Origin of the sequence: Sphingomonas populi, from assembly GCF_004208535.1 — a bacterium.
Lineage (GTDB): Bacteria > Pseudomonadota > Alphaproteobacteria > Sphingomonadales > Sphingomonadaceae > Sphingomonas > Sphingomonas populi.
On sequence record NZ_SGIS01000009.1, the window covers coordinates 55695 to 153750 of the forward strand.

Sequence of the window (98056 nt, forward strand, 5' to 3'; positions counted from 1 at the left end):
GCGCGGTCAGGCGCTGCTCGCCGGGCAGATGACTTTTCGGGGTGAGACCCGCGCGATCGAATCGCTCAATCTCCTCAAGCCCGATTTCTCCGTCGATTTCGCCGACTATCTGCACAGCGCGGGCTGGCTGCGCGACCTCTCCACGGTGGCAACACGCGTGCAGGCGGTGCCGGTGGCGGAAGCGATCCTGCGGCACTGGCTCGCCGCGCACGCCGAAATCGTCAGCGAACCGGCGTGGCGGCCCGATCTGTGTGCGCGGCGAATCCTTGCCTGGTCGGCGCACGCGCCGCTGATCCTGTCGTCGGCCGATCTGGTCTATCGCAGCGCCGTACTCAACGCCTTCGCGCGCTGCACCCGCCACCTCGATCGCGGCGCGGAGAAGGTCGCGCCCGGCGCGGCGCGAGTCGCGACGTTGTGCGGCGTGGTGGCGGGCGGGATGCTGCTGCCCGGCGGCGACGCGCGCCGAGTCGCCAGCGAGGCGGCGCTCGCCCGCGCTTTGGCGGTGTCGCTGTTCGAGGATGGCGGCGTCGTCTCGCGCAGCCCGCAGGCGCAGCTCGATGTCGTCATGCTGCTCACCCAGCTTCGCGCGGTGTATGAGGCGCGCCGGATCGAACCACCCGCGCTGCTCGGTGATGCGCTCGGCCGGCTCGTGCCGGCGTTGCTCGGCGTGTGTCTCGGCGATGGCGGGCTGTCGAGCTGGCAGGGCGGCGGCCCGGTGCCGGGTGCCGAGATCGCCGACATCATCACCGCGACCGGCGTGCGAACCCGCCCGCTGCGGCAGGCGCGCGAATGGGGCTATCAACGGCTGGCGGCGGCGGGCGCGGTGCTGGTGTTCGATGCCGCGCCGCCGCCGGTCGCGCGGCTGGTCAAAGGCGGCTGCGCCTCGACGCTGGCGTTCGAGTTTTCGGATGGCGCGCACCGCATCATCGTCAATTGCGGCGGCGCTCGTGCCGGGATCGCGCAGCTCCCCGCAGAGCTGACCGAGGGGCTGCGCACCACGGCGGCGCATTCGACGCTTGTGGTCGGCGACAGCAATTCGACTGCGGTTCACGCCGACGGCACGCTCGGGCGCGGCGTCGGCGAAGTCGAGCTGGCGCGACAGGAGAGCGAGAACGCCAGCCGGGTCGAAGCCAGCCACGACGGCTATGCCCGCCGCTTCGGCTTCGTCCACCGCCGCCAACTGGTCCTCACCGGCGATGGCCGCGAATTGCGCGGCGATGACATGCTGCTCCCCGCCAAGAAGCGCGGGCGCGTCTCGGCGAGCGGCTTCGTCATCCGCTTCCACCTCGGCGTCGGCATCGAAGTGTCGCCCACCGCCGATGGCATGGCGGCGCTGCTGCGGCTGCCCGGCGGCGTGCTGTGGCAATTTCGCTGCCGTGGCGGCGCGCTCGCCGTCGAGCCGAGCGTGTGGATCGACGGCCAGGGCCGGCCGCAGTCCACGTTCCAGCTCGTCGTCACCGGCGACACGCCCGCCGGCGGCACCAACGTCGGCTGGGTCTTGAAGCGCGCGGGCTGAGCGGGCAGGGAGCGCGCGAACTCACATTCCCCAGTTCGTCCCTCGACATCGCTCGGGACGAACGGCTGCTAGGATCATCCGATGACCACCATTCCCATCCGCCGCGCGTTGCTTTCGGTGTCCGACAAGACCGGCATCGTCGATCTTGGCAAAGCGCTGGCCAAAGCCGGCGTCGAACTGGTCTCGACCGGCGGCACCGCCAAGGCGCTGCGCGACGCGGGGCTGACGGTGCGTGACATCTCCGATCTCACCGGCTTTCCCGAGATGATGGACGGCCGCGTCAAGACGCTTCACCCCAAGGTCCACGGCGGGCTGCTCGCGGTGCGTGACGATGCCGCGCACGTCGCGTCGATGAAGGAGCATGACATCGGCGCGATCGATCTCGTCGTCGTCAACCTCTACCCGTTCGAGGCGACCGTCGCGAAGGGCGCGGAGCGCGACGAGGTGATCGAGAATATCGACATCGGCGGCCCGTCGATGGTGCGCTCGGCTGCCAAGAACCACGCTTTCGTCGCGATCGTCACCGATCCCGCCGATTATGCTTTGGTCGCCGGCGGCAGCACCACGCTGGAAGATCGCAAGCGCCTCGCCGCCAAGGCCTATGCCGCCACCGCCGCCTATGATTCGGCCATCGCGCAATGGTTCGCCTTCGCCGACCAGCGCGAGTCGTTCCCACAGATCCTGCCGGTCGCGCTGACGCTCGGCGATACGCTGCGCTACGGCGAAAATCCGCACCAGTCGGCGGCGTTCTACGCGACGCGCGGGCCGGTCGCCAACGGCGTCGGCCAGGCGCGGCAGGTGCAGGGCAAGGCGCTGTCGTACAACAATTACAACGATGCCGATGCCGCGCTGGAGCTGGTCAGCGAGTTCCGCGATGCCGATCCGAGCGTCGTCATCGTCAAGCACGCCAATCCATGCGGCGTCGCCACCGCCAAGACGATCGAGCAGGCCTATGCCGCCGCCTTCGCGTGCGACACGGTTTCGGCGTTCGGCGGCATCATCGCGCTCAACCGCCCGCTCGACGCGGCGACCGCGCGCGCGATCACCGGCATCTTCACCGAAGTGGTGATCGCCCCCGATGCCGACGAGGAAGCGATCGCTCTGTTCGCCGCCAAGAAGAACCTGCGCCTGCTTCTCACCGGCGCATTGCCCGATCCGTCGCGCGGCGGCCTGATGGCCAAGTCGATCACCGGCGGCTGGCTGGTGCAGGGCCGCGACAATGCCTCGGCGCCCGACATGAAGGTCGTCACCAAGCGCGCGCCCACCAAGGCCGAACTCGCCGATTGCCGCTTCGCCTGGACGGTCGCCAAGCACGTCAAGTCGAACGCGATCGTCTACGCCAAGGACGGCAGCACGGCGGGCATCGGCGCCGGCCAGATGAACCGCCTCGAATCGGCGCGCATCGCCGCGTGGAAGGCCAAGGACGCCGCTGAAAAGGCCGGCTGGACACAACCGCGCACAATCGGCTCGGCAGTGGCATCGGACGCGTTCTTCCCCTTCGCCGACGGTCTGCTCGCGGCGGTGGAAGCCGGCGCGACAGCAGTGATCCAACCCGGCGGCTCGATCCGCGACGACGAAGTGATCGCCGCCGCCGACGCGGCCGGGCTGGCGATGGTGTTTACGGGCGTGCGGCACTTTAGACATTGATGTTCCCCCGCGAACGCGGGGGTCCAGAGCCACAAACGCAGCGCTGCTTGGCTCTGGGCTCCCGCTTTCGCGGGAGAACAACGTGGTGTCAGGCCGCAGTCCCCTTCGGCGTCCGCCGCAGCAAAGCCCGATCCTCCGGCCCGAACGCGAATTTCCACAGCACGAACAGATAGCTCGCCGCGATTGCGGGTTCGCCGAACACTAGTTCAGCCCATTCGTAGCGATGCGGCAGCGAGGTGAAGATCGTCCCCACCGCAATCGCCACCCCCGCCGCGAGCAGCAACTGCCAGCGCCAGCCGCGCACCGGCGCGCCGAGCATCCGCGCCAGCACGCTCGATTTGACCACCGATGACGTCCCCATCGCCAGCAGCAGCGCCAGCGCCGGCCCCGCCGCCTGCCAGGTGTCGGGCCACCCCGCCCAGCGCATCGCGAAGATCAGCGCGAAGCTCAGCGCTACCTGCAAACTCAGTGCGGCGATCGACAGCATCAGATTGAGATGCCGCGCGATATAGACAAGCGCGCTTTCGCACACCGCGCCGGTCGAGGCGGCGACTTCGGCGGTGAGCAGGAACGCCATCGCCGCCGTGCCCGCGACGAACTGCGGGCCGACCACGCCCATCACCGCCTTGCCCGGTATCGACCCCATCAGCGCGAGCCCGGCCTGCGCCGCCATGATCCAGAAGCCGACCTGCCGCACTTGCTGCGCCACCGCCTTGCGATCGTTCTGCGCGAGGCTGGTGGTGATGACCGGGCCGAGGATCGGATCGAAGCTGGTCTTCAACTTGCCCGGCAGCGAGGCGATCTGCACCGCCATGTAATAGATACCGACGATCGCGGGCGCGAACATATAGCCGAGGATCGCGCGATCGACGTTGCGCGACCCCCATTCGATCGCGTCGGCGCCGGCGAGCGGGATGTTGTGCCGCGCCAGCGCGACCAGCCGCCCGGGTTCGGGCCGCCAGCCATAGGGCATACCGTAGCTGCGCAGGAACGGGATCAGCGCCGCCGTCAGCGCGGCGAGCATCGACAGCATGTAGGACAGGACCAGCCCGTCCTGCTTGGTGAAGAACGAAAAGACGAACGCGGCGATGCTGATCGTCCACGGTTCGATGATCGCGCGCGCCGTCACCGAGGCGCCGACGTTGCGGCGATAGGCGAGCGCCGCTAGCGTGATCTCGGTCCAGGCGGTGGCGAACACGACGAGCGGCAGATACTGTTCGAGCCGCCCCATCTCGCCGCTTGGGAACATGATCTGCGGGAAGGCGAACAGCACGATGCTGGCGACCGTGGAGGCGACGAACGCCACCGCCAGCGCATCCCAGGCGACATGCGTATGCGGCCGCTCGCCCGAATCGGAAAACGCCTGCGCGAGGCCCCGCTTCAGCCCGAGCGTGGCAAGCTGCGCGGCGAACTCGACCACCACCACCGCGAGCGCGAACCGCCCGACCAGATCGGGGCCATAGCTGCGCCCGGCGATGAACAGGAACGGCAGGCGTGCTGCCAGCCGCAACAGGAAGCCGAAGATGTTGGTCCGCCCGCCCTTGGCGAGCGCGTTGATATCGTCAGGGGCACCGGCCGCCGACGGGGCTACGTCACTCAATGCGCCGCGCCCCAACTCGGCCCGACGCCGATCTCGACGCCGAGCGGCACCGACAGCGTCACCGCCGGTTCGGCGGCGCTCGCCATCACGCGCTCGATCACCGGCTTCGCTGCCGCCACGTCGCCTTCCGGCAGTTCGAAGACGAGTTCGTCATGCACCTGAAGCAGCATGCGGACATGGCCCAGCCCGGCCTCGGCCAGCGCCGGCCCCATCCGCACCATCGCGCGCTTGATGATGTCGGCGGACGTGCCCTGGATCGGCGCGTTGATCGCGGCGCGTTCGGCGCCCTGCCGCTCGTGCTGGACCTTCGATGCGATGCGCGGGAAGTGCGTCTTCCGCCCGAACAAAGTGACGGTATAGCCGTTCTCGCGAACGAATTCGGTGGTCGCGGCGATATAGTTGCGGATGCCGGGGAAGCGCTCGAAATAGCGGTCGATCATCGCCTGTGCCTCGTCGGCGGTGACGTCGAGCCGCCCGGCCAGCCCCCAGCGCGAGATGCCGTAGAGGATCGCGAAGTTGATCGTCTTGGCGCGCCCGCGCGTGTCGCGGTTGACCTCGCCGAACAGCTCCTGCGCGGTCAGGCTGTGGATGTCGTCGCCATTGGCGAACGCGTCGCGCAGCGCGGGCACGTCGGCCATGTGCGCGGCCAGGCGAAGCTCGATCTGCGAATAATCGGCGGCAAGGATGACGTTGCCCGCGTCCGCCACGAACGCGTCGCGGATTTGCCGGCCGATTTCGGTTCGGATCGGGATGTTCTGGAGGTTGGGGTCGGTCGAGGACAGCCGCCCGGTCTGCGCGCCGGTCAGGCTGTAGCTGGTGTGGACTCGGCCGGTCGCGGGGTTGATCTGCGCCTGCAACGCATCGGTATAGGTCGATTTGAGCTTCGAAAGCTGCCGCCATTCGAGCACCTTGGCGGCGATCACAACGCCCGGCGAATCGCGGTCGGCGGCGATCCGCTCAAGTTCGTTGACGTCGGTCGAATAGACCCCCGACTTGCCCTTGCGCCCGCCCTTGATGCCCATCCGCTCGAACAGCACGTCGCCCAATTGCTTGGGGCTGCCGATCGTGAACGGGCCACCGGCAAGCGCGTGGATCTCGGTTTCAAGGGCTGCGATCTGCGTCGAGAATGCGGTCGACAGCCCGGCGAGCTTCTCGCGATCGACCTTGATGCCGTGCCGCTCCATCTGCGCCACCACCGGCACGAGCGGACGGTCGACCATCTCGTACACGCGCGTCGCGCGCTCGGCGGCGAGGCGCGGCTTGAAGCGCCGCCACAACCGCAGCGTCACGTCGGCATCCTCGGCGGCGTATCGCGTCGCCGCGTCGAGATCGACCTCGTTGAACTGGCGCTGGCTCTTGCCGACGCCGACCACGTCCTTAAACGCGATGCAGCTATGCGAGAGATGCGTCGCGGCGAGTTCGTCCATGCCGTGGCCGTGCAGGCCGGCGTCCAGATCGAAGCTCATCAGGATCGTGTCGTCGAACGGCGCGACGTCGATTCCCCCGGTCTTCTCATAGGCCCGGCCGAGCACGATCATGTCGTACTTCAGATTGTGCCCGATCTTGAGCACCGAAGGATCTTCGAGCAGCGGCTTAAGTTTGGCCAGCGCGACAGCGGTGTCGAGCTGCGGCGGCGTCTCCGCGAACAGCCCGGTGCCGCCGTGGCCGAGCGGCACGTAGCAGGCGCGATTGGGCTGCAGCGCCAGGCTGATCCCGACCAGCTCCGCGCGAGTCGCGTCGATGCCGGTGGTCTCGGTATCGACCGCGATCCAGCCTTGATGCCGCGCCGCCTCGATCCAGCCATCGAGTGCGGCCTCGTCCACCACCGTCTCATACCCGTCGTGCTCGCAGGGCGGGTCTTCCTCCTGCGGCACGCTCTTCGGCGCCGCGACCGGCGCATCGGCAACCGCCGACAGCTTCGCGAGCAGCGACTTGAAGCCGTGATGTTCCAAGAAGACGCGAAGCGGCGCATCGGGAATACCCTGAAGCTCGAGATCGTCGAGCGGCTCGGGCAGCGGCGCATCGCATTTGAGCGTGACGAGCACCTTCGAGAGCCGCGCATTGTCGGCCTGCTCGATCAGATTGTCGCGCAGCTTGCCCTTCTTCATGGCGCTGGCGGCGGCGAGCACGCCTTCGAGATCGCCATGTTCGAGGATCAGCTTGGACGCCGTCTTCGGCCCGACGCCGGTGACGCCGGGCACGTTATCGACGCTATCGCCCATCAGCGCGAGCACGTCGCCGAGTTTGTCCGGGCCGACGCCGAACTTCTCCATGACGTGATCCGGCCCGAGCCGCCGGTTGTTCATCGTATCGTACATGTCGACCGACGGATCGGTCATGAGTTGCATCAGATCCTTGTCCGAAGACACGATCGTCACCTGCCACCCTTGGGCGAGCGCGGCCTTGGTGTAGCCGGCGATGATATCGTCCGCCTCCAGCCCTGCTTCCTCGATGCACGGCAGCGAGAAGGCGCGCGTCGCGTCGCGGATCATCGGGAATTGGGGGACGAGATCCTCGGGCGGCGGCGGCCGGTGCGCCTTATACTGATCGTACAGATCGTTGCGGAACGTCTTCGACGATTTGTCGAGAATGACCGCCATGTGCGTCGGGCCATCGGCCTTGTGGAGCTCATCGACGAGCTTCCACAGCATCGTCGTATAGCCATAGACCGCGCCCACCGGCTCGCCATGTTTGTTGGTGAGCGGCGGGAGGCGATGATAGGCGCGGAAGATATAGCCCGAGCCGTCGACAAGATAGAGATGAGGCATTGTGAGCGGGGGATAGCCCAGCGCGCGGGGCAGCACAAAGGCTTAGAATCGCAAGCGGCGGCCTCGGGTTCACGCGAAGGCGCGGAGGCGCGAAGAGGTTCCAGACGAGGCGCGCCGCTGCTCCGGCCACGCCCCATGAATCCCTTCTTCTCTCTTCGCGCCTCCGCGCCTCCGCGTGCAAATCGCCCCAGGCGCCGCGCATCATGATTCGCGCAGAGGCGCAGAGGTCGCAGAGAGAAGAAGAGAACCTGCGGCCGGCCACGCCTTCTCTGCGTCCTCTGCGCCTCTGCGCGAACCATTAAGGATCGGTTGACCCCTCGCCGCTATGGCTGCGCCATGCCTTACGCCAAACTCTTCCGCAGCCGCTGGGCCGCCCTGCTCTGGGCCGGCGGCATCCTGTGGAGCGCAGCCGAGTTCGTCGGCGTGTCGCCCGGCAAGCCGGCAGTCGCGGCCAATGCGACGACCGAAACCGACGCGACCGGCGCCAGCGTTAACGGCGACGATCTCGCCATCCTCGCCAACGTCATTAACGGCAAGTGACGCTCAGCGCGCCTTCGGCTTGACCGGCGCGCGCGGGCGGCGCGTCTCGACGGTGGGCGGCCCGGATTTGGCGCGCGAGCGCGGCGGCGGCGTCGGGCTGCGCGGCGCGGGTGGCGGCGGTACGCCCCGGCTCGGCGCGACGGTATAGCCTTCCTTGAGCAGCCGCGAGAACGCGTCGCGCACGCTGGCGGTGATCGCCGCCTGAACCTCAGCCGGCAGATCGGCGAGCGTGGTGTTGGCATGGACCGCGCCCAGATCGCGCACCAGCGCGTTGGGCAGCCCGCCCGACGCCTTTTTGAGCGCCATGAACGCATCGAGCGTCGTCGCGACGAGGATATCCTGCATCAGATCGGTTGCGGACTTTGCCATCCGCGCCCCAAGCCACGCGTTGCGGCGCGACGCAAGCCCCGAGCGCGAGTCGCGTGCCGAAATTCGCCTCTCGCACCCAGCTCTGTTGAGATGTTTAGATGATGTATTCCACGGTCTTCACCTGCTCGGTCGCCGCTGCGGCCGCCGCGCGCTTCTCGGCGATCTCGCGGTTGAGGCGGGCGATCGTGCGGCTGCCGGTGGTCTTGAAGGCGCACGGGAGGATGCCGTGGACCAAAGCGGCCAGCCCACCGGCGATCATCCGCACGCCGAACCGAGTCGCCACGCCGAAATGCTCGCCATAGCTCTCGCCGACGGAGGCCGGGTGGTCGAGGAACAGGCGGCGGAACATGGCGGTCTCCTTGATCTCCCCCTCAGGCGAGAGAAATATCCTTGCGGGCAATGTGTGTCAGCATGTCGGCGGCGAGCTGGCTCAGCGTGTCGTCGCGCGCGCCCATCACGACGATGCGGTCGCCCGCGCGCGCCTCCGCCACCAGCGCGGCGGCGGCATCGGCGCGGTCAGCGATGTGACGCGCCCGCCCGCCGATATCGGCGATCAGGTCGGCGCTCGTCACCGCGCGAGTCACCGTGCCGCCCTGATAGACCGGGTCGGGCAGTACGAGCAGATCGTCCGGCGCCAGTTTCTCGCGAAACATCGCGACCAGCTCGTGCCGCATTACCTTGAGCGGGCCGTAGCCATGCGGCTGGAACAGCACCAGCAACCGCCCCGGAAACGCATGGAGCGTGTCGAGCGTCGCGGCGATCTTGTCGGGATTGTGCCCGAAATCGTCGATCACCGACACGCCGCCGGCTTCGCCGACCAGCTCGAAGCGGCGCTTGAGCCCGACGAATCCCTCGATCGCCTCGATCGCCTCGGCGAGCGGCACCCCCGCCGCGCGCGCCGCGCCGATCGCGGCGAGCGCGTTCGAAACGTTGTGTCGCCCCGGCACCGCCAGCCGCACCGGATGGCGCACGCCGCCCGCGACCAGATCGAACGAACAGGCGAACGGCTCGGGCGCCAGATTCTCCGCAACGAGATCGGCGACGCCTTCCACCGCAAAGGTAACCGGCGGCTTGGCGAGCGATTTGGCCAGCGCCGCCGTCTCGGCATCGCCGATGTTGAGGATCACCGTCTCGGCGCCGCGCGCGAAATCGCCGAACAACGTGCGCAACTCCTCGAGTGACTTGTGATCAAGGCTGACGTTGTTGAGCACCGCGATTCGGGGGCGGTACAAGGCGATCGAGCCGTCGCTCTCATCGACCTCGCTGACGAACGCGTCACCACCACCGACCAACGCGCTCGCGAACGGGGCTTGCGGTGCGACGAAATTCTTCATCACCGCGCCGTTCATCACCGTCGGTTCGCGCCCGGTCGCCTGCAGAATCCAGCCGATCATGCCGGTGACGGTCGATTTGCCGCTGGTGCCGGCGACGCCGATCGGTAGCGCACTCGCGTTGAACAGCTCGGCGAGCAATTGCGCGCGGCTCAGCCGCTGCGCGCCGACCGTGTCCGCCGCGACGATATCCGCCACGGTCGATTCGATCGCCGCCGAGGCGATGACGATCTGGTCTGCCGAGGTGATGCCGCTGCCGTCCTGCGCGAACAGATCGATGCCGAGCGCGCCGAGTGCCGCGAACTTGGCAGGCAGCCGTGCCTGATCGAGCGCACGGTCCGACCCCGACACGCGCGCCCCGCGCCCGGCGAGGATCATCGCGAGCGGCATCATCCCGCTGCCGCCGATACCGACGAAGAAGTAGGGCTTGGTTGGGTTCGCATTGGCGGATTGCATGGCGCCACGCTATCGAGGCTTTCGTAAGCCGGAGCAACCTCGACCGTTCGTGTCGAGCGCAGTCGAGACACCATGCGCCGCGCTTGCCCCTCGACTTCGCTCGGGGCGAACGGAGGTTTTGGGAATCACGATGCGGGTAGCACCATGAAAATTGCAGTCTGCGCCCCCGCGCGCCCGATCGATCCGATCGTCGAACCCCGCCTGAAGGCGCTCGCGGCGATCACCTTTCCCGAGGTCGAGATCGTCTTCCACCCGCAATGCTTCCTCGAGGACGGCCATTTCGCCGGCAGCGACGCGGTGCGCGCCGCCGCCTTCCTCGACTTCGCCAACGATCCCGCGTTCGACGCGATCTGGTTCGCGCGCGGTGGCTACGGCTCAAACCGCATCCTCCACGCGGTCATGCCGCAGCTCGGCCCGGCGGCGGCGCACAAACAGTATCTCGGCTATTCGGACATGGGCTTCCTCCTCGCCGCGCTTTACGCCCGGCGGATCGGACGCCCCGCGCACGGCTCGATGCCGTCCGAGGTCAGCCGCAAGGATGACCAGGCGCATGACGTGATGCGCTCGCTCGCCTGGCTGGTGCGCGGCGACCGCGCCGGCCTCGAACCGAGCCTCGACGGACGCCCCGCCGCCGCCTTCAACCTCTCGATCCTGAACGCGCTGATCGGCACACCCTGGCTGCCCGACCTCACCGACCATGTGCTGATGATCGAGGAAGTCTCCGAACCGCTCTACCGGATCGACCGCATGCTCTCGCAGATGGCGCATGCGACTCAGTTGAAGGGCATCGCCGGCGTAAGGCTCGGCCGAATCACCGATGTGCAGCCCAATGTGCCCGAATTCGGCGAGACGCCCGAGCAGATGATCGCGCGCTGGTGCGGCGAGATGGGCGTGCCCTATCTCGGCCGCGCCGACATCGCGCATGATGCCCAGAACAAGGTGGTGCCGTTCGGCGTCGCCTGACGCGTAGATGGCGAGTCCGCTAAACCTTGCCTATATAGCCCAAGCCCGCATAAGCGGCGCGTTCCTATCCCTAGACCAAGCGAACCCTGCATGTCCGAAATGTTCCGCATCACGCTGCCCGACGGTTCCGTCCGTGAGGTAGCCCCGGGGACTACCCCGGCGGACATCGCTGCGGCGATCGGGCCGGGTCTCGCCAAGGCGGCGATCGGCGCGCGCGTCGATGGCGAGCTGCGCGACATCACGCGCCCGTTCGAGCAGGATTCGCAGCTTGCGCTGGTGACGACCCGCGACGAGGCCGATGCGCTCGAACTGGCGCGCCACGATTACGCGCATATCCTCGCCGAAGCCGTGCAGCAGCTTTTCCCCGGCACGCAGATCACCTTCGGTCCATCGACCGATGACGGCTTCTATTATGACTTTGCGCCCAAGGACCGGCCCTTCACGGAGGAAGACCTGCCCGCGATCGAAGAGGCCATGCGCGCCATCATCCGCGCCGACAAGCCGCTCAAGCGCGAAGTGTGGGAGCGCGAGGCGCTGATCGCGCGCTGGCGTGAGCAGGGCGAAACCTTCAAGGCCGAATGGGCCGCCGAGCTCCCGGGTGACGAGCCGCTGACGGTCTATTGGTCGGGCGGCGACTGGCTCGACATGTGCCGCGGCCCCCACCTCGCCTCGACCGGCAAGCTCGATCCCGATGCGTTCAAGCTGACGCGGGTCTCGGGCGCATATTGGCGCGGCGACCAGAACAACGCGATGCTGAGCCGCATCTACGGCACCGGCTGGCTCAACAAGAAGCAGCTCGCCGAGCATCTCACGCGGCTGGAGGAAGCCGCCAAGCGCGACCATCGCCGCATCGGCCAGGACATGGACCTGTTCCACCTCCAGAGCGAAGCGCAAGGCTCGGTGTTCTGGCACCCCAAGGGCTTCGTGCTGTGGCGCGCGCTGGAGGCGTACATGCGCCGCCGGCTCGACGCCGCCGGCTATGCCGAGGTCAAGACGCCGCAGTTGATGGACGCGCGCCAGTGGGAGCAGTCGGGCCATTGGGGCAAGTACCGCGAGAACATGTTCGTGGTGCCGGACGAAATCCCCAACGCTGAGGAAGAGGGGCCGATCCTCTCCGGCAAGGCCGATCTGATGGCGCTCAAGCCGATGAACTGCCCGGCGCATGTGCTGATCTTCCGCCAGGGCATCAAATCCTACCGCGACCTGCCGATCCGCATGGCCGAATTCGGCTGCTGCCATCGCAACGAGCCGCACGGCGCGCTCCACGGCATCATGCGCGTGCGCCAGTTCACCCAGGACGACGCGCATATCTTCGTGCGCGAGGACCAGTTGATCGCCGAAGTGCGCAGCTTCTGCGAGCTGCTCGACAGCGCGTACCGCGATCTCGGGTTCGAGGATTATGCAGTCAAGCTGGCGCTGCGCCCTGACAAGCGCTTCGGCGACGATGCGATGTGGGACAAGGCCGAGCAGGAACTCCGCGAGGCGGTGCTGCAATCCGACCTGAGCGAAGCGATCAAGGCCAAGTTCGAGGAACTGCCGGGCGAAGGCGCGTTCTATGCCCCCAAGCTCGAATTCCACCTCACTGACGCGATCGGGCGGACCTGGCAGGTCGGCACGATCCAGTCCGACCGAGTGCTGCCCGAACGGCTCGACGCGAGCTATGTCGGTGACGACGGCGAGCGGCATCGCCCGGTGATGCTCCACCGCGCGATCCTCGGCACGTTCGAGCGCTTCATCGGCATCCTGATCGAACACCACGCCGGCCGCTTCCCGCTCTGGCTCGCGCCGGTGCAGGCGGTGGTGGCGACGATCGTCTCGGACGCGGACGGCTATGCCGCCGAGGTCGCGGCGAAGCTCAAGGCGGCGGGGCTGCGCGTCGAAACCGATCTGCGCAACGAGAAGATCAACTACAAGGTGCGCGAACACTCGCTCGCGAAGGTGCCCAACCTGCTGGTGGTCGGCAAGCGCGAGGCCGAGGAAGGCACCGTCGCACTGCGCCCGCTCGGCGAAGGCGCCAAGCAGGAGGTGCTCAGGCTCGACGACGTGATCGCCCGGCTGACGGCGGAGGCGACCCCGCCCGATCTGCGGTGATGGCGGGAGGTGGGGTTCAGCCCATCGTCTCGGTCAGCTCGGCGATCTCGAACCGGTAGCTGCGCCAGCCGCGCTGCGCCGCCGCCTCCTTCGTCGCGGCACGCTTGCCGGTCGCTTCCCGGAGCGACTTGGCGTGCCCCCAGAACACCTCGGTCCGGCCGTTTTCGAGCTCCGCGACGATCCGCCAATAATGCGTGAACGGCGTGGCCGTCGGCCCGATCGTCTTCACATAGCCGTCGGGCATCGTCGCGGTGAGGTAGCGCTTCTTTGGCATGATGCGTTGGATACGCCGGTCGACGCCGCGTGAGGATCTCTTTTTCGATCGCCCTGTTTGGCGCCACCCGCGCCCATGCTAAACCGCCGACATGACCGAAACCATGCTTCAGCGCGTTACGCGGACGCTTCAAGACCTCACCTCGGCAACGGGAAGTGCCGAGGGCGCGCGCGATGCGGCGATGACGCTCTTGAAAGCCATGCGCGAGCCCGGCGCGGGTATGGCTGAGGCCGGTGCCGAAGTCGTTCCGGGCGACGACCCCGCAATCCATGCCGAGGTCGCGACCGACGTCTGGCGCGCGATGATCGACGAAGCGCTCAACGAAGATTTCGCCGAGCATCCCGCGATGGCGGGTGAAGAGGACGTCGCCCGGCAGCAATCCGGGCGCTCCCACGACGAACGGGACGATTGGCAGCTTTGACATAGGCTGGAGGAACGTCCGCCCCTTGGGAGTCCAGCGAGGCAATGAAGGCGATTTCGAGGTGCGGTCGGTCGCGATCGGGAGGTAAATTTGCCCTGCTCGGCGAGGTCGATGTGGAAGTCTCCGGCAGAATGGCGGCCAGTGGTGCGTGCAGGCAATGCCCCCTTTTACCATAACGAAGACCCACAAGGCATAGCTGCGCGTACAATATCCTGAGCTTGTCAATCATGCGAAAGCCGGACATTCCCGGTGGGGTCGCTATGTCAACCTGCCGCTGCCTTGGGCAACGGTGCGGTATGCTGAAGAACGGATCTGGAATGACGACAGGTGGCAAGGCACGGAAGCGGCAATATGCAGCCCCGGCGCTCGACAAGGCGTTCATGATCATCGAGTTGCTCGCGGACGAACCCCGGGGGCTGCTGGCAAGCGAGATCGCAGTGGCACTGGGCCGATCGCTTGGCGAGTTGTTCCGCATTATCGTGGTCATGGAAGATGCCGGTTACCTGCAAAAATCGGCGACCGATGATCGGTATTCGGTTACCTACAAATTCCTCGATGTCGCCTATCGCGCCACGCCCGCTCGGAGTCTCGTCCAGGCGGCGCAGCCTGAGATGCAGCGGCTCGCGCTGGCGACAGGGCAGTCATGCCACCTCGTCGTGCCCAAAATTGGCGAGGGGCTGGTGATTGCCCGTGAGGAAAATCCCGGCATTCGCGGCTTCGCCCTCCGCGTCGGCGCATCAATCGAACTCACACGGAGCTGTTCCGGGGGCATTATCCTGGCGTTCTCCGCGCCTTCTGTCGCGGAGCGGATGCTGGATCGTGCCGAATTGACGGCTCCGGCGCCTATCGGCCGCGCCGCTTTGCTCAAGCGGCTGGAAGAGATACGCCGCGATGGCTTTTATACCCGTACCAGTCCGATCACGCGCGGCGTCACCGACATTGGCTGCCCGGTGATCGGCTTCGACGGCGAGTTCCTTGCCGCTCTGACAATCCCGTATCTTGAGCTGATCGATGGCTCGCAACTTGTGTCCATTGAGGAAGCCCGCGCGATTTTGCTTGCTGCGGCACAGGAGATTTCCAGGCAGCTCGGCTATTATCCGCATGAGGCGCCAGCCGCCTCACATTGAGAGCGACGCTCTTTCGGGTCGCGCCGATGCCAAGCGTCGAGCCGACCGACGCGGGCCGAACGTCGAAAGACGGGGACGCAATCGCGTGCAGCAAGCGACCGATATCGAGAGGGCTATGATGCTGCCCCCTTCACGCGGGTTCGCCAGATGTGCAGGAGCGGCTCGGTATAGCCGTTCGGCTGCGCCGCCCCCTCCAGAATCAGCTCTCGTGCCGCCAGGAACGGCGCGGAAGGCTGGCCGTCGCGGATCAGCGACGTGTAGAGCGGGTCGCCCGCGTTTTGAACATCGACCTTGGCCGCCATGCGGTTGAGCGCGCCATCGACATCGTCGGACGTGGCGACGCCGTGGAGCAGCCAATTGGCCATGTGCTGCGCCGAGATGCGGAGCGTCGCGCGGTCTTCCATCAGGCCGATGTCGTGGATGTCGGGCACCTTCGAGCAGCCGACGCCCTGATCGACCCAGCGCACGACATAGCCGAGAATGCCCTGCGCATTGTTGTCGAGTTCCTCGCGAATCTCGTCGGGGCGCCAATTGCGCCCGATCGCGACCGGCGGGGTGAGCAGCGCCGCCAGCGCGGCGACGGGTTCGGTGGTGCGGTCCGCCTGCCGCGCGGCGACATCGACGCGGTGATAGTGCGTCGCGTGGAGCGTGGCGGCGGTCGGGCTCGGCACCCAGGCGGTGTTCGCGCCGCTCAGCGGATGCGCGATCTTGTCGCGCAACATGTCGGCCATGCGATCGGGCGCGGCCCACATGCCCTTGCCGATCTGCGCACGGCCCGCGAAGCCACAGGCGAGGCCGATCTGGACGTTGCGATGCTCATAGGCCTTGATCCAGTCGGCCGCCTTCATCTCGCCCTTGCGCACCATCGGGCCGGCATGCATCGCAGTGTGGATTTCGTCGCCGGTACGATCGAGGAAGCCGGTGTTGATGAACACGATCCGGTCCTTCACCGCATGGATGCACGCGGCGAGGTTCGCGCTGGTGCGGCGCTCTTCGTCCATCACGCCGACCTTGATGGTGTGGCGCGGCAAGGCGAGCAGATCCTCGACCGCGTCGAACAGCCGGTTGGTGAAGGCGGCTTCGTCGGTGCCGTGCATCTTGGGCTTGACGATGTAGATCGACCCCGCCCGGCTGTTGGCGCGCGCGCCGTTCAGATCATGCAGCGCGATCAGCGACGTGACGATCGCGTCGAGAATGCCTTCGGGCGCCTCGCCACCGTCGCGCAGGCGCAGCGCCGGCGTGGTCATCAAATGGCCGACGTTGCGGACGAACAGCAGGCTGCGGCCCGGCAGAACGATCTCGCCACCGTCGGGCGTGGTGTAGCGGCGATCGTCGGCGAGGCGGCGCGTGACGGTGCGGTCGCCCTTGGCGAAGCTCGCGGTGAGATCACCCCGCATCAGGCCGAGCCAATTGGCATAGGCGGCGACCTTGTCCTCGGCATCGACTGCCGCGATCGAATCCTCGAAATCGCAGATCGTGGTGAGCGCGGATTCGAGCACGATGTCGGCGATCCCCGCCGGATCGCTCGCGCCGATCGGATGGCTGCGGTCGACCACCACCTCGATATGCAGGCCGTTGTGGCGCAGCAGCAGGGTTTCGTCGCGGCGGCCGACGAACTGGCCCGGATCGGCGAGGACCGGCACGCCCCCGCGCCAGTCGGCCCATGTGCCGTCCGCGAGCGGCACGGCATCGTCGAGCAAAGCCTTCGCCCAGGCGATCACCGCCGCGCCGCGCACCGTGTCATACGCGCCGGGTTCCGGGATTTCGCCGATCGCGTCGGTGCCGTAGAGCGCATCGTACAGGCTGCCCCAGCGCGCATTGGCGGCGTTGAGCAGGAAGCGCGCGTTGAGGACCGGCACAACCAGTTGCGGCCCGGCCATCGTCAGTTCCGCATCGACCGGGCCGGGCGCGATCGTGAACGGCGCCGGCTCGGCGCGGAGATAACCGATCGAGCGCAGGAAAGCTTCGTCCGCCGGCGCGCCGGCATCGTAGCGCGCATCGATCGCCGCCTGAAGTTCGTCGCGCGCGACCAGCAAGGCGCGGTTCTCAGGCGTGAAGCGCGCGAAGATCTCCGCAGCACCCTGCCAGAACGCATCGGCCGCGATCTCGGTGCCGGGAAGAACCTCGTCCTCGATGAAGCGGGCAAGGCGCGGATCGACCGCCAGACCGGCGCGATCCCACATCTGCGCCAACATCAGAGCCGCCCGAGCCGATGGTAGAGATTGCTGTATTTGACCGACTCCGCGCTGTCCTGAACCTCTGGGCGCTGCAGGTGCGTCATCACCGCCGTCTTGAGCAACTGGAAATCCTCGGTCGAGAAGATGGCGCGGGCGCGGGCCGGTGCGGGAGTGGTGGTTTCGGTGGTCATGTCTCTTCTCCTGTGTGAGGCGCGACGCGGCTAAGCCGCGTCGTCGGACGGCGGCTTTGCCGCCGCCGGCCGGGCGTGTGCGTCTCGGTGGCAGCTTGGCTGCCGCCGTGCGCTTCACGCCGCGAACTGGTTCATCGTATTGTGTGCGCCGCCGGCCTTCAGCGCCGCCTCGCCCGCGAAATATTCCTTGTGATCGTCGCCGATGTCCGAGCCGGACATGTTCTGGTGCCGGACGCAGGCGATCCCCTCGCGGATTTCCTTGCGCTGGACCCCCGCGACATAGCCGAGCATCCCCGCCGCGCCGAAATACTCCTTGGCGAGATTGTCCGTCGAGAGCGCGGCGGTGTGATAGGTCGGCAGCGTGATGAGGTGGTGGAAGATGCCCGCCCGCGCGCTCGCATCCTTCTGGAAGGTGCGGATTCGCTCGTCGGCCTCCTGGGCGAGATCGGTGCCATCGTAGATCACGCTCATCAGCGCGGCGCGCTCGTAAGCGGAAACGTCACGGCCCTGTTCAACCCAAGTGTCATACACCTGCTGGCGGAAGTTCAGCGTCCAGTTGAACGACGGCGAGTTGTTGTAGACCAGCTTGGCATCGGGCACGACCTCGCGGATGCGATCCACCATCGATGCGATCTGCTCGATGTGCGGCTTCTCGGTCTCGATCCACAGCAGGTCGGCGCCGTTCTGCAGGCTGGTGATGCAATCGAGCACGCAGCGATCGGCGCCGGTTCCGGCCCTGAACTGGAACAGGTTCGACGCGAGCCGCTTGGGCCGCATCAGCTTGCCGTCACGTTCGATCACCACGTCGCCGCGCAGGCTCGTGATATCGGTCACCTCCTCGCAATCGAGGAACGCGTTATACTGGTCGCCGATATCGCCGGCCTCCTTTGAGAAGGCGATCTGCTTGGTGAGGCCGGCGCCGAGTGAATCGGTGCGCGCGACGATGATGCCGTCCGGGACGCCGAGTTCGAGGAAGGCGTAACGGCAGGCGCGAATCTTGGCGAGAAAATCCTCGTGCGGCACCGTGACCTTGCCGTCCTGGTGGCCGCACTGCTTCTCGTCGGAGACCTGGTTCTCGATCTGAAGCGCGCAGGCGCCCGCCTCGATCATTTTCCGCGCGAGCAGATACGTTGCTTCCGCATTGCCGAAGCCCGCGTCGATATCGGCGATGATCGGCACGACATGCGTCTGGAAGCCGTCGATCTTCGCGGTGATCCCGGCGGCTTTCACCGCATCGCCAGCGTCCCGCGCTGCGTCGAGATCGTGGAACAGCAACCCCAGTTCGCGCGCGTCGGCTTGCTTGAGGAAGGTGTAGAGTTCCTCGATCAGCGCCGGGACGCTGGTCTTCTCGTGCATCGACTGATCGGGCAGTGGGCCGAAATCGGAGCGCAGCGCGGCGACCATCCAGCCTGACAGATACAGATACTTGCCCCGCGTCGAGCCGAAATGCTTCTTGATCGCGATGAGCTTCTGCTGGCCGATGAAGCCGTGCCAGCATCCGAGCGACTGGGTGTAGCGCGCCGGATCGGCATCATAGGCGGCCATGTCGCTGCGCATGATCCGCGCGGTGTAGCGCGCGATATCCAGCCCGGTCTGGAAGCGGTTCTGGAACTGCATCCGCGCCACCGCCTCGCCCGAAATGCCGTCCCAGCTTGGGCCGTTGGCGGCGATGATGCTGCGGGTTTCGGTGATAAGGCTTTGATAGGTCATGAGCGTCCTCGCGGGTTGTTGGCGGTGGCATGACATGCGCGACGGGTGCGTTGAAGGACGCAGAGTGACAGCCAGACAAGACGTGACTTGAACTGTTTGTCATATCATGACAGACACGCTCATGGCACTGGCAGGCGACCGCAAACTGTATCTCGGCCCGCGCTTGCGGCTGCTGCGCCGCGAACTCGGCCTCAACCAGACGCAGATGGCCGAGGAACTCGGTGTGTCACCAAGCTATCTCAACCATCTCGAACGCAACCAGCGGCCGTTCACCGCGCAGATGCTGCTGCGCCTCGCCGACACCTATGACATCGACATGCGCGGCTTCGTCGCGGCGGCGAACGAGGCGTCGTCGAGCGATCTGCACGAGATTTTCGCCGACGCGCTGGTACGCGATATCGGCGTGCCCCGGCAGGAAGTGCTCGAAGTCGCGGAGAATTATCCCGGCGTCGCCGAGGCGGTGACTCGTCTGTACCGCGCGCTCGCCGATTTGCGGCAGGTGCCCGACCGAGTCGAGTCGGCGGGGCTCGCCGGCACTCGCGTAGCATCGCCGCTCGCCTGGCTGCGCGACTGGCTCGACGCCCGCCGCAACCACTTCGCGGACCTAGATGCGGCGGCGGAAGCGCTTTCCGGCACGCTCGGCGACGATCCCGATGCGCTGCGCGAGGCGATGGTACGGCGGCTACGCGAAGAGCATGGCGTCACGGTACGGATCGTCGGGCGCGAGGTGCTGACCGATGCGGTGCGGCATTACGACTATCACCGCCGCCGCCTGATGCTCGCCGAGGCGCTGCCGGCGTCGGGCCGGCTGTTCGAGATCGCGACCCGGCTCGCGATCGAGGAGCTTTCCGGTCCGCTCGCCGCCGCGACGACCGCCGCCGATGCACCGGACGCCGAAACCCGCGTGCTGGCGCAACAGGCGCTCGCCAATTATGCCGCAGCGGCGATCGTGATGCCCTATGGCCGCTTCCACGGCGCAGCCGAGGCGAGCCGCTACGATCTGGACCTGCTGATGGCGCGGTTCGGGGTTTCGTATGAGCAGGCCGCGCATCGGCTGACCACGCTCGACCGGCCGGGCGCGCGCGGCGTGCCGCTGTTCCTGCTCAAGCTCGACGTCGCCGGCAATGTCGCCAAGCGCTTCTCCGGCGATGCGATGCCCCTCGCGCGGTTCGGTGGCGGCTGCCCGCGCTGGCGCATCCACCGCGCCTTCCGCCGGCTTGGCGAAACCGTCACCGACCGGGTCGAGATGCCCGACGGCGCATCCTATCTGACCTGGGCACGCGCGGTTCTGCGCGACGAGGGGCGCGAACCCGCGATGATCGTGCTGGGCTGCGAAGCCAAGCACGCCCGCCGGATCGGTTATGGCGACGGTGCCGCCGGCGTGACGCGGATCGGACCTGCCTGCCACCTTTGCGAGCGGGCGGATTGCACGGATCGCTCGCTACCACCGATCACGCGATCGCTCGACCTCAACCCGATGTATAAAGCGCGAGTACCCTATCCCTTCAGGGCGATCTGAGAGTCTTCCCTGATCCGTGCGCCGGTCAATAGACGTCGCGCCGGTATCGGCCATCTTCGGCAAGGCGATCGAGCCGCTCGGCGCCGATGATCGACGCCAGCGCGTCGTGAACGCCCTGCGCCATGCCGTCGAGGCTGCCGCAGACCATGACCGTCGCGCCCGCGTCGATCCACGCGCGAAGGGCGGTCTCCGCTTCGCGTACCAAATCCTGAACATACCGCCCGCACGCGGCGTCGCGCGAGAAGCAGCGGTCCAGCCGGGCAAGCGTCCCGTCCGCCAGCCACGCGGTAAGCTCGTCGTCGAAATACAGTTCATGCGCGGCGGTGCGTTCGCCGAACAAAAGCCAATGCCCTCGCCGCCCGGCATGCGCCTGCTCGCGCAGATGCGCGCGCAGCCCGGCGATGCCGGTGCCGTTGCCGATCAGGATCAGCGGCGTGGCGTCGCGATCGTCGGTGCGAAAGTTCGGATTTGGGCGAATCCGCAGCGGCGTGGCCGATCCGAGCGGGAGATGCGCGGTCAGCCACCCCGAACCGGTGCCGAACCGCCCGTCAGCGTCCCGCACCTGCCGCACGACAAGATCGAGCGTACCGTCCGCAGGAATCGAGGCGGCGGAATATTCGCGGATCGGTAGTGGGCGCATCTTCGCGTCGGGCGGCAGCATGACGGTCATCAGCGTTTCGCGCGCGTGCGCGGTGCGCGTGATGACATCGCCATCGCCGGCTTGCACCGCGAGCAGCGCATCCACCGCCGCCGGCGCGTTGCACGGCTGCACCTCGACGATGTCGCCCGCCGCCCAGTCCATCACGGACTCGACCGGCGGCTCGAACCGCAAATGATAGGCCTTGAGCGCGTCGCTGCCTGGATTGAGTTCGACGCGCTCGACCAGCGTCCAGCGTTCGAACGCGGCGGCGGCCTGGCCACGCGTTCCCGCGCCCGCGCCGAGCGTGCGCAGTTCGCTTGCCCAGCACGCCTTGGCTTCGGCATCCTCGCGGTCCATCGCGATCATCGCGAAAAGCGGTTCCGCCCCGGCGCGGGCCAGCCACGATTCCACCTCGCCGCCATAGCCGCAAAACTCGGGATATTCGCGGTCGCCCAGCGCCAGCACGCCGTAAGCGAGATGCGCGAGATCGGGGTGTTTCCGCGCGCGCAGCATGCGCGTGGTGAACCCGCGCGCCATGTCGGGCGGCTCGCCGTCGCCATAGGTGCTGACGACGAACAGCGCTTGCGTGGTGGCGGCAAGCAATTCGGGCGTGACCTTGCCGACCGGAACCACATGCGCGCGGACACCGCCAAGGGCGAGCGCCTGCGCCGCGTTGCGGGCGAGGATTTCCGCCGTCCCGGTCTGGCTGGCATATGCGATCAGCAGATCGCCCGCGCCTCGCAAGCCCGTCGATGTCGCCTCAAGCGCCTTCGCCGCGCGCGTCCGCTTGCGCCGCGAGAGATAGAGCAGAAAGCCGGTCACCGTGAACAGCGGCATGGTCAGGCTGGTCAACAGCATCACGATCCTGCCGGGCAGGCCGAAGAACGCACCGCGATGCAGTTCGAGCACGCTTTGGGTGATGATCGTGCCGAGCGGCCTGCGGTCGTAGAGATCGCGCTTCTTGAGCTTGGCCGTCCCGGGAACGTAGCTGTAGCGGTCGAGCTGACGCAGGTGCCGCGCGTCGGCGCGGCGCGCATCAAAGGTGATCGCCTTCATCGGCTGAGCCGGCGGCGGCCGGGAGATGCGTACCCAGACGTAGCGGTCGCCCGTCATCGCGCGGAAGTTCGCCCAGGCGGGATCGATGGCGGGTCGCGGCGCGACGCCGCCAGCACCCTTTTTCGCGCGGTCGCCGTCCTCGCCGCCGGCCTTGCCGGTCAGGGCATAACTGACACCGCGACTATACCAGTCGTAGCTCCACCATAGCCCCGTCAGCGCGCTCAGCAGGTAAAACAGCAACACCCAGGTGCCGATCACGACATGCAGCGCGCGCCACAGATTGCGGCCGGTCTTGCGCAAATCCAGCACCAGCCACGCGCGCCAGTCCAGCGCGCGGCGCGGCCAGCGCAGATACAGGCCGGATAGCGCGAAGAAGATCAGCGCGATCGCACTCGCACCCGTGATCTGGCGGCCGATGCCATTGCCGCCGCCCGGCAGCGCCAGCCAGCGATGCAGGTGATCCACCGTGTCGAAGAAGCCCGCAGCCGCCGGCTCGCCCAGCCAGCGCCCGGTCGCGCGGTCCACCCTGCCCTGCTTGCGGCCCTGCCCCGCGCTCGCGGTGAGGCGGACGGCGTGCGAGCGGTCGCGCGGCATCTCCCAGTCGAGCCGGCTGACATAATAGCCGGGATTGTCCGCCTGCACGCGCGCGATCACCGCGTCCGGCATCAGGTCCGCGCTCACCGGCACGCCGGGCGCGTAGAGCCGTGGTGACAATGCTTCGCTGATCTCGTCCTCGAAGCTCATCGTCGCGCCGGTGACGCCCATCACCGCGAGGACGATCCCGGCGGTGATGCCCAGGAACCAGTGGATTTGAAAAAGTACGCGCTTTGCCATTGCCGGTCCGTCTGCCTCGAACATCGTGCCTATCACGCCAATGCACAAAAACGCAATTGCGACCTATTTGCATTAGCGGTACGGGACCGGCCACGGTCAAAAGGGGGTCTCATGAGTTTGTGGTTGGTGGCAGCGTCGGCTGCGGCGATGGCGGCGGCGCCGGGCGACGGGGCGGATCAGGTCGAGCGCAAGCTGGATGAGGAGATCGTCGTCACCGGCCGGATGCCGACGTTCAAGACCGATGTCGTTCAGGTCGGCGCGTTCCGTAATCAGTCGATCCTCGATACGCCTGCCAGCATCGCGGTGATCCCCAGGGCACTGCTCGACGCGCAGGGCGCCACCGGCCTTGAAGACGCGTTGCGCAACACGCCCGGCGTCACGCAGCAGGCGACCAGCCCCACCACCAGCAACAATTTCGTGTCGCGCGGCGTCCTGATGAACGCACGCACCAACTATCGCCTCAATGGCGCATTGCAGATCATCAACCTCAGCCCGGTGCCGATCGAGAACAAGCAGCGCGTCGAACTGCTCAAAGGCGTTTCCGCGCTCTATTACGGCATCGCCACGCCCTCGGGCATCGTCAACGTGGTGGCCAAACGCGCGGGCGAGCAGCCCGTCACCAACGCTTATGTCAACGGCGATGCCGAGGGCAGTGTCGGCGGCGGCATCGATATCGGGCGCAAGTTCGGTGATGCGGGGCAGTTCGGCGCGCGGATCAACGCCTATGCGTCGCATGTCGAAACCCCGATCGATGGCGTGAACGGCCACCGCTATCTCGTCAGCGGCGCGTTCGACTGGCAGGCGACCGAGCGGCTCTCGCTCAAACTCGACGTCGAGCATTACCGCCGCGCGACCGACGAACCGGGCGGCATCGCGCTGTCCGCGTTCCAGTTGCTCGATCATATCCCCGATCCGCACCATCGCTACGCGCCGGTCAACGCGCCCTATCGCACATGGTCGACCAACGTGCTGGGGCGCGCCGATTATGTGCTGGGCGATGACTGGTCGATCCGCGTGGAATCAGGGCTCGCGCAATCGCGGCGCCAGCGCAGCCGGGCCGATTTCAGCTTCACCAGCGCCGCCACGGTGGCGAGCGGCGCGGGCCGGATTTCAGGCAATTACACACCCGATCAGGCCTATCGCAACGAATATGTCCGGGGCGAAATCGCCGGCAAGGTCGAGACCTTCGGCATCACCCACGACCTGCTGTTCGGCGTGGCCCGCAACCGTCAGGTGCAGGAAGACCAGCATCAGGCCAGCTACACGGCGGTCGCGCAGAACATCAACGATCCCGTCGCAATCGACTTCGGCAGTCTGGTCTTCGCCACGCCGCGGCTTCAGGCGGGCAGCGTCAACATCGACACCGGCGTCTACGCGATGGACATCGCGCATGTCGGCGAGAAGCTGCTGCTGATCGGCGGCGTGCGGCGCGTGCTGTACGATACCGAGGATTCGACCGGAAACTACCGGATGACGGCGTGGACGCCGACCGGGGGCGTGGTGTTCAAGCCCACGCCGACCTCCAGCCTGTATTTCACCTATATCGAGGGTCTGGAAAGTGCCGGCACCGCGCCCGCCGGCACCGCCAACGAGGGTGACGTCCTCGCGCCCGTGCTCAGCAAGCAGATCGAAGCCGGCGCCCGCATCGAGGTGGCGGGCGCACTCGCGAGCGTCGCCTATTTCCACATCGATCGCGGCCTGAGCTATACCGACAGCAGCAACGTCTATGTCGTCAACGGTCGCGCGATCCACGAAGGCGTGGAGGCATCGGTGCAGGGCAGCCTCACCCGGCAGCTTTCGGTCGCGCTTTCGGGCCAGTATCTCAACGCCACCCAGCGTAACACGGGCCTCGCCACGCAGGATGGCAAGCGGGTGGACAATACCCCGCGATGGTCGGCCTCGCTGTTCGCGCAATACCGCCCGGCCGCCCTGCCCGCGCTGGGCGTGAACGCCGGCATGTATTACACCGGCCTGCGTTATGCCGATGCGCGCAACCTCTATGCGATGCCCGGGTATACGACCTACAGCCTGGGTGCGGACTATAAGATCCGCCTGCCCGATGCGCGCTTGCTTACCTTGCGCGTGAATGGCGATAACATCACCAATACCCGCTATTGGTCTACCGGCGGTTCGGTGTTTTATGTCGGCCTCGCGCGGCAGGTCCGCTTCTCGGCGAGCATGGATTTCTGATCACGGGCGGCATGCGCGCAGCCCGGCACGGTCCCCGCCAGCCTTGATTTCATGACATCAGTATGTATTAATTTGGCATTTGAAATGTCTTTCAGGAGGCGTGATGATCGACCGTCGCATGTTCATCGGCGTCTCTGCGTCCGCAGCGGCGATCGGGATGCCCCGCCTGGCGCACGGCGAGGCTGCGTCTGCCAACCGTCTAACCCCCGACATGCCGGTGCCGCTCGGCCACCTCGCTTCGCCTGTCCCCCCCGCCGATCCGAGCCTGTACGCGTTCAACCACGGCTGGCTGTTCCATGAAGGCGACCTGCCGTTTCCCGCCGTGCGCGGCAACGACCAGACCTATTCCGCAACCAAGGCCGGCAACGCGCAAGGCGCCGCCGGCATCGATTATGACGATTCGGACTGGAGCGCGGTTCGGCTGCCGCATGACTGGGCGATCGCGCATCCGATCGAATCCGACCAGAACGATGCGTTCGGGTATCGCCGGCGCGGCATCGGCTGGTATCGCCGTTATGTCGTGCTCCCGCAGGACTGGCACGGCCAGTATCTCGAACTGCAACTCGGCGGCATGGCCAACAACGCCACCGTCTGGTTCAACGGCATCCCCGTCGCGCACAGCCTGTCGGGCTATGTTCAACAGAATATCGACGTGACGCCCTACGCGCGCTTCGGCGACGAGCCGAACACGATCGCGATCCGCGTCGATGGCGATGTGATGGAGGGCTGGTGGTACGAGGGCGCCGGCCTCTACCGCGAGTGCTGGCTGGCGGTGCGGCCCGCGTTGCATATCGTGACCGACGGCGTTCACGCGACGCCGCAGCCGCAGCCGGACGGCGCGTGGCGGCTTCCGGTCGAGGTGACACTGAACAACGCCGGCGCGGTGGCGGGCGAAGGCACGGTCGAGGCGGTGTTGCAGGATGCCGATGGCCGCACCCTCGCGCAGGCGAGCGTAGCCGCAAGCGCCGCGCCGCTCGACACCAGCACGGCGAGCATGACGCTGTCCGTGCCCAACCCGCTATTGTGGTCGCCCGAATCGCCGACGCTGTATGCGCTCCAGACGCGGCTGGTGCGCGACGGCAAGGTCGTCGACAGCCGCCGCACCGAGATCGGTTTCCGCACCACCCGGTTCGATCCGGCCACCGGCTTCCACCTCAACGGCAAGCCCGTGAAGATCAAGGGCGTCTGCATCCATCACGACCATGCCGGCGTCGGCGTCGGCATACCGGCGGCGCTGCTCGAATGGCGGGTGCGGCGCCTCAAGCAGATCGGCGCCAACGCGATCCGCTTCGCACATGCGACGCCCGCCGCCGCGCTGCTCGACGCGTGCGACCGGCTCGGCATGATGGTGATGGACGAGAACCGTCACTTCGACCCCAGCCCCGACTATCTCGCGCACGTCACCTGGATGGTGCGGCGTGATCGCAACCGGCCGAGCGTGATCCTGTGGTCGGTGCTCAACGAGGAGCCGATGCAGGGCACCGAACAGGGCTATGAGATGGTGCGCCGCCTCGCCGGGGCGATCCGCGCGCTCGACGATACACGGCCGATCACCGCCGCGATGAACGACGGCATGTTCACGCCGAAGAACGGCGCCGATGCGGTCGATGTCGTCGGCTTCAACTACAAGCACAACTGGTACGACCGCTATCATGCGGCCCACCCCGACCGGCCGCTGATCAGCACCGAGGATACCAGCGCGGTGATGACGCGCGGCGAATGGGCCACCGATACCGCGCGCAACGTGCTCACCTCCTACGATACCGAAGCGCCCGAATGGGGGCTGACGCATCACGAAAGCTGGCAGATGATCGGCAGCCGCCCGTTCATCGCCGCGACCTTCGTTTGGACGGGGTTCGACTATCACGGCGAGCCGACCCCGCTGCCGTGGCCCGCCGCGTCGAGTTCGTTCGGCATCCTCGATCTGTGCGGTTTCGCCAAGATGGCCTATCATCTGCGGCGCGCGCAGTGGGTGGAGGATGCGCCCGTGCTCGCGATCGGACCGCACTGGAACTGGGCGGGGCGCGAGGGCCAGCCGATCAAGGTGATGACGCCGGGCAATCTCGAGGAAGTCGCGCTGTTCCTCAACGGCAAGCCGCTCGGCCGGCAGGCGAGCAAGCCGTTCGTCACGCCCGAGTGGCAGGTTCCGTTCGCGCCCGGCAAGCTCGAAGCGGTCGGCTATACCAGCGGGCGCGAGGTGGCGCGTTTCGCGGTGGAGACGGCTGGACGCCCGGCGACGCTGCGGCTGACGCCCGACCGGCCGATGATGTTGGGCGACGGCGACGATGTGCAGCCGATCAGCGTCGATCTGCTCGATGCGGAGGGCCGTCATGTGCCGACCGCAACCGACCGCGTCACCTTCGGAATCGAAGGCGGCGAGATCATCGGCGTCGGCAACGGCGACCCCAACGATCACGATCCCGAGCAGGGCAATACGCGCAAGCTGTTCGCCGGTTTCGCGCAAGTGCTGGTGCGCCCGTTCGCGGGGGCCAAGCAACTCGTGCTGACCGCGCGCGTGGCGGGATTGCCGGCGACGCGCGTGGCCTTCCCGCTGGTCGCCGCGCGCACGCGTGACGTGGCCGCGACGCCGGCGGTGCATCACCTCACCGAATGGCGACGCCCCCCCTTCGCCGCAAAGGCGCCCGATCCGCGTGAGATCTATCCTGAGCAGCAATGGCGCGCGCTGGGATATGTGCGGACCGGGCGGTTGGAGGAAGCGCCCGCTGAGCATGGCTTCGCGCTCATCCAGGGCCGGTTCGTGCCGCGCCGGAGCGTCGCCGCGCACGGCGGCACGCTGCGGCTGGCGGGCGTGATCGGCCGCGCGGAACTGTGGGTGGACGGGGTCAAGCTGGCAACCAAGACCGACCGGGCCGAGGCGCCAATGGTCGCGACCCTGCCCGCCGGCAATCAGGAACGTGTGGTGACGTTGCTGCTCGAAGCCGATGCCGGCGAAGCCGCCGGACTCAGCCGTGGCGTCGCGATCTGGTAACGTGACAGCGATGACACATGGCTTCGACAATGTTAGCTGGCTTCGATATGTCCTTCATTGATCTTCTCGACATTGCCGGCACCGCTGAAAGCGGCCCACGCTATTTGTGGCTGCAGAAGCTGATCCGCACCGCGATCGAAACGCGGCGGCTGCCGGCCGGAGCGGCGCTGCCCAGCGAGCGGGAATTGTGCGACGAGTTCCAGCTCTCGCGCGTGACGATCCGCAAGGCGATGGAAGCGTTGGTCAACGACGGGCTGCTCGAACGCCGGCGCGGCGCCGGCACATTCGTATCGAACGCACCGGCGGAGAAGGAGCCCGGCCGCGTCGAGAAGAGTTTCTCGATGCTGTCCTCCTTCACCGAGGACATGCTGGCGCGCGGGCGCCAGCCGTCGAGCGAATGGATCGACCGCTCGGAAGGCTCGGTCACGCCCGAGGAAGCGCTGGCGATGGGCATGTCACCGGGATCGCGCGTGTTCCGCTTCCAGCGCATCCGCTTCGCCGATGGCGAGACGATGGCGATCGAATATGCGGCGGTGCCGGGCTGGGGGCTGAACGGTCTCGATGACGTCGAGACCTCGCTGTACGGTGCGCTCGAAGCGCACGGCAACCGGCCGGTGCGCGCGTTGCAGCGGGTTCGCGCGATCGGCTTCGAGCCGGAACAGGCGACGTTGCTCGGTATCGAGCCGGGCGATCCGGGGCTGCTGATCGAGCGCCGCGCGTTCGCCGCCGACGGGCGCATCATCGAGGTGACGCATTCCTATTATCGCGGCGACGCTTACGATCTGGTCGCCGAACTCCACCACATCTGAGCGGCGTCAGCCTGCGAACCAGCCGCGCAGCTCCGCCGGCGCGAACAGCACCTGCCACCCGCCCTGCACCTGCACGACGCCCCGTGCCCCGAGCCGGGCGAGCGCCTCCACGTCGGGGGCGGTCGAATCACCGAGCAGCAGCCGCCCGTCGATCGCCCGCGCCCGCCGCACCGCATCCGCGCCGCCGAGCGCGACGACCAGCGCCGGCGGCATCCGCGCCGGATCGGCGGTGCGCTCCGCCTGAACCGGCATCGTCGCGACTGGCTTGGCGGGCCGTCCCGCCGCGCCGCGCATCTCGACGGCAATCTGGTCGGCTTGCGGACCGAGCACGACTTGCAGCGTCTGCGGGGAGGGCCGCACGAAGCCCTTCGCGCCCAGGCGGCGCAGCGCCGCCTCATCGACGGTCGCCTGATCGTTCACGACCAGCCGAAGCCGCGTCGTGCAGGCGCCGATCTCGCGCAGATTGTCGCCCCCCCCAAGTGCCGCAAGGAACGCGCCGCCGCGCTCGCTGGCGGCAACCGGCGCGCCGCTTTCGACAGGCTCGTCCTCGCGGCCGGGGGTTTGCAGGTTGAAGCGCACGATGGCGAAGCGGAAGGCGCCATAATAGATCGCCGCATAGGCCAACCCGACCGGAATCAGCATGAGCGGGCGCTGCGCCTTGGGGAAGTTCAGCACATAATCGAACAGCCCCGCCGAAAAGCCGAAGCCGAGGTGCGTGCCGAGCAGCGGCATCAGCGCCATCGCCGCCCCGGTCAGCACGGCATGGAGCACGAACAGGCCGGGGGCGAGGAACATGAAGCTGAACTCGACCGGCTCGGTCACGCCGGTGAGAAGCGATGTCGCGGCGAGGCTCAGCAACATGCCGCCGGTCGCCTTGCGGCGTTCCGGCTTGGCGGTGTGGTACATGGCGAGGCACGCCGCCGGCAGGCCGAACATCATCACCGGGAAGAACCCGCTCATGAACACGCCCGCGCTCGGGTCGCCCGCGAAGAAGCGGCGCAGGTCGCCGGTGACGCCGTGATAATCGCCCAGCACGAACCAGGCGATGTTGTTGAGGATGTGGTGAAGCCCGGTCACCAGCAGCAGCCGGTTGAGCAGGCCATAAACGAACAGGCCGGCACTCCCGCTCGCCAGCGCCGCCGTGCTGATCGTGTTGACGGCATGGTCGATCGCCGGGAAGCTCGCGCCGACGATGCCGGCGAGCGCGAGGCCGGCCAGTCCGCTGACGATCGGCACGAAGCGGCGGCCACCGAAGAAGGCGAGATATTCGGGCAGGCGGATCGCCGAAAAGCGGTTGTAGCCAAGCCCGCCGACGATGCCCGAGAGGATGCCGAGCGGCACCGAGACGCGGTCGATCTGCGCGTTCCGCCAACCCGCCATGACTGCCGCCTGCGCGGCCTCCGGCACGCCCGCGAGCGCCGCCGGCGGCACCGCCAGCAGCGCCTTGGCGCCTTCGGTGGCGATCAGGAAGCACACCACGCCGGCAAGCGGCGCCGCGCCATTGCCGTCGCGCGCGAAGCCGGTCGCGACGCCGATTGCGAACAGCAGGCCGAGATTGGCGAACATCGCGTTGCCCGCCGCGCTGACGAAATCCAGCCCGAGCAGATCGGCCTGCCCGAGCCGCAGCAGCAGCGCCGCCACCGGCAGCACCGCGATCGGCAGCATCAGCGCACGGCCGAGGCTTTGCAGATGTTGCAGGATCGATTTCACAGCCCCAACTCCTCCAACAGCGCCGCCGCGAGCGCACGGACCTCGGCTGCGGTCGAGACCTGCACGACCGCCGCTGCGAGCGTGCGGCAGCGATCGACCGAGACGCCGCGAACCAGCGCCTTCACCTCGGCGACCGCCGCCGGTGCGGCGGAGAGTTTGGTAACGCCCAGGCCAATCAGGATCGGTACGGCGAGGCGATCGGAGGCAAGGCCGCCGCACACGCCAACCGGCTTGCCATGCAGCGCGGCACCGCGACAGCATTGATCGATCATGCGCAGCACCGCCGGATCGAGCCCGTCGACGCTACCGGCCACCGCCGGATTGCCGCGATCCATCGCCAGCACATATTGCGTCAGGTCGTTGGTGCCGATCGACAGGAAATCGCATTCCGCCGCGAGTCCGTCGGCCATCACCGCCGCTGCGGGGGTCTCGACCATCACGCCGAGCGGCATGTCCGCACCGAGGCCGAGCGCGGCGCTTTCCACCTGCATCGCGGCACGCACCGCGCGCAGTTCGGAGACCTTGGCGATCATCGGCGCCATCACGCGGACATCGCCCGCTTCGCCGGCGCGCAACACCGCGCGCAACTGGGTGGCGAGGATGTCGGGATGCGCCAGCGCGACGCGGATGCCGCGCAGGCCGAGCGCGGGATTTTCCTCGGGCGCGATCGGCAGATACGGCGCAGGCTTGTCGCCGCCGATGTCGAGCAGGCGGATGACGAGCGGGCGCCCCTCCAGCGCGCGGGCGATCGCGGCATAGTCCGCTGTCTGTTCGTCTTCGTCGGGCGCGACGGCGCGATCGAGGAACAGGAATTCGGTACGCAGCAGTCCGCAGCCCTCCGCGCCGCCCGCGACGGCGGGGGCGGCTTCCGCCAGCTTGCCGAGGTTGGCGGACACTTCGATGCGGACGCCATCAGTCGTGCGACCCTCAAGCGCGGCAGCGGCCCGCGCCGCCGCCTTGCGGACGGCGCGCTGGGCGGTCTCGACCTGCGCCTGCTGCCATGTCGCCATGTCGGGGTCGATCACGAGCGTTCCCGCAGCCGTGTCGAGCACCAGCGGCGTGCCCGCCGCAATGGCCAGCACATGCGGCCCGGCGGCGACCAAAGCGGGAATACCGCGACTGGCGGCGATGATCGCGACATGCGAGGTCGGGCCGCCGCGCGCGGTGACGATGCCGGCGACCAAAGCGGGATCGAGCGACGCGACTTGCGACGGCACAAGATCGTCGGCGAGCAGGATCGCGTCGGCGGGCAGCGCCACGGCGGGCGCGGCCTGGCCGGCGAGCCGCCATTGCACTTGCACTTCGACGTCGATCAGGTCGTCGGCGCGCTCGGCGATGTGTGGATCGGGCGCGGCGCGCAGCGCCTCAGCCTGATCGCGCAGGACGCGCCGCCACGCGACGGCGGCGCTGTCACCAGCATCGATCCGGGCATGGGTGCGCTCGATCAAATCTTCGTCGTCGAGCAACGCACGGTGCGCGGCGACGATGGCGCGTTGCTCGGCGCTGGCCGTGCCGCTCTCGGTTTCGAGCGCGGCACCCAGCGCCGCCAACGCTTCGGCAAAGCGCGCGCGTTCGGCGGCGACGCCCTCGCTGGTTTGCGCGAGGACCGGCTCGGGGCGGACGAAATGCGCGGCAACGCCGGTCGCGAAACCGGGCGACGCGGCGACGCCGGTCAGAATGCCGTCGTGCGGCGGCGGCAGGGGCGCGGCGGGCTTCGGAACCGCTGGCGCAGGCGCAGCGAGCGGCTTGCCCTCGCCCATGCCCGTCGCGATCAGATCGGCGACGGCATCGACGGCGGCTTGCGCATCCGCGCCCGAGGCGGCGATGGTCAGCGTATCGCCGTGCGCAACCGCCAGCGTCATCATCGCGCTCGGGCTGCGCAGGCGCGCGTCACGGTCGCCCTTGATCGCGCGCACCTCGGCGTCGAAGCCGCGCGCCAGGTCTGCGAGCTTCGCGCTAGGGCGCGCATGCAGGCCATGTGCGAGCGGGACGCGCAGCGTGCGGCTGGCCGATGCGGTGAAAACGGGCTTGGCCTCGGCGCGTTCGGCGGGATGATCGGCGGCGAGCGTCAGGAGCGGTTCGCCGCAGCGAATCCGGCCCGGCTCGGCGCGCCACGCGATCGCAAAGTCGCCTTCGGTCACAACGATCGGCGTGACGAGGCTCTTAGCCCCCGCCGCGACGGTGGCGAGATCGACCGTGAGCAGCGGCGTGCCCGCCTCCACATGCTGCCCAGCGCGAACCTGCGGCGTAAAACCGGCACCGCCGAGGCTCACCGTCTCCAGCCCGAAATGCATCAGCAGCACCGGCCCGGCATCGAGCCGCAACGTCACCGCATGCCCCGCCTCATGGACCGAGACGATCACGCCCGGCGCCGGCGCGTGAAGCGTGTCCGCGAGCGGATCGATCGCCACGCCGTCGCCGAGCAGCCGGTCGGCGAACACCGCATCAGGCACGTCGGCGAGCGGAACGAGCCAACCGTCGATCGGCGCGACGAGCGTGAGGCGTGTCATCGGTCGGTCAATTCCCCTTCTACGCGCGCGTCGGACGTTTCACGGCCTGCGACCTTCACCCCGCCGATCCAGGTCTGGACCGGCTGGAGATCGGCATCGAGGACAACGAAATCGGCGCGCATCCCCGGTGCCAGCGTACCGCGTTCGCGATCGAGGCCGAGGAAGGCGGCGGGCGAGCCACTCGCCATCCGGCTCACCAGCCGCAGATCGGCGCCGGTCGCCGCGCGCATCGTCCGCACCGCCTGCGCCATGTCGAGATGTGCGCCCGCCAGCGTGCCGTCCTCGCCCTCGCACACACCGTTGCGCACAGTCATGCGGCGGCCGTTGAGCAGGAACGACTCTTCGCTCGAACCGACGCTCGGCATCGCATCGGTGACGAGCATCAGCCGGTCAGCGCCCTTGATGCGCAGCGCGACGTCGAGCGCGGCGGGCGCGACATGCACGCCGTCCGCGATCAGACCGCACCAGATCCGGTCGTCGGTAAAGGCCGCGCCGACCACACCCGGCGCGCGGTGCAGCAGCGGCGACATCGCATTGTAGAGATGGGTTACGCCGGTGATACCGGCAGCGAAGCCCACCCGCGCCTGCTCATAGGTCGCGTCGGTATGGCCAGCGCTGAGGATGACACCCGCCGCCGCAAGGCGCGAAATGTCCTCTGCCGTCACGATCTCGGGCGCGAGCGTCATCATCACGACGCCGCGACGCGGCGCGCACAGCATGTCGATGACCTTGCGATCGAGCGCGCGGATCAGCGACGGATCGTGGATGCCCTTGCGCGCCCCGCTGATGAACGGCCCTTCGATATGGACGCCGATGATGCCCGGCACGCCCGCCACGATCGCCGCATCGACTGCGTCGAGCGCGGCGGCGATCGCCTCGTGCGTGTCGCTGATCAGCGTCGGCAACAACGCCGTCGTGCCGAAGCGCGCGTGCGCGGCGGCGATCGTCGCCAGCCCATCGACGGTCAGCGCGTTGTTGAACAGCACGCCACCGCCGCCATTGACCTGCGTGTCGATGAAGCCCGGCAACAGCCAGCCGCCCGCCAGATCGATCTCGATGTCGCCGCGACCAGCCGGATCGATCGCATGCAGGCGCCCGTCCGCCAGGACGAGATTGGCCGCGGGCAGGATTACGTCGCCGAGGAGGATCTGGCCGCCGTGGACCGTAAGCGTGGTCATCGCGTCCGTGTCACCTTGGCGAGATAGGGCGGCTGATCGGGATCATAGCCGCGTGCCAGCGCGAGCGCGTTGACCATCCGGTAGAAGCTGGCGATCATCACGATCGGCGCGAGTTCGGGCGATACCGCCAGCGCGGGCAGCCGTTCGATCGCCGGGTGCGAGGCGTCCGCATGGCTGGCGAGCCAGACGCGCGCACCGCGTTCGGCGAACGTATCGGCCAGCGCGCGGACATCCTCGCCCGCGACGCCGCCGGTGTCGAACGCGATCACCGAGAAACCGGCCTGGACGATCGCCATCGGGCCGTGGCGGACTTCGGCCGAGCTGAACGCCTCGCCGTGCAGGCCGCAGGTTTCCTTGAGCTTGAGCGCCGCTTCCTGCGCGATCGCGAGGCCGTAGCCACGGCTGACCAGGAACAGGTTGGTGGCATCCTGCAACCCGCGCGTCACCGAAGACCAATCGAGCGCGAAGGCGATATCGACCAGCGCCGGCAAGGCGGCGAGGTCGGCGCGCAGCGCATCATCGTCGCGCCACGCCGCCACGATCGCGGCGATGCCGGCGAGCGAGGCGATATAGGATTTGGTCGCCGCGACCGATTTCTCCGGCCCGGCGCACAGCGGCAGCAGGATATCCGCGACATCGGCAAGCGGCGAAGTCTCGTCATTGACCAACGCGACGACCAGCGCGCCCGAGGCGCGTTGCCGCTCGACCGTCGCCAGCAAATCCGGGCTGCGGCCCGATTGCGAGATGGCGATGCACAGCGTCGATGCGCCGGCGTCCACCTGCGCGGGGTGCGCATCGTAGAGCGATACGGTCGAGAAGGCCGCCGAAACGGTAGGCACGCCGAGCAATGTCTCGACCATGTATTTCGCATAGGTCGCGGCATGATCCGACGATCCGCGCGCGCAGGTGACGACCATCGCGGGGGACAGCGCCCGCAGCCGCGCGCCGAGCATGGCGAGCGTATCCCGGTTGCGATCGAGGAAGCGCGCGATCGTAGCGCCGGCCTCGCTCGCCTCCGCATACATCAGCGTCGCGGCGACCGCCGCGCCGGACTCGTGGTCCGCCATCTGCAAGCTCACTGAGTACCTCCGTCTGACAGGAACGGCGTCAACGCGCCGAAGGAGACGCCCCGCCACATCGGGACGGCAGCCTGTGTGGAGCGCATTATGCATGGTTCGAATGCCATGACAATGGTATCTTATGTGTATTTTTTACGGGGCATCTCAGCGCGATCGTACAACACCACTTAACAGGGGCTGCACCAATATCACGACATTGATTGCGAGACCCGCAGGTAATGCGTAATTTTATTTCACAATTTTGGCGGGCGCCCGGGCACCCTGGTCTGATTCGTTTTCGCTGATGGCAAGGGTCCGCGCCACGGCAAACCGGACTCGGAGAGGGAGACGAATCCTCGCAGCCCGCACAGGGAATTTATCCCCTTGAAGTTCGGATATTTTCCGCGCTGTTTGCGATACCAATTCGTCGCTTTGTTTGCACATGTTATGTTTCTGTCTTAATTTTTGCTTGACAGGCAACAGACTTCTCCATGACACTCGCATTACAGCCGCAGGGATTCAGTGCGGCAGCAACGGGCAGAAAGCCTGTGCGCGGCACGTCACGACTATAGCACAAGAGGGGGTTTTCATGATGTACGGCACCAAGCGAGCGTTCGGCACTAAGGGATGGCTGCTGGCGACGAGTTGCGTCGCGGCGGTCGCCACGATCACCCCCGCCACCGCACAGACGGCCCCGGCCAGCGACGTGTCGGCCCAGGCGAGTCCCGGCGGACAGACCGACGAGACGGTCGGCCCCGACATCACCGTCACCGGGTTCCGCGAGAGCCTGCGGTCGGCCGCCGCAGCCAAGCGCAACGACATCCGCATTTCGGACGGCATCACCGCCGAGGATATCGGCAAATTCCCGGCGCAGAACGTCACCGAGGCGATCCAGCGGATCGCGGGCGTGCAGATGTCGAACATCAACGGCCGTGGCTCGACGATCAGCATTCGCGGTCTCGGCGCGCAATATGCCCGCACCACCATCAACGGACAGACCTTCGCCAGCGCCGACTTCAAGGACGGCTTCCGCTACGACATCATCCAGACCGATCTCGCCAGCGCGATCCAGGTCGTCAAGTCGCCGACCGCCGACATGGACACCGGCGGCCTCTCCGGCACGGTCAACATCGATACGGTCAAGCCGCTTGCCTATAAGGGCCCGCGCTTCATCGTCGGCGTTAAGGGCTACGACTCCCAGTACCGTGGCGGCGTGACCCCGAAGGTCAGCGGAGCCTATATCGACCAGTTTGCCGATGGCACGCTGGGCGTGATGGCCAATGTGAGCTACCAGAAGCTGAAGGATCGCGGCGACTACGCGTTCGTGAAGAACTGGTACAGTCCGGGTCTCGTCGATCCCACCAACTATGTGCCCGGCAACTTCCGCCTGCGTCGCATCGATCGCGACAGCAAGCAGCTGATGGCCAGCGGCGCGATCCAGTGGAAGCCGCAGCCCAACTTCGAAGTGCTGCTTCAGGGCGAATATTCGAAGGACGATACCCGCTACGACACGCAGCAGTTGGTGTTCGGCCGCTGGGACCCCAAGGATCCCGCCAACCCCAGCCAGATCACCGTCAATCACACCGCGAATGGCGTGGCGGACAAGATCGCGATCAGCAATTTCGGCGTAGGCAACAACGACCAGCCCGAGACGCGCAACCTCAAGACCCAGGCCTATACGGGCACGATCAACTGGCAGCCCGGTGACGGCTGGAACATCCACGCTGTCGCGCATTACACGAAGGGCGATGCCGATCTCCGCGAGTTTGCGTCGATCGACGGCGCGAACGTCGCGGCGGGTGGTACGCTGGACATCTCCAACCCGCACAACGTCAAATTCACGACCGACCCGGGCGTGTGGGACGGCACCCTGTTCAACCCGGCGAACCGAACCTATTTCGCCTTCGTCGATGGTGCGACGCACATCCAGACGGCCAAGGACGTTTCGGGCCAGTTCGACGTCACCAAGGACGTTGGCGCATTCGGGGTGAAGTCGCTGGTGTTCGGCGTCAAATATCACCATGAAAGCTTCCAGACAGACGCCTACCGGCATGACCGCGACGCGGACGTGACCAAGCCGGGCCTCTATCCGGAATACGCCTTCATTCCGAACCTCAGCACGACCGGCATTCCCGTCACGAACTTCCTGGATGGCAAGATCGGTATCCCGAACAGCTTCCTCGAAACCAATGCGCCGCTGTGGCAGTCGATCCTCGCGTCGAAGGGCTTCACCGTACCGGACGTGCGCGACTGGGCAAACAGCTACCGCGTCGATCGCTACATCCCGGCGGTCTATGCGATGGCCAATATCGGTACGACGCTGTTCGGCAAGACGCTGCGCGGCAACGTGGGCGTGCGCTACGAACACACCCACCAGAACGTGACGTCCAACCTCACCGCCGGCACCGACAGCAGCTCGCCGCTGCTGGGAACGCAGCACGTAATCCAGGACTATGGCAACGTCCTGCCGAGCGCTTCGTTCGCGCTCGACCTGACGCCGAAGCTGGTCGCGCGCCTCGCGCTCGCCAAGGTGCTGGTGCGTCCGCTGCTCAACAGCCAGACCCAGATGGCCGACACCTTCGTCACCGACAACACTGGCATTCGTCCCAGCGTGTCCGTGTCGAACGGCGAATCGCGCCTGAAGCCGCTGACCGCGAACCAGGCCGACATCAGCCTTGAATATTACTACGGTCGCGGCAATTCGATCAGCATCGCCGGCTTCTACAAGGCGGTGAAGAACGGCACGTTCACGCAGTTCTACTGCCCGACGTCGTTCAACGGCGTGACGTTGAACGGCCAGGTCGGCGGCTGCACGTCGGCGGATGGTAAGACGGACTATAATTTCAGCCGCAAGCTGAACGACAATAGCGTCATCCACGTCAAGGGCGTCGAATTCGCTGCGTCTCAGAGCTTCGACGATTTCCTGCCGCTGAAGGGCTTTGGTGCCACCGGCAACGTCACGGTGGTAGACGCCGACTCCCCGGCGCTCGGCACCGGCTTCAACCTTCGCGACCTGTCGAAGCTGACCTGGAACCTGACGCCGTACTGGGAAAACGAGATGTTCAGCGTCCGCCTCTCGGTCAACCATCGCAGCTCGTACAAGCAGGATGCGTCGACCAGCTTCTTCGTCGATGGCGGCCAGATCCATACGGTGCGCGCGCGCACGCAGATGGATCTGGCGCTGGGCTTCAGCCCGACGAAGTTCCTGAGCTTCACCGGCGGCATCATCAACCTCAACAACACGCACGAAGACGCGTATCAGACCACCGAGGACACGTTCCAGATGGCCAGCCAGACCGGGCGGACCTTCTACCTGTCCGCAACCGCACGGTTCTGATCCGAACGTCCACACGAAAGAAGATCGCCCCAGCCGTGAAGAGACCCTTCCTCCCCTGTTCTGGTCTCTTGCTGCTGGTGGCGGCCGGCGCCGCACAAGCGCAATCCCCCGATAGCCACCCGGCGCGGGATTCGCTTGGGCGGCTCGGCATTCCCGCCGGTCGGATCGCTTTGACGATCCGGCCGGCGGCGAAGCCCTATTACCGGGTCCGCGTCACGGCGGGCCGGATGACGGTCGAAGGATCGTCCGAAGTCGCGCTGGTGCATGGCGCCGCGCAGTATCTGCAACAGCAAGGCCGCCTGTCGCTGAGTTGGGAGGGCCGCCGCGTCGCGCCGCTCACCGGACTGCCGGCGGGCGATACCGGGCCGGTCGCCTCCGCCTTCGCGCTGCGCACCTATCTCAACACCTGCACCTTTGGATATACGACGCCGTGGTGGACGTGGCAGCGCTGGTCGAACGAGATCGACTGGATGGCGGCGCGCGGCATCGACACGCCGCTGGCGATGGAAGGGCAGGACTACGTCTGGCGCGCCTTGTGGCGCGATCAGGGGCTGGACGACGCAACCATCGCGCAGGGCCTGTCCGCCGCGCCGTTCCTGCCGTGGCAGCGAATGGGCAATATCGCCGGCTATCGTGCGCCGCTGTCGCCGGGCTGGATCGAGAAGAAGCACCAGTTGCAGCGCCGCATCCTCGCCCGGATGCGCGACCTTGGCATGAAGCCGATCCTGCCGGCGTTCTCCGGCTATGTGCCCAAGGCGTTCGCCGACCAGCACCCCAAGGCCCGCATCTATCGGATGCGCGCGTGGGAGGGGTTCGCGCCGACCTATTGGCTCGACCCGTCCGATCCGTTGTTCGCCACGCTCGCGAAGCGTTTCACGCAGCTTTACACGCAGACCTACGGCGCGGGCGACTATTACCTCGCCGATGCCTTCAACGAGATGGTGCCGCCGATCGCCGAGGACGGCAGCGATGCCAGCGCCGCCAAATATGGCGACAGCATCGCCAATTCCACCGCGACCCGCGCCGCCGCTTTGCCTGCCGCCGTTCGCGATGCGCGGCTGGCGGGCTATGGCGAGAAACTGTTCCAGTCGGTCACCGCCGCCGCCCCCAACGCCACATGGGTGATGCAGGGCTGGCTGTTCGGCGCCGACAAGACGTTCTGGACGCCCGAGGCGATCCGCGCCTTCCTCAGCCGCGTGCCCAACCAGCGGATGCTGGTGCTCGACATCGGCAATGATCGCTATCCCGGCATCTGGCAGACCAGCGGCGCGTTCGACGGCAAGAACTGGGTCTATGGCTATGTCCACAATTACGGCGGCAGCAACCCGGTCTATGGCGATCTCGGCTTCTACCGCAGCGATCTGGCCGCGCTGGCGACCAGCCCGGCGCGCGGGAATCTGACCGGGTTCGGGCTGTTCCCGGAAGGGCTGCACAGCAATTCGGTCGCCTATACCTACGCTTATGATCTCGCCTGGGGCGAGGATGCGCGCCGCCCGGTCGCCGACTGGATCGCCGAATATGCCCGCGCGCGCTACGGCGCGGCCTCGCCGGGGCTGGTCGCGGCGTGGGGCAAGGTGATCGCCGGCGCCTATTCGACCCGCTATTGGACGCCCCGCTGGTGGCAGAACAAGGCGGGCGCGTATTTGTTCTTCAAACGCCCGACCCTCGCCGGCGCGGACTATCCCGCCGCCCCCGGCGACGCGGCAGCGCTGCGCGAGGGGATCGCCGGGTTGCTCGCCAACGCACCCAAGCAGCCCGCGCCGCTGTTCACCTATGATCTCGTCGATTTCGCGCGCCATTATGCCAGCCTCAAGCTCGACGCGCGGCTGCGCGGCGCGGTCGCGGCCTATGCGGCGGGCGACGTGGCCAAGGGCGATGCCGCCGCCGCATCCGCCGCCCGGCTGGCGCAGGAGATCGACGCGTTGATCGGCAACCAGCAGGAGACGCTGGGAAGCTGGATCGGCGACGCGCGCGCCTATGGCGACACGCCTGCCGAAAAGGACGCGTTCGAGGAACAGGCCAAGGCGATCGTCACCGTCTGGGGCGGCGAAGGCAATCTCTCGGACTATGCCTCGCGCGCCTGGCAGGGCCTTTACGCCGGCTATTACCTGCCGCGCTGGCAAATCTTCCTCGCGGCACAGCGCAAGGCCGCGCTCGCGCACCAGCCGCTCGATGAGGCGGCGACCACCGCCGCCGTCAAGGCGTGGGAGCAGCGCTGGCTCAAGGACGGACGCCTGTGGCCGCGCCAGCGCCCGGCGACACCGCTTGCCAGCCTCGGCCGGTTGCTCGCAGATGCGGACCAGCCATGACCGATACGCTCGCCCCATCCAATCCGCGCCGCTTCACCGCGCTCGACGTGTTTCGCGGCCTCACCATCTTCCTGATGATCCTGGTCAACACCGCCGGGCCGGGCGCACCGGCCTATCCGACGCTGGTCCACGCCAAATGGTTCGGCTTCACGCTGGCCGATTCGATCTTCCCGACCTTCCTGTTCGCGATGGGCAATGCGATGAGCTTCGCGAGCCGGCGGCGGGTGGACACCGCGCCGTACCTGACGCGATTGTTCAAACGCGGTGCGATCATCTTCGCGCTCGGATTCCTGATGTACTGGTTCCCGTTCGTCGCGCACACCGATGCCGGCTGGGCGCCGATCCCGTTCGCGCTCACCCGCGTGCCGGGCGTGCTGCAACGGCTGGCGTTATGCTATGTCGCCGCCGGCCTGCTGGTGCGCTGGCTGAGCGTGCGGCAAATCCTGATCGCGGGCGTGGTGCTGCTGCTCGGCTATTGGGCGACGCTGGTGTTCCTGTCGGCGCCGGGCATGGCCTATGACAAGTTCGGTACGGTCGGTACGCGGCTCGATTTGTGGCTGCTTGGGCCGGGGCACCTCTACAAGAAGGACAGCGGCTTCGATCCCGAAGGGCTGCTCGGCACGCTGCCGGCGATCGTCAACGTGCTGGCCGGCTATCTCGCCGGGCTGGCGGTGCAGCGCGGTGCCGATCTGTCGGGGACGGTGCGCCGGATGGCGATGATCGGCGTGGTGCTGATCGTCGCGGGGCTGGCCTGGTCGCCGTGGTTCCCGCTCGCCAAGAAGCTGTGGACCGGCTCCTATGTGCTGCTGACGATCGGTATCGACTGTATCGCGCTGGCCGCGATCATCGCGCTGGTCGAGATTATCGGCGTGAAGCGGGGCACGCGCTTCTTCATCATCCTCGGGCGCAATCCGCTCGCCATCTATCTGTTCTCGGAGCTGTTCGTGACGGCGATCAACCTGATCGACACTGGCGATGACGGCGGCCTGTATGGCTGGATCGGCATCGAACTGTTCCAGCGGATCGCACCCGGCGCGTTCGGATCGTTGCTGTGCGCCTTCGCCTATACGATGCTGTGCTGGGCGGTAGGCTGGTGGATGGACCGCAAGGGCCTGATCCTCAAGGCGTGAATGCCGGCTGAGTCCGCGCTCTTTCGTCAGATCGGCCGTCCGCTTCCCCTTGCCATTGGTCGAAGAGTCGTTCCTAATCCGACGATGCGCGCCGGCGCCACGCCCTGCGCTTCGGCTTCCCGGACGGGATGAGGAGGGGATACAATGCGGACATCCATCGCCGGAACCCTAGCGGCTCGTTCCCGCTCCGCCGGTCTCCTGGCTGCCGCACTGTTCCTTCACGCGCCCGGCGCGGCCGCAGACCCGCTGGCGGCGGTCGATCGCAATGGCAGCATCGTCGCGGTCGAAGGCTATGGGCCGAACATCGTGCGGATCACGGTCGCGGTCGATCGGGCGCTTGCCTCCACTGCGCCCGGCCCGGGCATCACCGGCAAGACCGACGATGCCGACTGGAAGCACGCGACCGACGCGAGCGGCGACGTGTTCCGCTCGGCCGCGCTCTCCGTCACGGTCGCGGCACAGCCCTGGCCCAAGGCGCCAACGCAAATGGAGCGCTATTTCGCGCCCGCGCTGCCGCCGGTCTCGGTCGCCATCGCCGGGGCCGACGGTCGCGCGATCACGCGCCTGACCGGCTGGGAAATGTCGCCGCAGACGGTCAACGGCGAACAGACCTTCCGCGTCGGCGCGAGCTTCGCCGATACCGCCGACACGCATTATTACGGCCTCGGCCAGAATCAGGAAGGCGTGCTCGATCTGCGCGGCCGGACGATCGACTGCCGCCATTATTACGACGCCCCCGCCGGCGAGCAGGTCTGCGTGCCGTTCCTCGTCACCAACAAGGGCTATGCGATCCTGTGGGACAATCCGGCGGCGACCACCGTCTCGGCGGGCCTCCACAACGCAACGCGCTTCCAGAGCCAGGTCGGCGAGCGCGTCTCGTTCTTCGTCATCACCGGCCCGACCACCGATGATCTCTACGCCGGCTATCGGCGGCTGACCGGCACCACCCCGCTGCCGCCCAAGGCGGCGTTCGGGCTGATCCAGTCCAAGGCGCGCTACGGAAGCCAGGCCGAACTGATGTCGGTCGCGCAAGGCTATCGCACGCGCGGCTATCCTCTCGACGCGATGGTGCTCGACTGGTTCTACTGGACGCGGATGGGCCAGATCGACATCGACCGGACCTATTTCCCCGATCCCAAGGGCATGAACGACCAGCTTCACGCGATGGGGCTGCATTCGATCATCAGCGTATGGCCGCGCTTCGAGCGCGAATCGCGCTACTTCGACATGCTCGCCGCCAAGGGCTGGCTGCTGCATGACAAGGACGGCAAGGTCGTCGATGGCCTCGCGGTGCGGGCCGACCGCGCCGGCGCGCTGCTCGATTCGACCAACCCGCAAGCGCGCACATGGTTCTGGCAGCGCATCCGCGACAACATCCTGAGCCAGGGCTTCGACTATACCTGGCTCGACGAAACCGAGCCTGATCTCGTCCCCGACGGGGCTTTCTATTCGATTGGGTCGGGCGACCGGTATCACAATTTGTTCCCGCTGCTGCACACGTCTTCGGTGGCGGAAGGGTCGGCGGCGGATCGTCCGAATTTCCGCAACATGATCCTGTGCCGCGCCGCCTATACCGGCACGCAGGCGAACGGCTGCCTGTTCTGGTCGTCCGACGTGCAGGCGACGTGGGAAGCGCTGCGGCGGCAGGTGCCGACCGGGCTCGGCTTCACCGCCTCGGGCCTCGCTTATTGGGGATCGGACACTGGCGGCTGGCAGACACCCGCTGGGCCGCCTGCGCCGCGTCCGGTGCTGGTCGACCCCGCCGGCGCGACCGCGATGGCGCCGGACTCTCGCGATTATCCCGAACTGTTCGTGCGCTGGTTCGAGTATAACGCGCTCACGCCGACGCTGCGCATCCACGGCCAGCGCCCCGGCACCGCGATCTGGGAATATGGCAAGGCCGCCGAACCGATCCTCGCGCAGTGGCTGCGCCTGCGCTATGCGCTGATCCCGTATCTCTATGCGCTCGGCCATGAGACCTATGACACCGGCGCGCCGTTCATGCGCGCGCTGTTCATGGATTTCCCCGCCGATCCGCAAGCCGCGACGATCGGCGACGAATATATGCTGGGGCAAGCGCTGCTCGTCGCCCCCGTCACCGATCAGGGCGTGACCAGCCGCAGGGTCTATCTGCCCGCCGGCAGCGACTGGTACGATTGGTGGAGCAACGCCAAACTGACCGGCGGCCAATGGATCGACGCCGCCGCGCCGATCGACCGCATCCCGGTGTTCGTGCGGGCCGGGTCGATCGTGCCGATCGGGGTGCAGGTGCCCAGCACCGCGACGCGCCAGATGCTCGAGAAGGTCCGTGTCTATCCGGGGCGCGACGCCCGGTTCACGCTCTACGATGACGACGGCACCTCCAACGACTATCGCGCACGCGGCGGCAAAAGCGCCGTGCTGCACTGGGACGAGGCCGGGCAGCGGCTGACCGCGTCGGGCGCGTTGCCGACCGGGCAGGCGCTCGGCGGGCTTGTCGAGATCGTCACCGCGCGCAAATAACGGGCACGTCTGTACCCCCGAAGGAGAACAAGTGATGGATCGTCGCGAATTCGTGGTGGGAAGCATGACCGCAGGCGCCGCCCTGACGGCGGCATCGAGCGCCACCGCCGCCCCACGCGCAGCCCTGCGTGGCACCGATGCGTCCGCCTTCCCGCCGGACTTCCTGTGGGGCTGCGCCACCGCCGCCTATCAGGTCGAGGGCGCAGCGAAGGAGGATGGTCGCGGCCTCACCAACTGGGACGTGTTCTCGCACACCCCCGGCAAGGTCGCGAACAACGCCACCGGCGATGTCGCCAGCGACAGCTATCATCGCTACGGCGAGGATATCGCGCTGATGAAAGACCTCGGCGTGCGCGCCTACCGGATGTCGCTGGCCTGGTCGCGGATCTTTCCCGAGGGCAAGGGCCAGCCGAACCAGAAGGGCGTCGACCATTACAACCGGGTGATCGACGCGCTGCTCGCCGCCGGCATCACGCCGTATGTGACGATGTTCCACTGGGATCTGCCGCAGGCGCTGCCGGGCGGCTGGCAGAACCGCGACACCGCCAAGGCGTTCGCCGATTACGCCGGCTTCATGGCGGGCAAGCTCTCCGATCGTGTCCATCATTTCATGACCGTCAACGAAGTACGCAGCTTCACCGACCTCGGCCATAAGTCCGGCACCCACGCGCCCGGGCTGATGCTGCCGCCGCGCGAGCTTAACCAGGTGCGGCACCACGCGATCCTCGCGCACGGTCTCGGCGTCGGCGCGATCCGCGCCGCTGCGCGCCCCGGAACGCAGGTCGGCATCGCCGACAACGCCACCTTCTTCGTGCCCGTGGTCGAGACGCCTGAGCATATCGCGGCGACGCTGCGCGCGACCCGGCAGGAGAATGCGATGTTCCTCACCGCGATCATGGAGGGGCGCTACCTGGACTCCTACCTCACCGCGCAGGGCGCCGCCGCGCCCGTGGTCCAGCCCGGCGACATGGCCGCGATCGGCAGTCCGCTCGATTTCCTCGCGATCAACGTCTACACCCCGTTCTACGTGATGGCCGACGACACGCCGAGCGGCTATTCGGTGCTGCCGCGCACGCTCCACTCGCCGCGCATGCCCTCGCCCTGGCTCTATGTCAGCCCGGAGGTCGGCTATTGGTCGGTGCGAAGCGTGAGCGACCTGTGGAAGCCCAAGACGATCTTCGTCGCGGAAAACGGCTGCTCGGCGGACGACATGGTGACGCCGAACGGACAAGTGCTCGATCCCGACCGGGTCATGTACCTCCGCAACTGCCTGACGCATTTCCGCCGCGCCGCCGCCGAGGGCTATCCGCTCAAGGGCTATTTCCTGTGGAGCCTGCTCGACAATTTCGAATGGGCCGACGGCTACACCAACCGCTTCGGCATCCATTACGTCGATTTCGAAACGCAGAAGCGCACGCCCAAGCTGAGCGCGCATTGGTACAAGGAACTCATCCGCCGCAACGCGCTCGTGTGAGCGCCCACGGCCCGCACCCGAGCGCTTGCGGCATCATCGAAGGCCGTTTTTATCGTGTTTTCCCGCGAAAGCGGGAACCCAGAGCCAAGCAAAACACCGATATACGGCTCTTGTGGCCGCTGGACTCCCGCGTGCGCGGGAGAACAAGACGGCTTTCGCACAGATCTTGCCCTTGCTCGGGTGCGGTGGCGCCTTAGCGATAATGCCCCATCGTGACCTTCAGGATCTGCGGACGGCTGACCAAGTTGAGGCCGTAATCGGTCTGGTCGCCGTTCCACACGCGCGTCATCACCCAGCGCCCGTTCTCGAACCGTCCTTCTTCGGCGCGCACCATGATTCCGTTGGGCGCGGTGCCCGGTGCGGCGGCGAACGACACACGAACATGGTCGCCCATCACCAGAAACGTGTCCGCCGACAATTGCGCGACCGCGACGCCGCCAACCGGCTCCTTGCCCCAGGGCGCGGCATCGCCCTTCAGCCATGTCCAGTCCTTCATGCCGAACTGCCATTCGCCCCACGCGGCGGTGATCGTCCAGTCGCCCATCTGCGTCGATTGCGGCGCCCCGTCGTCGGGCTTGGCGGCGCCCCACGTCGGCTGAGTATAAGCGATCCGCGCCCAGTCGCGCATCATCGATCCGACGGCGGCATAGGGCAGCGCGAACGCATCCAGCACGGCCGGCGAAAGCTCGGCCGCGCCGAGCGGGTAATTGGCGTAGCCGGTATCGTCCATGCCGAACGGTGCGAAACCGATCGCGCCCCGGCCGAGCGTCGGCCAGAAGAACCGGGCGAAATCGCGCGTGTTGCCGATCTCGGGCACCATCAGCGGATTGTCGGCGCGCGCATAGGCGTCGAGGTAGCGCGCGACATTGTCACTGGCCTTGTCGTAAATGTCCGGCGCTTCGATATCGATCGCGGGCGCGGCCGCCTTCCAGATATCGAGCACATCCTGCTGCGGCCCGCCGCTGGCGACACCATCGGGATCGGGCACGTTGGACGGCCCCGCAAGCGCGGCGTTCACGTACATCGGTAGCGGCTTGATCGCCTTGCCTGCCGCCGCGATGGCGTTGACGTAGCTGCCGACATACCAGGTGTTGAACGCGCGGTCGGCCTGCGCGCCGAACACTGCGCTCCAGGAGCCGCTCTTGTTCAACCGCCGCGATAAAGCCGCCGGAATCGGCTTGGCCAACAGGGTGTCGGCGACGGCGGAGAAATCGCGCGGGTTCTTGTAGCTGCCGGTCTCGTTCTCGACCTGCACCATGATGACGGTGTTCTGCGGATCATGGTCGCGCAGATAGGTCATGAGCTGGACGAACGCGCGCGTATCCGCCGCGAGCGTCGCCGCGCCGTGCGCGCTGAGGACACCGTGATCCTTGCCGGCCCTGGTCTTCATCCGGGGGAAACGGCGGTTGTCGAGCTTCACCCAATCGGGCGTGTACGAGAATGAGGTGTTCTTCCACGTCCCGAACCACAACAGCACGACGCGCTTGTCATGCACGCGCGCCTGATCGAGCAGGGTTTGCAGGAAGGCGAAGTCGAACCGCCCCTCCTGCGGCTCGACCTGCTCCCACGCGATCGGCACCTCGACGGTGTTGGCGCCGATCCGGTCGAGCACCGGCCACGCAGTCGCGAGCGGGGCTGGATAATTGGTCGAGTTGTTGACCTGCGCGCCGAGCATGAAGAACGGCGCGCCATCGACGATCAGCGCGTGCCGGCCGTTGCGGCTTTCGATCCTCGGCAGCTCAGGCGACGCCTGCGCCAATGCCGCTGAACCGAGCAAGCAACCGGCCAACAGCAGGCTCGCGATCTGCCGCGCTGTCCGCTTCTGTCGCATGTCGCGCATCATGATCTCTCCTGCCTTCGAAAAGGCGCGTTTGGGCGGTTCCGTTACCAGTCACGGGTTCAAGCGTCGCCACATACTGATCCCATTCCGGCGAGCCGCAAGAGCGCCCGCAAACGCGGTGAAGCATTACCAAACCATCACAACTTGCATACAACCGGGTTATATTGCACCAATAGCCCTCCATGCCGGCGCCTCGGGACGCCGGAACGACATTGAGAAAGGGGTTCGATGGGCATGTCGCTGACGCACGCCACCACGTCCCACGCGCGCCCGGTGCGAACCTCAACGGAACGTTCGGCCAGCGGGAGGGAATGATGACCAACTTCAGCAAACGCGAGATCCTTTATGGCCCGCTCCTCGCGCTCGGCGCCGGGGCGTTGGCACGGGTCGCTCCCGCGACGGCGGCGCCGGTGCCCACGCCTGACGGCACGATCGCACCCGGCCCGTTCAATGCGACGCAGGAATCGCTGAAGAGCTACCGCACGCCCGACTGGTTCAAGGATGCGAAGTTCGGCATCTGGTCCCATTGGGGGCCGCAGGCGGTGCCGCGCCAGGGCGACTGGTACGCGCGCTTCATGTACGTGCCGGGTCATCCCCATTACGACCACCATCTCAAGACCTACGGCCACCCGTCGGAAAAGGGCTACAAGGATATCATCCCGCTCTGGAAAGCCGAGCGCTGGGAGCCGGAGGCGCTGATGGCGCGCTATGCGAAGGCCGGTGCGAAATATTTCGTGTCGATGGGTGTCCATCACGACAATTTCGACCTGTGGAATTCGAAGCATCACCGCTGGAACGCGGTCGCGATGGGGCCGAAGCGCGATGTCGTCGGCATGTGGCAGGCGGCGGCGAAGCGGCATGGCTTGCGCTTCGGCGTCTCCGAGCATCTCGGCGCGAGCCATAACTGGTGGTATCCGAACCATCTGTACGACCAGTTCTGGCCCAAGCTCGGCGTGAACTATGACGGCGCTGATCCGGCCTATGCCGATCTCTATCACGACAATCGCACCGAACCGTTCATCGACACCAAGGCGAGCTGGTACACCACCAACCCGGCGTATCATCAGCTCTGGCTGAAACGCATCCGCGATCTCGTCGACAGCTATCAGCCCGATCTGCTGTATTCGGACGGCGGCCTGCCGTTCGGCGAAGTCGGCCGCACGTTGGTCGCGCATCTCTACAACAGCAGCATCGCGCGGACGGGCCGGCTCGAGGCGGTCTACAATTGCAAGGACTCCGGCACCGGCGAGTTCTTCAAGGAAGGCATGGTGCAGGATGTCGAGCGCGGCGTGCTGAAAGGCATCAACCCGCTCCCCTGGCAGACCGACACCTCGAACGGCGACTGGTTCTACAGCGACGAGTCCAAATACAAGACGTCACGCGAAATCCTCGCCATGCTTGCCGATATCGTCAGCAAGAACGGCAACATGCTGTTGAACGTCGTCCAATACGCGGACGGATCGATGCCGCCCGAATCGGACGCGCTGCTGACCGACCTCGCCGCGTGGATGGCGGTCAACGCCGAGGCGATCCACGGCACGCGCCCGTGGACGCTGTACGGCGAGGGCCCGACCGAGGCCGTGGAGGGGATGTTCAAGGAAAAGGCGGAATATTCCGCGCGCGACATCCGCTTCACGACCAAAGGCGAGACGCTCTACGCGATCACGCTCGGCGAACCGGCCGGCACGACCGAGATCGCCGCGTTGCGGGCAGGCGCACCGCACGCGCGCGGCCGCGTTGTCGGCGTCGAGCTGCTCGGCGCGGGGCCGGTGCGGTTCCGCCAGACTGCGACGGCGCTATCGATCGACGTGCCCGGCCGCCTGCCGACCCGACACGCCAGCGTCTTGAAGATCCACCAGGCCTGACGCCAACGCTGGGGCGTGGGCACCACCTGGCATCGTGGAACCCCGCACCCTCCTCCCGCTTTGTGCTTACCTCACGAGGAGCAGACCAATGGCAGGCGGATGGACGCGCGATGGCGCAGTGCAGGACCAGATCGACGATACCATCATGGACGCGGTGAACACCGCCCGCGCCCGCATGCCGACCGGCGAGAGCGAACGTCACTGCATATCGTGCGGTGACGACATTCCCGAAGGCCGGCGCATCGCCATCCCCGGCGTGCGAACCTGCGTCACCTGCCAGAGCGGGCGTGACCGCCCCGCCGCCGCGCTGTTCAACCGCCGCGGCAGCAAGGACAGCCAGTTGCGCTAGGCGCTCGCGATCCGCAATCAGGAAGGCCATCCATGCCCGGTATCGACATCAACACCGCCACGCAGGACGACCTCGACGCGATCGACGGGCTGCGCGGTCACGGCTTCGAGATCGTGCGCTACCGTGAGGAGCGCGGGCGCTTCACGAGCCTGCGCCAGCTCGACGAGGTGCCCGGCCTGTCAGGCAAGATCGATTCCGAAACGCGCGACCGGCTGACGGTCTAGCGATCGCCATGAAGATCGCGACCTACAATGTGAATGGCATCAATGGCCGCCTGCCGGTGCTGCTGCGGTGGCTGGCGGAGCGCGAACCCGACGTCGTATGCCTGCAGGAACTGAAGGCGCCGCAGGACAAATTCCCGCACGCAGCGATCGAAGCCGCCGGCTACCAGGCGATCTGGCACGGACAGAAAAGCTGGAACGGCGTCGCCATCCTGAGCCGCGTCGGCACGCCGGTCGAGACACGGCGCGGCCTGCCGGATGATCCCGACGAAAGCCAGAGCCGCTATATCGAGGCTGCGGTCAACGGCGTGCTGATCGCTGGACTGTACCTGCCGAACGGCAACCCGCGCCCGGGGCCGAAGTTCGACTATAAAATGCGCTGGTTCGAGCACTTGATCCGGCACGCGCAGGATTTGATCGACACCGGCATACCAGTCGTCCTCGCTGGCGACTTCAACGTGATGCCGACCGAACGTGACGTCTACAAGCCGGAGCGCTGGCAGGACGATGCGCTGTTCGCGCCCGAAGTCCGTGCGGCATTCGCCCGGCTGGTCGCGCAGGGCTGGACCGACGCGCTACGGACGATCCATCCCGACGAGACGATCTTCACCTTCTGGGACTATTTCAGAAACGCATACGGGCGCGACGCCGGGCTCCGCATCGACCATCTGCTGCTCAGCCCTTCTCTTGCGCCACGATTGCGTGACGCCCGCGTCGATCGAGACGTGCGGGGCTGGGAAAAGAGCAGCGACCACGCGCCGGTCTGGATCGACCTCGCGCCGGACAAGACACGTCGTTGATCGCTCGCCCGCGACATCGGCCACTATGACAAACGCCGTCGGTCATCCCTATATGATGTCCGGGTACGGCAAAACGGTAATATCGGCGAAGCGTGAAGCGTCGGTTCAGCGTGGCGACAGGACAGGTACGGACATGATCGACCTTTCGGAACTCCAGACCGCGAGCACGATCGGCGACGCGTGGAAATATCCGCAGCGCGCCGCAAACCGCAGCGGGTTCCTCCAGGTCGATCATCAGCCCGATCACACGCTCTCCTGGGAAGAATACGGCAATCCCGCCGGCGAGCCGGTCATGGTCCTGCATGGCGGCCCCGGCGGCGCCTGTGCGCCGGTGATGTCGCGGTTCTTCGATCCGGCACGCTACCGGGTAATCCTGTTCGACCAGCGCGGTTGCGGCAAGAGCACGCCGACCGTCGCGCTGGCGGGGCCGGAGGTGGCTTTGGTCCGCAACACGACCGACCATCTCGTCGACGACATCAACGCGTTGCGCGATGCGCTCGGCATCGCCGGGCCGATGCATGTATTCGGCGGGAGTTGGGGCAGTACGCTGGCGCTTGTCTATGCGATCCGCCATCCGCACAATGTCGCATCGCTGGTGCTACGCGGCATCTTCATCGGCGCGCGGCAAGACCTCGACTATATGTACCAGGGCAACGCCGCCACCTTCGCCGATGCGCCGTTCGAACTGACCGCGCCCGGCAGCTACATCGCCTATCCCGACGCGTGGAAGGCGTTCGTCGAGATCATCCCCGCGCGGGAACGCTCGGACATGATGGCGGCGTACAAGGCGATCTTCGACGCCGCGCCCACCGACGACGAAGATCGCGCCCGCCAGCTTCACGCGGCGCTCGCATGGTCGGTGTGGGAGGGGACGATCTCGAACATGATCCCGCAGGCCAGCGACCCCGGCAAGTTCGGCGACGCCGAATTCGCGCTATCGTTCGCGCAGATCGAAGCGCATTTCTTCGCCAACCACCTGTTCCTCGAACCCGATTACATCCTCGGCAACGTCGACAGGATAGCGCATTTGCCGATCCATATCGTGCACGGTCGCTTCGATCAGGTCTGTCCGCTCACACAGGCATCGCGGCTGGTCGATGCGCTGGCCGGCGTCGGTGCGACACCGGCGCGCTACGTCATAACCAACGCTGGCCACAGCGCGATGGAACATCAGACCGCGCTCGCGCTGACCGCGATCATGGACAGTCTCGCGCCGATCCGCTGATCGGGCCGGTCAGGGAGAAGCCTCGACGGGCCTCCCGCGCCGTCACAGCAGCGTGTCGAGCCTGACGGGCAGGTCGCGGATTCGCTTGCCGGTCGCGTTATAAATCGCGTTCGCCACCGCAGCCGCAACGCCGGTGATGCCAATCTCGCCGACGCCATGCGCGCCCATCGGTGTATGCGGGTCGGCGATATCGGTCCAGATCACGTCGATCTCGGGAACGTCCATCTGCACCGGCACATGATATTCGGCGAGGCTCGGATTCATGATCCGGCCGTTGCGCTCGTCGAACTGGGTTTCCTCCATCAGCGCCATGCCCAGCCCCATGATGATACCACCGCGAAACTGGCTGCGCGCCGTCTTGGGGTTCATGATGCGGCCGCAATCGAACGATCCCAGCACGCGGCGCACGCGCGTCTCGGCGGTAACCGAACTGACCGCGACCTCGACGAAGATCGCGCTGTGCGAGTGCATCGACCAATGCTGGATTTCGAGCGGCTGCGACGCCTGTTCGGTCACCACGATAGTGTCGCGTTGGGCGCGTGCGAGGATCGAGGTGTAGCTCTCGCGCCGTGACGGCTCGTCGAGCTTGCACAGCGCGCCGTCCTCGGTGCCGACGTCCGCCACCGACAGGCCGGCGAGCGCTGAGTCGTTGCCCGCCAGCTTGAGCAGTTCGCCCACCAGCGCGTGATGCGCCGCGATCACCGCCGCGCCGATCGCGGCGGTCTGCTGCGATCCACCGGCGAGGATCGCGCCGGGGATGATCGAATCGCCATAGCGCACCTCGACCTGCTCGATCGGCAGGCCGAGCCGCTCGGCGGCGACCATCGCGGTCGTGGTCGATGTGCCCATGCCCATCTCGTGCGCGGCGACCTCGACGATCGCCCTGCCGTCGCGCGTCAGCGTTATCCGCGCGGCGGCGCCGGGCATGCGGTGATAGGGATAGGTGCCGGTCGCACAGCCCAGCCCCACAAACCACTCGCCCTCGCGGCGCGCGCCTGGAACCGGGTTGCGCGCGCTCCAGCCGAACGCTTCGGCACCCGCGCGCCAGGCCTCGTCGATATGCCGCGAGGAAAACGGCAGTCCGCTGACCGGATCTTTGTCGGGTTCGTTGCGCAAGCGCAGCTCGATCGGGTCGATGCCGAGTTCGGTCGCGAGTTCATCGATCGCCGATTCGAGCGCGAACGTACCGACCGCTTCGCCGGGCGCGCGCATGAAGGTGTTGGCGAGCATGTTCATTGCCACGGTGTCGACCGAAAGCTTGAAGCTGTCGGCGGCATAGGCCGATTGCGTCGCCAGGATGAACGGCTCGGGCATGTTGTTGTGCGCGCTCATCGCCGCGATGCCGCTATGGACGATCGCGGTGAAATGGCCGTCGGCGGTCGCGCCGATCGCGACGCGCTGTTCGGTCAGCGTGCGCCCCCCGACGAGGCGGAACACGCCCTCGCGCGACAAAGCGATGCGGACTGGCCGGCCGATCATCTTCGCCGCCGCCGCGCCGAGGATCTGGTGGTCCCACAGCCCCTTGCCGCCAAAGCCGCCACCGACATACGGCGACATGATCCGCACCTGCGCGGGTTCGAGATCGAACACGCCGGCGAGCGTCGCCGCCGTCGCCGTGACCATCTGGCTCATGTCGTGGATGACGAGGTCGTCGCCGTCCCACAGGATCGTCGCGCCGTGCGGCTCGATCGCATTGTGGTTGTGGCGCGGGGTGCGATAAAGGTGATCGACCCGGTGCGGCGCCGCCACCAGCGTTGCTTCGGCATCGCCCTTTTCGTTGAGCAACGCCGTGCCCATGAACAGCCCGGGCACAGCCCCGTGCGCTTTCGCCGCAGCGAGGCTCGTCGTCGAGGGATCGGCTTGATAGGTCGCGACGATCAGCGACCTGGCGTGATCGGCCTGCTCCTGCGTTTCCGCCAGCACGACCGCGATCGGCTGCCCGTTCCAGTGAATCCGGTCGTCCTGCAGGATCGGCAGGTCGCTTGGCCCTGCCGCTGTCGGCGATGATCCGAACACTGCGGGCGGGTTCATCCGGGGGCAGTTGCGCCAGGTCATCACCGCGACGACGCCGGGCGCGGCTTCGGCGGCATCGGTATCGAGCGTCGCAATCCGTCCGCGCGGAATCGTCGCATACGCGAGCGCCGCATACACCATGCCCTCAAGCACCACCTCGGCGGCGAAGCGCGCCTGACCCTGCACCTTGAGCGGACCGTCGCGCCGCGAGACCGGCGATCCGATCAAGCCATGCTTGCGGGCGATCAGCGGGTCGGGCACGCCGCCCGGTATCCAGCTATCGGGCGCGAGCGGCACGAGCTTTGCCATCGCACCCTGCACCACCGCCTGCGCGGCGAGCTTGGCGTTGTCGACGATGTTCATGCGGCGGCTCCGGCGAGTTCGGATAGGACGGCGGCGAGCGTCCGCGTGACGAGTTCGACCTTGAAGCCGTTGTCGCTGAGTGGCTTCGCATCGGCGAGTTCGGTGATCGCGGCGTCGCGGAACGCCGCTTCGGTCGCGGGGCCACCGCGTAATGCGGCCTCCGCTGTGGTCGCCCGCCAAGGCTTGTGCGCGACACCGCCAAGCGCGATCCGCACGTCCCTGATCTGCCCGCCCTCAATCTCCAACGCGGCGGCAACCGAGACCAGAGCGAAGGCGTAGCTCGCCCGGTCGCGCACTTTCCGGTAGGTCGAGTTGGCGGCGAACGGCAGCGGCGGCAGCTCGATCGCGGTGATCAGCTCGCCGGGTTCCAGCACGGTGTCGATCTCGGGATGCTCCCCCGGCAGGCGGTGGAGCGCGGTAAACGGCAGCGTGCGCGCGCCGCCCGCCCCCGTCAGATGCACCGTCGCATCGAGCGCGGCGAGCGCGACGCACATGTCCGACGGATGCGTCGCGACGCAGAGCGGCGACGCACCGAGGATCGCGTGGTTACGGTTGAAGCCGTGAACCGCATCGCAACCGCTGCCGGGCGCGCGCTTGTTGCAGCGCGATCCCGCGTGATCGTAGAAATACAGGCAGCGGGTGCGCTGGAGCAGATTGCCCCCGACCGTCGCCATATTGCGAATCTGCGCCGACGCCCCCGCCAAAATCGCGCGCGCGAGCACCGGGTAGCGCGTCCGCACGCCGAGATGCTCGGCCAGCGCGGTATTGCGCACCGCCGCGCCGATCAGCAGCCCGCCGTCCGCAGTCTCTTCGATCGTGTCCGATAGCGCCGTCACGTCGACGAGCCGCTCGGGCCGCGCGATCGTCTCGCGCATCAGATCGACGAGGTTGGTGCCGCCGCCGAGATAGGACGCGTTTCCCTCGAAGAGTCGCAACGCCTCGTCTGGATCGGTCGCGCGCGTAAAGCTGAACGGAGTCATGCCGCCATCCCCGCCACGACGGTTTCACGGATCGCGTCGATGATCCCGTTATGCGCGCCGCAGCGGCACAGATTGCCGCTCATCCGCTCCTGCATTTCCTCGCGCGTGAGCGTCACCTCGGCGGTCAGATCGGCGCTGACATGGCTCGGCAACCCGCGCTTCGCTTCCGCCGCCATGCCGATCGCCGAGCAGATCTGGCCCGGCGTGCAATAGCCGCACTGGAACCCGTCATGCTCGATGAACGCCTGCTGCAACGGGTGCAGCCCGGCGTCGTCGCTCAACCCCTCGATCGTCGTGACCTGCCGCCCGTCGAACTGCACCGCGAGCGCGAGGCACGAGAGGATGCGCTCGCCATCGACGAGGACGGTGCAGGCACCACACGCCCCCTGATCGCAGCCCTTTTTGGTGCCGGACAGATGCAGGTGTTCGCGTAGAAAATCGAGCAGCGAGACGCGTGGATCGCCGGGCAGCGTGGCCGACGATCCGTTGATGATAACCGTCATGTAGCAAGGCCCTGCGATTGGCGACGTATCAAAACGAACATCACGGAACTTGGTGCCGCCCGGTATGCGATTTCCTGAAGGTGCGCCGCGTCTTGATTCCGCCTGTCCGGGACCGTGGCCCGCGTCCATGTCCCCGGACGCTCGCCCGGAAATGTGCGCGAGCAGTCGCGAGCTACGGCATCACGGCAGCGCCGAGGATGACCGACGCAATCTTCACCGGAGCGCTTACGGCAACATCCGCGTCGGGCGACGTCTCGAAGCGAAAGGCGTCATGCGCCCGCATCGGCACGGTTCGCGAGCCGATCCGAAGGACCAGGTCCCGCGTCGCGACCACGATCGCCCCCGCCGCGACCGCCGGGATCACACCGGCGCCCACCGCCCGGATCATGCCAACGCCAGCGCCCCGCCGCACCATCAGGTTCAGATCGACAACCGGCCCGCCCTCAGGCGTACCGAACGCGTCAACGTCGCCGGGAAAACCATACGCCGCGCTGTCGGGCGTGAGCATGATCGGGTCACGCCCCGCCACCGCCAGCCCGAGCCGCCCCGACAGGATCGCGATCGTGCGATCGACCCCCGCGAAGTGCGAAAACGCCCCCGGCGCCTCGACGCGCGCGGCGCTAAGCCGCCACGCGAAGCCATCCACCCCGGCACCAGCGGGGAAACTAGCGATCTCGCGCGTCACCCCGCCGCCGTTCTTCCACGCCACCGGCAGGCACTCGGCCGCGCGGATCAGCGCGCCGTCGCTCACCCCAGGATGCCCGGCAGATCGAGCTGCTTCTCACGCGCGCACTCCAGCGCGATCTCGTAGGCGGCATCGGCGTGGCGCATCACCCCCGTGGCGGGATCGTTCCACAACACGCGCTCCAGCCGCGCCGCCGCTTCGGGCGTGCCGTCGGCGACGATCACCATGCCCGAATGCTGCGAAAAGCCCATGCCGACGCCGCCGCCATGATGCAGCGACACCCAGGTCGCGCCGCTCGCGGTGTTGAGCAGCGCGTTGAGCAACGGCCAGTCGCTCACCGCGTCGCTGCCGTCACGCATCGCCTCGGTCTCGCGATTGGGCGAGGCGACCGAGCCTGAATCGAGGTGGTCGCGGCCAATCACCACCGGCGCCTTCAATTCGCCGCTCGCAACCATCGCGTTGAACGCCAACCCGAGCCGGTGACGATCCCCCAGCCCGACCCAGCAGATCCGCGCCGGCAAGCCCTGAAACTGGATCTTCTCGCGCGCCATATCGAGCCAATGGTGCAGATGCGTGTCGTCGGGCAGCAGCTCCTTCACCTTGGCGTCGGTCTTGTAGATATCCTCGGGATCGCCCGACAACGCCACCCAGCGGAACGGCCCGACCCCACGGCAGAACAGCGGCCGGATATAGGCCGGCACGAATCCGGGGAAATCGAACGCATTGGTCACGCCCGCGTCGAGCGCGACCTGACGGATGTTGTTGCCGTAATCGGTGGTCGGCACGCCGGCCGCCTGAAAATCGAGCATCGCGCGGACATGCACCGCCATCGATTGCTTGGCGGCGGCCGCCACGGCTTGCGGATCGCGCTCGCGCCGCTCGGCCCATTCGCCAACGCTCCAGCCGATCGGCAGATAGCCGTTGACCGGATCGTGCGCGCTGGTCTGGTCGGTGAGCAGATCGGGGCGGATGCCGCGCCGGTACAGCTCGGGCAGGATCTCGGCGGCATTGCCGATCAGCCCGACCGAGACCGGCGCCTTGTCGGCGCAGCTCCGCTCGATGATCGCCATCGCCTCGTCGATCGTGGCGGCGGCGACATCGAGATAGCCGGTGCGCAGCCGCATATCGATCCGGCTCTGCTGGCATTCGATCGCGAGGCACGACGCGCCCGCCATCACCGCCGCGAGCGGCTGCGCGCCGCCCATCCCGCCAAGGCCGGCGGTCAGCAGCCACCGCCCGGACAGGTCGCCGCCATAATGCTGGCGGCCCATCTCGACAAAGGTCTCGTAAGTGCCCTGAACGATGCCCTGCGTGCCGATGTAAATCCACGATCCGGCGGTCATCTGGCCGTACATCGCCAGCCCCTTGCGATCGAGCTCGTTGAAATGCTCCCACGTCGCCCAATGCGGGACGAGGTTGGAATTGGCGATCAGCACGCGCGGCGCATCGGCATGCGTGCGGAACACGCCGACCGGCTTGCCCGACTGGACCAGCAAGGTCTCATTGTCCTCGAGCCGGCGCAGCGTCGCGACGATCCGGTCATAGCTTTCCCAGTCGCGCGCGGCGCGCCCGATGCCGCCATAGACGACCAGCTCCTCGGGCCGCTCGGCGACGTCGGGGTGGAGGTTGTTCATCAGCATGCGCAACGGCGCTTCGGTCAGCCAGCTCTTGGCGGTCAGTTCGGTGCCGGTCGCGGCATGGATTTTGCGGCTGTTGTCGAGGCGAGTCATGGCAAGTCCTTCGCGGTCAGGCTTGGGCGAAGGCGAGACACGCCTTCACGATGTCGGATAGGGTGGCGGCAAGCGGCGCCGCGCGCGCGGAATCATAAGCGGGCGGCCAAATGCCGGGGGCGGGCACGTCGGGCTCGTCCATATACCCGCGGATCGCGAGTTCCATCTGGATCGCATGCACGCCCGTTTCGGGCCGGCCATAATGGCGCGTCGTCCAGCCGCCCCGGAAACGCCCGTCGAGGACATGGCCGAGGCCGCTCGCAGCACACAGCGCCTCGACCGACTGGCCAAGTGCGGGATCGCAGGTCACCCCGCCGTTGGTGCCGATGTTGAACTGCGGCAGTTCGCCATCGAACAGGCGCGGGATATGGCTGCGGATCGAATGCGCGTCGTACACCACGATAGTATCGTGCGCGGCGCGCAGCCGCGCGATCTCCGCCGACAGCGCGGCATGGTACGGGTCGAACCAGCGCGCCCGGCGCCGCGCGATCTCGGCGGCGTCGGGCACCGCGCCGGCATAGAGCGGCGCGCCGTCGAACGTCGTCGTCGGGCACAATTCGGTCGTCGCCATGCCGGGGTACAGCGATGCACCCGACGGATCGCGATTGACGTCGATCACGCTGCGCGAAATCGTGGTGCGGACCATCGTCGCGCCGAGATCCGCCGCGAACGCATAGAGCTGGTCAATCCACCAATCGGCATCACGCCGGGCAAGCCAGGGCGATACGAAACAATCTTCGACATCGGCCAGATCGAGGCCGGTATGCGGAAACGCGAGGATCAGCGGCGCGTCGCCGCGATGGACCTGCAAGCCGTCGCTCATGCGACACCCGGCAGCAGATCACCCGCGACCGCGACCAGCGCGCCCGAGCGGACGAGGCGATTGGCGGCTTCCATATCGGGATGGAAGTGCCGGTCGTCGGTCAGATGCGGCACCTCCGCGCGCAGGCAAGCGTGCGCGGCCTGAAGCAGCGTGCTGCTTGCCAGCGGCGCGTGGAAATCGATCGCCTGCGCGGCGGCGAGATATTCGATGCCGATCACCGCACTGGCGTTCTCGGCCATGTCGAGCAGGCGACGCGCACCATGTGCGGCCATCGAGACATGGTCCTCCTGATTGGCCGATGTCGGGATTGAATCGACGCTGGCGGGATAGGCGCGCTGCTTGTTTTCCGACACGAGCGCGGCGGCGGTGACTTGCGGGATCATGAAGCCCGAATTGAGGCCGGGCTTGGGGGTGAGAAATGCCGGCAGCCCCGACAGCGCCGGATCGACCAGCATCGCGATGCGCCGCTCGGCGATCGACCCGATTTCGCAAATCGCCAGCGCGATCATATCGGCGGCGAAGGCGACCGGCTCGGCGTGGAAGTTTCCGCCCGACAGCGCTTCGTCGCTCTCAGGGAAAATCAGCGGATTGTCCGATACCCCGTTCGCCTCGATCTCCAGCGTCGTCGCCGCCTGGCGCAGAATGTCGAGCACCGCGCCCATCACCTGCGGCTGGCAGCGCAAACAATACGGATCTTGCACGCGCGCATCGTTTTCGAGGTGGCTCGCCCGGATCGCCGATCCGTCCATCAGCATGCGCAGCGCCGCCGCCGTCTCGATCTGGCCGGCATGGCGCCGCAGCGCGTGGATGCGTGGGTCGAACGGCGTGTCCGATCCCTTGGCCGCCTCGGTCGAAAGCGCGCCGGTCACCAGCGCCGACTGGAACAGCAGTTCCGCCTCGAACAGCCCGGCGAGCGCATTGGCGTTGGAGAATTGCGTGCCGTTGAGCAGCGCCAGCCCTTCCTTCGGACCCAGTTCTACGGTCGCGAGACCGGCCTGCGCCAGCGCCTCGGCGGCAGGCATACGCGCGCCGCCGACCCAGATTTCGCCCACGCCGATCATCGCCGCCGCCATGTGCGACAGCGGTGCGAGATCGCCGCTCGCGCCGACCGATCCCTGGCACGGCACGACCGGGGTCAGCCCCCCGGCGAGCATCGCTTCGAGCAACGCGACCGTTTCCGGCCGCACGCCAGACGCGCCCTGCCCGAGGCTCGCCAGCTTCAACGCCATCATCAGCCGGATGATCGGCACGGGTGACGGCGCGCCGGTGCCGGCGGCATGGCTCAGCACGATGTTGCGCTGAAGCGTCGCGAGGTCGTGGTCGCCGATCCGCACGCTCGCCAGCTTTCCGAAGCCGGTGTTGATGCCATAGACCGGCGCGCCTTTGGCAAGGATGCGTGCCACCGCGGCGGCGCTTTCGGCGATGCGCGGCGCGCACGCCGGGTCGAGCCGGGCGGGCGCGCCGCGATACAAAGCGCGCCACTGCGCCAGCGTCACCGCGCCGGGGATGAGCAGGATCGTGTTCATTGGCCACTCCAGATGCGGGCATGGAGCGGGTTGAACCCCATGCGATAAACCAGTTCGGCGGGGCGCTCGATGTCCCAGATCGCCAGATCGCAGGCCTTGCCGGCCTCCAGCGTGCCGATCGTATCGGCGAGGCCGAGCGCGCGCGCGGCGTTGCGCGTGACGCCGGCGAGGCATTCGTCGACCGTCAGCCCAAACAGGGTCGCGCCCATGTTCATCGTCAGCAGCAGTGATGTCAGCGGCGCGGTACCGGGATTGCAGTCGGTCGCGAGCGCGATCTTTACGCCCGCGCGGCGCAGCGCGGCGACCGGCGGCAGCTTGGTTTCGCGAACGAAGTAATAGGCGCCCGGCAGCAAGGTCGCGACGGTGCCCGCTTGCGCCATCGCCGCCACGCCGGCCTCGTCGAGATGTTCGAGATGGTCTGCCGAAAGCGCGCCGTAGCGCGCGGCGAGCGCGGCACCGTGCAAATTGGACAATTGCTCGGCGTGGAGCTTGACCGGCAGGCCGTGCGCGGCGGCGGCGCGGAACATGCGCTCGGTCTGCGCGAGCGAAAAGCCGATCCCCTCACAAAACGCATCGACGGCATCGGCAAGCCCCGCCGCCGCGACCTGCGGCAGCAGATCGTCACACAGCATCGCGATATAGCCGTCTGCATCCCCGGCATATTCGGGCGGCAGCGCGTGCGCGCCGAGGAAGGTGGTGGCGACCCGTACCGGCCGCTCCTGCCCCAGCCGCCGCGCTGCCCGCAACATTCGCAACTCGCTCGGCGCGTCGAGGCCGTAACCCGACTTGATCTCGACCGTCGTCACCCCTTCGGCGATCAGCGCGTCGAGCCGTGGCAGCGCGCTCGCGACCAGCGCATCCTCGCTGGCGGCACGCGTCGCCCGCATCGTCGAGACGATCCCGCCCCCGGCGCGCGCGATCTCCTCATAGGACGCGCCGGCCAGCCGCAGTTCGAACTCATGCGATCGGTCGCCGCCATGCACGAGATGCGTATGGCAGTCGATCAGCCCGGGGGTGATCCAGCGCCCCTCACAATCGATCGTCCGCGCCGCATCGAACATCGGCGCGTCGGCAGCGTCCCCCGCGAACACGATCGTGCCGCCCCGCGCGGCGACGCATCCCCGCTCGACCAACCCGAGCCCATCGCCCGCGCACGTCACCAGCCGCGCCTGCGTCCATAGCGTGTCACACCGCACCTGACCGTCACCTCATGGTTGCGGGGAGAATGATTGCACCGTTCGCGATTAATGTATAGACAAATCTACCATGCCCAACCGTCCCTCCGCTGCACGACCTTCGCTGTTTTTCGAACAGGCGCTGCTGCCGGACGGCTGGGCGCGAAACGTGCGAATCACCATCGCCGCCGGCCGCATCGCAACGCTCGAAACCAACGCCGCGCCAGCGCCCGAAGACGAGCGGCACGGCTGCGCCCTGCCCGGCCTCCCCAACCTCCACAGCCACGCCTTCCAGCGCGGCATGGCCGGCCTCGCCGAGACGCGCGGGCCGACCGGGGACAGTTTCTGGACGTGGCGCGACGTCATGTATCGGTTCGTCGCGCGCATGACGCCCGACGACGTGCAGGCGATCGCCGCGCTCGCCTACATCGAGATGCTCGAAAGCGGTTTCACCCGCGTCGGCGAGTTCCACTATCTGCATCACGACCGCGACGGCGAGCGCTTCGCCAATCCAGCCGAGATGAGCGGCGCGATCATCGCCGCCGCCGCCGAGAGCGGGATCGGCCTGACCTTGCTGCCGGTGTTCTATGCCTATGCCGGCTTCGGTGCGCAGCCGCCCCGCCCCGATCAGGCGCGCTTCATCCACGATATCGACAGCTATGCGCGATTGCTCTCGAGCGCGACCGACCTCGCGGCGGCGACTTTGCCCGATGCCATCGTCGGCGTCGCCCCGCACAGTCTGCGCGCGGTATCGCCCGAACAGCTCGGCTTGCTGAACGGCATGGCGAAAGACCGCCCGATCCACATCCACATCGCCGAGCAGACCGGCGAGGTCGAGGCGTGCCTCGCCTGGAGCGGGCAGCGGCCGGTCGCGTGGCTGCTCGACCATGCCGAGGTCGATCCGCGATGGTGCCTGGTCCATGCCACCCACATGATCGGCGCCGAAGCGACGGCGATGGCGCGATCGGGTGCGGTCGCCGGATTGTGTCCGATCACCGAAGCCAATCTTGGCGACGGCATCTTCCCGGCCGCCCCGTTCCTCGCTGCGGGTGGCCGCTACGGACTCGGCAGCGATTCGAACGTGATGATCGACGCGACCGAGGAAATGCGACTGCTCGAATATGGCCAGCGCCTGTCGCATCGCGGCCGTAATTTGCTCGCCAACGATGCCGGGCGGTCGACCGGCGGCGATATCTACGCAGCCGCACTGGCCGGCGGCGCGCAGGCGCTGGGCGTGACGACGGGCCTAGCGGTCGGCCTCCCCGCCGATCTTGTCAGCCTCGATCTCGGCCACCCGTCGCTCGCCGGGCGCAGCGGCAACGGACTGATCGACGGGCTTGTTTTTGCCGCCGGTCGGGCCGGCGTGGATTGCGTCTGGCGACATGGCACAAAGCTGGTTAGCGGTGGCAGACATCGCGCGCGTGCGACGATCATCGCGCGCTATCGCCGTGTGCTGGAGACGCTTTGCGGATGAGACAGCCCTTGCACGAGCGAATCCGGTCGGACTTCGAAGCGCGCATTCTATCGGGTGAACTCGCGCCGGGGGACCGGATTCCGATCGAACAGGATTTGATGCAGCATTATGGCTGCGCACGCATGACGGTGAACAAGGCGCTGTCGGCGTTGCTGTCGGCCGGCCTGATCGACCGGCGCAAGCGCGCGGGCACCTTCGTCGCGCGGCCGCGAATGCATTCGATGGTGCTCGATGTCCCCGATCTGCCATCGCAGATCCGCGAACGCGGGCAAGTCTATGCCTATTTTCCCATCGGCCATCGACTGCGACCACCCGCTCCGAGCCGCGACGACGAGATGCGGCTTGCCGGTGGGGGCGATCTGTTCGAACTCGAAGGGCTGCACCTCGCCGACGACATTCCGCTGGCGCTGGAATATCGACTCATCAGCGTTTTGGCCGTGCCCGATATCGGCGACGCGACCGACATCGAGGCGATCTCGCCGGGAAGTTGGCTGTTGAAGCATGTTCCCTGGACCGAGGCGGAAACGCGCATTTCCGCGCTCGAAGCGACGGCCGAGGAAGCGCGTCTGCTCCGCATTCCGCAGCGCTCGGCTTGCCTGTGCGTCGAACGCCGGACCTGGCGCGGCAGCGACCGCATCACCTATGTGCGTCAGGTGTTCGTCGGCAACAGCTACGATCTCGTCGCGCGTTTCGGCGCGACGCGGTAAGCGCTCCGGTCCCGCAGGGAACCGGAGCGCCGCGCGCGTTACTTTGCAATATTCGGATAGAGCGTGTTGAACAGCAGCTTGTAGGTGCCGTGCGACTGGGCACGCCATTGCGGCTTGAAGCCGTAAAGGTAGATCGTCCCCTTGCCGTAAGAGACCGACACCGCCGCTGCCTTGCCCTGGATCATTTCAGGATGGAGCAGCACGCCACTGCGCAGCGGATTGCCGGTCGCAGCATAGGAAGCGATGATGTCGCCCTTGAATCCGGCCTTCGGCGCGAAGGCGGGTCCGCGTTGGAACATCACGATCGGATCGGCTGGCATGCCTGCGGTCGCCGGCAACCCCTGCTTCAGCTCGACCGCCAGCAGGGCACCCGAACAAAAGAACTGCTCGCTCTTCACATCCTTCAGGATGTTGGTGACGGGCAGATCGAACAGATCGATGATCGCGTCCGAGGCATTGTTCAGCGCCACCAGCGTCCCGCCCTCGCGGACGAACGCCATCAGCTTCGCCGCACCCTCCTTGCCGATCCCGCCGGCATAGGGCGCGGGCATCTGGCTGGGGGCGAACCCGTCCATCAGCGTGCCGAGCGGCCCCTTGTACGCGGAGATCACGTCGGGCGCCGGCGCCGTATCGCCGGGGCGACCTTTGCTCGGCGCATTCATGTCCGGGATGACGATCGTGTCGTACTTGCCGGCCAGCCCGGCCTTCACATCCGCATTGTAGACGCTCTTGGGCTGGAAATCATATTGCTCGAGCAGCCAGCGCGTCCAGCCTTCGTCGATGTTCGACCCCCACGGGCGGTACACTGCGACGCGCCCCTTATGGACGGTCGCGCCGCTGACCGTGTCCGGCGACGCCGTTACTGCCACGCTGAAGTCCGACGCGATCCTGGACATCGCCGGCGCGGTTACGCCGGTGATCGCGATCGCATCTTCGGGCACCGCGCCCGGCTTGAGAACGGCGCTCGTCCAGACCGCCTTCCCACCCGCCGCGAGCGCGGTGTTGAGCACACGATAGCTGTTATTGACCTGGCGGCTGATCAGGTACGTCGCCCCTGCTCCACGTACCGCACCGGCCGGCGGCGTGGCCTTGCTGATCTTGCGCATGCCGGCACGTATTTCGGGCGCGATCGGCTCGACGATACGATCGACCTGCACGCCCATCTGCATCGGCAGCGTCCATCCGGTGACGTCATAGGGCAGATCGACCGGCTTGCCATTGCCGTCGAGGATCGCGTCCGGGTAGGTCTGCTTGTCGAACAGTTCGCGCGCCAGCCCGGCGAAGGGCTGGTCGGTCGGCACGATCCAACTGCCCGCGTCGTAGCTGTGGCCGCCGATCAGCGTCGGCTTCTCGATCTGAAGCACGTCTAGGCCGTGGCTCAGCATCAACTGTGCGAGCGACGCCGCTTCGGGCATGTCGGTCTGGCCGGCCGGAATCACATATGCGGCGGGGCCATCCTTGGCCGACGCCGCGACCATGTCACGACCGGCCTGATAGCGGTTGTACAGCAACGTCTCGCTGTATTTTTGCGCGGTATCGAGCACCGCCATCGACGCGGTCACCATATAATCGACCGAGGTCTTGAGGTGCCATTCGCCGCCGCGCCACGGATCGGGATACATGATCTGCGCCTTGAGATCGCGCATGTTCGCCGGAAAGTCCGAGACCTTGGTGGTCATCGGCGTGGCACTGTCATGTGCGGTCTCGGTGAAGAAGGATATCGTGTTGCGGAAGACGTGGATGTAATCGAGAAAGCCGGCATACCAATTGTCGAAACGCGCCTGCGCGATCGCGCCGGGCTTCTGCTCCGCCTGCATCCGCGTCATGATGTTGGTGCCGAGCGCGTTGGTCCAAATCCGCATGTACGGGCTGATGTTCGACGATACCGGATCGGCGAACGGCGGCACCCAGATCCGCGCCGGGAACGGCGCGGTCTGGTGCTGCGAATACCAGATCACCGGCGAATAGGTCTGCTCGGTCGCGACGACGACCTGGCTTTCCTTCATGTTGAGCATATAGCCGTCACGATTGTTATCGTGGCCGACATATTCCTGATACAGCCACGGCGTCCGGCTGGTTTCCCATTTGGTGCCGCGCTGTTTGCGATACCAATCGACAACCATGTCCTGTCCGTCAGGGTTGAGGGTCGGCCACAGCACCAGGATGACCTTGTCGAAGATCGCACCGATCTCGGCATCATTCTTCGCGGACAGCAATTTGTAGGCGAGCGCGAGCGGCAGTTGGTGGTCGGAGACTTCGCTCGAATGCATGCCGCCATCGATGTGAACGATGATCTTGCCGTCCTTGGCGAGCGCGCGCGCCTGCTCGTCGGTGAGCCCACGCGGATCACCGAGCCGTTTCGAGACGGCCTTGTATTTCTCGAAATCGGCGAGATTGGCGGCCGAGGAAATGACCGCATAGGTCATCGTGCGTCCCTGCGTCGTCTTGCCCGCGTCGAACAGCTTGATCCGGTTCGATGCCGCCGCCAGCGCGCGGAAATAGCGGATCGAATCCTCGTAATTGGCGAGGTAATAATCGTCGCCGGGATCATGCCCCAGCACCGCTTTCGGGCTTGGCACAGTCTGCGACATCGCCGGCGCACAAACGCCGAGGGCCGAGGTCAGGAACAACACGCGTACCGCGCGCGACAGCGATCTGGTCATGTGGGCGTACCTTTGTCTGTAAGGGCGTTCAGAAGCTCTTGCGCACGTTGATGCCGATCGTCCTCGGTGCTGCGGAGGTGGCGGAATAGGAGTTCGCGGTGGAGGATTGCGACGCGCGGTTGATCGCAACCGCATCGAACAGGTTGTTGACGAACAGATAGACGCCGGCGTCGCTCTGCTTGAGATCGACGCCGATGCGAACATTGGTCAACGAATAAGCCGCCATCTTTACACGGTAGACGTTGGTCGGGCGGAATTCCGAGAAAGACGACCCGACATAATTGACGTCCGCGCGCGCGAAGAAATCAAGACCGGTGCTAAGCGGCGCGGTATATTCCGCGCCGGCAGACCCGGCCCAGTTCGGGATGTACGGGATGCGGTCCCCCACCCGGCCAGCGGCGACGACCGAGGCGTTGACCTGGTCCTGCGTCAGTCGCGGATCGATATAATTGCCCGAGACGGTGAGTTGCAGCCCGCGCGTCGGCCGGACGAACGCTTCGGCTTCGACACCCCGGATGCGGGCAGCGCCGGCGTTGGACAGGAAGCTGAACGCGCCGTTGGTGGTGCGGCCGCTGACCTGGATGTTGGTCCAGTCGATCTGATAGGCGGCTAGGTTCAGCGTCAGCTTGCGGTCAAGCAGGCCGAGCTTGGCCCCGATCTCATAGTTCCACAGGCTGTCCGACGTATACGGGGTGAGGTCCGCCGACAGGCCGATCACCTGGTTGGCGCCGCCCGGACGGAAGCCCTGCGACGCGGTGGCGTAGACCATCATGTCGGTGGTCGCCTGCCACGATGCGTTGAACTTGAGCAACGTGCCGCTTTCGGAAGAATCCACCGAGGATAGCGGACGCGCTGGCGCGCCGATCAGCGTCCACGCGATGTCCGTGAAACCCTGCACCGTCTTGTTGTAGCTGAAGTAGCGGATGCCCGCAGTCAGTCCGATCGCCGGCGTGGGGTGGAAGGTACCCTCGCCGAACGCGGCATATTGTTCGAGCTTGTCGAAAATCTCGCGACGATAGAAGATTTGGTTGGGCGTGATGATGTCCCCGGTCACCTTGTCGGCGCGCACGTCCTCCGATGTCACGTCGTTCTTGCGGTTCTGATAGAAACCGCCAACCGTCCAGTCGAACAGATGCGTACCGTTCGAACTGATCCGCAATTCTTGCGTGAAATCCTTGGTCGAACCGGGATAATAGATCGCAGCCGGGCTCAGGCTGTCGATGTAGCCGTAGTAACTGGTAAGCTGGCTGGCGGAACAGGGGGCACCACCGCTCGCGTTGACATACGCCGCGCATTTGGCGGCGGTGCGGTAGCTGCCGATATAATAGCTGTCGTCCGCCGCATATGCGGAGCGGCGATGCTGGTAGGATGTGATCGACGTCACCGAGGCGGAACCGAGGTCCAGTTTGCCGGTGAGGTTGTAGATCTGGGAGCGATCGGTGTAGGGCAGCATCACCTGCGTCGCCGCCTTGTAATCGCCGACTGCGGGGTTCCAGCTCGCCGAATACGCATCGGTATTCTCGATCATCGCCGAGCCATCGATCGTCAGGTTGGACGATGGCGTCAGGCGCACCATCAGTCGGCCGCCGGTCGCTGTATAGTCGTTGACGTTCTTGCGGTTGAGGAAGCTGTTATCGATATAACCGTCGGCGTCGCGGCGATACAGCACTGCACGCACTGCCAGCAGATCGCTGACGAGAGGAACGTTGACCATGCCCTGGACGAAATAGCCCAGGCCGCCGCCCTTTGTTCCGGCGACCTGCGATTCGATCTTGCCCTCATAGTCCTGGGTTGGCTTGTTGAGGATGACCCGGATCGCGCCGCCCATCGAACTCGCACCATATAGCGTACCCTGCGGGCCGCGTAGCACTTCGATGCGATTGACGTCGAACAAGGTGAAATCGGCGGTACGCCCGGCCGCATCGCTCGACACGCCCACCGAACCGGTCACCGGGGTATCGTCATAATAGACGCCCACCGTGGCTTCACCGGACGTCTGCACGCCGCGCAGACTGACACGCCGCTGGCCGGGACCGTTATCCTGGATGCGCAGGCTCGGCACGAACTTGGCGTAATCGGCGATGTTGGTGACACCGGCGTTGGTCAGCGTCTGGCCCGTCAGCGCGGTGATCGCCATCGGCGTCTTCTGCAATGAGGTGTCGCGACGGGTCGCGGTGACGACGATATCGCCGTCGGACTCACCGGAATCCGCGACTGAGGCCCGCGTCGGTGTGTCGGTGGCTTGCGCGTGGGCCGCAGCGGCAAAGCCGATCGAAAGCGCCAATGTCGCCGTGCAACCAAGCACGCGGGATTTTGCCGAGATCATGCGCATAGGGGTCCCCTTGTTTTTGTTGTTTCCGCTCTCCTGCAAATTCGCCTCTAGGGGCGCTTCTCGACTCCGATGATGATGCAAATATAATGTCTAGACAAGAAATATTATTGCTTACAAAGTGGGCAATCCAAAGAATCCTTGCTTATAATTTAAGCAAACCGTGCATTTCGGGCTCAACTGCGTGAGGTAATCGCCCCCGATCACAGCGGCCGGTGATCCTGCCGCCTGTGAAGGGTCGCAAGAGTGATGCCCTGCGGCGGAGGACAGACACGTTCAAGCCGCTCGCAAGGATGGCGACGGATCGCAAAGATCAGGGATGCGCGGCGCGATCGCCGCCACCCGCCGAAAGCCCAAGCCCAGGCAGGGTAACTGCCTGCCCGCTACTTGGGCCGAGAAGCGAGCCAGCGCGGTGGTGGGCGCGGTCGAGGATCGGCCCATCTGTTCGCGCGGTCCGGCGCGTTGCGCCAGACTGAAGGGTGAATTGGACTGGGTCGCTCAGTCCCAGTGTCCCAGCCAAAAGACGCCGCGCCGATGGCGCCGTGTATCCCCTCCGAAAGGGCTTCGCTCTCTTCGAGGCGCTGCGGATTAATGGGCTGGTCGGCCCACGCGACCGATGTCCGAGGATGCGGTCAGCGCGGCGCCGAGAGCGTTGAGGTTTAAGATCACGATTCCGGGCATGGCGGCGTTCGGGGCGCCCTCGCTTGAGCGATGCTGCCAAATCCCCACGGCCTTTCGATAGACACGTCCCGCAACGCTTACCGAGTGGCGCTGGCGGCGGGCAATGCTCTTAATCAGCGTGAAAGCGCGCGATGGACGGCTGAAAACCGCCCATCGCTCGCCGTCTTTAGAAGCCCTTTTTCACGGTCACGAAGAACTGGCGCGGGGCGGAAGCCAGCAGCGTCTGGTTGTCGCCGCTGTTGGTGAAACCGTTCGAACCGATCGTGGCGATATACTTCTTATCGGTCAGGTTGGTGACGTTGCCGACAATCGCAAAGCCATGCAGCGGGCCGTCACCGTCGAAGCGGTAGCCGATGCTGGCGTCCATCGTGACACGGCCGGGCACCGACTGGTCGTTGAGGTAGGTGAAGTAGCGCTTGCTCATATAGTCCGCGCCGACGCGGGCGGTGATGCCGGATTGATCGTAGACGATCTCGCCCTTGAGCATATGCTCGGGGCTGTCGACGGCGGTCTTGCCGGCGGTGTGGATAAGGCCGTCGGGCGTCCCGGCTGTGACTGCGGTTTTGACGTTATCCTGATATTGCGAGTGGTTGTACGAATAGCTCGCGAAGATCGAGAGCGGCTGGACGATGCGGTAGTTGACCGAGAATTCACCGCCATAGGTGTGGACGCCGCCGACGTTGTTGAGCGTCGGCGAGTTGCCGAGGATGCCGACGCCGTTGGCGACCGACAGCAGCCGGTTGCTGAAATCAACGTAATAGCCGACCGCCGACGCCTGGAAGCCGCCGGTACGGAAACGCAGGCCGCCTTCGACGGTCTTCGATTTTTCGGGCTTGAGCGTGTTCTTCACCGCGTCGAACAGCACCTGGCTGGTCGCGAACGGACCGCCGGCGGCCGACGACGTGAAGGCGCGCATGTTCTCGGTATAATCGGCGAACAGTTCGACGTTGGCGGTCGCGCGGAACAGCACGCTCGCCTGCGGCTGGAACCAGTCCTTCGCGTCGATCCGGCCCTGCGCCAGCGTGCCGACGCGCAGCTTGGCCTTGTTGATGACCTGCACGCCCTTCCAGCCTGCGGAGATCACCAGCGCGTCGTCGGCCAGCTTGAGCGTGTCCTCGACATGATATTGCAGCGTGTCGGTATCGTAGTTCCCGTCCCATGCGGTCGCATAGGGATTGCTCTGATAGTCGAGCGCGGCGCGGTTGGGCGAGCCGAGCGTCATGCCGTAGAGACGACGTGCGATGTTGAGCGTGCTGCTCTCGTACCAGCCGCCGAAGCCGAAGGTGTTGGCGCCGGCCTCATAGCTCAGCGCGCTGATGATGCCGCCGCGCTTCAGGCCGTATTCGGTGGTGCGGAACGACAACGGCGCAGGGTTGGTGATCGGCGTGCCATCGGCATTGGGCGCACCGAACGGGGTCGGGTTATACGGCGTGATCCAGGACCCCTGGCCCGTGTTCTCGTGGTAATAGCCGGTGGTCTTCACGGTGACGCCGGGCGCCAGCTTGGCGTTGAACGTCACGCCGCCGAGATAGTCGCGGCGCAGACCGCCAGCGTCGTAATAGCTGTCGTCGAGCGTGCCGCCGCCCGGGATCGGCTGGCCGGCCTGCGCGGCGGTGGCGATCGCGATGGCGAGCGGGTAATTGTCGCTAATGTTGTCCAGCGTGAGGCCGCGACGTTTGATCATGTCCAGGCTGAGATCCTGGTAATCGTTTTCCTTGCGATCCGAATAGGCGAAATAGGCCGAGATGTCGCCGAGCGTGCCGAGATCGGCGGTGACCTTGGCGTTGACCTGCTGCTGCTTCTGCTGGCCGTAGCCCTTCCACTTGTCGGTCTTGTAATAAGCGTAGCTGACATAGCCCTTGACGGTGTCGCCGATCAGCCCGGAATCGAGCCGCGCGACGCCGCGCCAGGTGTTGTTGGAGCCATAGGTGCCCGATCCGGTCACGTTCATCGTGTCCTTGGGGTCATCGCTGTGGAACTGGATGGTGCCGCCGAGATTGCTGGTCGAGGCGGTGCCGAGCGCGCCGGCGCCCTGCGCGACGTCGGTGCTGCCGACGTTCTCGGAGATGATCGCACGGCTGATGTGGAGGCCGTTGGTGGTGCCATAGCTCATGTCGCCGAGCGGGATGCCGTCGAGCGTGAAGCCGAGCTGGTTCTGATTGAATCCGCGCAGCGAAATGCGGACCGCCCATTCGTAATTGCCGAACGCGTCGGCCGACTGGAAGTTGACGCCGGGCAGCTTCTCGATCGCCTTGAGCGGGCTGGCGCCGGGGACGATACGCGCGATGTCGAGCGCATCGACGGTCTGCACCTGACGGCTCTTGCCGAAGCCGAGCACGACGATGTCGGGGCTTTCGGTGCCGGCGTCGCCGCTCGCAGGCGCTTCCGGTGCGGCGGGTGCGCTCTCGGGCGCGGGCGGGGTTTCGGCGAACGCGGTGTGAGGCGCGAGCAGCGCGCCCAGCATCGAACCGGCGAGCAGAACAGTCTTGGAAAGACGCATGTCAGTATCCCTTTTCGGCTCCGGTGGCGGAGCCTGTGTCACGTTTTTGAATTTCGAAAGGTCACGCCCGGGCGACTGCCGCCGGAGCGTCATCAAGGTGCGAACCGACGCCCCGTCGGGCGTTGTTTCGGCATCGAATCGATTTTGCGATTTCCCAGCCGCCTCCACGCGCCCCTATGATGATGGTGCGTGACGCCTGCGTGACAGCCGCAGCGATTCCGTCGCGGATCGCGCGACGCGCTATTCTTGCGTCGCGGTGTCCAACTGCGCGATCCGGTTCAGCGCCGTGCGGAGCGCATCGACGCCTTCGCCGGAGAACAAAGCCTCGAACCGTCGCTCGTGCGCGAGCATGATCGCGTCGGCGGCGTCGCGCTGCGCCACGCCTTCCGGCGACAGCGACAATGCGAAGGACCGGCCATCGACCGGATACCGATCGATCAGGCGCTTGGTCACCAGACCGGCCATCAACGGCACCATGTTGGCGCGTTTGATGCCGAGCAGCCGGCTGATCTCGCTTTGCGTGCAGCCGGTGTTCGCGCCGACCAGAATCAGGATCGTCGCCTCGACCGGGCGGAGACCGATCTCCGCCAGCGCCACGCCGAGCGCCCCCATCATCACGCCGGACGCGCGGCGCAGAACATAGCCGAGCCGGTCCGAGATCGAGTCCTGCAATGTCGGTTCGGTCGCTGCCTCCATAAATATCGCGCTACCGACCTTGCGCCGGAAAAACAACATTGGTATGTTTCATAACAATAAAACAGGAGAGCGCTTGTGTCAGGTAGCGAAGTAGCCCTTTCGATTGGCGGTACGCCACGCGCCGCCGCCGCCGCCGGACAGTATGTGCGGACCAACCCCGTTACCGGAGAGATCGCCACCCGCGCCGCCGCCGCAAGCGTCGCCGATGCCGTCGCTGCCGTCGACGCGGCGGCGGCGGCCTTCCCGGCATGGTCGGCGCTTGGCCCGACGGCACGCCGCACGGCGCTGCTCAAAGCCGCCGACGCGCTCGACGCCAAGGCGCAGGATTTCGTCACGGCGATGATGGAGGAGATCGGCGCTACTGAAGGCTGGGCACGCTTCAACCTGATGCTGGCAAGCGGCCTGGTGCGCGAGGCGGCGGCGCTGACCACGCAGATCGGCGGCGAGGTGATCCCGTCCGACAAGCCGGGCTGCATCGCAATGGCGCTGCGCGAGCCGGCGGGCGTGGTGCTCGGCATGGCGCCGTGGAACGCGCCGATCATCCTCGGCACGCGCGCGATCGCGGTGCCGTTGGCGTGCGGCAATACGGTTGTGCTGAAAGCATCCGAACACTGCCCGCGCACGCACGCGCTGATTATCGAGGCGTTCGTCGAGGCCGGATTTGGCGACGGCGTCGTCAATCTCATCACCAACGCGCCCGCCGATGCCGGCGAGGTGGTCGGCGCGATGATCGACCATCCCGCTGTGCGGCGCGTGAACTTCACCGGCTCGACTGCAGTCGGCAGGATCATCGCGCGGCGCTGTGCCGACAATCTCAAGCCCGCGCTGCTCGAACTCGGCGGCAAGGCGCCGCTGATCGTGCTCGACGACGCCGATCTCGACGAGGCGGTGAAGGCGGCGGCGTTCGGCGCGTTCATGAACCAGGGCCAGATCTGCATGTCGACCGAGCGGATCATCGTCGTCGATGCGATTGCCGACACTTTCGTCGAGAAGTTCACCGCCAAGGTCGCCACCATGCCGGTCGGCGATCCGCGCGACGGCAAGACACCGCTCGGCGCGGTGGTCGATCTCAAGACGGTCGGGCATGTTCAGGGGCTGATCGACGATGCGGTCGCCGCCGGCGCGGTGCAGACCAATGGCGGCGCGGCGGACGGCGTGCTGATGCCCGCACACGTCATCGACAAGGTGACGTCCGAGATGAAGCTGTTCCGCGAGGAGAGTTTCGGTCCCGTCGTCGGTATCATCCGCGCGCGCGACGAGGCCCATGCGATCGGCCTCGCCAACGACACCGAATATGGCCTGTCCGCGTCGGTGTTCACGCGCGACACCGCGCGCGGGCTTCGCGTCGCCCGCCAGATCAAGTCGGGCATCTGCCACGTCAACGGGCCGACCGTGCATGACGAGGCGCAGATGCCGTTCGGCGGCACCAAGGCGTCGGGCTACGGCAAGTTCGGCGGCAAGGCCGGCATCGACAGCTTCACCGAGTTGCGCTGGATCACGATCGAGACGCAGCCCGGCCACTTCCCGATCTGATGCGTACCGCAATGGCCATCATCTTGGGTGCAGGACTGGCGGGCGCAGCCGTGACGGGCACGTCCGCGCAGGCCCCGATGCCGGAGGCCCCGGCGTTGAAGTTCGTCTTCACGATCCGCGCCGAACTCCTGCCGCCGGTCGAACAGGGTACAGTCGACGGCCTGCGCAAGCGCTTCATCGCGATCAGCGGCGGTCGCGTCGATGGCCCTCGCCTGCACGGCAGCGTGTTGCCCGGCGGCGGTGACTGGCAGACGATCGATGCAGCCGGGCGCACCGAGGTTTACGCGCATTACGCGTTGAAGGCTGCGGACGGCACCATCATCGACGTCGTCAATCCGGGCGTGCGCATCGCGTCGGCCGAGGTGACTGAACGGCTCGCGCGGGGCGAGACGGTCGATGCCGGCGCCTATTACTTCCGCACAACGCCCCGCTTCGACGTTGCGGCCGGGCCGCACGACTGGCTGCGGCGCAGCGTCTTCGTAGCGCGCGGCGTGCGCAAGCCCGACCATGTCGAAATCCACATCTTCGCCGTCGAATGACGGCACCCCTACCCATTAGGAGACACCACATGACCATCGATCCCGTTGAACTGGCGACTGTCGCCGTCACCGTCGAAGACGGCATCGCCTGGGTGAGTTTCAACCGGCCCGACAAGCGCAACTGCATGTCGCCCCGCCTCAACCGCCAGATGATGCGCGTGCTCGACGATCTCGAATTCCGCGAGGATGTCGGCGTGCTGGTGCTGACCGGCGAAGGCACCGCCTGGTCGGCGGGCATGGACCTCAAGGAATATTTCCGAGAGACCGAGGCGGACGGATTGCGTGGCACGCGCAAGGCGCAGCGCGAGAGCTATGGCTGGTGGCGGCGGCTGCGCTGGTATCAGAAGCCGACGATCGCGATGGTCAACGGCTGGTGCTTCGGCGGCGGCTATGGCCCGCTGTTCGCGTGCGACCTCGCCTTCGCGGCGGAAGAGGCGCAATTCGGCCTCAGCGAAATCAACTGGGGCATCCTGCCCGGCGGCGGCGCAGCCAAGGTCGCGACCGAACTCACCTCGTTCCGGCGCGCGATGTACCATGCGATGATGGGCGAGAATATCGACGGCAAGACTGCGGTCGAATGGGGTTTCGTCAACGAGGCGCTGCCGCTCGACCAGCTCAAGGCGCGCGTCGCCGAGGTGGCGAACGTGCTGCTCAAGAAGAACCCGGTCGCGCTGAAGGCGACCAAGGATTCGATCCGCCGCGTGCGCGAGATGACCTATGACAATGCCGAGGATTATCTGATCCGCGCGCAGGAAGCCGCCAACAGCTACGACAGCGAGGGCCGCAAGGAAGGCATCAAGCAGTTCATCGACGACAAGACCTACAAGCCCGGTCTTGGCGCCTATGACAAGACCAAGCAGCGCTGAGCGGGAGCGGACATCATGACGGTCGAGACCCTGACGCCACCCGCCGCTTTGGCACCCGGTCACACGCTCGATCGGCTGCTGCGGCCCCGATCGGTCGCGATCGTCGGCGCATCCGACAAGCTCGGCGCGCTCGGCGCGTCGGTGCTGGCCAATTTGGACCGCAACGGCTTTTCCGGGGCGGTCCACCTCATCAACCCCAAGCGCGCCGAGATCGGCGGACGGCCGTGCCTCGCCTCGGTCGATGACCTTCCAGATGGTGTCGATGCGGCGGTGCTGGCGATCCCGCGCGTGGCGGTGCTCGACACGGTCAGGGCGCTGGCGGCGCGCGGCGTCGGCGCGGCGGTGATCTTCTCGGCCGGGTTCGCCGAAGGTGGCGAGGAAGGGCTGGCCGAACAGCGCGAGATCGGCCGGATCGCGTATGAGACGGGGATGGTGGTGGAGGGGCCGAACTGCCTCGGCATGACTAACTTCATCGATCGCGTACCGCTCACCTTCGTCGAGACAGACGCGGTGGCGCTGGGCGATCGCAAGGGCATCGGCATCGTTTCGCAGAGCGGCGCGATGGCGTGCGTGCTCGGCACGACGCTGGCGAGCCGCGACCTCGGCCTGTCCTTCTCGGTTTCGACCGGCAACGAGGCGGCGTCGGGCGTCGAGGACTATGTCGAGTATCTGCTCGACGACCCCGCCACGCAGGTGATCGCGATGATCGTCGAGCAGTTTCGCAAACCGCAGCGCTTCCTCGCGGCGGCGCGGCGTGCGCGGACGCTCGGCAAGACGATCGTGCTGCTGCATCCGGGCAAGTCGAGCGCGGCGCGTGAGTCCGCCGCGACGCATACCGGCGCGATGGCGGGCGACTATGCGGTGATGCGCGTCAAGGTCGAGCGGGCGGGCGTGGTGTTCGCCGAAACGCTGGAGGAGCTTGGCGACATCGCCGAGATCGCGCTGCGCTGCCCGACGATCCCGCCCGAGGGCGTCGCGGTGCTCGGAGAATCGGGCGCGTTCAAGGCGCTGACGCTCGATCTGTGCGAGGCGCTCGATCTCGACCTGCCGGTGATCGACGATGCCTCCGCGCCGGCGCTGCGGGCGGCGCTGCCCGAGTTCGTCGGGGTGAGCAATCCGCTCGACCTGACCGCGCAGGGGCTGGTCGATCCCGATCTCTATTACCGCACGCTCGCGGCGTTGTTTGGCGACGATCGCTTCGGCAGCATCGTCACCGGGATCATCCAGACCGATCCGGTGACGGTCGGCATCAAGGTGCCGCCGATCCTGCGCGCGGTCTCCGAGTTCAAGCCCGCCAAGCCGGTGATCTTCGCCGGGCTGGACGAGGGCGCGCCGGTGTCAGCCGAGTATCTCGCGCAGCTTCGTGCGCTCGGCATCCCATATTTCCCCTCGACCGAACGCGCGTTGCGTGCGCTCAAGCGGCTGACTGCACATGCGGCGCGTGATTTCGCGGAGGCGGTGACCGAACCGATCGCCGGTCTCGATCTGCCCGCCGGTGGCGTGGTGCCCGAATATCGCGCGAAGGCGCTGCTGGCGCCGCTCGGTATTCCGGTCCCTGCGGGTGTGTTCGCCATCACTGTGGAAGACGCGCTCGCGGGTGCGGAGCGGCTTGGCTATCCGGTCGCGATCAAGGCGCAGTCACCCGATCTCAGCCACAAGAGCGATGCTGGCGGCGTGATCCTCAACCTTGCCGATGCCGATGCGTTGCGCGCTAGGTGGGCGCGGCTTTATGCCAATGTCGCGGCCTATGATCCCGGCCTCACGCTCGACGGCGTGCTGATCGAGGCGATGGGCCAGCGCGGGGTCGAGCTGATCGTCGGCGCGAAGAACGATCCCGAATGGGGGCCGGTGATCCTGATCGGCTTCGGCGGCGTGACGGCGGAAATCCTCCACGATGTCCGGCTGCTGACACCGGACCTGCCTGTCGCGGCGATCGAGCGGGAATTGTACCAGCTCAAGAGCGCGGCGCTGCTACGCGGGTTTCGCGGGTCGCCAGCGCTCGACGTGCGCGCGGTGGCGGCGCTGGTGGCGACGGTCGGCCGGATCATGCTGTCGGCGCCGAGCATCGCCGAGATCGATCTCAACCCGGTGATCGTTTATCCGAAGGGCGTGATCGCGCTCGACGCGCTGATCCTGACGTCGGCCTGATCGCCGGGCGGCTTGGTTGATCTCCGAAGGCAGGCTAGAGGAAGCCGCGATCGTTGAGGAGATCAACCATGCCGTTTCCCGCGCCCTACACCGCTGATCCGGCGCGCTATGATGGGCGCATGCCCTATCGCCGCACCGGACGCAGCGGCCTCAGATTGCCGGCGATCAGCCTCGGGCTGTGGCAGAATTTCGGCGGCGCCGACGTGTTCGAAACCGGCCGGGCGATCCTGCGCCGGGCGTTCGATCGTGGCGTCACCCACTTCGATCTCGCCAACAATTACGGCCCGCCCTACGGATCGGCGGAGGAGAATTTCGGGCGCGTCCTCGCCGCCGACTTCGCCGCCCACCGCGACGAACTGATCATCTCGACCAAGGCGGGCTGGGATATGTGGCCGGGGCCATATGGCGATGTCGGCTCGTCCAAGAAATATCTGATCGCGAGCTGCGACCAGAGTCTCAAGCGGATGGGACTCGACTATGTCGACATCTTCTATTCGCACCGGGTCGATCCGGCCACGCCGCTCGAGGAGACGATGGGCGCGCTGGTCCAGCTTCATCGACAGGGCAAGGCGCTCTATGTCGGCATATCGTCCTACGAACCCGGACTGACCCGGCAGGCCGCTGCGATTTTGGCCGAAGAGAAGGTTCCGCTGTTCATTCATCAGCCGAGCTATTCGATCCTCAACCGCTGGATCGAGCGGGACTTGCTCGCCACGCTGGACGCGCTCGGCACGGGCTGCATCGCGTTCTCGCCGCTTGCCCAGGGGATGCTGACGAGCAAATATCTCGGTGGCGTGCCGGAAGACGCGCGGGCAAACCGGCAAGGATCGCTGTCGCAGGCGCTGTTGAGCGAGCGGAACCTGTCCGCGATCCGCACGCTCGACGACATCGCCAGGCAGCGTGGCCAGACGCTCGCGCAGATGGCGATCGCCTGGGTTCTGCGCGATCCGCGTATCACCTCGGCGCTGATCGGCGCGCGCACGGTCGAACAGCTCGACGACTCGCTCGATGCCGTGAAAGACCTTGCGTTCACGGCGGACGAGCTTGCCGCGATCGATGCGGCGGCCGAGGACGGCGGGATCAACATCTGGTCGGGTTCGTCTGAAATCTCGACGGTGCCGGCGGCGCAAGGCGTGCCTGTCTGACGGTGCCGCACGGCGGTTACGGTCCCGGCGGTATCCCCCCGAACACCCGCCCGCTGCCGACCGCCGCCCAGGCATGATCCCGCATGATGCGTTCAGCGTCGTCGGGATCGCGCCGCAGGATCGCGTCAATGACATCGCAGTGCGCCTGATGCGCGCTGCGCAGATGCTCGAACTCGGACGGACGGTCGCTCCAGTCGAGTGCCAGTGCCGATGCCGACGCGAACGGGAGATGGTTGTTGCGCGCCAGAGCGTAGCCGATCGAAGGATTGCCGCTCGCGTCGATCAGCAAGGCGTGGAACGCGACGTTATAGGCGTAGAACAGGTCGAGCGCGCCATCGGCCAGCACGTCCTCGGCGAAGATCGCCGCACCGTCGGCTAGACAGGTTCGAAACGCATGCTGTTCCGCCGCAGTCAGCCCGCGCTGCGCCAGCCGCCTGGCGGCCAGCCCTTCCAGCACCCCGCGCACTTCGATCGCGCCATTGATCTCCGACGCCGTGATCGACCGCGCCGCATAGCCCCGCGCGCCCAGCCTGACCACCAGCCCTTCGGCTTCCAGAGCGCGCAGCGCGGTACGCACCGGCATGCGCGACACGCCGAGCGCATCGGCAGTGGCGACTTCGCCGATCCGTTCGCCGGGCTGGAACGTGCCTTCGGCGATCATCCGCCGCAGCGAGACGATGACATGCTGGCCGGGCTTGAGCGGCTTCCCGGCTGGCGTTGGCGGTGATGGTCGATCGTTCATGGTGCGCTTCTGGACAGACTCGCGCCGCTGTCAAAGTTCAACCATCTCCGCCGTGTCGATGTCCTGCGCTTCGGCGCCCGGCTGCTCGGCGGCGATGGCGCGCTCGATCATCATGCGTGAGCGTACCCCGCCCGCATCGATGTTGAGCTTGAGCAGCTTGCGATCGGGATAGCGGCTGAGGTTGGCCTGCTGCCGTTCCAGCATCTCCAGGTCTTCGCCGAAAATCCTGCCCTGCCCTTCGCGGATCGTATCGGTCAGCGCCGCGTCCGCGATGGCGAAGCGGCGCGCCATGCCCCAGAAATAATGATGCGACGTCTCCGTCTCGGGCGTGATGAAATCGACCACGATCGAGGATGCCTTGGCCGCATCCTCGGCATCATATCCACCGCGCCCTTCGAGCGCGACGCCGACTTCGATCATGACATGGCTCGGCAGGGTGAACCGGCAAATCTGCCAGCGATCGACCAGCCCGTCGTCGGGCAATCCTGCACCGCGCAGCGCCATCTGCCAGAAGGGCGGCGCGACGATCGCGTCCATGAAGCGGCTGGTGACGACCTCTTCCGGCGTGGCGCGGGTTTTGACCGGCGCCTCGTCGATCTCCTTCTGCCCGATGCTGCTGGCATGGACATAGGTTTCGTGGGTGAGGTCCATCAGATTGTCGACCATCAGGCGATAGTCGCAGGCGATATGATAATAGCCGCCGCCGTAAGCCCATTGCGGGCTTTCCGCCCATTCGAGATGGTGAAGCTTGGCGGGGTCCGCCGCGTCCGCATCACCTGGCCAGACCCAGACGAAACCATAGCGTTCGATGATCGGATAGCTGCGGATCGCCGGAAAGCCGCCTACGCGTTGCCCGGGCATGTCCGAGACCTTGCCACGGCAGTCGGTCGCCAGACCATGATAGCCGCACACGAGCGCGCCATCCCGAACGAAGCCCAGGGAAAGCGGCGCACCGCGATGCGGACAGAAATCTTCGAGCGCGGATACGGCCCCTTCCGAGCTTCGAAAGAAGACCATCTTCTCACCACAGATGGTTCGACCGAGCGGGCTGGCCCCGATCTCGTCTGCCGCGCAGGCGACATACCATGCGTTACGAATCCACGGCGTCCCACCTTCGCTCACGACATCGATCTCCTCTTCGTTGGATCCAATACAGGCTTTACTGGATCCAATGTCAAGGAAATCGTCGTCACCGTGCAGACCCGGTGGGCCGGGCGGCACCTTTTCCGTGACCTGTCACGCTACGATTTGAAGCCTCGGTTTGCCTGCCGGCCTTGGCTGGAAATCGGTGGCCCATCTACCGTCCAGCGATTTGAGGAACGCCCTAAGCCCCATTGGCCGGGCGAAGAAATAGCCCTGCGCCATTCTGTAGCCGAGCTCGCGCAACTGCTGGAGTTGACCATCCGTCTCGACCCCCTCGATGATACAATCGAGTCCGAGCGTCTGGCATAGCCCGAGGATCGCGGAAATGATGTTGCGTCCCGACGCCTCATCCATGTCCGCGATGAAACTGCGATCGACCTTGACCTTGTCCAGCGGAAGTCGGTGCAGATAGCTCAGGCTCGAATAGCCCGATCCGAAATCGTCCAGCGCGATTCGTATGCCCAGCGCGCGCAAGCGTTTGATGCTGGCGACGGCCGCCTCGAAATCGCGCATCAACGCGGTTTCGGTCAGCTCGAACGTGATCCGCTTGGGATCGATTTCGTCACGCTCGATCATGTCGATGAGCAGGTCGATCGTGTCGGCGGAGACGATGTCGCGCGCCGACAGGTTGAACGAGAGTCCGATATGTTCGGGCATTTGGGCGAAGCACGTCAGTGCGTTTCGGAACAGGCTGGCGGTGATGACGTGCATCAGGCCGAGCCGCTCCGCAGCCATGATGAACTGGTCAGGCTTGATCGGGCCGAGTGTCGGGCTGGTCCAGCGTCCCAGCGCTTCGACGCCGAGTACGGCCATATTCTCCGTGGAGAAGATCGGTTGAAACTGGACGTGCAGTTCCGTGTCGAAATCGGCGGTCTGCATCGCCGCTTCGAGGACGCGTTCGGATCGGATGAGCGTCTCATGCTCCGCCGAGAACAGCGCGCACGCACCGGGGTTAAGCGATTTGACGTGATACAGCGCGTAGTCCGAACGGTCGAACAGTTGATGGACCGAAGCGCCGGCATCGGGAAAGATCGCGACCCCGCCAGAGCACCCAAGAGCGATCCGCTGCCCTTCGATGTCGAACGGCTCGGTCAGCAGGTCGCAAATCCGCTGGCCGATCTCACGAGCGTGATCGATGTCGTTCAGGATCAGGATTCCGAATTCGTCGCCGCCCAGCCGGGCCACCTCGCACGCCTTGCCGGCCAGGCTCTCAAGCCGTGCGCCTACAGCGGCGAGAAGACGGTCTCCGAAGACATGCCCATAGGTATCGTTCACCGGCTTGAAGCGGTCGAGATCGAGAACGCCGACGGCGAACCGCTCGCCGGTCAGCTTGCGGGATGTCAAAACCGAGTCGAGCTGGGCGAAGAAGTGTCGCCGGTTGGGCAGGCCGGTCAACACGTCGGTCAGCGCCAGCCGGGCGTTTTCCCTGCTCAGGCGTTCGGCCTCCGCCTGTTCAGCAGCCAGGCTAACCTGCGATCGCACGAGAGTCGCGAACGCCGCGAAGCTGTTCTGCAACACCCGGATCATCACGCCCGTCACCAAAACGATGTTGAGCGCCATCGCGATAAAGACCGAGCTGCCGTAGAGAAAATTGTAGACGAGATACGGACTCAGCACCGTTATGGTGACGAGAAGCGCCGTCTGCGGGACGCTGATCAGGCAGAAGATGCAACCGATCACCGTGACCGCGACGAAAAGCGAGACGTGCGCGTGCTCGGATGGGCCTCCATAGCGGTAGAGCGCCAGCGACCAGCTAATGAAGGCCACGCACAGCGGGCCGGCGAAAATCGTCGTCCTGCGCAACGTCCGGCGGGCCACCACCGCGTCGATTGCGGTGACGGGAGGCGCAAACACCCATATCGTCAGCCGCCAGCAGCACATCAGGATCAGCCCCCCGGCGATCTCCACCGTCAGCCACCCCGGCGTGTAAGCATAATGGGTGTAGCTCACCGCACACGCGTTGAGGATCAGCAGCGAATACATGAGAGGTATCTGCCGCTTGAGCTCGCCATATTGCGCGACCCGAATATCGGGTTCACCAGCGAAGCTGAGCCAAGCGTAGAAACGGCGCAACATGCCCAACACCTCCAAACATGGCTATGCATGTGCAGAGGTTAAGAAGAGCCTATGATCGAACAAAGATCAAGCGCCCTGCAGTGTCCAAGTACAGTATCGCGCGATTCTTCCCGCCCGGATCGTATGCGGGACGCGACCGATCTTCTTCACGGTCGCTACCTGCATAGATCAGCAGCGCTGGATATTCAGAACCCGAATGGTCCTCCCGGACGCGAAGGCGACGAAGCTCAGCTTCCCAGTTCCGCCAGGAAGGCGACGTGATCGAGCGGGCGCGAGAACATCGGGAAATTCTTGGTGATCGACGCGTCCTGCTCGGCTGCGCTGAGCGTGGCGGTGCAGTCGGTCAGCGTGACCACGCGGTAGCCGCGTTCATAGGCCGAGCGCATGGTCGATTCGACGCAGCAATTGGTGAGGAACCCGGCAATGGCGAGATCGGCAATCCCACGCTGGCGCAGGATGAAATCAAGGTTGGTGCTGGCGAAACAATCCAGCCCGCGCTTGCCCTCGATGACGATGTCAGCGTCCGCCGGCGTCATGTCCGGCGCGAACTCGGCGCCCCAGGTGCCCTTGCGAAAGGCCTGCGCCTGAACGATCCCGGCAAGAATGCCATAGGGTTCGCTCGGCACTTCGGGATAGCCGGGGGCAAACGTGATCGGCGCGTGCAGGATCGTCGCACCAGCCGCACGCGCCTGCGCCGCAACCACCCGGCTGTGTGCGAGCATATCGGTCTGCGCCATCACCTCCGCGACGGCGGCGTGCTGCGCGCCGCCTTCGCTCACGAAATCATTCTGATATTCGATGAACAGCACTGCGGTGGTGGCGGGGTTCATGTCAGCTCTCCGATGATTCAGACCAATGCCGGCAGGTGTTCGAGATGCTTGTCGAGCGTGATCGGATAGTCGCGAATGCGGACACCGGTGGCGTTGTAGACCGCATTCGCAACGGCCGCGCCGACGCCGCACAGCCCGAGTTCGCCGATGCCCTTGGCCTTCATCGGGTTCGCCTTGTCATCGGCTTCGTCGAGGAACACGACCTCCTGATGCGGGATGTCGGCATGGACCGGCACCTCGTAGCCGACGAGATCGTGGTTGACGAAGAAGCCGAAGCGCGTGTCGACCGTCAGCTCCTCCATCAACGCGCCGCCGACGCCCATCGTCATCGCGCCGATCACCTGGCTGCGCGCGGTCTGCGGGTTGAGGATACGCCCCGCCGCACACACCGCGAGCATTCGCCGGACGCGGATGACCCCGGTGTAGGCATCCACGCCGACCTCGACGAAGTGCGCGCCGAAGGTGGAAAGCTGATAGGTCTTGTCGAGCTTGCCATATTCGATCTTGTCCTCGGCGACCAATTCGCCGGCATCGGCGGCCTGGGCGAGATCGGCCGAACGGTTGCCGCTGCGCACCTTGCCGCCCTCGAACATCGTATCCGCCGAGTTGAAGCCGAGCCGCTGCGCCACCGCCTCACGCAGTTTCACGCACGCAGCATACACGCCGGCGGTCGCGTTGGCCGCGCCGAACTGGCCGCCCGACCCCGCCGACACCGGAAAGTCCGAATCGCCGAGCTTTACGACCACCGCGTTGACGGGCACGCCCATCATCTCAGCGGCGGTCTGCGCGATGATCGTGTAGCTGCCGGTGCCGATATCGGTCATGTCGGTCTCGACCGTGACGATGCCACCCTTGCCGAGCCGGACGCGCGCGGCCGACGTCATGTTCATATGGTCGCGAAACGCGGTGGCGACGCCCATGCCGATCAGCCAGCGCCCACCGCGGACCTGCGCTGGCTTGGCGTTGCGCTGCGACCAGCCGAACCGCTTGGCGCCATCTTCGAGACAGCGCACGAGCTGCCGTTCGGAATATTTGCGCCCGGGCTTCTCGGGATCGACTTGCGTGTCGTTCTTGATGCGGAAGGCGATGGGGTCCATGCCGAGCTTCTCGGCCATTTCGTCCATCGCGATTTCCAGCGCCATCAGCCCCGGCGCCTCGCCCGGCGCGCGCATCGCATTGCCTTCGGGCAGATCGATCTCGGCGAGGTGCATAGAGGTCATTCGGTTGGCACCGGCGTACAATTTCTTGGTTTGGTTGACCGCCGTCTCCGGGCCGCCACCGGGCTGATCGCCCGAACCGCTGTCATGCGCGATCGCGGTGATGATGCCGTCCTTGGTCGCGCCGATGCGGATATGCTGGCGCGTGGCGGGGCGGTGCGTGGTGTTGTTGGCGATGAGCGGCCGTTGCAGCGCCAGCTTGACCGGTCGGCCCGCAGCCCGCGCGCCGAGCGCGGCGAGCACGGCGTCGCTGCGCAGGAACAGCTTCCCGCCGAACCCGCCGCCGATATAGGGCGACACCAAACGGACCTTATTCTTGGGCATACCGAGCGTCTTGGCGAGATCGCCGCGGCCCCAATCGATCATCTGGTTCGAGGTCCATACCGTCAGTTCATCGCCACGCCACGAAGCGATCGATGCGAACGGCTCCATCATCGCATGGCTCTGGTCGGGCGTGCTGTAGTGCGCGTCGAGCTTGACCGGAGCGGCCGCGAATGCCTGGTCGAACTGGCCGACCCGGTCGACCGCCGGCTTGCCGTCGTCGCTGTCCCCGCCGGTGAGCGCCGCGGTCTTCAGCGCCTCATCGAGATCGAACCGGCCCTCGGCGCGCGCATAATCGACGCGGATCAGCGCCGCTGCCGCACGCGCCTGTTCGAACGTCTCGGCGACGACGATGGCGATCGCCTGATGATAATGATCGATGTCAGGGCCGCCGAGCAGCTTGACGGTGTTGAAATTGCCCTTGCCGAGCTTGCCGGCGGTATCGGCGGTAACGATCGCCACCACGCCCGGCGCCGCCTTGGCCTTGGTGAGATCGATCGCGCTGATTCGGCCCTTGCCGATCGCCGCACCGACGACATAGCCATAGGCCGCATTCGCGATCTCGCGGTGATGCTCATAGGCGTAGGGCGCGGTGCCGGTGGTCTTGAGCGGGCCATCGATCCGTACATGCGCGCGGCCGACCACATTCATCCGGTCGATGGGGTTGGCGCCCTCGGGCGTTTCGAACTTCATGCGGTCGTCCTCGCTTCGGCCATCGCCGCCGCCAGTGTGCGTTCGGCGAGCGGCAGTTTGAACGCATTGTCGTGCGTGGGCTTGGCGCCGGCGAGCAGCTTGGCGGTGACAGCCTTGGCGCCACGCGGCAGCTCCGCCTCCGCCGCTTCGTCGCGCCAGGGCTTGTGCGCGACGCCGCCGAGCGCGACGCGGCCAGTGCCGTCGGGCTGAATCACGGCGGCGACCGAGATCAGCGCGAAGGCGTAGGACGCGCGATCCCGCACCTTCTCGTAGACGTGCTTGCCGCCGATCGGCTTTGGCAACGTCACCGCCGTGATCAGCTCGCCGGGTGCCAGCGCAGTTTCGATATGCGGCGTATCGCCGGGCAGGCGGTGAAAGTCGGCGATCGGGATCGCACGGGTCTCACCAATCGCGTTGACCGTCTCGACCGTGGCGTCGAGCACGCGCATCGCCACCGCCATGTCGGACGGATGCGTGGCGATACATTTGTCGCTGGAGCCGATCACCGCGAGCTGGCGCGAGATGCCGCCGATCGCCGCGCACCCGGAGCCGGGCTTGCGTTTGTTGCACGGCATGTTGGTGTCGTAGAAATATGCGCAACGCGTGCGCTGGAGCAGGTTGCCGGCGGTCGTCGCCTTGTTGCGGAGCTGACCCGAGGCGCCCGCGACGATCGCGCGCGAGAGCACGCCGTAATCGCGGCGGACGCGCGAATCGGTGGCGAGATCGGTATTGGTGACGAGCGCACCGATGCGCAGCCCGCCGGCGTCGGTCGGCTCGATCCGATCGAGCTTGAGATCCTGCACGTCAACGAGGTGGACGGGGGTTTCCACCTCGATCTTCATCAGGTCGAGCAAATTGGTGCCACCGGCGATGAAGCGCGCGCCGGGCCGGGCCGCCACCGCGCGCGCCGCCGCGACGGGATCATGCGCCCGCTCGTAGGTGAACGCCTTCATGCTTTTTCTCCGGCCACTTCGGCGATCGCCTCGGCGATGTTCGAATAGGCGCCGCAGCGGCAGATGTTGCCGCTCATCCGCTCGCGCAGTTCGAGGTTCGAGAAAGCCGGGCTGACGGCGATGTCGGCCTGCACATGGCTCGGCACGCCGCGCTTGATCTCGTCGAGCACGCCGACCGCCGAACAGATCTGCCCCGGCGTGCAATAGCCGCACTGATAGCCATCATGTTTGACGAATGCGGCTTGAAGCGGGTGAAGCTTTTCGGGCGTGCCGAGACCCTCGATCGTGGTGACGTCATCGCCTTCGTGCATCACCGCGAGGCTGAGGCAGGAATTGATCCGTACGCCATCGACCAGCACGGTGCAGGCGCCGCACTGGCCATGATCGCAGCCCTTCTTGGTGCCGGTGAGGTGGAGATGCTCGCGCAGCGCATCGAGCAACGTCGTGCGCGTATCGAGCGTCAGGTCATGCCGCTCGCCATTGACCTTGAACGAGACCTTCACCGGCGCGGGATCGGCGGCGGGCCTGTCGCCCGTCCGCGCGCTGGCATGGCTTGTGGCGACGACGGCGGTCGCCGCGCCACCGGCAAGCACGCCGCGCCTCGACACTACCGGTTCCGGCATGTTCGGCATCGCATCGTCTTTCTTTGCTGTACGGGAATCGCGTTTCACAACGGTCTAACGCACATCTCACGATTCTGTCACCGTGACCGGCGTTCATATCAGCAATGAGCGGGATTCATGATTGAGCGCTTGGGCGCTACGCCTTCAGACGATCGATCAGCGCCATAGCCCCATGCGGCGCGCGGACCTTGGCGCCGTTGATGAAGAACACGAAGGTCTCGCGCGGGCGTTTGTCGGGCGGTTCGGACGACGCATATGGCAGGCCGCCGGGCTGCTCGCCGCGCGCCCAGCGGCGCGATACGTCGGCCCAGTGATCGAGCGCTTGCGGGGCATAGCCCGCCGGCTCGTCTTCGGTCGCATTCTCCAGCCGCGCGTAGACGAAATCGCCGGTCACGTCGGCGATGGCGGGATAGTCGGCCGAGTCGGCGTAGACCAGCGCCACGCCGGCCTCGCGCGCCATCGCGACGAACTCCGGCACCGCGAAGCTCTCGTGTCGGACCTGCACCGCATGACGCAGCGATACGCCGTCGTGGCTGGCCGGCAGCAGCGCGAGGAAGGCGCGGAAATCGTCCGCGTCGAATTTTTTGGTGGCCATGAACTGCCACAGGATCGGGCCGAGCCGATCGCCCAGCTCGACGATGCCCTGACCGACGAACTTGGCGACCGATTCGCCCGCCTCGGCCAGCACCTTGCGGTTGGTGCAATAGCGCGACGCCTTGAGCGTGAAGACGAAACCGTCGGGCACCGCCTTCGCCCAGCTTGCGAAGGTCGCCGGCTTCTGGCTGCTGTAATAGGTGCCGTTGACCTCGATCGCGGTCAACTTGCCTGCCGCATATTCGAGCTCGCGCTTGTGCGGCCATTTCTCGGGAAAGAAGCTGCCGCGCCACGGCTCGTAGGTCCAGCCGCCGATGCCGACGCGAATCGCAGGGGTGTCGCTCATGCTGGCAGTATAGCGCACGCTTGCGGTGCGCGCCCAATGGTTCCCGCGCCGCCCGAAAATATCGAGGTGGAATGCCGTGCGCCGGATGCCTAGCTCAACCGCCTGACAGAACGGAGTTTCGAGATGGCCGGATCGGCATTGGTGGTGGGCGCGAGCGGGATCGTCGGCAGCGCGACGGCGGCGTTACTCGATGCACAGGGATGGACCGTACACGGACTGGCCCGACGCCCGCTTCAGCAGGCCCGTGTCACGCCGGTCGCCGCCGACCTTCAGGACGCGCAAGCGACCGCCTCGGCAATCGCCGGACTGAGCATCGACGCGGTGTTCATCACGACATGGTTGCGGCAGGACAGCGAGGCCGAGAACATCCGCGTCAATTCGGCGATGGTGCGCAACCTGCTCGACGGTCTGCGTGCCGCCAACGCCGGCGCGCGACATGTCGCGCTGGTGACGGGCCTCAAACATTATCTCGGGCCATTCGAATCCTATGGCAAAGGCACGCTGCCGCAGACGCCGTTCCGCGAGGAGCAGGGCCGGCTCGATGTCGAGAATTTCTATTACGCGCAGGAGGACGAGCTGTTCGCCGCCGCCGCGCGCGATGGCTTCACCTGGAGCGTGCATCGTCCGCATACCGTGATCGGCAAGGCGGTCGGCAATGCGATGAACATGGGCACGACGCTCGCCGTCTATGCCACGCTCTGCCGCGAGATCGGGCGGCCATTCCGCTTTCCGGGGTCACCCGCGCAGTGGCACGGGCTGACCGACATGACCGATGCCAAGCTGCTCGCGCACCATCTGTTGTGGGCGACCGAAACCCCCGCCGCCGCCAATGAGGCGTTCAATGTCGTCAATGGCGATGTCTTCCGCTGGAGCTGGATGTGGGAGCGCATCGCCGCGTGGTTCGGTTTGGAACCAGCGCCGTTCGACGGCGAGATCCTCCCACTCGAAACGCAGATGGCGGACGATGCGGCGGTGTGGCGGCGCATCGCCGAGCGCGAGGGGCTCGCCGAACCCGATCTCGCCCGGCTCGCCTCGCCGTGGCATACCGATGCCGATCTCGGCCGGCCGGTCGAAGTCGTCACCGACATGTCGAAGAGCCGGCGATTGGGCTTCACCGGCTATCAGCCGACCGACGACGCCTTTACCGATCTGTTCGAACAGCTTCGCGCCGAGCGGCTGATTCCGTGACGCGCGACTAGACGGTCACCTGTTCGCCCAGCTCCAGCACCTTACCCGGCGGGATATGGAAGAAGTCGGTCGGGTCGCTGGCGTTGCGTTGCAGGAACATGAAGATGCGGTCCTGCCAGATCGGCATGCCGACATCGGCGACGGGCTTGATCGTGTTGCGGCCGATGAAATAGCTCGTCTTCGCCGGGTTGAGCAGTTTGCGCGCGTCGGTGCTTGCGAGGCCGAGATCGTGCGGCACGTCGGGCGATTCCATGAAGCCGTAGGTCAGCACGACCGAACTGAAATTGTCGTCGATCGGCTTGGCGCGGACGCGTTCGTCGGCATCGACGAACGGGCGGTCGGCGGTGCGGATGCTGACGATCAGATTGCGTTCGTGCAGCACTTTGTTGTGCTTGAGGTTGTGGAGCAGCGCGCCGGGAGCGCCCTCGGCATTGGCGGTGAGGAACACCGCCGTGCCCTCGACGCGTTCGGGCGGGCGCTTGGCGAGCGCGGCGGCGAGATCGGCGAGCGGGATGCTCTGCCGCTTCTCGAACGCGCGCACGATGCCGCGCCCGCGCACCCAGGTATAAATCATGAAGCCGAGGACCGCCGCCACCAGCAGCGGCACCCAGCCACCCTCGATCACGCGCAGGATATTGGCGCCGAAGAAGATCACGTCGAGCACGAGGAACGGTGCGATCACCGGGATCGCGCGCAACCGCGACCAGCCCCAGGTGTGCCGCACGACGATATAGGCGAGGCAGGTGGTGACGACCATCGTGCCGGTGACGGCGATGCCATAGGCCGCCGCCATCGAAGACGAGGTGCGGAACTGGACGACCAGGATCAGCACGCCGACCAGCAGCATCCAATTGACCGAGGGGAGATAGATCTGCCCGGCCTGCGACGCCGAGGTCTGGCGGATGCGCAGCCGCGGTAGCAAGCCGAGCTGGATCGCCTGTTGCGTCAGCGAGAACGCGCCGGTGATGACCGCCTGGCTGGCGATGATCGTCGCCAGCATCGCCAGAATCACCAGCACCGGCCGCACCGGCTCGGGCGCCATCAGGAAGAACCAGTCGCGGTCGCCGATGTCGCCGCCCGCCTTGTGCGCGGCCTCGAGCGCGCTCAGCACGAACGCGCCCTGCCCGAGATAGTTGAGGAACAGGCACGGCAGCACCAGTGCGAACCAGCCGATGCGGATCGGCCGGCGCCCGAAATGGCCCATGTCGGCGGTCAGCGCCTCGGCGCCCGTCACGGTCAGGAACACCGCGCCGAGCACGAACAGCCCGGTGACGCCGTGCGTGAACAGGAAGATCGCGCCGTAATGCGGCAGGAACGCGCGCAGGATCGAGATTTCGTCAGTGATGTGCCACAGCCCGAGCCCGCCGATGCACAGGAACCACAGGATGCAGACCGGGCCGAACAGCTTCGACACATGCGCAGTGCCGCGCGACTGGATCGCGAACAGCCCAATCAGGATCGCGATCGTCAGCAGCAGGATCAGATCGTCGCTGAACATCGTGCCCGCGCCGGGCAGCGTCTTCAGCCCCTCGACCGCCGACAGCACCGACAAGGCCGGCGTGATGATCGCGTCGCCGTAGAACAGCGCCGCACCCGACGCGCCGAGCACCAGCGCGATCAGCGAGCGTTTGCCGAGCGAACGCCGCGCCAACGCGGTCAGCGCGAGCACGCCGCCTTCGCCGTGGTTGTCGGCACGCATCAGGAAGACGACATATTTGATCGTCACCACGAAGATCAGCGACCACAGAGCTAGGCTCAGCACGCCGATCACCTCGTTCACCTCGGCGCCGTCGGCGGTGGTGAGCGCGAGCGCGGTGCGGAACGCGTAGATCGGGCTGGTGCCGATATCGCCGAACACCACGCCGATCGCACCGACCGTCGTCGCTACGAGTGCTGGATGCGGATGTGCGGGATGACCTGTCGCTTCAGGCACGGAGGACATGACGGGTTTTGGACCTGACGTTAGACGCGCGGCTGTACGCGCGCTGAACGAGCCTGCAAAGGGAATTGTTGCGGCGCGCCATGCGCCCGATCGACCGCTTGATCCTCAGACCGCTTTGGCCGCATAGCGGGGCATGGTTCGCTTTTCGTTCGCAGATTTCGAGCTGGTCGCGCTCGCGCAGGGGGCCTTGTTCTGGCCGGCGCGGGCGGCGTTGATCGTCGCGGATCTGCATTTCGAGAAAGCGAGCTGGTTCGCGATGCGCGGGCAGATGTTGCCGCCCTATGATTCGCTGGCGACGCTGGCCGATCTCACCGCGCTGGCGACCGCGACCGATGCTGCGGAAATCTGGTGCCTTGGCGACAGCTTCCACGACAGCGCTGGCTGCGAGCGCTTGCCCGAAGCCGCACAGGCGATGCTGCGCACGCTGGCGGCCACGCGGCGCTGGACGTGGATCACCGGCAATCACGATGCCCGGCTGATCGATCGCTGCGGCGGCGAGGTCGTCGAGGAAGCGGTGGTCGATGGGCTGGTGCTGCGGCACGAGGCGGTGGCGGGCGAGACGCGCCCCGAACTGTCGGGCCATTACCACCCGAAGCTGCGGCTGCGCGTGCGTGGCCAGAGCATCTCGCGCCGCTGCTTCGTGGCGACGCCGACCAAGCTGATCCTGCCGGCGTTCGGATCGCTCACCGGCGGGCTTGACGCGGGGCATCCCGAAATCGTCCGCGCGGTGGGACTTGGTGCCGAAGCGCTGGTGCCGGTCGAGAACCGGCTGCTGCGGTTCCCGATCGCGGCTTGAGGCCCCCGCCGCCGTTCAGTCCTTCCATGCCCAGAACAGGTGCGCGGGGGGCACGTTCCACCATTCGAAGCCGTGATCGATCCGCTTGAAATCGGGGGCGAGGAAATCGCGCACCCGCGCGCGGAACTGGTAGACGAGGAACGCGCCGCCGGGCCGCAATACGTCATGCGTCGCGGTCGCGATCGCTTCGCCGACGCCGGACGGCAGCGTCGAGAAAGGCAAGCCCGACAACACGTAATCGGCCGACTCGAAGCCATGTTCGGCGATGATCGCCTGTACGTCCGCCGCCGAGCCGAGATGCGCGATGAAGCGCGAATCGCGAATCTCGTCGCGCAGATGGTCGATGAAATCGGGGTTGGTGTCGATCGCGATCAGCGTCGCGTCGGGCGCGAGCCGGTCGAGGATCGGCTGGCAGAAGGTGCCGACGCCGGGGCCGTATTCGACAAACAGCTTGGTCTTGGCCCAATCCACCCGCGACAGCATCTGCCGGATCAACCGTTGCGAGGAGGGCACGACCGACCCCACCATCACCGGATGCTTGAGGAATCCGCGCAGGAACAGCGCCTGCTGCGATGGCCGGCGCGCCGGCGCTGGCGATCGATCACCGATGGTCGAGAGGGTCAACGGCATATCCTGTTCTGGTTGTCACATTCGCGTAACCAACACGTCGGCAAATCGGTTGCAAGCCCATTGCCGACGGCGCATCGCCCGGCGGCATGGATCAGGACCGCACCGGACAGACGCTCGTCATCTTCCTGTCGGCGCGCACCGCCGTCGATGACCCCGGCTATGCTGCGGCTGCCGAGGAGATAGCGGCACTTGCCGCGCGGCAACCCGGCTATCGCGGCGTCGAGAGCACGCGTGGGCTGGACGGGTTCGGCATCACCATCAGCTTCTGGGCCGACGCGGCGAGCGCGCTGGCGTGGCGTTCGCACCCGCGCCATTCTGAAATTCGCGAGCTTGGGCGGGGGCGGTGGTATGAGTCTTATGAGGTGATCGTCGCCGAGGCTACGCGCGGCTATCGGTGGCCCGGCTGACGCCGCAAGCGCTGTCTGAAACTCCGTTCGTCCCGAGCGAAGTCGAGGGATGTGCCACAAACGCTGTGGCAGGTGTCTCGACTTCGCTCGACACGAACGGGTTTCATAAACGGTGGGCTATTCCGACTTGGGCCTGAGTTGCCCCGGCGAGACGAAGCCGATCGGCTGGAGCGAAGATGCATCCTGTTTCAGCCTTGTCCCGATCTGCTCATATTCCCGCTCCAGTTCGGGCGTCACCGAGGCGCGCGAGTCCTTGAGCGCGGCGTCGAAATGCGCCTGAGTCACCTGACCGATCGACAGCGACTGGCGTAGCGCGATCAACCCGGCGCGGCGCACCAGATCGCCGAGGTCGGCGCCGGTGAAACGGTCGGTCCGCCCGGCCAGATCAGCGAGATCGACATCGTCCGCGAGCGGCATCTTCGCGCTCTGGATGCGCAGGATGCGTTCGCGCCCGTCGCGATCGGGTACGCCGACGTAGATCAGCTCGTCGAACCGGCCCGGCCGCAGCAGCGCGGGATCGATCAGATTGGGCCGGTTGGTGGCACCGATCACGACGACCGCCTGCAATTCCTCCAGCCCGTCCATCTCGGCAAGGATCGTGTTGACCACCCGCTCGGTCACTTGTGGCTCACCCATGCCGCCGCCGCGCGCGGGCACCAGCGAATCGAGTTCGTCGATGAAGATCACGCACGGCGCGACTTGCCTTGCGCGCGCGAACAGCTTGGCGATCTGCTGCTCGCTCTCGCCATACCATTTGCTGAGCAAGTCGCTTGATTTGGTGGCGATGAAGTTCGCCTCCGCCTCGCGCGCGACCGCTTTCGCCAGCAAGGTCTTGCCGGTGCCGGGCGGACCGTAGAGCAGGAAGCCCTTGGCCGGACGGATGCCGATGCGGCGGAACGCGTCGGGGTCCTTGAGCGGTAGCTCGACGCCTTCCTTCAAGCGCATCTGCGCATCGTCGAGACCGCCCACATCCTCCCAGCGGACGCGCGGCGCCTCGACCATCACCTCGCGCATCGCGCTCGGCTGGACACGCTTGAGCGCGCCGAGGAAATCCTCACGGGTGACCGCCAGGGTATCGAGTACGTCGGGCGGAATCGTGCCTTCGGCGAGGTTGAGGCGCGGCATGATCCGCCGCACCGCCTCGATCGCCGCCTCACGCGCCAGCGCGGCGAGATCGGCGCCGACGAAGCCGTAGGTGGTGCGCGCCAGCTCGGCGAGATCGACCTTGTCGCCAAGCGGCATGCCGCGCGTGTGGATGCCGAGGATTTCACGCCGGCCGCGCTCGTCGGGCACACCGACGATGATCTCGCGGTCGAACCGTCCCGGCCGCCGGAGCGCCTCGTCGATCGCCTCGGGGCGGTTGGTGGCGGCGATCACCACGACATTGGCGCGCGCCTCCAGCCCGTCCATCAGCGTGAGGAGCTGCGCGACCAGCCGCTTCTCGGCCTCGCCAGAGACCTGACCGCGCCTGGGCGCGATCGAATCGATCTCGTCGATGAAGACGATCGAGGGCGCGTTCTTGGCCGCTTCCTCGAACACGTCGCGCAGGCGCTTCTCCGACTCACCATAGGCCGAGCCCATGATCTCGGGGCCGTTGATGAGGAAGAACTCGGCCGCGCTCTCGTTGGCGACCGCACGCGCGAGCCGGGTCTTGCCGGTGCCGGGCGGCCCATGCAGCAACACCCCCTTGGGCGGATCGACGCCCAAACGCTGGAACAATTCGGGGTAGCGCAGCGGCAGTTCGACCATTTCGCGGAGCTGGTCGATCGTCGGCCCCATGCCGCCGATATCGTCATAGGTGACGTCGGCGCGGCGCGCTTCCTTGGGTTCCTCATATTCGGGACGAAGTTCAATTTCCGTATTCTCGTCCACATGCACGACGCCTTTCGGGGTCGTGCTGATGACGGCGAGGCGGATTTCCTGGAGCGCATAGGCGGGCGAGCGCAGGAATTGCTGGACGCCCGGCGGCATGTTCTCGACGCGTTGCTGCCCTGCGGTGGCGACGACATCGCCTTGGGTGAGCGGACGCCCGAGGAAGGTCCGCTTGAGCGCGTTGGATGAGCCTTGCAGGCGCAGATTCTGTTGTGCAGGTGCGAAGACAACGCGGGTCGCAGGCTTCGATTCGACCTTGCGGATTTCGACGAAGTCGCCCGAGCCGACCCCGGCATTGGCGCGCTGAAGCCCGTCGATGCGGAGAATCTCCAGCCCTTCGTCCTCGGGATAGGGCGAGACCGCGCGCGCCGGCGTGATCGACTTGCCTTCGATCGCGATCACATCGCCTTCGGCCAGACCGAGCGCGGCCATCAGCACGCGCGGCACATGCGCGAGCCCACGCCCGCTATCCTCGGGGCGCGCGTTGGCGACCTGCACTTTCTTTACCGCTACCTCGCCGTCGGCCATCTTTCGCTCCCGTCGCACGTCCAAGCGCAGGAGATAGGATGACGGAACGGACAATGCGAGGGGTCCGCCGGAGCGGCGGCCCGAGCGGCGTATCGAACACAAAAAAAGGCCAGCCCCGAAGGACTGGCCGTGAAAGTTTTAGGAGAGGATGCCTGAAAGGCACCCCCTATGTGCAGTGCAGCACGATCTTGTGCAAGTGCGAAGAGATTATGTTGGCATGCATAAATTGCAATCGTGACTCGCTTTTTGCATGATGAGGGTGGTAGATTCGCTGCGAAGCAATTATGTTGCGCTGCACAAGGAACCCGGAGTTCGATGCGCAGACTGCCACCCCTGACCGCGATCGAGGCGTTTGTTCAAGTCGCGCGGCTCGGCTCGATCAAGGCCGCGTCGCAGGAACTCGCCTTGTCCGCGCCCGCGCTCAGCCGCCGCGTCCAGGCGCTGGAGCGCTTCATCGGCAAGCCTTTGTTCGAACGGCGGCATCAGGCGGTGGTGCTCAACGCCGACGGTGAGCGGCTGCTCCAGCAGATCGCGCCCGCGCTCGACAGCCTCTCCGACGCGGTCGAGATCATGACCAGCGGCACCGAAATGCTGCGGTTGCGGCTTGGCATCATGCCGCTGTTCGCCTCGCAGCGGCTGTTCCCCAAGCTCGCCGAACTGCGCGAGAAACATCCCGAGCTGCACCTCGACATCGACACCGCCGGCCACGGTTTCGCCCGGCTCGGCGAGGGACTCGATGCGGTGATCGCGCTCGCACGCGAGATGGACCCGGCGCTGTACGGCAAGCGGCTCGACCGCAATTCGATCTATGTGATCGGCGCACGGGCGATGCTCGAAGGCCCCAAGCCGATCACCAAGCCCGAACAGCTCGCCGGGCTGACCGCGCTTGTCCATAAGGACATGCCCGACCTGTTCACCGAATTCCGCGCCGCCGCCGGGCTCGAGAACACGCCGCCGCTGGCGATAGACCATTTCGATTCGGGGCCGCTGATGCTGGAGGCGGCCGCGCAGGGGCTTGGCGTCGCGTTCATGCACGAAAGCCATTTCGAGGACGCGCGTGATCCCCGGCTGGTGCGGCTATTCGATATCGAGATCGAGAGCCCGTACAGCTATTGGTTCGCCTGCCGCCCGCGCGCGATGTTGCAGCGGCCGGTGAAGCTGTTTCATGATTGGCTGGTTACGGCGATCGCCGATCCATCGGTGTAAAAGCCCTCTCCCCTCCGGGGCAGGGGAATCGCATTTGAGCTGGAGGGAGTAGCGCCGGGCAGGAAAAAGGATTCTGAAGCGTCTTCTGGAAAGACCGGGAGATGCAGGTGCGTGGTTTTCGAGAGTTGTTCGAAGTTGTGCCAG

Annotated in this window: 71 protein-coding genes (1 of these 71 running past the window's edge); 32 read left to right on the forward strand and 39 right to left on the reverse strand. The window is 66.5% G+C overall.

Features of this window, described 5'->3' with window-relative positions:
* Together EWE75_RS07865 and purH are read left to right on the forward strand one after the other, a co-directional pair.
* Positions 1-1516 carry the 3' portion of a heparinase II/III family protein gene (locus EWE75_RS07865; RefSeq protein ID WP_231708272.1) on the forward strand. 233 nt of this gene lie to the left of the window's left edge, so the window shows 1516 of its 1749 coding nt (coding positions 234-1749); its start codon lies off the left edge, out of view; it ends in the stop codon at positions 1514-1516.
* Positions 1517-1597: 81 nt separating this feature from the next.
* Positions 1598-3163 carry a bifunctional phosphoribosylaminoimidazolecarboxamide formyltransferase/IMP cyclohydrolase gene (gene purH / locus EWE75_RS07870; protein WP_130156179.1) on the forward strand — a complete coding sequence of 522 codons (1566 nt, stop codon included), beginning with the start codon at positions 1598-1600 and terminating at the stop codon, positions 3161-3163.
* An 88-nt stretch (positions 3164-3251) separates the two neighbouring features.
* Here purH and EWE75_RS07875 read toward each other — a convergent pair whose 3' ends face one another.
* Both EWE75_RS07875 and polA read right to left on the reverse strand, forming a co-directional pair.
* On the reverse strand, positions 3252-4763 hold the full coding sequence (locus tag EWE75_RS07875; RefSeq protein WP_130156181.1) for a lipopolysaccharide biosynthesis protein: 1512 nt from the start codon (positions 4761-4763) through the stop codon (positions 3252-3254).
* The gene (gene polA, locus EWE75_RS07880) at positions 4760-7531 is read right to left on the reverse strand and encodes a DNA polymerase I (protein ID WP_130156183.1); all 2772 of its coding nucleotides are present in this window, start codon (positions 7529-7531) and stop codon (positions 4760-4762) included. Before polA ends, EWE75_RS07875 begins: the two co-directional genes overlap by 4 nt.
* Before the next feature lie 336 nt (positions 7532-7867).
* On the opposite strand from polA, the gene EWE75_RS07885 reads away from it, so the two are divergent.
* Positions 7868-8071: a hypothetical protein gene (locus EWE75_RS07885; RefSeq protein WP_130156185.1), complete on the forward strand. Its 204-nt coding sequence runs from the start codon at positions 7868-7870 to the stop codon at positions 8069-8071.
* Between the two features lie 3 nt (positions 8072-8074).
* Here the strand turns inward: EWE75_RS07885 and EWE75_RS07890 are convergent, their stop codons facing one another.
* The 3 genes from EWE75_RS07890 to EWE75_RS07900 all read right to left on the reverse strand — a co-directional run bounded on the left by EWE75_RS07890 (position 8075) and on the right by EWE75_RS07900 (position 10227).
* Positions 8075-8440, reverse strand: a complete 366-nt coding sequence (locus EWE75_RS07890) for a hypothetical protein (protein WP_130156187.1) — start codon at positions 8438-8440, stop codon at positions 8075-8077.
* A 94-nt stretch (positions 8441-8534) separates the two neighbouring features.
* A complete protein-coding gene (locus EWE75_RS07895) occupies positions 8535-8789 on the reverse strand; it encodes a DUF6356 family protein (protein ID WP_130156189.1) in 255 nt (84 codons plus the stop codon).
* 22 nt (positions 8790-8811) lie between these two features.
* Complete coding sequence (locus tag EWE75_RS07900; protein ID WP_130156191.1) at positions 8812-10227, reverse strand: glutamate ligase domain-containing protein; 1416 nt, start codon at positions 10225-10227, stop codon at positions 8812-8814.
* A 144-nt stretch (positions 10228-10371) separates the two neighbouring features.
* Between EWE75_RS07900 and EWE75_RS07905 the strand changes: the two genes are divergently transcribed.
* Both EWE75_RS07905 and thrS read left to right on the forward strand, forming a co-directional pair.
* Complete coding sequence (locus tag EWE75_RS07905) at positions 10372-11190, forward strand: LD-carboxypeptidase (RefSeq protein ID WP_130156193.1); 819 nt, start codon at positions 10372-10374, stop codon at positions 11188-11190.
* Between the two features lie 90 nt (positions 11191-11280).
* The gene (thrS, locus tag EWE75_RS07910; protein ID WP_130156195.1) at positions 11281-13281 is read left to right on the forward strand and encodes a threonine--tRNA ligase; all 2001 of its coding nucleotides are present in this window, start codon (positions 11281-11283) and stop codon (positions 13279-13281) included.
* Positions 13282-13297: 16 nt separating this feature from the next.
* On the opposite strand, the gene EWE75_RS07915 is transcribed toward thrS, so the two are convergent.
* Positions 13298-13555 (reverse strand): hypothetical protein, encoded by a 258-nt coding sequence (locus tag EWE75_RS07915; protein WP_427915775.1) that lies wholly within the window; start codon positions 13553-13555, stop codon positions 13298-13300.
* Positions 13556-13646: 91 nt separating this feature from the next.
* Between EWE75_RS07915 and EWE75_RS07920 the strand changes: the two genes are divergently transcribed.
* A complete protein-coding gene (locus EWE75_RS07920) occupies positions 13647-13976 on the forward strand; it encodes a hypothetical protein (RefSeq protein ID WP_130156199.1) in 330 nt (109 codons plus the stop codon).
* A 296-nt stretch (positions 13977-14272) separates the two neighbouring features.
* Entirely contained in the window at positions 14273-15103 is an 831-nt protein-coding gene (locus EWE75_RS07925) for an IclR family transcriptional regulator (RefSeq protein ID WP_231708273.1), read from the forward strand.
* A 113-nt stretch (positions 15104-15216) separates the two neighbouring features.
* Here EWE75_RS07925 and EWE75_RS07930 read toward each other — a convergent pair whose 3' ends face one another.
* From EWE75_RS07930 to EWE75_RS07935, 3 genes are all read right to left on the reverse strand, one after another.
* Complete coding sequence (locus EWE75_RS07930) at positions 15217-17298, reverse strand: malate synthase G (protein ID WP_206364716.1); 2082 nt, start codon at positions 17296-17298, stop codon at positions 15217-15219.
* On the reverse strand, positions 17298-17471 hold the full coding sequence (locus EWE75_RS24935) for a hypothetical protein (RefSeq protein ID WP_165388300.1): 174 nt from the start codon (positions 17469-17471) through the stop codon (positions 17298-17300). Before EWE75_RS24935 ends, EWE75_RS07930 begins: the two co-directional genes overlap by 1 nt.
* Positions 17472-17585: 114 nt before the next feature.
* Positions 17586-19181: an isocitrate lyase gene (locus tag EWE75_RS07935; protein WP_130156201.1), complete on the reverse strand. Its 1596-nt coding sequence runs from the start codon at positions 19179-19181 to the stop codon at positions 17586-17588.
* Between the two features lie 121 nt (positions 19182-19302).
* On the opposite strand from EWE75_RS07935, the gene EWE75_RS07940 reads away from it, so the two are divergent.
* A complete protein-coding gene (locus EWE75_RS07940) occupies positions 19303-20700 on the forward strand; it encodes a helix-turn-helix domain-containing protein (protein ID WP_130156318.1) in 1398 nt (465 codons plus the stop codon).
* Between the two features lie 25 nt (positions 20701-20725).
* On the opposite strand, the gene EWE75_RS07945 is transcribed toward EWE75_RS07940, so the two are convergent.
* The gene (locus EWE75_RS07945; protein WP_130156203.1) at positions 20726-23230 is read right to left on the reverse strand and encodes a PepSY domain-containing protein; all 2505 of its coding nucleotides are present in this window, start codon (positions 23228-23230) and stop codon (positions 20726-20728) included.
* Between the two features lie 111 nt (positions 23231-23341).
* Here EWE75_RS07945 and EWE75_RS07950 point away from each other — a divergent pair, with 111 nt between their 5' ends.
* The 3 genes from EWE75_RS07950 (at position 23342) to EWE75_RS07960 (ending at position 29218) form a co-directional block, all read left to right on the forward strand.
* Entirely contained in the window at positions 23342-25420 is a 2079-nt protein-coding gene (locus EWE75_RS07950; RefSeq protein WP_130156205.1) for a TonB-dependent siderophore receptor, read from the forward strand.
* Positions 25421-25523: 103 nt separating this feature from the next.
* Positions 25524-28409: a beta-galactosidase GalA gene (gene galA / locus EWE75_RS07955; protein ID WP_206364717.1), complete on the forward strand. Its 2886-nt coding sequence runs from the start codon at positions 25524-25526 to the stop codon at positions 28407-28409.
* 47 nt (positions 28410-28456) lie between these two features.
* On the forward strand, positions 28457-29218 hold the full coding sequence (locus EWE75_RS07960) for a GntR family transcriptional regulator (RefSeq protein WP_130156209.1): 762 nt from the start codon (positions 28457-28459) through the stop codon (positions 29216-29218).
* Positions 29219-29224: 6 nt separating this feature from the next.
* Here EWE75_RS07960 and nagE read toward each other — a convergent pair whose 3' ends face one another.
* From nagE to EWE75_RS07980, 4 genes are read right to left on the reverse strand one after another with little or no spacing between them, the layout of a single operon-like run.
* Complete coding sequence (gene nagE, locus EWE75_RS07965) at positions 29225-30928, reverse strand: N-acetylglucosamine-specific PTS transporter subunit IIBC (RefSeq protein ID WP_130156211.1); 1704 nt, start codon at positions 30926-30928, stop codon at positions 29225-29227.
* Positions 30925-33438 carry a phosphoenolpyruvate--protein phosphotransferase gene (ptsP, locus tag EWE75_RS07970; protein ID WP_130156213.1) on the reverse strand — a complete coding sequence of 838 codons (2514 nt, stop codon included), beginning with the start codon at positions 33436-33438 and terminating at the stop codon, positions 30925-30927. The genes nagE and ptsP overlap by 4 nt, the downstream gene beginning before the upstream one ends.
* A complete protein-coding gene (gene nagA, locus EWE75_RS07975) occupies positions 33435-34616 on the reverse strand; it encodes an N-acetylglucosamine-6-phosphate deacetylase (protein WP_130156215.1) in 1182 nt (393 codons plus the stop codon). Before nagA ends, ptsP begins: the two co-directional genes overlap by 4 nt.
* The gene (locus EWE75_RS07980; RefSeq protein ID WP_130156217.1) at positions 34613-35683 is read right to left on the reverse strand and encodes an SIS domain-containing protein; all 1071 of its coding nucleotides are present in this window, start codon (positions 35681-35683) and stop codon (positions 34613-34615) included. Before EWE75_RS07980 ends, nagA begins: the two co-directional genes overlap by 4 nt.
* Positions 35684-36263: 580 nt before the next feature.
* Between EWE75_RS07980 and EWE75_RS07985 the strand changes: the two genes are divergently transcribed.
* The 5 genes from EWE75_RS07985 to EWE75_RS08005 all read left to right on the forward strand — a co-directional run bounded on the left by EWE75_RS07985 (position 36264) and on the right by EWE75_RS08005 (position 46426).
* Complete coding sequence (locus EWE75_RS07985) at positions 36264-39011, forward strand: TonB-dependent receptor (RefSeq protein WP_130156219.1); 2748 nt, start codon at positions 36264-36266, stop codon at positions 39009-39011.
* 35 nt (positions 39012-39046) lie between these two features.
* A complete protein-coding gene (locus EWE75_RS07990) occupies positions 39047-41320 on the forward strand; it encodes an alpha-N-acetylglucosaminidase (RefSeq protein WP_231708274.1) in 2274 nt (757 codons plus the stop codon).
* Positions 41317-42450 carry an acyltransferase family protein gene (locus tag EWE75_RS07995; protein ID WP_130156223.1) on the forward strand — a complete coding sequence of 378 codons (1134 nt, stop codon included), beginning with the start codon at positions 41317-41319 and terminating at the stop codon, positions 42448-42450. The genes EWE75_RS07990 and EWE75_RS07995 overlap by 4 nt, the downstream gene beginning before the upstream one ends.
* Before the next feature lie 144 nt (positions 42451-42594).
* Entirely contained in the window at positions 42595-44952 is a 2358-nt protein-coding gene (locus EWE75_RS08000; RefSeq protein ID WP_130156225.1) for a glycoside hydrolase family 31 protein, read from the forward strand.
* A 34-nt stretch (positions 44953-44986) separates the two neighbouring features.
* A complete protein-coding gene (locus EWE75_RS08005) occupies positions 44987-46426 on the forward strand; it encodes a GH1 family beta-glucosidase (RefSeq protein ID WP_130156227.1) in 1440 nt (479 codons plus the stop codon).
* Positions 46427-46619: 193 nt separating this feature from the next.
* Here EWE75_RS08005 and EWE75_RS08010 read toward each other — a convergent pair whose 3' ends face one another.
* Positions 46620-48269, reverse strand: a complete 1650-nt coding sequence (locus EWE75_RS08010; RefSeq protein WP_130156229.1) for a DUF5597 domain-containing protein — start codon at positions 48267-48269, stop codon at positions 46620-46622.
* Between the two features lie 311 nt (positions 48270-48580).
* Here EWE75_RS08010 and EWE75_RS08015 point away from each other — a divergent pair, with 311 nt between their 5' ends.
* From EWE75_RS08015 to pip, 5 genes are all read left to right on the forward strand, one after another.
* Complete coding sequence (locus tag EWE75_RS08015; protein WP_130156231.1) at positions 48581-50131, forward strand: alpha-L-fucosidase; 1551 nt, start codon at positions 48581-48583, stop codon at positions 50129-50131.
* A gap of 88 nt (positions 50132-50219) precedes the next feature.
* Positions 50220-50480, forward strand: a complete 261-nt coding sequence (locus EWE75_RS08020; protein ID WP_130156234.1) for a DksA/TraR family C4-type zinc finger protein — start codon at positions 50220-50222, stop codon at positions 50478-50480.
* Positions 50481-50512: 32 nt separating this feature from the next.
* Positions 50513-50704, forward strand: coding sequence for a ComEA family DNA-binding protein (locus EWE75_RS08025; protein WP_130156236.1), 192 nt, complete (start codon positions 50513-50515; stop codon positions 50702-50704).
* A gap of 8 nt (positions 50705-50712) precedes the next feature.
* Positions 50713-51501, forward strand: a complete 789-nt coding sequence (xth, locus tag EWE75_RS08030; RefSeq protein WP_130156238.1) for an exodeoxyribonuclease III — start codon at positions 50713-50715, stop codon at positions 51499-51501.
* Positions 51502-51634: 133 nt separating this feature from the next.
* A complete protein-coding gene (pip, locus tag EWE75_RS08035; RefSeq protein ID WP_206364718.1) occupies positions 51635-52726 on the forward strand; it encodes a prolyl aminopeptidase in 1092 nt (363 codons plus the stop codon).
* 42 nt (positions 52727-52768) lie between these two features.
* On the opposite strand, the gene EWE75_RS08040 is transcribed toward pip, so the two are convergent.
* The 8 genes from EWE75_RS08040 to hutI all read right to left on the reverse strand — a co-directional run bounded on the left by EWE75_RS08040 (position 52769) and on the right by hutI (position 62545).
* Positions 52769-55102 (reverse strand): xanthine dehydrogenase family protein molybdopterin-binding subunit, encoded by a 2334-nt coding sequence (locus tag EWE75_RS08040; RefSeq protein WP_130156240.1) that lies wholly within the window; start codon positions 55100-55102, stop codon positions 52769-52771.
* Positions 55099-56082, reverse strand: coding sequence for an FAD binding domain-containing protein (locus tag EWE75_RS08045; RefSeq protein WP_130156242.1), 984 nt, complete (start codon positions 56080-56082; stop codon positions 55099-55101). Before EWE75_RS08045 ends, EWE75_RS08040 begins: the two co-directional genes overlap by 4 nt.
* Positions 56079-56585, reverse strand: coding sequence for a 2Fe-2S iron-sulfur cluster-binding protein (locus tag EWE75_RS08050; RefSeq protein ID WP_130156244.1), 507 nt, complete (start codon positions 56583-56585; stop codon positions 56079-56081). Before EWE75_RS08050 ends, EWE75_RS08045 begins: the two co-directional genes overlap by 4 nt.
* 172 nt (positions 56586-56757) lie before the next feature.
* Complete coding sequence (locus EWE75_RS08055) at positions 56758-57336, reverse strand: HutD/Ves family protein (RefSeq protein WP_130156246.1); 579 nt, start codon at positions 57334-57336, stop codon at positions 56758-56760.
* Positions 57333-59000, reverse strand: a complete 1668-nt coding sequence (gene hutU / locus EWE75_RS08060; RefSeq protein WP_130156248.1) for a urocanate hydratase — start codon at positions 58998-59000, stop codon at positions 57333-57335. Before hutU ends, EWE75_RS08055 begins: the two co-directional genes overlap by 4 nt.
* A gap of 16 nt (positions 59001-59016) precedes the next feature.
* Positions 59017-59823 carry an N-formylglutamate deformylase gene (gene hutG / locus EWE75_RS08065; protein ID WP_130156251.1) on the reverse strand — a complete coding sequence of 269 codons (807 nt, stop codon included), beginning with the start codon at positions 59821-59823 and terminating at the stop codon, positions 59017-59019.
* Entirely contained in the window at positions 59820-61349 is a 1530-nt protein-coding gene (gene hutH / locus EWE75_RS08070; protein WP_130156253.1) for a histidine ammonia-lyase, read from the reverse strand. The genes hutG and hutH overlap by 4 nt, the downstream gene beginning before the upstream one ends.
* Entirely contained in the window at positions 61346-62545 is a 1200-nt protein-coding gene (hutI, locus tag EWE75_RS08075; RefSeq protein WP_130156255.1) for an imidazolonepropionase, read from the reverse strand. Before hutI ends, hutH begins: the two co-directional genes overlap by 4 nt.
* 70 nt (positions 62546-62615) lie before the next feature.
* Between hutI and EWE75_RS08080 the strand changes: the two genes are divergently transcribed.
* Together EWE75_RS08080 and hutC are read left to right on the forward strand one after the other, a co-directional pair.
* Positions 62616-63998, forward strand: coding sequence for a formimidoylglutamate deiminase (locus EWE75_RS08080; protein ID WP_130156257.1), 1383 nt, complete (start codon positions 62616-62618; stop codon positions 63996-63998).
* Positions 63995-64705 (forward strand): histidine utilization transcriptional repressor HutC, encoded by a 711-nt coding sequence (hutC, locus tag EWE75_RS08085; protein ID WP_130156259.1) that lies wholly within the window; start codon positions 63995-63997, stop codon positions 64703-64705. The genes EWE75_RS08080 and hutC overlap by 4 nt, the downstream gene beginning before the upstream one ends.
* A 38-nt stretch (positions 64706-64743) precedes the next feature.
* Here hutC and EWE75_RS08090 read toward each other — a convergent pair whose 3' ends face one another.
* The 4 genes from EWE75_RS08090 to EWE75_RS08105 all read right to left on the reverse strand — a co-directional run bounded on the left by EWE75_RS08090 (position 64744) and on the right by EWE75_RS08105 (position 73613).
* Positions 64744-67368 (reverse strand): M14 family metallopeptidase, encoded by a 2625-nt coding sequence (locus EWE75_RS08090; protein ID WP_130156261.1) that lies wholly within the window; start codon positions 67366-67368, stop codon positions 64744-64746.
* 28 nt (positions 67369-67396) lie between these two features.
* Complete coding sequence (locus EWE75_RS08095) at positions 67397-69700, reverse strand: TonB-dependent receptor (protein WP_130156263.1); 2304 nt, start codon at positions 69698-69700, stop codon at positions 67397-67399.
* Between the two features lie 844 nt (positions 69701-70544).
* Positions 70545-72878 (reverse strand): TonB-dependent receptor, encoded by a 2334-nt coding sequence (locus tag EWE75_RS08100; RefSeq protein WP_206364719.1) that lies wholly within the window; start codon positions 72876-72878, stop codon positions 70545-70547.
* 240 nt (positions 72879-73118) lie between these two features.
* A complete protein-coding gene (locus tag EWE75_RS08105) occupies positions 73119-73613 on the reverse strand; it encodes a MarR family winged helix-turn-helix transcriptional regulator (protein WP_130156265.1) in 495 nt (164 codons plus the stop codon).
* 63 nt (positions 73614-73676) lie between these two features.
* Here EWE75_RS08105 and EWE75_RS08110 point away from each other — a divergent pair, with 63 nt between their 5' ends.
* The 5 genes from EWE75_RS08110 to mgrA all read left to right on the forward strand — a co-directional run bounded on the left by EWE75_RS08110 (position 73677) and on the right by mgrA (position 79805).
* Positions 73677-75107: an aldehyde dehydrogenase gene (locus tag EWE75_RS08110; protein ID WP_130156323.1), complete on the forward strand. Its 1431-nt coding sequence runs from the start codon at positions 73677-73679 to the stop codon at positions 75105-75107.
* Positions 75108-75118: 11 nt separating this feature from the next.
* Complete coding sequence (locus tag EWE75_RS08115) at positions 75119-75646, forward strand: DUF3237 domain-containing protein (RefSeq protein WP_130156267.1); 528 nt, start codon at positions 75119-75121, stop codon at positions 75644-75646.
* Positions 75647-75675: 29 nt separating this feature from the next.
* Positions 75676-76512 carry a p-hydroxycinnamoyl CoA hydratase/lyase gene (locus EWE75_RS08120; RefSeq protein WP_130156269.1) on the forward strand — a complete coding sequence of 279 codons (837 nt, stop codon included), beginning with the start codon at positions 75676-75678 and terminating at the stop codon, positions 76510-76512.
* Positions 76513-76527: 15 nt separating this feature from the next.
* Entirely contained in the window at positions 76528-78660 is a 2133-nt protein-coding gene (locus EWE75_RS08125) for an acetate--CoA ligase family protein (protein ID WP_130156271.1), read from the forward strand.
* Between the two features lie 68 nt (positions 78661-78728).
* Entirely contained in the window at positions 78729-79805 is a 1077-nt protein-coding gene (gene mgrA / locus EWE75_RS08130; RefSeq protein ID WP_130156273.1) for an L-glyceraldehyde 3-phosphate reductase, read from the forward strand.
* Between the two features lie 16 nt (positions 79806-79821).
* Here mgrA and EWE75_RS08135 read toward each other — a convergent pair whose 3' ends face one another.
* The 8 genes from EWE75_RS08135 to EWE75_RS08170 all read right to left on the reverse strand — a co-directional run bounded on the left by EWE75_RS08135 (position 79822) and on the right by EWE75_RS08170 (position 89343).
* Positions 79822-80547 (reverse strand): GntR family transcriptional regulator, encoded by a 726-nt coding sequence (locus EWE75_RS08135; protein WP_130156275.1) that lies wholly within the window; start codon positions 80545-80547, stop codon positions 79822-79824.
* 30 nt (positions 80548-80577) lie between these two features.
* Positions 80578-81669 carry an aromatic ring-hydroxylating oxygenase subunit alpha gene (locus EWE75_RS08140; protein WP_231708275.1) on the reverse strand — a complete coding sequence of 364 codons (1092 nt, stop codon included), beginning with the start codon at positions 81667-81669 and terminating at the stop codon, positions 80578-80580.
* A gap of 114 nt (positions 81670-81783) precedes the next feature.
* Positions 81784-83766 carry a putative bifunctional diguanylate cyclase/phosphodiesterase gene (locus EWE75_RS08145; protein ID WP_130156277.1) on the reverse strand — a complete coding sequence of 661 codons (1983 nt, stop codon included), beginning with the start codon at positions 83764-83766 and terminating at the stop codon, positions 81784-81786.
* Positions 83767-83993: 227 nt separating this feature from the next.
* Positions 83994-84596, reverse strand: coding sequence for a cysteine hydrolase family protein (locus EWE75_RS08150; protein ID WP_130156279.1), 603 nt, complete (start codon positions 84594-84596; stop codon positions 83994-83996).
* A gap of 17 nt (positions 84597-84613) precedes the next feature.
* Positions 84614-86827, reverse strand: coding sequence for an aldehyde oxidoreductase molybdenum-binding subunit PaoC (gene paoC / locus EWE75_RS08155; protein WP_130156281.1), 2214 nt, complete (start codon positions 86825-86827; stop codon positions 84614-84616).
* Positions 86824-87780, reverse strand: coding sequence for an FAD binding domain-containing protein (locus EWE75_RS08160; protein WP_130156283.1), 957 nt, complete (start codon positions 87778-87780; stop codon positions 86824-86826). The genes paoC and EWE75_RS08160 overlap by 4 nt, the downstream gene beginning before the upstream one ends.
* Positions 87777-88412, reverse strand: coding sequence for an aldehyde dehydrogenase iron-sulfur subunit PaoA (paoA, locus tag EWE75_RS08165; RefSeq protein ID WP_130156285.1), 636 nt, complete (start codon positions 88410-88412; stop codon positions 87777-87779). Before paoA ends, EWE75_RS08160 begins: the two co-directional genes overlap by 4 nt.
* A 127-nt stretch (positions 88413-88539) precedes the next feature.
* Positions 88540-89343, reverse strand: coding sequence for a DUF72 domain-containing protein (locus tag EWE75_RS08170; RefSeq protein ID WP_130156287.1), 804 nt, complete (start codon positions 89341-89343; stop codon positions 88540-88542).
* A gap of 123 nt (positions 89344-89466) precedes the next feature.
* On the opposite strand from EWE75_RS08170, the gene EWE75_RS08175 reads away from it, so the two are divergent.
* Positions 89467-90531, forward strand: coding sequence for an SDR family oxidoreductase (locus EWE75_RS08175; protein WP_130156289.1), 1065 nt, complete (start codon positions 89467-89469; stop codon positions 90529-90531).
* A gap of 7 nt (positions 90532-90538) precedes the next feature.
* Here the strand turns inward: EWE75_RS08175 and EWE75_RS08180 are convergent, their stop codons facing one another.
* Positions 90539-92473: a potassium transporter Kup gene (locus EWE75_RS08180; protein WP_130156291.1), complete on the reverse strand. Its 1935-nt coding sequence runs from the start codon at positions 92471-92473 to the stop codon at positions 90539-90541.
* Between the two features lie 133 nt (positions 92474-92606).
* Between EWE75_RS08180 and pdeM the strand changes: the two genes are divergently transcribed.
* On the forward strand, positions 92607-93269 hold the full coding sequence (gene pdeM / locus EWE75_RS08185; protein ID WP_130156293.1) for a ligase-associated DNA damage response endonuclease PdeM: 663 nt from the start codon (positions 92607-92609) through the stop codon (positions 93267-93269).
* Between the two features lie 15 nt (positions 93270-93284).
* On the opposite strand, the gene EWE75_RS08190 is transcribed toward pdeM, so the two are convergent.
* Positions 93285-93899 carry a class I SAM-dependent methyltransferase gene (locus EWE75_RS08190; protein WP_130156295.1) on the reverse strand — a complete coding sequence of 205 codons (615 nt, stop codon included), beginning with the start codon at positions 93897-93899 and terminating at the stop codon, positions 93285-93287.
* A gap of 86 nt (positions 93900-93985) precedes the next feature.
* On the opposite strand from EWE75_RS08190, the gene EWE75_RS08195 reads away from it, so the two are divergent.
* Positions 93986-94306 (forward strand): antibiotic biosynthesis monooxygenase family protein, encoded by a 321-nt coding sequence (locus EWE75_RS08195; protein ID WP_130156297.1) that lies wholly within the window; start codon positions 93986-93988, stop codon positions 94304-94306.
* A gap of 117 nt (positions 94307-94423) precedes the next feature.
* Here the strand turns inward: EWE75_RS08195 and EWE75_RS08200 are convergent, their stop codons facing one another.
* On the reverse strand, positions 94424-96706 hold the full coding sequence (locus EWE75_RS08200) for a CDC48 family AAA ATPase (protein WP_130156299.1): 2283 nt from the start codon (positions 96704-96706) through the stop codon (positions 94424-94426).
* 315 nt (positions 96707-97021) lie between these two features.
* Here EWE75_RS08200 and EWE75_RS08205 point away from each other — a divergent pair, with 315 nt between their 5' ends.
* Positions 97022-97912: a LysR substrate-binding domain-containing protein gene (locus EWE75_RS08205; RefSeq protein ID WP_130156301.1), complete on the forward strand. Its 891-nt coding sequence runs from the start codon at positions 97022-97024 to the stop codon at positions 97910-97912.
* Here EWE75_RS08205 and EWE75_RS25285 read toward each other — a convergent pair.
* Positions 97870-98056: hypothetical protein (locus EWE75_RS25285; protein ID WP_206364721.1), on the reverse strand; the 187-nt coding region annotated here is incomplete at its 5' end. The genes EWE75_RS08205 and EWE75_RS25285 overlap by 43 nt on opposite strands.

Coding starts and splice junctions, on each gene's coding strand:
- EWE75_RS07985 (WP_130156219.1), top strand. CDS start 36,264: ATGATGTACGGCACCAAGCGAGCGTTCGGCACTAAGGGATGGCTGCTG.
- EWE75_RS08160 (WP_130156283.1), bottom strand. CDS start 87,780: ATGAAGGCGTTCACCTACGAGCGGGCGCATGATCCCGTCGCGGCGGCG.
- EWE75_RS08095 (WP_130156263.1), bottom strand. CDS start 69,700: ATGCGCATGATCTCGGCAAAATCCCGCGTGCTTGGTTGCACGGCGACA.
- EWE75_RS08000 (WP_130156225.1), top strand. CDS start 42,595: ATGCGGACATCCATCGCCGGAACCCTAGCGGCTCGTTCCCGCTCCGCC.
- EWE75_RS07980 (WP_130156217.1), bottom strand. CDS start 35,683: ATGGCGGACCACGAGTCCGGCGCGGCGGTCGCCGCGACGCTGATGTAT.
- paoA (WP_130156285.1), bottom strand. CDS start 88,412: ATGCCGAACATGCCGGAACCGGTAGTGTCGAGGCGCGGCGTGCTTGCC.
- EWE75_RS08100 (WP_206364719.1), bottom strand. CDS start 72,878: ATGCGTCTTTCCAAGACTGTTCTGCTCGCCGGTTCGATGCTGGGCGCG.
- EWE75_RS08005 (WP_130156227.1), top strand. CDS start 44,987: ATGGATCGTCGCGAATTCGTGGTGGGAAGCATGACCGCAGGCGCCGCC.
- EWE75_RS08040 (WP_130156240.1), bottom strand. CDS start 55,102: ATGAACATCGTCGACAACGCCAAGCTCGCCGCGCAGGCGGTGGTGCAG.
- EWE75_RS08045 (WP_130156242.1), bottom strand. CDS start 56,082: ATGACTCCGTTCAGCTTTACGCGCGCGACCGATCCAGACGAGGCGTTG.
- EWE75_RS24935 (WP_165388300.1), bottom strand. CDS start 17,471: ATGACCACCGAAACCACCACTCCCGCACCGGCCCGCGCCCGCGCCATC.
- EWE75_RS08010 (WP_130156229.1), bottom strand. CDS start 48,269: ATGATGCGCGACATGCGACAGAAGCGGACAGCGCGGCAGATCGCGAGC.
- EWE75_RS08205 (WP_130156301.1), top strand. CDS start 97,022: ATGCGCAGACTGCCACCCCTGACCGCGATCGAGGCGTTTGTTCAAGTC.
- EWE75_RS07950 (WP_130156205.1), top strand. CDS start 23,342: ATGAGTTTGTGGTTGGTGGCAGCGTCGGCTGCGGCGATGGCGGCGGCG.
- EWE75_RS07935 (WP_130156201.1), bottom strand. CDS start 19,181: ATGACCTATCAAAGCCTTATCACCGAAACCCGCAGCATCATCGCCGCC.
- pip (WP_206364718.1), top strand. CDS start 51,635: ATGATCGACCTTTCGGAACTCCAGACCGCGAGCACGATCGGCGACGCG.
- EWE75_RS08120 (WP_130156269.1), top strand. CDS start 75,676: ATGACCATCGATCCCGTTGAACTGGCGACTGTCGCCGTCACCGTCGAA.
- hutG (WP_130156251.1), bottom strand. CDS start 59,823: ATGAGCGACGGCTTGCAGGTCCATCGCGGCGACGCGCCGCTGATCCTC.
- EWE75_RS08145 (WP_130156277.1), bottom strand. CDS start 83,766: ATGTTGCGCCGTTTCTACGCTTGGCTCAGCTTCGCTGGTGAACCCGAT.
- EWE75_RS08080 (WP_130156257.1), top strand. CDS start 62,616: ATGCCCAACCGTCCCTCCGCTGCACGACCTTCGCTGTTTTTCGAACAG.
- EWE75_RS08170 (WP_130156287.1), bottom strand. CDS start 89,343: ATGAGCGACACCCCTGCGATTCGCGTCGGCATCGGCGGCTGGACCTAC.
- EWE75_RS07960 (WP_130156209.1), top strand. CDS start 28,457: ATGTCCTTCATTGATCTTCTCGACATTGCCGGCACCGCTGAAAGCGGC.
- hutH (WP_130156253.1), bottom strand. CDS start 61,349: ATGAACACGATCCTGCTCATCCCCGGCGCGGTGACGCTGGCGCAGTGG.
- ptsP (WP_130156213.1), bottom strand. CDS start 33,438: ATGACACGCCTCACGCTCGTCGCGCCGATCGACGGTTGGCTCGTTCCG.
- EWE75_RS08050 (WP_130156244.1), bottom strand. CDS start 56,585: ATGACGGTTATCATCAACGGATCGTCGGCCACGCTGCCCGGCGATCCA.
- EWE75_RS08180 (WP_130156291.1), bottom strand. CDS start 92,473: ATGTCCTCCGTGCCTGAAGCGACAGGTCATCCCGCACATCCGCATCCA.
- EWE75_RS08190 (WP_130156295.1), bottom strand. CDS start 93,899: ATGCCGTTGACCCTCTCGACCATCGGTGATCGATCGCCAGCGCCGGCG.
- hutU (WP_130156248.1), bottom strand. CDS start 59,000: ATGACTCGCCTCGACAACAGCCGCAAAATCCATGCCGCGACCGGCACC.
- hutC (WP_130156259.1), top strand. CDS start 63,995: ATGAGACAGCCCTTGCACGAGCGAATCCGGTCGGACTTCGAAGCGCGC.
- EWE75_RS08105 (WP_130156265.1), bottom strand. CDS start 73,613: ATGTTGTTTTTCCGGCGCAAGGTCGGTAGCGCGATATTTATGGAGGCA.
- EWE75_RS07925 (WP_231708273.1), top strand. CDS start 14,273: ATGCTGAAGAACGGATCTGGAATGACGACAGGTGGCAAGGCACGGAAG.
- EWE75_RS08135 (WP_130156275.1), bottom strand. CDS start 80,547: ATGAACGATCGACCATCACCGCCAACGCCAGCCGGGAAGCCGCTCAAG.
- EWE75_RS08200 (WP_130156299.1), bottom strand. CDS start 96,706: ATGGCCGACGGCGAGGTAGCGGTAAAGAAAGTGCAGGTCGCCAACGCG.
- galA (WP_206364717.1), top strand. CDS start 25,524: ATGATCGACCGTCGCATGTTCATCGGCGTCTCTGCGTCCGCAGCGGCG.
- nagA (WP_130156215.1), bottom strand. CDS start 34,616: ATGACCACGCTTACGGTCCACGGCGGCCAGATCCTCCTCGGCGACGTA.
- EWE75_RS07895 (WP_130156189.1), bottom strand. CDS start 8,789: ATGTTCCGCCGCCTGTTCCTCGACCACCCGGCCTCCGTCGGCGAGAGC.
- pdeM (WP_130156293.1), top strand. CDS start 92,607: ATGGTTCGCTTTTCGTTCGCAGATTTCGAGCTGGTCGCGCTCGCGCAG.
- EWE75_RS08195 (WP_130156297.1), top strand. CDS start 93,986: ATGGATCAGGACCGCACCGGACAGACGCTCGTCATCTTCCTGTCGGCG.
- EWE75_RS07920 (WP_130156199.1), top strand. CDS start 13,647: ATGACCGAAACCATGCTTCAGCGCGTTACGCGGACGCTTCAAGACCTC.
- EWE75_RS07940 (WP_130156318.1), top strand. CDS start 19,303: ATGGCACTGGCAGGCGACCGCAAACTGTATCTCGGCCCGCGCTTGCGG.
- EWE75_RS07930 (WP_206364716.1), bottom strand. CDS start 17,298: ATGTTGGCGCAGATGTGGGATCGCGCCGGTCTGGCGGTCGATCCGCGC.
- paoC (WP_130156281.1), bottom strand. CDS start 86,827: ATGAAGTTCGAAACGCCCGAGGGCGCCAACCCCATCGACCGGATGAAT.
- xth (WP_130156238.1), top strand. CDS start 50,713: ATGAAGATCGCGACCTACAATGTGAATGGCATCAATGGCCGCCTGCCG.
- EWE75_RS07945 (WP_130156203.1), bottom strand. CDS start 23,230: ATGGCAAAGCGCGTACTTTTTCAAATCCACTGGTTCCTGGGCATCACC.
- EWE75_RS07915 (WP_427915775.1), bottom strand. CDS start 13,555: ATGCCAAAGAAGCGCTACCTCACCGCGACGATGCCCGACGGCTATGTG.
- EWE75_RS07890 (WP_130156187.1), bottom strand. CDS start 8,440: ATGGCAAAGTCCGCAACCGATCTGATGCAGGATATCCTCGTCGCGACG.
- EWE75_RS08025 (WP_130156236.1), top strand. CDS start 50,513: ATGCCCGGTATCGACATCAACACCGCCACGCAGGACGACCTCGACGCG.
- EWE75_RS08090 (WP_130156261.1), bottom strand. CDS start 67,368: ATGACCAGATCGCTGTCGCGCGCGGTACGCGTGTTGTTCCTGACCTCG.
- EWE75_RS07995 (WP_130156223.1), top strand. CDS start 41,317: ATGACCGATACGCTCGCCCCATCCAATCCGCGCCGCTTCACCGCGCTC.
- EWE75_RS08115 (WP_130156267.1), top strand. CDS start 75,119: ATGGCCATCATCTTGGGTGCAGGACTGGCGGGCGCAGCCGTGACGGGC.
- EWE75_RS07905 (WP_130156193.1), top strand. CDS start 10,372: ATGAAAATTGCAGTCTGCGCCCCCGCGCGCCCGATCGATCCGATCGTC.
- mgrA (WP_130156273.1), top strand. CDS start 78,729: ATGCCGTTTCCCGCGCCCTACACCGCTGATCCGGCGCGCTATGATGGG.
- EWE75_RS08125 (WP_130156271.1), top strand. CDS start 76,528: ATGACGGTCGAGACCCTGACGCCACCCGCCGCTTTGGCACCCGGTCAC.
- EWE75_RS08175 (WP_130156289.1), top strand. CDS start 89,467: ATGGCCGGATCGGCATTGGTGGTGGGCGCGAGCGGGATCGTCGGCAGC.
- purH (WP_130156179.1), top strand. CDS start 1,598: ATGACCACCATTCCCATCCGCCGCGCGTTGCTTTCGGTGTCCGACAAG.
- thrS (WP_130156195.1), top strand. CDS start 11,281: ATGTCCGAAATGTTCCGCATCACGCTGCCCGACGGTTCCGTCCGTGAG.
- EWE75_RS08015 (WP_130156231.1), top strand. CDS start 48,581: ATGACCAACTTCAGCAAACGCGAGATCCTTTATGGCCCGCTCCTCGCG.
- EWE75_RS08150 (WP_130156279.1), bottom strand. CDS start 84,596: ATGAACCCCGCCACCACCGCAGTGCTGTTCATCGAATATCAGAATGAT.
- EWE75_RS08020 (WP_130156234.1), top strand. CDS start 50,220: ATGGCAGGCGGATGGACGCGCGATGGCGCAGTGCAGGACCAGATCGAC.
- polA (WP_130156183.1), bottom strand. CDS start 7,531: ATGCCTCATCTCTATCTTGTCGACGGCTCGGGCTATATCTTCCGCGCC.
- EWE75_RS07900 (WP_130156191.1), bottom strand. CDS start 10,227: ATGCAATCCGCCAATGCGAACCCAACCAAGCCCTACTTCTTCGTCGGT.
- EWE75_RS07885 (WP_130156185.1), top strand. CDS start 7,868: ATGCCTTACGCCAAACTCTTCCGCAGCCGCTGGGCCGCCCTGCTCTGG.